Raw genomic sequence first — 115,343 nt, 5'->3', positions numbered from 1 at the left:
ATAAAAATCGGCCAAAGGAGATGAAAGATAATTATTCATTCTTTTCTCTGACTGGCAATGTTTCATGAATAAAGGTAATAGATATTTATCTGCTTCTGGTGGATAAATAACAACGTTATTACTTTTATGCGTAATATTAAGTTCATTGTTAAGGTTTTTTTGATGCAAAAGAGAGAGTTTATTACTTTCCTTATGCATCTTCTTTGCTAAAGATAAGCTATATATAATACATTCACCGGTACTATTTTGTTGATTACTCGATAAAATACGTAAAGAAACGGGCGTATTAATCAAAGAGAAATCGAGTTTTTGGCAAGCTGTGGCAATCTCCTTGCAGGGGCCTGGTTGAAGTGAGTTTGCTGGTTCAATACCTATGATTGAAACACCTTCATTCGGGATATGGCAACAGTCAAAAGCAATTGCATGATATTTTTCTTCAGAGAAGAAGGCAATAAACCTTGCTTGTGTTTGAGCATTATTAACAAATTTTTCTATATGGATAGGAAGTTCATTGATATTGTTGACAACACTTAAGTTTAGCCCCGGATTTTCTATATTGGCATTGATAACCCAGTGCTTATTAAGGTAAATTTTATCTTGGTGTGAGGCGCTGGAGTGATTTATTTGTCTGTTTTCTGCTAAGTATTTATCAATTTCGTTTAGATAATCAGCAGGTGTTTGGAAATATTTTTGACTATACATAAATGCTCCTTAAGGTTAATAGGATATTTTTATTATGATTGTGATAAAACATTAGCTGGAGAATTTATTATGTCTATACACTTCGTCTTTCAAGTTGCCTTTTTGTTGGCTGTGCTCGCTCACCCCAGCCACCATTTTTATAAATATACGGTTATCTATGCTCACGGGGATGAACTCCCTTGCAGCCGCGATGCATCTTGAAATCCATTGTGTATATATCCTCTTGTCCGAAATATATTGAGCTGTATATCATGATTTTAAATTCACATACAATAATAAATTAGATGTTTTTAAAAGGTTTTGATTTTATTGGTATATTTAGGGAAAGGTATTCCATATTATTGAAATTTATCATTTCAATAACACTTCCCTCTCTTATCAACGGGTTTTATTTTGTTAATAATCCTTTTTCTGAGCCATGTATTTAACCCACTAAATATTAAATTTTATTTTGTATTATATGTAGTTATGTTTGGTGAGTGTAGTTCTATTGAAGATTTGTTTATTATTAATGTTATATTATATTCCCTGATGATTTTTCTGTTTTTATTATTCAAGGGTTAAGTAACTGGTTAATTGAATTGGAGATATTATCATGTCAACTTATTACAATTTTACGTTTTTATGCTTCTTAGCAAGGTAATAATGAAAATGATAATTTATTAGTGATAATCTTATGAAGAAATCATCTTTTCCAATTAAAATTCCACTCTATTATGTCAGAGGCGGGACTTCTACAGGTGTAGTTGTGTTGCAAAAATATTTGCCAGAAAAAAGAGAATTAAGGGAAGAGATTCTCAGACACATCATGGGTGTACCTTTGCTCGGTACCGTTAAAGACAATACCCAATCACATGGATTAGGCAGAAGAGTGACTACCAGTAACAAAGCATTTATTATCGATATAGACGATAAATCTAAAAAAGTTATTAGTACGTTTGCCCAGCTTGAAAAAGATAGCAATAGAGTATCATGGGAAGTTAATTGTGGAAATATGACTTCATCAATACCCTTGGTGATAAGATGTTTACCAGAAGAGAAGTTGTTAATGCCTGATGGCAGGCTACATGTTTATAACACCAATACGAGTAAAAATATTTTATGTTCTATGGCTAATATTTCTCCTGAGTATCAATTGACATCGATCCCCAATGTTCTTGGGGATTTTCCGGAAGTTTATGTTTTATTTGAGTCTCCTGCCTGTTCAAAAACAATATCGATTTTTCCTACAGGAAATTTAATTGACACATTTAATAATATTCCACTTACTTGTATCGATGTTGTTGTGCCAATGATCATTATCCATGCACAAGATTTAGGGATCACTGGTTATGAAAGTGTCAAGGAAATTGATAGTAATAAATTATTACAAGAAAAAATTTTGGCAATAAGATTAGGAATGGGGATTGAAATGGGAATTATTAAGAACGATGGGGGATTAATGAATGAAGATGATTTAAAGCAATCTATTACTCAGCCCAAAATAGCGATTATTGCTCCACCTATAAATGGTGGTGATATTAGCATCAGGTACCTGACGCCTAAAAATGTTCATTCATCGATTGCTGTTTCCGGTGGTTGTTGTTTAGCTGCTGCTTGTTGTTTTTCTGGATCTAATGCCAGTCATATCCATTATGCTCGCAACGACAGTGATAATGCCACGGTACGTATTGAACATCTGTCGGGGGTGTCTGAATTTAGCATTATTTTTGATGGTGAAAATATAGCCTATGCAGGTACACAAAGAAATGCCCAAATTTTAATGGAAGGTGAGTTTTTTATTTACAATCCGAGTAATGAGTTAGAAAGAGCAATGAGAAATATGTCCCACGATTAATGAATTATCATCAACCGTGGGAGTATATGAATAATAAATTTTCAGAGTAATTATAACTGTTTCATATCTTCAAAAGTCGGCCCCTGAAAATAAATTGCACTGACATGGCAACTGCGGGGCTGGGTCAAAACAAACCGTATGGATTCCCATACCGAACGGCCATTCAACATTTGTTTGCCCATTGTTGTATGATCATCCAGAATTTCATCAAACCCATTAAGTTCAAAGTCAGGAGGGTATATCCCTGTCACGCGAATATTATCTTTACTTAACTGATGGGAAATCGTGTTGCAGAAACCACTCATTGCATGTTTGGCTGCAAAAAAAGCCGGGTGGGCGACAGAGCGGGTGAAGTTCGGGATACCACAGACAGATACCATCGCAATAATATCAGCTCCCTGAGACTGGCGCAGGCTTGGTAACAGCATTTTGGTCAATAAAATGGAACCTGTCGCTCCAGAATTTATTGTGCTGATAATATCTTCATCGCTATTATTCTCACTCAGTTCACCTTCCAGCCACTGCGCAGCACTTAATATCAGAATATCGATAGGCTTACTGTCCTGTAGTAACTGATCGGCAAAATTGCGTACTGATTGTGCATTACTGATATCGCACTGATAACTTCTTGCGATTCCTCCTTCATTCTGAATAATTTCACAGGTCGCTTCAGCATTTTTTAATTGGCGGGCACAGAGATCAACATGGGCACCTTCCCGTGCTAACCAGACCGAAATAGCCTGCCCAAAATCACGCCCCCCACCTGTCACCACAACTCGCTTGCCTTTTAACCCATTTGACCTGTTTAACGTGTTTAACATGATGTTAACTTCCTTATGTTAGTTATTAACCTGAATGAGAAATCGTTGCACTATCAGTTAAATAATATTAATTAATTACACGAAAAATGAGGTTAATGTTTTTTGTTTTTAACTTTTTAGCTATTGATGTTATTAATTTGTTAATGACATCTTTTGCATAACTCTCTATAAGTACAGTTGGCCTGATTTTTATGTTAAGGTGATCATGAACGTAAAAATTGAGCAAATTATGAACACTAAATATTTGCGTGATGGGTAACTCCTGATGGGGTTATTTTATTAAAATTTCGACAAAATTTTTTTGAATGATATAGGAGATAGTGTCGGACACTAATTTTTGAAGGATGAGTATGAGTCAAGATAATACTGGACAGGTAGAAACGAAAACTTACATTAACCCACCAGTCTTTTTCTTCTCGGCATTTTTGATCATTGCATTGGTCGCATTTGCTGGTTTGAAACCAGAGCTTGCCGATAGGTGGTTTAAATCTTTGCAGCAAGACTTGTTTGTTAATGCTAGTTGGTTTTATATCCTTGCCGTTGCGTTGATTTTACTTTCAGTTACCTATCTGGGGTTATCCAGATACGGCAATATCAAGCTTGGCCCCGACCATGCTGAACCCGATTTCAGTTATTTTTCCTGGTTTGCCATGTTGTTTTCTGCGGGTATGGGTATCGGGCTGATGTTCTTTGGTGTTGCTGAACCGGTGATGCATTACCTGTCACCGCCGGTAGGAACTCCTGAAAGTATTGCTGCAGCTAAACAGGCGATGCAATTAACTTTCTTCCACTGGGGGCTGCATGCTTGGGCTATCTATGCGATTGTGGCTTTGATTCTGGCATTTTTTAGTTATCGTCATGGATTGCCTTTAACCCTACGTTCAGCTTTGTACCCGATTATCGGCGATAAAATTTATGGGCCGATTGGTCATACGGTAGATATTTTTGCCGTTATCGGGACGGTATTTGGTGTTGCGACATCTCTTGGGTACGGCGTTCTTCAGGTGAATGCGGGCCTTAACCATCTATTTGGCCTGCCTATTAATGAAACGGTACAAGTTATACTGATCATTGCGATCACTGCTCTGGCGACTATTTCTGTTGTTTCTGGTCTGGATAAAGGCATCCGGATTTTATCCGAAATAAATTTAGGTCTGGCGGTGCTTTTGCTTGTGTTGGTTGTTGCTTTGGGGCCAACTGTGCTGTTGTTGAAATCCTTTGTGGAAAACACCGGCGGATATTTTTCTGAAATTGTCAGCAAAACATTTAACTTGTATGCCTATGAACCTAAATCCAGTAACTGGCTGGGAGGATGGACATTACTGTATTGGGGATGGTGGTTATCCTGGTCTCCGTTTGTTGGCATGTTTATCGCCAGAGTTTCCCGGGGACGGACAATCAGGGAGTTTGTGACTGGTGTTCTGTTTGTACCCAGTGGTTTTACCCTGATGTGGATGACGGCATTCGGTAATAGTGCTATCGACCTGATTGCCAATAAAGGAGCCAAAGAATTAGCTGATGTCGTACAGACAGATGTTTCTCTGGCCCTGTTTAATTTTCTGGAGTATTTCCCTCTGCCGACTGTTTTATCATTCATTGCAATGGTGATGGTGGTGATGTTTTTTGTCACTTCCGCAGATTCCGGTGCAATGGTCGTTGATACACTGGCATCCGGTGGCGCCCATCATACACCTGTCTGGCAACGAATTTTCTGGGCGGGATTAATGGGCGTTGTGGCTATTGCGTTACTGGTTGCGGGAGGATTATCCGCTCTGCAAACGGTCACCATTGCCAGCGCGCTTCCTTTCTCCATTGTGTTATTAATTTCGATATATGGTTTGCTTAAAGCATTACGGATTGATGCTTATAAGAAAGATAGCCAGCAGATGACGACGATAGCACCTACAGCCAGCCGTAATCCGATACCGTGGCAGCGTAGGTTAAGAAATATTGTCTATTATCCTAAGCGATCACAGGTAAAACGTTTTATGAGCGAAGTTATCCAGCAGTCAATGAGTATGGTTGCCGGAGAGCTGGAAAAACAGAATAAAGTCGTTGTGATTAATGATGAAACTGAAGATCGCATTCATCTGGAAGTAGACTTTGGCGAAAATATCAGCTTTGTTTATGAAGTACGTTTACGGGGTTATATTCAGCCTGCATTTGCTATTGCTGGTCTGGAAGATGACGAAAGAATTGAAGAGCAAAAATATTATCGTGCCGAGGTTTACCTCAAAGAAGGCGGTCAGGATTACGACCTGATGGGATGGACGCAGGAGCAGATCATCCACGATATTCTGGATCAATACGAAAAACACATTCACTTTTTGCATTTAGTCCGTTAGCCGATAATGCTTATGAGTTAACATAACCAGCCAATCCCTGAATCTTAGATTTGGGGATTTTTTTACGTACTTCCTCCTCGTTTCCCCATAATGTGATTTACTCCGTATTATTGTGATTTTTATTTCTTTCTGTCAGTAGGTTTGATTTGCACTGGCTATTCTTTTAATCATCGATGCTCCTTATGGAAATAACCGCCTGTTAACGAAATATACTGAATGGCATTTCAAAATGCCGCCACAAAGCGGCAATTTGAAAGACGAAGAGTATACGGGGAAATTCAATGCTGAGAACTTTACTAACCCGCGATGTTATCCAATGGCTTCCTGATGTCAGAGATTGGCGCGAGGCCATTGAAATCGCCTGTCAGCCACTGATTGATAATGGCGCGATCCAACCCAGTTATGTCGAAGCGATTTATGAGTCCCATGAAAAATTTGGCCCTTATTACGTGGTGGGTTCAGGTATAGCAATACCACACGCCAGACCAGAGCAGGGAGTCAATCGACTTGCCCTGAGCCTGACGTTAATAAAACAGGGCGTCAGATTTGGGTCAGCAGAAAATGATCCGGTTCACTTATTGTTTGTATTTGCTACAACAAGCAATTACAGCCATATAGAAGTGATTGCTGAACTGGCTGGGTTATTTGATGATCAGGCAAAAATTAATCAATTAATGCAGGCCAAAAGTCAGGATGACGCTTTTTCCATTATTCAGGGATATTAGCCACTCTTTTTAGTTAACAGGAAAATAAGATGAATATAACTGTTGTTTGCGGCCATGGTTTGGGCTCCAGCTTAATAATGGAAATAAGCATTAAAAGTATTTTGCAGGAATTAGGTGTTGAAGCCAGTGTCGGACATACCGATTTAGGTTCAGCAAAAGGAATAAAGAGCGATATTTTTGTTGCGACAAAAGATATTGCAGAACAACTGGCTGAGCAACAGGTAAATGGAAAGATGGTTGTATTAGAAAATATGCTCGATAAATCTGCAATGAAATTACGCTTATCTGCGGCATTGCAAGATCTTGGCAGATTGTAACCGGAGACGAATATGGATTTTTTCCGCTTTCTGATGAATGACGTATTGGCAGAGCCTGCTGTTTTGGTCGGATTAATTTCCCTGATTGGTTTGGTATTACAGAAAAAACCTGTGACTGAGTGCATTAAAGGCACCGTAAAAACTCTACTCGGATTTGTTATTCTGGGCGCGGGTGCGGGAGTTATCGTTTCTTCATTGAGTGGATTCTCCGTTATTTTTCAACATACTTTTGGTATTCAGGGTGTTGTGCCGAATAACGAAGCTATCGTATCAATCGCGCAGAAAAATTTCGGTAAAGAAATGGCGATGATTATGTTTTTCGCAATGGTGATTAATATTTTGATTGCCCGTTTTACTCCGTGGAAATTCATATTTCTGACAGGCCATCACACATTATTTATGTCGATGATGGTGGCAGTGATTCTTTCTGTCGCCGGAGTCAGTGGTGTGGTGCTTGTTGCGATTGGTGCAATTGTTGTTGGTATTTCAATGGTCTTTTTTCCGGCAATTGCTCACCCTTATATGAAAAAAGTAACCGGCTCTGATGAAGTAGCCATTGGGCATTTTTCGACGCTTTCTTACGTTCTGGCGGGATTTATTGGCAGTAAATTGGGTAATAAGGCTCACTCCACGGAAGAAATGAACGTGCCAAAGAGCCTGTTATTTCTGCGTGATACTTCTGTCTCCATATCCTTAACTATGGCGATCATTTTTCTCCTTACTTGTCTGTTTGCTGATCAGGAATTTTTACGGCAGGTTAGTGGTGGAAAAAACAGCATCATGTACTCTCTGATGCAATCGATCACATTTGCCGCAGGGGTTTATATCATTCTACAGGGGGTCAGGATGGTGATTGCTGAGATTGTGCCTGCATTTAAGGGTATCTCCGATAAATTAGTCCCGAATTCCAAACCCGCGCTGGATTGCCCGGTGGTTTTTCCCTATGCCCCAAATGCGGTGCTGATTGGTTTTCTAAGCAGCTTTATTGCCGGTGTCATTGGCATGTTTTTACTCTATTGGCTGAATATGACAGTGATTATTCCCGGTGTTGTTCCTCATTTCTTTGTTGGCGCAACTGCGGGTGTTTTCGGTAATGCAACGGGAGGAAGAAGGGGAGCAATCCTCGGTGCCTTTGCTCAAGGCCTGTTAATTACATTCCTGCCGGTATTCCTGCTGCCTGTACTTGGCGATATCGGCATTGCCAATACCACATTTAGCGATGCTGATTTTAGTGCTGTGGGAATTTTACTGGGGCTGATTGTGCGTTGATTATGCCTGATCATTTTGGAAGTGACTTCTCTTCAATAGTCAAAAGCCAGCCGGTAAAGGGAGTTAGCCTTTTTATCAAACCCGGCTGGTGATAATTGCTTCTGTTATAAAATTCAGCACGCTTCTTTTTTGCTTCAGAAGCTACATATTTCTGGATCTTTTAGCTTTTATCTCAGCTGTATTGGTAACTGACTCTGTAACTGTTGTAATTGGTGACATAGCCATGTCAGACGTAATAGTGATTCTGCCGCATTTTGTTTATTTAGTATTAGATAATCCTGCAGACAATGTGCCAGTAAGTCCATACCCAAATCTTCTGCAGTCTGTCGGCTCAGATCCAGTTGCTCTTTCTGTGAAATTGAAAGGGATTGCCTGCCCGTACAAGCTTGTGCTTCTAGTATCGACAGAATTGGACGGCACAGTTTTTGCGATAATGTAGGTTCTGAGTAATGTGCTGCGTTCTGTCGTTTTTTCTTTGCCATATATTCCTGAATATGACTAATAAATGCAGAGCGTTGTTTCTTACGTGGATGAAAATCAAAATCAAGATAAAACAACGTGATATCATCACCTTTTTTTAGCCACAATGTAGTAGGGATTAGGTCAATACGTTGTTCCCTTCGAACAGGTTGCACACTGACTCCAATGATTTCCAACTCTTTTTTCGTAATATAGCGAAGTTCTTCAATGTGATTGTGTATTGCGTCTTCCCAGTAAAGCCGCAAAAAGGCGGAGTTACCCTTAGAATCATTGACTTCCCATATTATACATTGCTCAATTTCATACCAGACTAATGGCTGATAAGTTTCTATATGCAGTAATAATGGCGAGAAAAAATCATCAGTTTGTAGTGAAAAATAATCTGGCAATTCATTCCAATCTTGTATACCAAAGTGAGTTCGTAATGATTGATATTGCTTCAGGTTGAAAGGCGTGTTCTGACTTGTGGCGTAACTGTCACCACTGGTCGCTAATTTTCCTTCATCCGATATTCTTGGGAAATGTAGGATGAAAGGTCGGCGCATAAGTTTATCAGCAGTTTGTTTCCAGACAGATAATGTTGACCAGACTCCGTGACAGTTAAAGTGAGGATCGTGGCGATTGGCTCTTGCCTGAGTACTCTGTAATAATTGTTTCTCTTCGTCGTTCCAGAAAGTAAAAGTTGCACCTAGTGCGCCACTGTTTGTTGTCCACCAGTCTGCACTGACAGGAATTAATGATAAGGTAGTATTTTTTTCATCATATTGTTTGCGAGGAATTCCGCGCAGCTTCATTAACTGGTCTGGTGCTGCGTGAGTCAGTTGATACAGATAAGCAGAAAGCTGGGCTAAAAAGTGTAAAACCTTTCCTTCGTCCATAGTGAAATGTTTATCTGCCAGCAGTTTTACTTGTCCGCTTAACCCTCTTAAATAAGAAGCTAACAATGGTAATCCTTCTGCTTTGGCAGATATATTCAGCAGATGAAGTTGAGTGGCACTACTACGACTGATATGGGATAAACCTTGTCGTAATAGCTCTTGTATGAACTGATTAACAATTGCGATAAGATTTTTTTCATCCTCGCTGAGCGGTTGTTTTTCACTTGGTATAACATTTAGCTCATCTGGCCATGTCCAGGGTTTCTGGGATTGTTTAAACAGTTTTACTACCGCAGCAAGATGAAGCGCCTTACGCTGGTTTTCAGGCAGAGAAGAAAGCATACCTTTATAACCGCTTTTTTTTAGGAAAATGATAGGTTCTTCAAACTCAGGCAGGTAGATCTTCAGTTGGGAATCGATATCTTCTGTACGTATTTGTTTCTGATCTTGTTCCCATTGCTGTAACAAGCGTATTGCCAAGCGGCAATTAGCTTTACCTGTTAGTTTGATCAATTCCTCAGGGGAAAAAGAAAGTAATTCAGATAGCAGCGATTCAGAAGATTGAGACATCGTTTCATGTATCAGTTCTTTTTCTGATGCTTGCCCGGTACTATTTGCTTGTAGCCACAGAACAGTTGCCAAAATATGTTTACAACAATCTGATGCGGGACAATCGCATTGTGCTTTTTGTATACCCTGAGCATCTAAAACAACCTGTTGTCCATCACTGTTAAAAATACCACCTTGCGGATCTATTAATGTAATTTTGCCATTATCAACATCTTTACGCGCCCGCCGTAATAACCCCATGTTAGCGAAGACTGCCAAAGCATCTTCATCATAATGTAGATAAATTGTCTGCCAACTCACTGCATTACCTCCGCGAGCCATTGTGCAAAGTGTTCCGGTGTTAACGCTGCAACGTGCATTCCCCTGTCTGCCAGTTTTTGAGCTATGGTTGAGTCATATGCAGGCATAGCTTCATCATCCAGAGCTGCCAGTCCTAGTAACTTAACTTGTTGGCTGTGCAGGCGCTGGGTACAATCCAGTAATCTGGATAAGGAGCCGCCCTCTTCGAAGTCGCTAATCAATGAAATAATAGTGCGTTTAGGGTTTTTGACTAATGTCTCACAATATTGCATCGCACCGGCAATGTTAGTGCCACCGCCCAATTGCACAGTCATCAGTATTTCAACGGGATCATGGGCAAGATGGCTCAGATCAACTACCTGAGTGTCGAATACGACTAGAGAAACGTTTATTGTAGGTAGTGAGGCGAGAATACTGGCACAAATCGCGGCATACATGATTGAGCTGGCCATTGAGCCGCTCTGGTCGACACAGAGAATGACATCCCATGGCATATGTTGTTGCATCCGAGAATTGAAGTAGGGTGTTTCAATCAATAAACGTTTATTACTGGTATCATAATTTTTTAGGTTAGCGGCAATAGTTGCTCTCCAGTCAAAATTACGGCTATTGGGGATAAGAGAACGACGAAAGCGATTTCTTCGTCCCGTCAGAGATTGGCGGAAGTTATTGCGTATCCGGCGCAGAATATCTTCCACGACTTGGCGGATAATTTGCCTCACCGCTTCCCGGGTTTCTTCATTCATTTTCCCGCGTAGACTCATCAGTGCTTTTGCTAGAGCTTTCGTTGGTTCCATTGCTTTCAAAGTTTGTGGATCATTCAGAAAGCTATTGATTTCATAACGTTCTATTGCCTGTGATTGCATTCGCTCGAATGTGCTGTTCGGGAAAAGTTTACGGGCCTGATTGAGCCAGTTTACGGCGGCTAATTGCGAAGCATCCAATGAACCATGGCGCCCTCGTTCCTGACGTAGTCCCCTACGTTCATATTCTCTGCGATAGAGAAAATCGAGAGTTCGTTCGATCTTAAAATCTTCTGCATTAAATGAAGCTTGTCCCAGAGCATTATCCGCATATTGCCCAAGTACAAGGCGCCAGCGTTTTGCCTGCTGCTTTTTATCATCAGGCATATCATTATGTTGGCTCATTGATATTTCCCTTTATCGGTATTAAACCATCCAAGCAATTGCTGTTCTGATAAACGGCTGTATAACTTCTGATTTAGCCCAGTAGCCTCCAGCATCTCTTTCTCACTGAATTCTGTTTGCCATAGAGACAGCTCCTGTCTTGACAGACCGATCTCTCCAGCGATATAGCGAGACAATTCTTCATTTTGTTTCGGCGTTAGCTGACTAAATGCGAAACGTAAATCGGGAAGTATTTGGAGAAAACGTTGATCATCCCACTGACTTAATAGCCGATTTAAGTGATCAACCAATATTGGTGTTTTGATCACTAATTCAGGAGCTGTTCGCATAATACCTACGAAATAGCCAATTGCTTTTTCAGGATCACTGCCTGTACTGAATGTTTTCTCCAGACTATCAGTCAGTAGATTCTCATCTACCTGATCACCCAGATAACGCAGTGCATCAATTGCCCCTTTAAGCAGAGGAACTTCATCCAGTTTTCCATCCAGTCGGTTAAGTTGTTGGTAAAAATCGTTTTGATATGAATGGGTACTGTTTTGCATTTGGCTGATCATCGGCATAAATTCGATCAATTCTCGCAATGATAAAAGAGCTTGCAGATGGGTTTCCTGCTGTTGTTCATCACCCTGAGAAATTTGATCCAGACAGAAAAACGCCTGAGGTATAACTTGATATAACCTGTTCTCTAGTATCGATTGATCTGTAATATCAAAGAATGTGCGTCCACGCCATAAGTGTATTAACTGATGACCACAGGCGGTGAGGGAGTCCAGACGAAAGTCTTGTTGAATATAGTTGTCAAGTAGTTGGAGAAGTATTGGAATACGTTGATGTAGTCCAATCAGCACCGCTTGAGTCAGTAATGAGGTAACACTCTGGCTGGAGCGGCTTTGGCCCTGTTCTTCCAATCGCTTTTCCAACATCAGTAGTTTGTTAAGTGCAATTGCTTCTAGTTGGCTGCCTTTTTCTGAAAGCGCAATAAGCTCGCCTTCAACTGCTGGCGTCCATGCGTATTGCCATTCTTCAAATAAGAGGTCAAGCTGATGTCCGGTAAGAAAATTTGGCCCGTTAATCCGGTGAGCGAAATGGATTTCCAAAAATGCCAGTAAATGTAGAAAGCGGCTTCGTAGACGATGCTGTGGATTACGGTAGATATCCAGTTTGGTGATTTTTATCAGTGTGTCATCAAGTTTAAAACGAAAAGCTTTTGCTTTTTCATAAGACTCTGCAACTAAAGGTGGTGTGGTGGTGCCTGTTGGGATAGAGCCAAGTAGATAACCGGAAAAGCAGTTTTTGATTTCACTCCATAATTCATTCTGGCTGTCATCAAGACTGCCTTTGATAAAACTACTTTGTAATCCATCGAGTAAATCATAGCGTCCCGGACCTGCGTGACCTCTGAGTGAAGCCAGCCTCAGACTTTGTTCCGCAGCATGTTTTACGGTGAGATAGCTGGGTGGATTATCAAACGTTTTTTTCCGTATAGCTTCAGCTACATCAGTTAAAAACGCCACGCCTGTTTTATTGCGGTAAATTTGTGTCGGTTGATCTGGATATTGATGACTGGCCTGTCTGTCCTGTCGTTGTTTCAGCAGGCTCTGCCAACTGCGCTGATAAAATGCAGGTGAAGGCATACCTGAAGCGTAGCCATTGAGTGCATCAAGGCGGTCAAAACTATAACGGATCAACCATGAGCTATCTTTCTCCCTGAACTTGAGCATCTTGTCGAAGTGTTTTTGTTGGGCATCTGAAGGAATAAATTGTGTGTTAGAGGCTTTCGCAAGTTCCTCTACAAGCGCCAGTGTATGAAATCCACCAGTAACAATCAGAATTTTTGCGTTAGGTTCATGCTGTTTAACTGTCAGGATATGCATCAGCATATGTGCTTCACGCTGCAATGATCCTTCTGCTTCCAGTACCTGTGGTTCATAATCCAGACGGGCGACAGCACACCAGATAAAAGTATCATAAAAGAGTTGTTGCCAGTCTGTGAGTGCCTCTATTGAGCGTAGTTCAAACAGATGTTCCCAAACATCATCATGATCACGACAATGGCATTTTTTAGCTAACCGAGCGATAAATTGACTATGTGAAAGGTAGCGCTCTTTCTGTAAGCTCCGGCTTTGAATATCTCGGTTATCTTCATCTTTCCATTGCGCCGCCCAAGGGAGATCTATGAATACTAGTTTAGCCTGATGGTTGTGTCCTGTATGTAAGGCCTGCCATTCTGGTGAATATTCACAAAATGGAAAATATGCGGAGCAGTAGCGTTTTTCCGTATTACCATTTTCATCAGCAGCTATTTGTTGTTCTGCCTGCGCCATAATAGCCACAGGAGGGCGAGTGTCCTTGTGTAACAACCCAGGAAGAAGAGAGTTAAAACTATCAGGTCCCTCAATGAGAATATAATCGGGCTTCACGGATTCAATCAATGATAGAACACCGTAGGCACAAGCGGGGCTGTGATGGCGTATAGGTGCGAAATAGAGATTTTTTTGTTGTAGCGATACCCATTTTTCTAAGGCGTTATCAATACGCTCAGGCAGGTCTGAAGGCAAAGGTATTGAAGAAATACTCACAATAATAATTCCTTTTGTTCACTAGAAGGCAGAGCATGCTCTGCCATTCTGTTACTGCCAAAATTCACGGGAAGCATTAAAAAATGCTTTCCAATCTTCATCCTGTTTGGCCCGTTCTCTTGCTATGTTATCCATGTAGTAACGCATCCGTTTGATATCATCAGGATTATCTTTTAAAACAACACCGATCAACTGCCGGGCAATTGCGCCACCATTTAGTACATTATTTCCCAGATAATGTGCTTCCAGTGCGCAGGCATAAGCGATATTTACTGCTTCCGCAGTAGACATAACGGCGTCTGGTGTTTTGATATTGCCACCATCCTGAGTATTCCCTGAGCGTAATTCCTGAAAAGTGGTGACCAGTAATTCAATGACACTGGTGGGAATAGTTACAGAAGCAGCAAGATCACCCAGCTCTTTTTCTAATTGTGAATGGATGAGGGAAATTTCAAATGCTGGATCCTGAATTGGCTTGACGGTTTCAAAATTGAAACGACGTTTAAGTGCCGAAGACATTTCATGAACACCCCGATCGCGTAAGTTGGCTGTGCCAATCAGATTAAAGCCTTGTTTGGCGTTGATACGGGCACCTTCTCCCATTTCAGGTATCATCAGTTGTTTTTCGGACATCAGCGAAACTAATACATCCTGAATTTCCGGTGGGCAGCGGGTGATTTCTTCAAAACGGACTATTTTTCCCTGTAACATACCCTGATAAAGTGGTGAGCCTATCAATGCTTTTTCTGTTGGTCCTTCAGCTAATAGTAATGCGTAATTCCACGAATATTTAATATGATCTTCTGTTGTTCCTGCGGTGCCCTGAATGGTTAATCCAGAGTCTCCACTAATTGCAGCAGCGAAGAGCTCTGATAACATGGATTTTGCTGTTCCCGGTTCGCCGACCAGCATTAAGCCTTGCTTTCCAAGCAGGGTTACAATGGCACGGTCTACCAACGCATCATCACCGAAAAACTTTGGTGTAATATTGAGTTCTTCATCACCAAGAATAAACTGACGCACTGCCCGAGGGGAGCGTAGCCAGCCTTGTGGTTTAGGATTATTTTCATCTGCTTTAGTTAGACGTTCCAATTCATCAGTAAAGTGAATCTCAGCACTTTCGCGGATAATATTTTGTTCAGGTAGCATTTTTTACCTATGTTTTTCCCTAAAATGATTCATCAATGGATGCCAATGAATGGCATCCAACTTATTATTACCAAGGTGTTTTCTTTTCCCATTCAGGGTCAAATCCTACACAGGCTTCAGCAAGCTTCAGGTAATCTGAATAACTTTCTGCCAGTAAGATAGGTGGAACATCTTTAAGCGTAATATTGTTTTTCTCCCAGTAATACAGGTGATTCTTGCTGAAACTTAAGCTAAACAATACCGCAGGGATATTTTCCTCAGGTACATAACTACCACTGAATTCAATATTGACGTAGTAATTCAGGCTGGAGAAATGCTTATAATAATGATCGAATGAGCCTGCATCCTGTATTGGACCACGTTGATAGCCCATTTTTGTTAAAATGCCACGTAGAGTGAAGGTATCAGTAACCCAGCCTTTACGATCTTCAATTTCGGTTTTTGTCAAATCCAGTTCAGGAATTTTGTTTTCCATTTGTGAGAAAAGGAACTTCACCTTGTAATCTTTGAAGTGAGCAAGCCATGCTTTGCGATCTTCTTCGCTGACTAATGCTGAATGTGCAAGCTGGATATTTGAATCATTTCGTAAAGAAATCTCATCATCGTCTAGATTCAGTAAGCAGCCGTCGTCAGAAGGGCGGAATTGGTTGATGACCTCTCCATCTCTCACTTCTTGCCATACAAGCTGTTCGATTAATTTATGCATAACTGGATGAGAGAGAATATACTCCTGCCAATCGCTGCTTCGCCATTGACGTTGAGCACACATGGCTTCATAGAGACGAGCCGTCTGTAATTCTATAACCTGTTTCAACTCTTTCTTGCTGGCAGTAAATAGTTTCTTTGTTTCTTTAATCTGTTCTTCATTCTCATTATGACGAGCTGCTGGCAGGGCTTTGATCTCTTTCCCTTCAGGATTAAACAAGGCTAACTTTTGTTTAGTATTCAGACGAGCCGTGAAAGTTCGTTCCCCGTATTCAAGTACCAGCGTACCTGTTTCGTTCAATCCTGCGCTTGGAATAGTTCTGTCAGCCAGTTCATCGGCACTCCAACCGTTACGCTCAGCGATTTGGGTAACTAATTCACGCGCTTTTTCCTGTATTGAACTGGTACGATAACGGCGAGAAAGTGACAGCAGAAGCTGAATAATCAGCGGGTCATTGCTGGTGGATATTGCAGTCAGAATGGCTTCAATCTGGGCACGACGCTGGTAATGATCACGCATGTAGTTACGTAAAACAGGGATTGCAACGTGTCCTTCAATATTGCAAATGAGAGCTAACATTCCTTTGTCACTGATTGCTGAGCCACAATAACGCCGCAAAACTTCGTTTTTAATTTCTTCTATTACTTGCTCTAAGGTGAAATTTTCATATTTGCTGTAGTGTTCCGGATAGCGCTTTGCCCAAGACTTATAATTATTTAAGCGTGATGGTGCTTCACGTTGCGCTTCATCCATAGCCTCCTCTAAGGATGGGCCTTTAACATCCTGAGCAACGAAGCTGTGTAAGATAAAATTTCCGATTTTTTGTTGGCTTTCGAGGGATAATAGACTGATATAACGCTGTAGTAGTGCGTTACCCGATGGCATTTTCAGTTTAACGGCAAGAACTATCCACCAATGGAAAATAGCAGGGTCGACGGGATGTTTATTCTTCCAGGTTAGTGCTGGCAATGTATTGAAATTAAACCAACTTAGACTTGCAGGTATTTTTCCTTTCAACCCTTTTTGCGCATCTTCTAATAATATCTCTGGTGACAGGTATCCAGAGATATCTTCACCAAACTCTTCTAATGCAGTGAGTAGTGCTGCACAGACAATTTCCCGTTTCTCTTTTTTTAGTAGCGCATAAAGATGGGGAATGGATGCTGGATTTTTTATGCGAGTCAACCACTCAATCGCTGTAACACGGATTTCTTGCTTTGCCGATTTTAACCCTTCTTGAACAGTTTCATGAATATTTGTTATTGTTTCCAACAATTGCTGGGCAGAAACTCGGTGAGTTTTATGTTGGCCCAAAGCTAATTCCATAATGCGAGGAATAAATTGTGTTGGTAATGCCGGATAGGTGGCGAGAACATCAATAGCACATGAAATTTCGAACATCCGATAACGATTTTGACTTTTATTAGGCATTAAGCCTAATGCTTCAGCGATATAACCCGGGTTTTGGTAATAGAATGGCCATATTTGCTCAGGACGAGGGAAAAGGCGATGCCCAATGGAGGATTCCAAACAAAATTCAGCGGTAGTTCTGGCGGAATTATTAAAATGGCATTGTGCTAAGACGTCTTCGACATGGCGTAGTTCAAGATTAGCAATTATTCTTTCTGGTATGTTTCCAGTAAAATGATAACCACTAAAACTTCGGTCATGCTCACAATTATGAGTAGCCAGACGAACAGCATGAAATAAAGTAAACTCAGGAAGGTTTGTGATTCTATTTTTATGTTTAATTACCTGAACTTCTTCTGAATTAAAATAACCCTTTTCACCATTGAGTTTATCGAGTAATGCACGGCACTTCTCATTGCTTAATTTACGCAAATCTTTATATTGGCGCTGAGCCCAGTTAGATGAATAATTAGAATTTTTATTGTCTTCTATTTCATATTCAGCTCTTTCTAATGCGCTAGCTAGCATTTCATGGAAATTAGCAACCAGAATTTCTCTGGCACTTTCTGGTAGTGGAGTGTCTTCCAATGGTGTAAAAGAGGGTAATTCTAACTTTTCCTGATTAATAGCCTCATCTATTACAGTAAAACGTAATAAAGCGCTTTCAATACCCTTGATAACAGATTTGCTTTTTTCGGTTTTTAGCGCTTCTTCCAGTACATTGCGATTATCACCCTGACGTGCGAACAGGTCTGCAGCTTGTATGCGCTGTTTTGGAGTACCATTAAATAATGTTTGGCTTAAATATTGCCTTACTATTTCAGATGGTAAGGTATTTAGGATCGGCTCTGCAATTTTACGAACAGATTTATGTGGGCTAGTAGATAACAATACGATTACATCAGCAAAATGATCTCGTAGATCGTTATTATGATTTAGATAATTAACGAACTCGACTTGTCCATTGGTTGATAATTTATCTACTAATGTCTGACGAACAAAATCTTGATGTTCGATAATAAAATCTTTTAAATCAGTTATTTTATAAAGTCTATTCAGATTTTTAGTATGATTGTCTGCGATATCCTTGCGATCAAATATCGCAAATAGAGCGTTAGGGCCTGTTTTCTCTGTTCCTTCATTGATCATTTTAGCAATCAAAGCCATTGTCCACCCATTGCGTAATGCGATGTTAAGATTGCTGACATTTTCATAGGTGGTGTGGAATGCATCGCCTAACAGATACAGTACCCATGATGGGAGTTCTGTTGTTGTCATTTTGATATTAATATCCTGACAAGCTGCAGCGATCACTTTAGCAAAACGGACGGTTTGTTCTGCAGTAAATTCCCCCCCGACTTTGGCATATAATTGATGACGGGCTTTTATTGATTGGGACATTATTTTGTCATATTGCCCAGTATTCACATTTCCGCTATACCACCAATCTAATGTTCCTGGTTTATTGAGCAAAGTAGCAGCTTTGATAGCATCTATCTTGTTTAATTCGTGAAATACGTTAGGATCTTGACCTGTCAGAATATAATCAAGTGCTTTTTTGGGAAGTATTTGCTCAAATGTAGCAAGAGGTAATAGAGCTTCTTGTAGATAGTTTTCTGTGGCAGAGACGTCTTTTTTCCCGAAAATGGAAAGAATGTCGAAGAGTTTTTTTATCATGCCAGTTCCTTAAGCCGTGTATAGATAAACGGACCTATGTACCATAAAATAGAAAAAACGACAATTTTATTGTGTTATTAACAAGAGCATTAGTTTTTATTAATGTTAGAGTTAAGTAGATTTAATTGCTGAAAATCATATTTAACAACCTAATTATATTATTTTATTTTTTGACTTTCACTGTTCTCAGTCATAAGTTTTGAAATTATATTTTAAGTTAATTAGTTGATAAAACAGTAAAATGATAAAATATGAATCAAAAAATTCCTTACCCATGCTGTGAAAATGAGATCTCAGCTCTTTCAGGTGAATATATCATCTGAGATATTTGTCACTGGAAAGATGATCTTGTGCAATACAAACACCATAATCTTGCTGGAGGTGCTAATTCTATGGGTTTAAATGAGGCCAAAAATGCCTTTAAACGAGGTGGAAGAATGGAATCATTTTATGTATTGTGATTTATAGTAAATTTGACGGAATAAAAAATAATAAAATGGAAAGCTATAATAAGTATACGATGGATAAAGCGGATCGCATGTTACAACCTATCATTGGTGGCGAGCTTATCTTATTAAGTTATATCAGTTTTTCACTGGAGGGTAGATTTAAATTTCTGGGCAAAATAGAGAATTGGGAAAAACAATCTGATACTAAAATATTAGAGAACGTGAATTTTAAAAGATACCTTTCAGATGACGTTTTTATCATTAATGATAACTCTTATATAAAAGACGAGGTTTATTTTATGGATATCAGATATGTCGAAATATTTGTCAGTGATTATTTAAATAAAAACTCAGAATGTTTCTTCAATGGAGATGCGTTTTTTATTTCTCCTACGAAAAAAACACTCATTGAGTTTCAACATGATGGTTATATTTTTTTACATCAATTACCAATCTTGATCAGTGAGAATGAAAAGAAAGTAATTTCAGGAAAAGTATGATGAATCTCTATTTGCTATGGGTTTCAAGTTCACTGTTTTAAGTAGTGCCACATGATTCAAGTTAACCATTTTTTAACAAATGCTTCCGGTGATATAGGGCGATCAAAGTAATAACCTTGTAGGTAATTGACAGAATAGTTTTTCAGCTGGTTTACCTGTTTTTGGTCTTCAACTCCTTCTGCAACAATTTCTAAATTAAGCCGTAAAGCGAGGTCAATAATATTTTCAACAATATGCTTTGAAAACATATCGCTATTCATTCTGCTAATGAAATTATGACCTATTTTTACCACATTAACGTTCAGTTTTTGTAAATAAGCATGATTAGAGTGACCTGTGCCAAAATCATCTAAAGCGATTAATACACCTAATTTATCTAATTTATTAAATAGTTCGATTATGTGTGCATCCGGCTCAAGTAATTCTCTCTCGGTAATTTCTAATATCAGATGAATTGCGTCTTCGGGGAATGCCTGTAGAAAGTTTCGGCAATCCTCAACTAATTCATTATTTTCATAATGTTTTGCACTGATATTGAAATTAAAGTGAAAATTTGGTGGTAGCTTTTCGGCGAAAGAGGTAAAAAAATCACGAACTTGAGTAATTAAGTTCTGTGTTAAGGGAATAATGAGATCTGATCTTTCAATTTGCGCGATAAAATTTTTAGGCTCTACTAAACCTTGTTTTGGGTGTTGCCAGCGAACAAGAATTTCACACCCGATAAGGGCGTTGTTTTTACTACAGATAATAGGCTGAACATAAGGAATAAATTGTTTGTTTTTAATGGCTTTTTTAAATTGATAATCTGGAAGAATAACAGTTTTGGTGTATTTATATAAAACGATGGCGTATAAAAGTATGAGTATTGCCAGTGTCAGCAAAACCCACTCTAATTCTGTATCAGGCTTGATATTATTCTGATAATCAGAAACTACTTTCCATAATAGATTACCAGCACTCAGAGTGATGGCGATGAATAGTACCACAAATGCCCGATACAACGTTCGGTATGATTTAAAATTCAGCCCCATCATTTCTCCTTTTTGATAAAGCCCATCATCCAACAGTAGTCTTACTGTCTAGATTTGTAAAATTTTGTGAGCTTGCTGCTGATAAAAAATGACTGTTTGCTTGAAAAATAACGTTGGCTATCTTACAGGAAGATATTGAAGACAGGAACTATAGATATATTTATATAGCAAGAATTGAGCAACAAATTACGTAATCGGTGGCAGTAATTAAAATAAACCGATTATTGTTTCCATCCTTGGTGAAATAATTAAATTATTTTATTGATTAATGTCAATCTTTTGCCAGATTATTCCTTCTTTTATTTATTCTTCTCATATTTTAAGTGATATCTTGAAATCTATTAGGCGTTTATTGTGCTGTAATCACAATCGCCACCCGACGGTTTTCTGCCCTTCCTTTTGAACTGCGATTATCCGCAACAGGCTGGTTTGGCCCCAATCCACGGGTTTCCAGATTGGATCTGCTCATTCCTCCTCGTGTCAGGGCATCTGCAACAGTGTTAGCCCGTCTTAGCGAGAGCTGGTTGTTATAGTTCAGTTCACCGTAGTTATCTGTATGACCATCAAGGCGAGCATGCTCAATGCCTGTTTTAGATAAAACAGCCGCCAGCTTTTTCAATTTTTCTTCCCCTTCAGGTTGCAAGTGAAATTGGTTATTACCGAAGAGAACTTTTTCTGACAGACCAAATAGCCATCCTTCATCTGTTTGTTGAAATCCTTGTTGCTTGAGGACTTTGATTTGTTCTGTTGTCAGTTTGCCTGTATGTTGGCAGGCGCTGAGAAGAAAAGGGCCAATCAATGAAATCATTAATATAAAAGCGTGTTTTTTTATCATGATGAATTTCTCGATAAGTAGTTTACGTTTGTTGTGTCAGCGGAGTACCAGCCACCGCCCCGTTGTTTGATGTGATACATGGCGGCATCTGCTTCAGACAGTAACTGTTCTGCTGTTAAAGCACCATTTGATAGAGCAATACCAATGCTGAGTGTGATACGTAGTTGCTGGCCGCTGGGAAGCTGAATTGGTGTATCCATCGCATGAATGATATTTTTGGCGATCCGTTCAGCATCTTCTAAACTGGCTGAAGGTAATAAAATAGCAAATTCATCACCACCGAGTCGGGCGACAGTGTCTGTTTTCCTGACTTTCGTTTTTAACGTATCGGCAATTGTGATCAGGACGTGATCGCCTGCGGCATGCCCATAAACATCGTTGACATATTTGAGTCGATTCCCGTCAATAAATAAGATTGCAGCACTCTCCCGCATGAATTTGTCAGTCATCACTGTGGACAGAACACGCTCAAAAGTAGCTCTGTTGGGTAATGTCGTGAGAGAATCGTGTTGTGCCTGCCACGTCAAAGCGGCTTTTTCCGTTTGTAAATGGTGCTGCCACTCCTCCAGCTCTTCCAGCAGATGATTAAAAACCTGGCTGAGTTCATGTAGTTCTGCAATCTGAGCGGAAGGCACCCGTTGTGAAAATGCCCGCCGCTGACGGACATCATGGGCAACACTGGCAATGTTTTGTAGTGTTCTGACAACGCCGTCATGCATGCGCAGGGAAAGGTAGAGTGAAAGTATGGCGCTGATCAGTAAGCAGGCAAACAGTACCAGTAAGGCCTGATAGATAAATTTAGTGATGTGTTCACTGTTGCCGGTTAACCAGACTGAACCAACTTGTTGTTGGTGGTGATAAATGGGAAATGTGACGGGTTCTGGGAATATCCAGTATTCAATCAGCTTTTGAAAATTACCGGTGCGTGTTATTTGGTTGGTATGCCAGCTGGCTAGCACCTGATTTTTTGCATCGAAAATCTTTGCTTCGGTAAAACTATCGTGGGCAGCAATCATTTCCAATATTTCGTTTGCAGCCGTTTTATCATTAAATACCACCGCTGCCTGTACGGTATGGGCTATTGTCGATGACATCTGTTTCAGATTATTTTCAGCATATTTCTGCATGGCAAACAGTGCCAGTAAAGAAAGAAACAGACCGACAACGGATAATGTCACAACAGTAATGATCAGATGGATACGGTGAACAGTCTGACGTAATGTCGGGCGTGATGGCATTAATGAATAACGCTTTTTCATACAGTTATTCCGCCTTGCGAGCCAATTGCAGGACATTTGGATCTACGCGTATACCACTGCGAGTCAAAATATCGAGGTTAAGGTTAAACGTTGTTTGTGTGCTATCTATATTGAGACAGAATGCACTGCCGATTTCACAGTGTTGGTTTTGTTCAGCAATAGTAAGAAGTGGTTTATTATTTTTCTGATTAAATACTTGATGTTGAAGTATAGGGTCAATCTGACCGTAGTAAATAATATCACACTTATCGACTAATTGTTCTGTATTGAAATTCAGAATTTCTATCCGTAATTCTATTTCATCAGGAAACAGATTAATATTTTTTAAAACACGAATGTATTTAGAGGGGGGTATCAGGCATAAATGTAATGTTGAGCGTGTGACTGGCCAATATGTATAACTGATAATGCCAGAGACGACACGCACAACATTTTCATTGATTTTTATTTTTTCTTTAGCATCAGGCATAGCTGTTACTATTGAATTACATATCACCATGGTTATACATACAATCGTCAGTACCCGTAAAAATAATTTGGAAGCGCAATGTTTGATAACAAAAAGAGTCCATTCAATTAAGCACATAACGGGATCCCATTTTTATCTTTCATATTATTAACAGTCATTAATATACACTTAGTCTTTCAAGTCGCTTCTTTGTTGGTTGTATTTATTCATTTCAGTTACTTTTTTTATTAATATATGGTTATCCGCAACGTAGGGATGTCATTCTCAATATATTGGGTATAGAACCTATCTCATCATGGTGATCTGTACAAAATTCATTAATCACCGGTTGTAAATAATAGAGTATGAGATAGGTTGAAAAATCGATTAAGTAATAGAGAAAGAGTGATAAAAACTATTTTCTTTATTGATTAATTTGGTTTTCCAGTGACTCCTATTATGTGCCCATGATGATCATAAGTAATATCAGATACTTTGCCTTGATTTAATTTGTCTATTATTCTCTCTTCCAAAGAAAAGCTTGTTGCAATCTCATCATGGTTTAATGTAGGCCGATGGCGACGGCGTTCAATACGAAAACGAATCTGATTATACTTTGCCCAGCCGATCAGCAGAAGTGCATTGAATATAGCGACAATGATATAGAGAGCAATTGAGCTTAACTCTGAACTGAATATAGACATAACAGGCTTAGGGCCATGATGGGGTGAATTAAATAACCCCGAAATGAATAAATAGACAAATCCACACCACGCGAAAATAGTCAGTGCGATATCAATAAGACGAGGTAATAATTTCTGCTCTGTAAATATTAATGGATCTTTCATTATTCTATTCTCTCTATTCCACGGTCAGGGCTTTCCCAACGGGCGCGTTTGCGGTGAACTTTAAGCATAACTTTGGGAAAAGAGACCAGTGTCGTAAACAGGTTAAGCATCCAATATACGACGGGATACCAGATCACCCAGAAAAGTGATGATGCAACGTGTTTTTCATAGCGTCGTTCAATTAACAGGCTGATAGTAAACTGAATTAGACAGGTTGCGGCTAATACCAACCCGGTATAGCCGGGCGGGAAAAGGGTATAGACCCGAATGGTTTCAGGTAATGTGATAAACATGCCGAGGAAGAACAATATAATCGAAAGGGCAAAGGTAAATGACCAGATTACCGAACAGCAGAATTCGGCAAATAAAACCCACATACGGCGATATTCCCAAGCCCAGAGTTTCCGTAGATTTTTGAGAAAGACTTCAGCCCCACCCTGCGCCCAGCGCAATCTCTGCTTCCACAATCCACGAAGTGTTTCCGGCATCAGGATCCAGCAGATAGCCCGAGGCTCAAAGAAGACGGACCAATGACGTAATTGCAATTTCCAACTGACATCAATATCTTCTGTAATCATGTCGTTGCTCCAATAACCCACATCGGCAAGAGCACGGCGGTTAAAAGCAGCGACCACACCGGAAACGGTAAATACCTGACCGTAAATTCGCTGAGTTCGTTTGATAAGGCCAATGATAGAAGAAAATTCCCCTACCTGAATGCGGCCAACCAGCGTAGAGCGGGTACGGATCCGAGGGTTACCGGTTACCGCACCAACACGGGGATGATCAACGATCGGTTTCACCAACCATACGGCGGCATCACGATCTAACAGAGCATCGCCGTCAATACAAACCAGATAATCACTGTTGGCAGCGGCAGCTCCGGCCTGAAGCGCGGTAGCTTTCCCCTGATTCTGTTTCAGATGTATCACTCTCAGAGCGCTATGCTGTTTCGCCATATCATCAAGTTCATGGGCGGTGCTGTCGGTTGAACCGTCATTGATTGCGATCACTTCAATATTGGGATAGCGCTGATTCAGTGCTGCCTGTAGTGTCTCACGCACATTCGGGCCTTCGTTATAGCAGGGGATCAAAATGGATATCAGCGGCTCGCCTTCTAAGTGAGGTGGCTCACCATTTTGTTTCCAGTGCCTTTCACGATAAAACCAGAAATAAACCCCACCTGAAATCCAGATGGCAGACATAAACAGCGGCCAGAAAAACACAAAGTTCAGCATAACCTCACCGGTAAAGGTGATGGCAATGCCGATGGGAATACTCAAAACAATACAAAGCACAATAAAAGCAAGAATACGGTCAATCATTGAGTGGATACCATTCTGAGGAAAGAACAGGACGGATCGAGTTCATTTCTGGTTGATTATTAATAAAGTCATCAGGGTAGTAACCAAAATTTTGAGCACCATTCAGCTGTAACTGGCGCATCCATTCAGCGAGTTGTTCGCCTGATATCATTCTTTTATCGGATGGTTTGCGCCAGTCAACGGCTTGCAGTTCAAATACGGTTTTACTGAGTGCATCAGGACGCTGGGCGACAGCTTTCACTAAACGGGAAAGCCACTGATGACTTTTTGACAGCGGGATATTTTCCATTAATGGCATCGCCATCGGTGCAACCCAGTCATAATGGGCAAGAAAATCATCCAGATTCTGGGCAAACCACTCTTCACTGTCCGGTTCCAGAATCGGTAGCGCAAAAATATTACGGGCAGTTTTTACCTGATAGCCCCGGACGGATTTTACGGCTTCGGTCAGTTCCTGAGTGAAATCGGTCAGGTAGCGGCTCTTGAAGCGACTCCAGCGGGCGAATTGTTCTGGATCCTGACGAATTTCGGCAACGGATGCAGGAAAGCCTTCCCGCTGATAAACCCTGATGGCATCCGGGCCGGCATCCTCAAAATCTGACATGATGGCATCATCGTGATACAGCACCCCCTGAAAAATGGAATGCGCCGCTAAATCCTGATAAATCTCTTTGATTCTGCGGCGGTTCTCCGGGTTATAAGGCGATAACCGGCGGTATTGAGCTTTGTTTACGGATAACTCACCGTTATTTTTGTCATAGCTCAATACACGGGGCAGAGAAGGCTCTAATTCAAATGCCAGAACCGGCATCCATGCATAGACATCGATATTTAACCGGCTGTGTATCTGCCATGAAACCCGATTAAATAAATCGGCCCGCATTGGCAACCAGCGATTCGGGAAGTACAGTTCACGTACAGTGCCATCGCCTGTAGGATCCGCAAAAGCCTGTAGGAAAACCGTGTTAATACCGAGGTCGGCAACACGCTGTACCAGTTTGTCGAGATTTCTTGCCTGCTGAACAGGGTCAGGGTCATAAACATAATCCAGATCAATATGGGCGATACGCAGCGGGAATTTATTCTGAACCTGAATAACCTGTTCAGCGAACTCTTTCAGTGTTGGGTTATTTGTCAGCAAGATCCGCGGAACATTATCCAGATTGTTGGCATTAGCCAGACCGGTATCGAGAGTCAACGCCAGTTTATAACCGTGCTGCTTTGCTATATCCAGCGTGACACCACTGTCAATACCGTAAGGCCAGACCCAGACACGCGGCTTTTTACCTGTAGCTGAAATGATCCGCTGTGTGATGGTCTTAACATCCTGCTCCATACGCTGGCGGAATGCCTTCTCAGTTTCATATTTGCCTGTTTTGGGGTCGTAGATTCGGGTAGCAGCGGCAGGTTCGGTATTCCCTTGTGGGTTACCAAGAGCACCGTAATGATGCTGATAAGTATGTGAGCCAATTTCCACCAGACTGGAACGGGACATTTCGGCGACCTGTGCCCAAGTGGTAAAACGTTCCCGCGGTACTTGCAGACCACCAAAATTTACCGGTTTTCCTGCGGGAGCATCAACCCAAATACCGACAGGAGCGAGAATAGCAGGCCAGTTGTAGGCTTTCAGTAAAGGAAATACGCGGTGATAGAAACTGCTGTAACCGTCATCAAAAGTGAGCAGTACGGCTTTAGGCGGCAGTGGTGTTCCCCCCTGATGAGCCGTGAGGATCTGATCAACGGTAATAGGTTGGTAGCCATTGGCGTGCAGCCAGGCAAATTGGTCATTCAGCGCACTGGTACGGACAGACATAAAGCGTTGGTCAGCACCATCGTCTTCAACATCATGATAAGCCAGAACAACAAAACTGTTATGGGGCCAGGGGCGTTCGTTCATCGATAAAGGGCGTTCCGCCGGTGGAACGAAATCAGGCTTTCCGGCATGGGCCGTGACACTGAGTTGAGAAATAAACAGGCTAACCAGCAAAGCTGAAATCATTAACCAATAGCGAATTACGTTAAAAGTCATAGAAAATCCTTTAGAACCGATACGTTAAATCAAAAGCAGCTTGCAGGTTTTTTTCGCGTCTACCGTCATAAGGGCGTTTATCCAGCGTGAGCCTCACGCCTGCATCCACAACATCATTCCACTTAATACGTTGCCCATAACTGACCGTAGTTATCAGCCCTCCGCCATAATCTTTCTGCCAGTATTCGCCGATGCCTGTTGTGAGTTGCTGGCTCCAGACGGTCTGATAATGCCGATAAATGATGTGATCCGCTTCCAACGCCGGGAGCAGGGTAAAATCATTTTTGGGATTAAAATAGGGGGTATTTTGCTTGCTGTTATGGGTTGTACCGACTTCCAAAGTCGCATCGAGTTTCAGATAAGGCGCGGTATAGATGCGTTGCATTCCGTTGATGGCATAAGCAAACCGGTTATTACCATCGGAAAAAAAGGAGGGCGCAAAACTGGCACTCCACTGGCTGCGTTCGCTGTATCTCCAGCGGCTATAGATTTGCCCGCCATTAGCGTAAATATTATTGGTTAATGCTCGCAGGGGAGTGTTTCGTGCCCGCCGTTCTGCTGATCCGCCCAAACGCCATTCATCATTAAAATCGTACCATCCTGCAAAACGCAGGCCGACCTTATTACCGTGACGATAATTGCGGCCAGAAACCTCACCTTCCAGCCAGATATCCCGTGCCCGCCATTCTAAACCGCCACGTAAATCAAGGTTTAATCCACGGCCTTCGCCGAACTGAGCGCGGTTATATGCACCACCGGCAAACAGACGCCAGTTATCGTTAATGGGAGGGCTATAAATTACAGCATCGATGTCTGAACTGCTTTTACCGCTGGTGGGGCTGTCTGAATCAATGCCCTGATTAACTCTGACACGCAGCTCTGACATATGATGAACATTGCGCAGGCGGTTAAAACGTTTGCCCAGCACATTCTCTGGTGCGCGGGAGATGACATCATCAGCCAGTAAATCAACCTGTTTCCACTCCTGCAGTGCTAAAGCGGTATAACCTTGCTGGATTTCCAGTGATAAATTACGGTGATCAAGCCCTTCAGCCTGTTTTAACTCACTTTCTGCCCGACGAGGCCAGCCTCGATCCAGCCAGATTGCGGCCAGATCGAGACGCAATTTTTGGTTGGAAGGGGCTGTACGGGCTAAATGCGTAAAGCGCTTTTCAGCTTCAGGTAAATCTTCATTAAGTTGTGCTGATTCCGCCAGAAATTGCTGCCCTTGCAACCAGCCATCATTAGGAACCCGGATTGGAGAACCGTAAACATTAACCATATAAACATTACGTTGTTTGATATTGGCAGCGAGTTTTTGAGCTTCATTTAAATGTTCGCTTTCCACATCGGAATAAAAAAGCACGCTGTCATCTTCCAGTGTGATATGGGAAGTCGAAATTTCTTTATCCGGGTATTTCCCGTTCGGATAACTCAGCGGACGCAGAATGTTTCTTGCTTTATCTGGCTGGCGAAGATTCAGATAGGCTGCCGCAGCCCACTTATGGGCATAATCCGGTATTTCTGTGTTTTCTTCCGTTGATGACGGTTGTTGCAGGCGTAAATATTCTTCAATAAGTTCCTGTGTCCGAAAGCGGGCAAGTAATGCCCCAAGGCGATCAATTCTGGCTCGTCGATAATCCTGCTGGGTATCAGGATGTTCACGCCACGCATTGAGCATATGCTCATAACGGGCAAGTGCTCTGTCAGCAATATCAAACCGTTCTGTTTCACTGCGATTAGGGATTATAGCAAGACGCACTAATTCAGCCGCGGCATCGGCTTCCAGCCTGCGTTGTTGACCCGGGGATAATTGTAATTTCGAGGTATATTCTTGTTCTAAAAGCCATGCAGGGCCATTAATACGGTTGTTTTTCAGACTGAACAGGTAATCGTGAGTGGTATTTTTATCATTGGGGAAACGCTCATGGGCGGTGGAGAGCATCTCCATGGCATCCCATGTGCGCCCGGCTGCTTCATCAACATAGGCCATTAAACGGTAATTAGCGGCATTAGGATGTTGTGCCAGTAACCTTTTTGCCAGCCGCCGGGCTTCATTGTCCCGTTTGGCATCTGCCAGCGTCATAATCAGGCCTGCCTTTAGATCGTGATCTCGTTCTTCAAGGACAGAGGCCAGATGCCATAATTGGACGGATTGTGTCCATTGGCGCTGATTGCGGTAAGCCCGCGCCGCGGCAGCAATGCCTCTGGCGGGTAATTCCATAGAATGATAGCGTTGCCAAAGCGCAATAACTTCATTATCCCGCCCCGCCCAGCCTGCAATTTGTAACCAGTCAGCAACCTGAGAAGGCGAAAGTTTCCGCCGCTTTTCTTCTTGACGAATATATTCAAGCATGGGGATGGTATTGCCATTTCTGGCTTGCAGGATTAACTCGTCATAATCCGCTTTGGCGGCTTCTGACGTTATTAGGCAACTTAGTGATACGAATAACGATAATAGTTTATACCGATATCTATGAAAGCCTATCGGCTTAAAATAAAGATATAGCACGACATCCCCTTTTATACTGCTTATTTATAAAACAGCAGAATCAGACGAAGTAAGATTGAATTTAGATTAAGAAAAATTTTTTGTTTCTTCATTTTTGAAGAGGCGAAATAATACGTATTGTGTGACTTTATATCAATGGCTAATTCATGAAAAGCTATAAATAAAATGTAATTAATTTTATTCCGCCATATTATTACACTTAGAATAAGTAATATCAGCTTGTTACATTTATTTGTAATAAATAAATTAATTTAAAAATCAATTTGTTATTATTTTAAGATTTTTCTTATGGTAATTTATAATTAAATAAGTTCATTTAATTTAGAATTAATAAAATATATTTATTAACAGTATTGATATTCTTCATTGATGATTCGTTTTACTGTTTTAAGTAAATCTTGATTGTATTTGTTCTACTTTTATCTTCATCAATTTTTCGAATATGGTCTATATTATTTTGCGACGGTTGTTTTATAAAAAATATCTGTTTTTATGATTAAATATGGTATTTAGGCTTTGTGTTGTTTATTTTGAAAATTAAATCTCTTTTATCTGAGAGGGATGATGCATGATCGGTGGTTTTACCCATTGGAATGAGTGATATTGTGCTCGATTTTTTTGATCAAAAAACACAGGGAATCGATAAAGAATAGCGAATTTAACATTGAATGCCTTCCCCGAAATTAACCACGTTAACAACCATATAAACAATAAGTACTTTAATAATTCCGGCTGGTTCGTATAATCCTGCCTTTTATTATGTAGTTAGTGAGGAAAATTGTGGATCAGATTGCCAGCATTATCGCTAATGTATGCGAAACTCTCCGTGCCAAAAGTGTTAGCGAAGTGGGTATTCAGTCGTTCAGTTTTCCGCTCTCTGTCACCGGTGAGACTGACTGGTTGGAATGGTTGGCTGCTCAGCCGCATTACCCACAATTTTACTGGCAACATCGCGATGGACATGAAGAAGTTGTTGCCTGTGGGCAAATTCGCCTCTTCAAGAATGCCGTTCAAGCAGAGAGTTTCTTAAACCAACATGCTCAATTTCCTCAAATGCGTATTTGGGGCTTGAACGCGTGGGAACAGGAAGAAAATACAGATAATGAAGAAAATTATCTGTTCTTGCCACAAATAGAAATACGTCGTTGTCATCAGGCCACTTATTTATATCTGAATATTGATGGGCTGGCTGATATCGATAACATTGATTCTTTTCTCAGAAAAATCGCACCCCGCCAGCCATTCCAATTATCTCGTGTAACGATTTTAAATACCACGCACAGGCCCGAATGTGAGCAGTGGAATACATTGCTGGAGCAGGCTCTGGATGCCATTACCCGCAAGAAAATGGAAAAAGTGGTCATGGCTCGAAAAACAGAACTCATGCTGGATATGCCTTTGCAAGCGGGACAATTTATGGCAGCCAGCCGTGAGGTGAATCATCATTGTTATCACTTCATGCTTGCTTTCAGTGATACACGGGCCTTCCTTGCTTCCACGCCCGAGCGGCTCTATTTCCGCCACCAGCGACAGTTATTTACTGAAGCTCTGGCGGGAACAACTATAAATTCTGACGACGATCAAAAAGCAGAAGAACTGGGACAATGGTTATTAAAAGATAAAAAGAACCAGCATGAAAATTTGATTGTGGTGGATGATATTTGCCAGCGTTTGCAGGGAGGTGTGACAGCAATCGATGTTGCTCCGCCTGATGTCATTCGTTTACGTAAAGTCCAACACTTGCGCAGACATATTAATGGTTTTTTAAATCAGGTCTCGGACAGTGATTGCCTGAGACGTTTACAACCAACGGCTGCTGTTGCCGGTCTGCCACGGGAAGCCGCCCGGCAGTTTTTGGCTGAGAATGAACCTTTTCGCCGGGATTGGTACGCCGGCTCTGCCGGGTATTTGGGGCTTGAGCAGAGTGAATTCGCCGTTTCGTTGCGGTGCGCGTATATCGATGGCGCTTTATTGTCATTGTATGCCGGGGCAGGCATTGTTTCCGGCTCAGACCCCGAACAAGAATGGATAGAAATTGAAAATAAGGCCGCGGGGTTACGCTCATTACTAAGTCATTTAGCGGTGGAATAGATGTATACCCGTCGTCTTTCACGTTGCCTCTTTCTAGTGCCGCCGTGATGTAACGCGAAATCCATAGGGTATATAAGCCTTGCCAATAAAATGATATTTCTTTGAACTATCACAAGGAAAGTGTTTTTAAGGGAATGAGAACGGCAAATATCTTATATAATTCATTTTTTTAAATAATGAGTTTTCTTTTTAAATAAGTTTCGAACATCCTATGTCAAACAGCGCACTGAACCGTCGTTGGGCGGAACTTTTACTGGAAGCACTGACCCGTCACGGTTTGCGTCATGTGTGTATTGCTCCCGGCTCCCGTTCTACTCCACTGACACTTTCCGTTGTAAAACTTTCCGTTGTAAAGAAAGCTGCTGCTCAGAACGGTAAGCTGATATGCCATACCCATTTTGATGAGCGAGGGTTAGGCCATCTGGCGCTGGGGCTGGCAAAAGCGAGCGGGGAGCCCGTTGCTGTCATCGTGACATCAGGAACCGCAGTTGCCAATCTCTATCCTTCCCTGATTGAAGCTGGTTTAACCGGAGAACGGCTGGTATTTCTCACCGCAGACAGACCGCCAGAATTGATTGACTGTGGCGCAAATCAGGCTATTCGCCAGCACGGTATTTTTGCTTCACATCCATCACAAACACTCTCTTTGCCGCGACCAACCACGGATATTTCCGCCAGCTGGCTCGTCTCTGTGATTGATAATGCGATGTCCGATCTCAGGCAGGGAGGGCTGCATATAAACTGCCCTTTTGCAGAGCCTTTGTATGGTGATGATGATAAATACCAGTCATGGTTACAGACTCTGGGAGACTGGTGGCAGGGCGATCAGCCGTGGCTTCGGCAATCGATGATGACCGTGATAACCAGCGTTACTGACTGGAATGACTGGCGACAAAAACGGGGTGTTGTTCTGGCAGGGAGAATGCGAGCGGAAGAGGGGCAACTTGTTGCACAGTGGGCAAAAAACATGGGATGGCCATTAATTGGTGATGTGTTGTCTCAGACAGGCCAGCCTTTACCCTGCGCTGATTTATGGTTGAATCATCCTAGTACACAAGAAATTCTGGCAAAAGGAGAACTGGTTATCCAGTTTGGCTCCAGCCTGACCGGAAAGCGAGTATTACAGTGGCAGGCGGCATGTCAGCCAGAGGAATACTGGGTTATCGATTCTATTGCGGGAAGGCTTGATCCTGCCAATCATCAGGGGCGCAAATTTACCTGTGATATCACGGCGTGGTTACAGGAGCACCCTGCACAAACGGATCACCCTAATGCTTTTTGGGCGAATGAACTGAAAATATGGTCAGAAAAGGCATCGGAATGCGTGGCAGAAAAACTGTCGGGTAAATTCAGTGAGGCTGCGGTTGCACATCAGTTGCACCAGTTATTACCGGAAGAGGGGCAACTCTTTGTCGGCAATAGTCTGGTTGTGCGCCTGATTGATGCGCTAGGGCAACTTCCTGTCGGTTATCCGGTTTACAGTAATCGCGGAGCCAGTGGTATTGACGGGCTGATTGCAACGTCAGCCGGAGTACAACGGGCAACTGGTCAACCTACTCTGGCGATTATCGGCGATATTTCGGCACTGTATGATCTGAACAGTCTGGCTTTATTACGTGACGTCTCATCACCGATGGTACTGATTATCGTCAATAATAATGGAGGTCAGATTTTTTCATCACTGCCTACACCACAGGAAGCTCGCCAACAGTTTTATTGTATGCCGCAAAATATCAGTTTTAACCCTGCTGCGGCTATGTTTGGCCTGAATTATAGCGCTCCACAAAGTTGGCCTGAGTTAAAACAGGCTGTTGAACAGTCATGGCTGCAAAATGCTGCAACGGTTGTGGAATTAAATGTGACAGATAATGAAGGTGCGATGTGCCTGCAAACGTTATTGAAACAAGTGGCAGAACTGTGAAGCTGGCCTGTCAGACATTCAATACGAATAAACAAGGCCCATGGTTAGTTTGGCTGCATGGCCTGCTGGGATGTGGCCACGAATGGCAGCCTATTATCAGTGCCTGCAACCGGTATCCTTCTTTGGTCATTGATTTGCCCGGTCATGGTCGTTCAGCCGATATGCCGCTTGCGGATGTTTTTGATAAAGATGGCCTTGCAGAGATGAATGAGCTATTGAGTAAAACCTTACTGGCGCATCAGATCCATGATTATTGGTTAATTGGTTACTCACTGGGTGGTCGGATTGCTATGTATCACGCGACGCAAGCTCAGGCAGCGCAGGGGTTAAAGGGAATTCTGGTGGAAGGTGGAAACCCGGGGCTGTTATCCCAAGAGGAACGTGAAGCCAGATTATTACATGACAAAAACTGGGCACAGCGCTTCCGTTCAGAACCGATAGCGACAGTTTTAGCGGATTGGTATCAACAGCCTGTCTTTGCGGATTTACCTCCGGCACAGCGTCTTAGGCTCATTCATCTTCGTAGCCAGAACAGGGGCAGCAGTATTGCAGATATGCTGGAAAATACCTCACTTGGGCATCAGCCGTATCTGATCCCGGAATTACAAAAAATGGCAGTGCCTTTTATTTATTTATGCGGTGAACATGATCAGAAATTTAAGGGAATAGCGCAGCAGTTTGCATTGCCAGTAAAAATAATTTCCCAGTCTGGACATAATGTTCACAGTAGTAATCCTGCGGGTTTTTCCGCCGCAGTGAACCACTTTTTATCACTTTTTGGCTAAGGACGTTTAATCATGCTCTACCCATGCGAAGAAAAACTATATGCGCCGATTGACTGGCAAGATTGTTCCAATGGATTTGAAGATATTCTTTATCATAAATCTACCGATGGTATTGCCAAAATCACGATCAATCGCCCACAAGTGCGTAATGCCTTTCGTCCTCTGACGGTTAAAGAGATGATTCAGGCGCTGGCAGATGCTCGCTATGACGATAGCATCGGCACAATTATTCTGACAGGAATGGGAGAAAAAGCCTTCTGTGCCGGAGGCGATCAGAAGATCCGTGGTGATTACGGCGGTTATCAGGATGATGTGGGAACACATCATCTGAATGTACTGGATTTCCAGCGCCAGATCCGTACTTGCCCAAAACCTGTTGTTGCTATGGTTGCTGGCTACTCCATTGGGGGCGGGCATGTTCTGCATCTGATGTGTGACCTGACCATTGCCGCAGATAACGCGGTTTTCGGACAAACCGGCCCTAAAGTCGGCTCTTTTGATGGTGGTTGGGGGGCGTCTTATATGGCCCGGATTGTCGGGCAGAAAAAAGCCCGTGAAATCTGGTTCCTGTGTCGACAATATAATGCTCAGGAAGCACTTGATATGGGGCTGGTTAATACAGTCGTTCCTTATGCTGATCTGGAGAAAGAAACTGTGCGCTGGTGCCGTGAAATGCTGGAAAACAGCCCGATGGCGCTGCGTTGCCTGAAAGCGGCACTGAATGCCGATTGCGATGGACAGGCGGGTTTGCAGGAGTTGGCCGGGAATGCCACCATGCTGTTTTATATGACTGAAGAAGGGCAGGAAGGGCGTAACGCATTCAATGAAAAACGTCACCCTGATTTCAGTAAATTCAAACGTAACCCATGATGCGTAAAGCCACTCTTTATCACTACAGCCTGCCGATGGAGGCAGGTGTTATCCTGCGCTATCAGCGTCTGAAGACCCGCGATGGTTTTCTGGTTCATATACAGGAAAATGAGAAACACGGCTGGGGAGAAATTGCCCCGTTGCCGGAATTCAGTCGTGAAACACTTGAGCAGGCAGAACAAGCCGCAGTAGCGTGGTTAACACACTGGTGTCAGGCAGAAAAAGGTGCAGATAAAGAACCAGAACAGAGTGAATTACCTTCTGTTGCATTTGGTATCAGTTGTGCGCTTGCTGAATTGCGGGGCGAATTACCGGAAGAAGCTGACTATCGCAAAGCACCATTATGTACCGGCGATCCTGATGATGTGATCCTGCATCTGGGAAAAATGACCGGACAGAAAATTGCGAAAGTGAAAGTAGGGCTATACGAGGCTGTACGGGATGGCATGGTCGCTAATGTTTTATTGGAAGCTGTGCCTGAGCTTCGACTAAGACTGGATGCTAACCGGAGTTGGACACGCACTAAAGCCGATGGATTTGCCAAGTATGTCAACCCGGATTATCGCCAGCGTATCGCTTTCATTGAAGAACCCTGCAAAACCCGTGAGGAGTCACTGGATTTTGCTCGCGAAACAGGCATTGCTATCGCATGGGATGAAAGTGTCCGGGAAGACGGTTTCACGGTCAAAGCAGAAGCCGGTGTTGCTGCAATTATCATTAAACCCACTTTGGTTGGCAGCATTGCCCGTTGCCGTCAATTCATTACCGAAGCTCATCAGGCAGGATTGGAAGCTGTTATAAGCTCAAGTATTGAAACCAGTTTTGGTCTGACGCAACTGGCCCGTTTAGCACACTGGTTAACGCCGGATACGCTTCCGGGGTTAGATACCCTGAATCTGATCCAGTCACAACTTATTCGTTGCTGGCCAGACAGTGACATACCTTGCCTTGAATCAGACAAACTGGAAATCGCATGGAGCCATGAATGTCGTTAGTGTCGTTTAACCAATGGCCGTGGCATCACTGGGCCGCTTGTGCTCCGGAAAAACAGGCTGCCTTGTTGTATGGAAAAACCCTGACATGGCAGCAGCTAGCGATAAAAATTAATACTCTTGCAGATTGCTTCCGGCAACAGGGGGTATCAGAAGGGAGTGGAGTGATCCTGAGAGGGAAAAATAGTACCGATTTGTTACTCTGCTACCTTGCGGCTCTACAATGCGGAGCAAGAGTATTGCCACTGAATCCTCAACTTCCCGAATCCTTGCTGGTGGAATTACTTCCCCGGCTGAATATGGCATTTGTGGCTGATTTTACCGATGCCCCTTCATCGGTTATTCAGGCAACGGTACTCAACTGGCAAACTAAGTTTACAGTCACGTCAGGAAAAAGTGTTACACGGGACTTAGTTTCATGGGACTTAATTTCATGGAGTAAGCATCGTCCGGCCAGTATGATCCTGACTTCAGGATCTTCCGGGCTACCTAAAGCCGTTGTGCATTCTATAGAGGCCCACTTTGCCAGTGCAAAGGGCGTTCTTTCCTGTATTGATTTCGGTTCACATGATCGTTGGTTATTGTCACTGCCCTTATACCATGTTTCAGGTCAGGGAATACTCTGGCGCTGGCTACTGAAAGGTGCAGAATTGGTATTAGAAGATATGCGCTCTCTGGATAAGGCGTTATCCGGTGCCACTCATGCCTCCTTAGTACCAACGCAGTTGTGGCGTTGGCTGTCTCAGCCACGTGAATATAAACAGACTTTAAAAGATGTGTTACTGGGTGGGGCGATGATTCCGCAGGAGCTTGTTCAGCAGGCCGGAAAACTGGGCATTCGCTGTTGGTGTGGCTATGGTCTGACTGAAATGGCCTCAACAGTCTGCGCAAAGCGTGCAGATGGTTTACCGGGGGTAGGGATGCCATTGCCGGGAAAAGCGATCCGTTTGCAGGATGAAGAGATACAGATCAGGGCGGATAGCATTGCGATGGGGTATTGGGCTGATGGGAAATTACAGCCCCTGCTTACCGAAAATGGCTGGTTTTCAACCCGTGATCGGGGTGTTTTTAAGCGGGATGAACTGTGTATTCTCGGGCGTCTCGATAATCAGTTTTTCAGCGGTGGAGAAGGTATTCAGCCGGAAGATATTGAGCGAGTTATTAACCTGCATCCCGAAATTCAGCAAAGTTTTGTTGTTCCTGTCCCTGATCCTGAATTCGGGCATCGGCCTGTCATGGTAATCGAAACAAACTCACCTAAACTTACAACGACACTTGCTAGTTGGCTTTCGGATAAACTTGCCTCATTTCAGCAGCCTGTAGCCTGTTACTTACTGCCTGAACAGCTAAAGAGTGATGGTATAAAAATTCCACGACAGCAGGTTAAACAGTGGGTAATACAAAAATACATGGCTTACATGTCTTGATTAATTTAGGTAGTTTATTAAATTTATAGTTTATAGCGTTTACTGAATTCCAGTAAAATGGCTTGCAACAAGTAGTGGCAATTACCAATTAGAGAAGAAGGAAACGATATGAAAGGTTTTATTGCTGTCAGTGCTGCTAGTCTGCTCTTTATGGCTGGTACGGCAAATGCAATTTCTGTAAATGTTGAGGCAGGGAAGCACTATACCAGCACATCTGCGGGAATTGGTGATAAAAATGCGGGGTTCTCCCTGAACGGAAACTGGGCCCGGAGTGATCATAATGGTCAGTTGGGGAGTCTGGGGCTGGCCTTTGCGCTGCCTGTTGGCCCGTTGACAGCCAGTGTCGGCGGTAAGGCGCTCTATCTGTCGCCAAAAGTCGGAAAAGATGGTGCTGCATTGGCTGCTGGTGTTGGCCTCAGTGCAGCGGTAACGCCATCACTGTCATTATATGGTGAAGCTTATGGTGCTCCATCAGGTTTTACCTCAGGTATTGACTCTTATACCGAAGCTACCGGTGGTGTCCGTTATCTCCTCTTCAGACCACTGAGTATTGAAGCGGGTTATCGCGTGATTGATTTAAAAGGAAAAGGTGGGGATCGCAGTAACAAAGTGTCAGATGGTTTTTACATCGGCGCGGGCGTGAATTTCTGATATCTCAACTGAAATTATCCGCATCTATAAAGATGCGGATATCCCTTTCTCAGTGGCGTAATGTGTTAGCCAACCTCGGGTAGTATGCCTGTAACAATGCCAATCTGAATCGCAATGACAGCAATACCGCAAAGGAAAACGAGGACGAGTGCCGGTTTACCACCTTTTACACGATATCCCCCCTGATTTTCTTTACGGCAGCGCCAAACCAGCAGGCTGGGGAGTAACAGGGCCAGAATTGACAGCGCAACGGCAGCGAAGGTCAGAGCCATCACAAAGTTAGGGTAGAACAGGGCGCAAAGCATAGGAGGCACAAAAGTTATCAGGCCGGTTTGCAAACGCTCTTTGGCACGATTGCGGCGTTTTAGCAGATCAGCAAGATAATCAAACAGGCCCAGAGAAACCCCCAGAAACGATGTCGCCAGTGCGAGATCAGCAAACAGATGAACAGCAAGTTCGACTTTTGGTGAAGCAACAACTTCTCTGACAGCCTGCAATAGTCCATTCAGCCCTGACTGTTGTGCCAGAATCCCGACAAAGGTATTAGAAGAAATAGCACCAAGAGTGACTAATTGCCACAGGATATAAGCACTCAGCGGAATAGCACTACCGATAAGGAATATCTTCCTGAGCTTATTTGTATCCCCTCCCATATAGGCAACGATACTCGGCACACTGCCATGAAACCCGAACGAAGTAAAAATTACCGGAATGGCTGACAGAACAAGCCCTTTTTCTATTGGCATGGATATCAGGTTGATCTTGTCAACATGAGGCATCATCACACCAAGAACGAGCACCAGAAAAATGACTTTAGCCGTAAATAGCAGGCGATTAATTAAATCAACAGATCGGGTACTAATGCAGACGACACTCCCGGCGACCAGCGTAAATATAATGATCCCGATAGACACAGAAATATCTTTCTCTAACCAGGCAGATAAACTGGCAGCCAGCAACTCACCGGCACCACTGATATAGGCTGTTGTCAGAGCGTACATCAGAAATAGCATGCTGAACCCTGTTAACACCTGCCCACTGACGCCCAAGTAGCGTTTTGCGATAGTTCCCAGACCGGTATTGGCTTGATTATATTGATAAACTTCCACTAGCAGGAGTGCGGTATAACTCATCAAAGCCCATAGGCCAACTAACATGGCCAGTGTTGTACTAAAACCCACACCTGCCGCAGCCAGAGGCATGGCCAGCATTCCTGCCCCAATCGTCGTTCCGGCGACGATAAAAATACTGCCAGTAGTGCGATTCTTCACGCGATCCTCGTCTCTGAATATATTGATAAAATAGTGATAAGACTGGCAGAGTAAAGGATTGATGTATAGCTGTCAAATTCACGATACATGCATTGTAAAGAAATAATTACACAGTGTGCTAAAACTGAGAAGTAGGTTAAAAAATGAGATTGAATGAATTCATCTGATTTTGAATTGTTGCACCTGTGGAAACTCGGCGGAAAGAAAATACATTCCAGCCATAGCCTTATATTACAGATCACGGCTGTTATTCGCTTGGCAGGTTGGCGCTTTGATTATCACACCTGAACTGAGAATAACGTGTTGTAGTATGCCTGAAAGTAGAAAAGAAAAAACCCGCGATCCTGAGATAACGGGTTTTTTCTTATACAATGCCAGCTATGTGAATTGAACGGATGACTTACTGATGACTATTCGTACCTAGCGAATCACTTTGCGGTTAATGACACGCAGACGTAACACAAAAAGTAGCCAGCTAATTAACAGTAATAATCCACCACCTACTACCGTTACCCTGATATTAGAGGTATCGAGGAAACCGCCTGCCAACATAACTATCAGTGTGGCCAGCGCCTGAATGGAACTGATAGAACCCATGATTTCGCCCTGCTCATTCTCCGGTGCAAGATTTGAGATACTACTTATCAAACCAGTCAACGCAAAACCCATTGAGGTGACGAAAAGAGTAATGAATATATGCAGGTAAATAACCTGACTGACCAGTGAAATGGCTATGACGGCAAGTGATGACACCACAAGTGAATATCGCACCATATTTTCAGGTTTAGCGACTTTGGCAACGTGTCTTACCACCAGATACTGGAATAATGCATAGGTCGCTCCCATTATGGCGAGAAAAGAACCAATCTGGAATGAACTGAAACTGTAAATATCCAGCAGATAAGCGGGCAGGAAAGATTCAAACAGCCACCACCCAGCAACAAAAACTGTCCAGATAGTAAATGCCATTCTCAGCTCAGTGTGGCTGTAGGCTTTTGCAATTTGAACCAGACCAGAAAAGGCATTTATTTTTTCTTGTGTATGTTTTTCCAGAGTATCGGGATATGTAACCAAAGTGTAGATAAATAGCAGAGCAAAGATAACAGCCATAATCACAAAGGGTGTCATATACCCGTTGAACTGCCCCAGAGATACGTTAGTTAGCCAGCCTCCGATTGGCGGCCCTATCACCCAGGCCAGACCCAGAGCAGTCTGAATCATAGAGAGATTTTTAGCTTTATTTCCCGGTTCGCTGATATCCGCCATGCTTGCCTGTGCAATTGCCACATTACCCGCCATCATCCCGGCGAGCAAACGACTAAGCAGTAGTAACCCTGCTGATGCTTCAACCACTGCATAGCCACTGGCGGCAAAGGCTATAGCAGTGCCCGCTACAGTAATTAGCATCATTTTCCTGCGACCATAAATATCTGACATTTTGCCCAGTATGGAAGCACCAAAAAACTGGCCCAAAGGATAGATTGCAAGGAAAATCCCCAACATAACGACCTTTTTTTGATGATCCCAACCTTCCGGGAATAGTGAAGCTGCATCAGAAATCATCATGTGCGGGAATATCGCTACCACCATTCCCAAGCCGATAAAATCAAGTAGTGCAACCAACACCAGATACCAAATAAGACCCGGTTTTTCTTGCATTTTCGGACTCCTCAAATTTACTTATTCAATACAGATGGACTGAAGGGTTCAGTTGCCATTTGTTTTTCAATCAAATTGAGATTTATCGGAGAAAAGAAACCCCCAGTAAATGCTGCCAGAGAGGAGCTTCATTGCCGCCGCGACGCATTTTGAAATCTATTGCTCTTGAAATCGCTCTTGAAATCCATTGTGTATATATCGGCCATTATTTTTCGATTTCACCATAAGTTAATTAGTAACCAAGGTTGTTCGTTAATAATATGTGGCGTTAATTTTTATGATTTTAATTTCGTTTCAATAACCGTCATTTCCGGAAGGGAAAAGAGAAACTAATAATTGGTAGTTTATTAGTCAAATTGTTTTATTTAGTCTTATTATAAAAATATACTTGGTGACGTGGTTTTTAGTGATTTTGTTAACCTGTAATTTTGTATCTCGTTGTTTTTTTAATGTTTTCTTAATTAGATTAATGAATGACAAGGTTTTTGTGTGATAAAGCTATTTTTATGGGTATTTTAAAAATCTATTTTAGATAAATTTATTGCCGGATAAATAAGAACCATTATTGTAATCCCCATGGCAATAATATTTAAATGAATAAAACATCAACAAAAAGATGATTAGGTCAACAGCATGAATGATCACATATTCTCTACGTGAGAAAATTCAGTTTTTAATATTTACTCCTAAAATTGAGTTTTTCATTTGGTCAAGTAATTTGATCGTTATACGGGAATCACACAGACAAAGCTTGAAAATATTTGTAATTACCAATCAGAAGTGCTCAGTGGACTCAGAGCAAAATAGAATATTCAAAACAATGTATTAAGTCGTTTTTTGCAGTCCTTTACGCTCAAGCAAGATATTGAAAAAATGAGTTTATGATTTTCATCCAGCACATAAATTAACCATGATGATATCTCTACAGTCGAAAATAAAAATGCCACCTGTTCGTATGCGTAGGGTACGCGGTGAGAACGAAGTGGCAGCATGCGTTATCTGTATTTCTTTAATCACTCAGGGAATGGGTAAAGAAATATTGGGTTTAGTTTCAAGCAGTAGCTAATTGTTAAGCATTATTCGCTTTTAATTACACTGAAATGGAGTTATCAGTTTTGTAATAGTTGCTGTAAAAGGTGTAGGAAATAATGATGAAAAAGTATCTTCTCCTTTGTCTGATGGCTGGCGCAACTCTTTTAGCTTCAACACAAATTTATGCTAGTACCTGCTCTTTTGTCTGCTCGATTCTATATCCGACGGGCAGCTCCAAATGGCAAACATGCATTAAAGTATGTGAAGCATCGGATAATACACCAATAGTATCTGCTTTTAGCTATGAACCAAATAGGACGATTTATTCCCACTGTCCTCTCACCCACACTGCGTCCTAACGAACTCCAGCAACCCCAGAATTATTTGCTCTGGGTTGATGACAATACAGCATGGAAAACAGGGTTGCATCGAGCGGGTATTGAAAATTTCCGATTCCACGACCTGCGTCACACATGGGCAAGCTGGCTTGTTCAGCTGGAGTACTTTTGAGTGCATTGCAGGAAATGGGGGCTGGGAATCAATTGAGATGGTGCGACGATATGCGCATCTTGCGCTTTCTCACTTAACAGAGCATGCACAACAAATTGATGCTCTTTTCCACGATGAAGTCCCAAATATGTCCCATACTGCGTTCAGCGTCATTAGTGGGACAAAATAAAAACCCGCTATCTTGTTGAAAGATAACGGGTCTTATTTGGTGCCGGCTACCGGAATCGAACTGGTGACCTACTGATTACAAGTCAGTTGCTCTACCAACTGAGCTAAGCCGGCGAAATTTGGCGGAAGGATAGAGATTCGAACTCTAGGATGGTTTCCCATCGGCGGTTTTCAAGACCGCTGCCTTCGACCGCTCGGCCATCCTTCCATGGCGCGAGATTATGCCTATATCTCTGGGAGGTGTCTAGTCCCCGAAAGGAAAAAATTGTTATTTTTTTACTGTTTGCTCAATCTTCGAACGCCGATGGCCTTTTTATTCGCTAACCTGCTAGTATTAACACAACTCAATGACTTATTTTATTGCAAATTGAATTAAATTTAACCATAGATATCTTCACATGAAAGGTAGCCACTCAAAGAATGTATAAACAAGCACCTATTAAGCAATCTGCTATCCCCCGTTTTTATGCACTGTTTATTATTCTGCTTTTTACGTCTCTATTTTTATTTGGGTATAACTATTTTGATAGTTGGTTGATGGAGAAAAAATATGCTGTCAGTAGTGTGACAGCTAAAATGAGATTGCAGATTAAAGATTATCGTTATCACGCAGGGCATATTTTCGAACAGGCTAATTCTCAGTCACTATCTTCTCTGGGGACTGTGCCTACACTGGAAATAGGCTCGAGTATTTATTGGCTGGAAAGCAATAGCAAAAATATCGATGCGATTATTTTTGGTCGTTACAATGATTCAAGTGTGCAACTGGCCCAGAAATTATCCCATTATCTTGAAATTCTCTGGGGCTCACGCAACGAATATGAGTCTATGTATTATCTCAATGGTAAGGATAACAATTTACTATTGGTAACGACGCACCCTATTTTAAAACCGGAAATCAGATTTAAAGAAAGTTATCTGACTCTGAGTTCTGATTTTAAGCGTTCTGAAATGCTGGCTCAGTCAATAGCGCTGGATGAAAGGGAAAGTATCTCATCTATTCATTCATTGCGCGGAGAGAATATTTATTTCTATACTTATAAAGCAGCATTCAACTCACCCGGGCAATTAACCACCGTTATCGCCTTTGATCTGCCAATTAATAACCTCTTACCGGTTGATATGTCACCGGCAAATTTTCGGCTGAACTCAAATAATGAATACGATATCGACAAAACAAGTAAAGTTGATGTTTCTTTAAACGGTTTTTGGCTGGAGTTTTCTCAGCCACTGAATATTGTGCCGTATAAATTAATATATCAGGTTCCACTGAAAGCCATTGTTGTAGATTTATTACTCAGAAATATTTGGCTGTTGCTTTCGATATTGCTTTTCTTACTACTTTCATTCAGTGGGTTATTTTATATCCGCCGGCGATATATCACGCCAAATGCATCAATGGATGAGGAGCTGAAAATCAAAAAATCGCTGGAAAATGATATTGTTTCCAATATACCCATTGGGCTACTGGTTTATGATTTTTCATCAAATCAATTGATCAGTAGTAATAAAATTGCTGAAAAACTGTTGCCTTATCTTGATTTGAATAAGGTTAAGATAATGGCAGAGCAGCATCATGGTGTCATTCAGACTTCGATTGAAGATGCGGTTTATGAAGTGAAAATGTATAGCAGCCACTTATTGCCTGAAACATACCTTTTCTTATTGCAGGGTCGGGATAAGGAGGTAATGATCAATAAACGATTACAACTTGCTCAACGAGAATATGAGAAAAGTGCGTACGCCAGACGTTCAATGCTGCTAAATATTAACAATGAAATAAAAAAACCTATTCAGGAGTTGAACGATCTTGTTATCCAGTTGAAAGAAAAGTCACAAGATGAAGACCTCCAATATTCACTGGATAGGTTGCTGTTAAAATCAGAATATATTACAGATTGGATGGAAAATATTTCATTACTCAATGAGTTAGAGTCAGGTGATTGGAAGCCTGTTAATGAGGTATTTTCTTTATCCTCACAACTGGAAAGTATATTAAAAATATTTTTTCCAACACTCAATGCTAAGAGCCTGAAGGCTTATTATCATTTTAACATTCCCCATGAATCCTTATTCAATGGTGATGGGCGAGCAATAAGTAAAATAGTTTCGTTATTATTAAATTATGCTATTACAACAACCAGTTATGGGAAAATATCACTTAACGTCAGGAGTTCTGGTAAATATAGCAGCCACATACAGATTGAATTAATTGATAGTGGCTCAGGGCTTAGTGAGAAGGATCTGAACAGTTTAAGCTATCCTTTCTTACATAAGCTAGCAGAAGATAAATATTATACAAATTCTGGGTTAGCTTTTTATTTGTGCAATCAGTTATGTAAAAAAATGGGAGGAAATCTTCAAATTAACAGTAAGCTGGGGCTGGGAACGCACTATGTTGTCAGCTTACCTCTGTCTCAACAAGATGAAGATATTGAGATCCCGCAACTGTTAGAAGGAGTTATCGTCCTGATAGATATTAGTAATCCTGAAATTAAAAAAATAATCCATAATCATCTTGATAATTATGGAGCAACATATTTTGAAAAAAACACAGAAAGTGTTACGGAAGAATACGATATTATTCTTACTGATAAACAGAACAAAACAAAAAAGCCAACTATATTATTAGTAGGTAATTTAGTAGGGTTTAAGCAAATGCAAGCTGGTTTGGTTCAGTGTAATTACAATTTTGTGGGTGATGTTATCAATGCGATATCGCTGCTGATTGAAGAGAATTTCAGTTTAATCGAATCTGATGAGATCTCCTCTGATCTGAAACCAGAATCAGATTTTGTTCAAAATGTAGATAGTAATATTTGTAATACCCTTAAAAGTTATCATATACAGTTGGTAGACAGTAATTATAGGAAATTATTTATAGAGACGGTACCGATGGATGTTACTAAGCTGTATACTGATATGGAACGCTATGACTTAATATCACTTTCGCAAACGGTACACCGCCTTAAAGGTGCGTTTGCTATGTTAGACTTTAAATTGCTAAAAACATCATGTGAGGCGTTGGAACAACACATAGCAGCCAATAATGAAGTAGAAATCAAAAGTAGCATCAGCCGTATTGATTCCTTTGTCACAAAGCTGTTGCAGCCAAGGTAACCAATAATATGAATAACCTTAATGTCATTATTGCCGATGACCATCCTATTGTTTTATTTGGCATCCGCAAGTCACTTGAACAAATTGAGTGGATTAATATTGTCGGTGAGTTTGAAAATTCAACTACACTGATTAATAGTTTGCCACATATAGAAGCAGATGTTCTCATAACGGATTTGTCAATGCCCGGTGACAAATATGGCGATGGCATCACCCTGATAAAATATATTAAACGCCATTATCCGACACTGGCTATCATCGTTCTGACGATGAACAACAATCCGGCTATTTTAAGTGCAGTACTTGAACTTGATATTGAGGGGATTGTTTTAAAGCAGGGAGCGCCAACCGATTTGCCTAAAGCACTTTCTGCGTTACAAAAAGGTAAGCAATTTACACCTGAAAGTGTTTCTAAGTTGTTGGAAAGAGTGAATGCTAATGGTTACGGAGATAAGCGTTTATCGCCAAAAGAAAGTGAAGTGCTGCGTTTATTTGCTGAGGGGCTACTCGTTACAGATATTGCAAAGAAGCTCAATCGTAGTATAAAAACCATTAGTAGTCAGAAAAAATCTGCGATGATAAAACTGGGAGTTGATAACGATATTGCGTTACTTAATTACTTATCTTCAGTCACTATTGACAATGATATGGTTAAATAACCAATTATTTATTTTCTTTCAGTATAAGATCGGTGATTTATGTTGCCGATCTTATATAGGACACTAATGTTTCTTTCAGTGTTGTCAGTGATACTGGTTTTAGTAAACAATAATCCATACCGACATCAGCACAACGTTGCCTTTCTTCTGCCATAGCATTCGCTGTTATCCCAATAATGGGCTTAGTATATCCTGTACTTCTTAAATATTTCGTGAATTCATAACCATCCATATTGGGCATGTTAACATCGGTCAGAATAATATCAGTCTCGTTATTTTTCAGATGTTCAATAGCATCAAGCCCATCATGAGCCATTGCTGTTTTGAGGCCTAATGAGCTTAATTGTTCAACCAGTAAATGCCTATTGATTGGATGATCATCAACAACTAAGATTTTAGTCGTATTTAATCTGTCATCTACTTTGACCGGCATTATTTTTGTTGAAGCAGAAGAAAGAGGCATATAATTATTGTTCGATAGCAGATTATCAATGAAAGAAGCAAAATCGCTAATCTGGTAAGTGTTATGCAACCAATAATTATTGTGGGTATTTTTGGGGGCACCGATATGCTGTTCTGATATTTCAATACGGTAATGAACAGAATTATTAGTCTCAATAGGTAAATCACTGACTAAAAATTCAGAGCCAGTGATTTTATTTTCGTCATATAAAGCAATTTTAAAATGTGCCTTTGTAAGCAAATTGTACAGATATTTTTCTAAATAGTCATTGTGAATAGCTAAGACTATTTTTTGTTGAGCATGTTTTGGTGAATAGATATTAGCTTGGTATTTTTCCTTATCATATCTTGCACCGTATAACGGAAGCCGGATAGAGAAAATACTGCCAACATATTGTTGGGATACAAACTCAATCTCACCATCCATCAGATTGATTAATTTTTCACAAATAGCTAAACCCAATCCGGTACCTTGTGATGCATTCTCTTTATTAGTACTGGTTTGAAAAAACGGTTCAAATAACTGAGGCTGTAATTTATTTTCTATGCCTAACCCAGTATCTTTGATACTGATATACATATAGCCGTGTCTTATCGCAATGGATATAACAATGCAACCAGTTTCTGTAAATTTAATTGCATTATTTAACAGGTTGGAAATAATTTGCTGAAGCCTCACCGGGTCGTTATTAATGTAGTCAGGTACATCGGGTTCAATATAACAATAGAGTCCCAGATTTTTTTTCGCAATAAGAGGAAGATAATTTGAAATCACATGAGATATGACTTCTTTACAGCTGAATTCTTTCGGATCAATTTTTAATTGATTAGATTCTATTTTGGAGAAATCAAGAATATCACTAATAATTTTTAACAGCAGTGATGATGAATTATTCATTGTCGATAATAACCGGGCAGCTTCCGGTGACAATGGATAGGATTGTAGTAATTCAAGGTTTCCGATAATGCCATATAATGGCGTCCTTAATTCATGGCTCACTGTTGCTAAAAACATTGATTTTGCCTGATTAGCCTGCTCTGCGGCTGAGGCCATTTCTTGTAATGATTTCTCCATTTTAGCCCGGGTGCTGATATCAATCAGAACACAGATTGCAACTTCTTCATTGCGATAGCGTGAATGAACAAAACTAATTTGCAGATGATTATTATTACTAGTGACAACATCAATGTAGCTGCTGCTTTTATCACAAATGATATCGATAATACGTTTTTGATCTTCAAACGTCAGCATTCTAGTATAGTTATGCGCAAGTTCATTACTTAATATATTAGCGCCATCGCTAATCCGTAAAATACTGATCCCAACAGGGGCTGAGGCGACTATTTTATGATTAAACTGTTCATTTTCTTCAAGGCGAAGCGCATTATTTTCAGCAGGAGAGAACATTTTTCTCTCAAATAACCAAACAAAAAAGATAATCAGAATAGCAGAGGTGATATTCAGGAGAATACTGTTAATGACTTTATGTTTGAATGCATTAAAAATATTCACTAAGGGTTCTGAATATACCACACTGAATGATGAAGGAGCTAGGCGCCGCTTTAACAATACATGAGAAAAGTTTTCACTGTAGCCAAAATAAGGTACCTGCGTATTATAGCCAATAGTATTGGGTTTATTACCATTCTTTGCAGGATAATATAATTCAGGCTTATTATAATGATTTAGCAGTGTAAGAGTAATATTCCTGTCATGATCGGGGATAAAACTATCCAGCCTGATAGATTGTTCGACGCCCATCATTGCAATCATGTGCCCATTGCTATAAATAGGAGCAAGAATATAAAAACTACCACTGTCGGAGCTGGTATTTGGCGCTGCCCAATAGACATTTTGATTTTTCCCTTGCTCTTGGTCAAATATCAGACGTCGGTAATTCTCATAAACCATTTTTTTTAGTATGTCAGGATCTGTTATTGTACCGCGAATTGGAAAGTTCATCATGCACATACTTGGAATATCGACGACAAAAACCTGATTGATACCTTGTGGCATAACAATATTATCTTTCCAGAAGAAGAGCAGCTCATTTAATGATTTTAAGTAATGGTCTGGTTCATTACTCAGAGCGTCACAATTAGAGTGTATACTCAGCGGTGTGTACAAAAAATGGGAGTTATTATGTGGCAGGTTAATAGTTGGTTTTTTTTCATTCTTCTGGGATAAATGTTTTTCCGTCATATATTGGAGATCATGCAAAGTACTAGTCGTACTCCGAATATAGGAGAACATTATATCGTAGACAGTATTATAGTCCTGACGAATATCTGATTTACCCTTATTAAAAATATTAGTCAGATAGAAAGAGGTTAATAAGGCGCCTAATGCCCATAACATAAAACCAAGTACCCGAAAAAGGTAGCGGGATATCTTTAGTGATGTATGAAATGAAGATAGATATCTCAAGAGGTCGCCTGATGAAAATGTGGTCAATAATAACTGTTAACAGCATATACTAGTGTAGCAGGGAATACAAAGTAGCATTTGATACTAAAAAAAATCATATAAAAAAGCAGGCATTTTATACCTGCTTTTTTTAATGTATCAGTGTTTCAGAAAAAAAGAATGTTATTCCTGATTTTCTGATCCATTACTTTCTTCATCAGAAGGCGTGACTATATTACCGTCTTCATTAACGTCTTCGTCTTCATCATCATCGGGTTCAGCTACACGCTGCAAGCCAACCACTTTTTCATCTTCTGCCGTGCGGATCAAGGTGACCCCTTGAGTATTACGGCCGACAGTGCTGACTTCAGACACTCTGGTGCGTACTAATGTTCCCGCATCAGTGATCATCATGATTTGATCGGTTGGTTCAACCTGAATTGCCCCAATCACATTACCGTTACGTTCACTGACTTTGATCGAGATAACGCCCTGAGTTGCACGGGATTTGGTCGGGTATTCTTTCTCGGCGGTTCGTTTTCCATAACCGTTTTCTGTCACCGTCAGGATCTGTCCTTCTCCGCGAGGAATAATCAGAGAAACGACTTTATCTCCTTCAGCCAGTTTAATACCCCGGACTCCGGTTGCTGTACGTCCCATTGCACGGACGCCTTTCACGCGGACGGTACCATCTTCCAGCGTTTCTTCCTCTTCTTCAAGGAAGCGGACAACTTTACCCTGTGCAGAGAACAGCATGACTTCATTGCTGCCATCTGTGAGGTCAACACCGATCAGTTCATCGCCTTCATTCAGATTAACGGCGATGATACCGGCGCTACGTGGACGGCTGAATTCGCTGAGTTTAGTCTTCTTAACAACCCCGCTTGCCGTTGCCATGAAGATATTCAGACCTTCTTCATACTCACGTACCGGCAGAATAGCCGTAATACGTTCGTCCTGACCTAATGGCAACAAGTTGACAATCGGCCGGCCACGGGCACCGCGACTTGCTTCGGGTAGCTGATAGACTTTCAGCCAGTACATTTTGCCTTTGTTGGAGAAGCAAAGAATTGTATCGTGAGTGTTGGCTACCAGCAGACGCTCAATGAAATCTTCTTCTTTGATACGTGCTGCGGATTTACCTTTGCCACCACGACGCTGAGCTTCATAATCAGACAGAGGCTGGTATTTCACATATCCCTGATGAGACAGTGTTACCACAACATCTTCCTGATTAATCAGGTCTTCAATGTTGATATCAGCTGAGTTTTCGGTCAGTTCAGTACGACGTTTATCGTTATACTGCCCTTTGATGGCAAGTAACTCTTCCCGGATGACTTCCAGCAGGCGCTCTGGGCTTTCCAGAATGAACATCAGTTCAGCGATAACTTTCAGCAACTCGCGGTATTCATCAAGCAGCTTTTCGTGTTCCAGACCGGTCAGTTTCTGCAAACGCAGATCCAAAATAGCCTGAGCCTGTTGTTCGGTCAGATAGTACTTGCCGTCACGGATACCATATTCTGGCTCGAGCCATTCAGGGCGAGCGGCATCATCACCGGCCTGAGCCAGCATTGCTGCAACATTACCCAATTCCCATGGCTGAGAAATGAGGTTTGCTTTCGCTTCGGCAGGTGTAGGAGCACGGCGGATCAATTCGATAACCGGATCGATATTGGCCAGTGCAATAGCCAGTGCTTCAAGGATATGAGCACGATCGCGGGCTTTGCGTAGTTCGAAAATTGTTCTGCGGGTGACAACTTCCCGGCGGTGGCTGACAAATGCAGAAAGAATTTCTTTCAGATTAAGCAGCTTAGGTTGACCCTGATGCAGAGCAACCATGTTGATACCGAATGAAACCTGCAATTGAGTGAGAGAGTACAGGTTATTCAGAACAACTTCACCGACCGCATCACGTTTTACTTCGATAACGATGCGCATGCCATCTTTATCGGATTCGTCACGTAATGCACTAATCCCTTCGATTCGCTTATCTTTCACCAGTTCAGCGATTTTCTCAATCAGGCGCGCTTTGTTTACCTGATAAGGGATTTCATTGACGATAATGGTTTCGCGGCCATTTTTTTCGTCAGTTTCAACTTCTGCGCGGGCACGGATATAAACTTTACCGCGACCGGTACGGTAGGCTTCCTGAATACCACGACGACCATTGATAATGGCTGCTGTCGGGAAATCAGGCCCCGGGATATATTCCATCAGGCCTTCAATACTGATATTTTCATCATCAATATAAGCCAGACAGCCATCGATCACCTCAGACAGGTTATGAGGCGGAATGTTAGTTGCCATGCCGACCGCAATCCCTGATGAACCATTCACCAGCAAATTGGGAATACGGGTTGGCATGACATCGGGAATCTGCTCCGTGCCATCATAGTTAGGCACAAAATCGACGGTCTCTTTTTCCAGATCTGCCAGCAATTCATGGGCTATTTTTGACATGCGTACTTCGGTATAACGCATCGCAGCCGCAGAGTCGCCGTCAACTGACCCAAAGTTCCCCTGACCGTCAACCAGCATATAACGCATGGAGAATGGCTGTGCCAGACGTACAATCGTGTCGTAAACAGCGGTGTCGCCGTGTGGATGGTATTTACCGATCACATCCCCAACAACGCGGGCAGATTTTTTATAGGGTTTATTCCAATCATTTCCCAGTACATTCATCGCAAAAAGTACACGGCGATGTACGGGCTTCAGTCCGTCTCGAACATCTGGCAGTGCGCGTCCAACAATAACGGACATCGCATAATCCAGATATGAGCTTTTCAGCTCTTCTTCGATATTGACCGGGGTGATTTCTCTGGCAATGTCGCTCATGGAGCCACTGTCCCTCATACTCCGAATTCAAAGGCTTAGAATTATACCACAAATTGACAGTTTTATAAAAATCAGATGCGGGTATTTCAAGATTAAGGTGTGTATAATAGTTTCTTATCACACATCCCCATAATACTGTTACATTTTCTGTGAATCAGTTTTCTGTGAACCAGTTTTCTGTGAAGCAGTTCCTAGGAGCGATATTGCTGATGAACGCTAAAACCCCCGATTCACACACTCAATCCCATGCCAACGTGGATCAACAGGAAATCGAAAAATTTGAAGCAGTTGCTTCCCGATGGTGGGACCTTGATGGTGAATTTAAGCCATTACACCGTATTAATCCATTACGACTGAACTATATTCTGCAACGAGCCGGAGGGCTTTTCGGTAAAAAAGTGCTGGATGTCGGATGTGGCGGCGGAATACTGTCAGAGAGTATGGCTCGTGAAGGGGCAGATGTGACTGGTCTGGACATGGGTTTTGAGCCATTGCAGGTTGCCCGGCTGCATGCATTGGAATCCGGTATGCCGGTGACTTATGTGCAGGAAACCGTGGAAAGCCATGCCGAACAACACCCGCACACCTATGATGTCGTTACTTGCATGGAAATGTTGGAGCACGTCCCCGATCCGGGATCTGCGATTCGCGCTTGTGCCAAATTGGTTAAACCCGGTGGCCATGTGTTTTTTTCCACCATCAACCGTAATCGGAAAGCGTGGCTAATCGCTGTTATCGGCGCTGAATATATTTTGAACATGGTGCCAAAAGGAACACATGATGCGAAAAAATTTATCCGCCCTTCAGAGCTGATTGGCTGGCTGGATGAAACTTCCCTGAAAGATCAACATATTATTGGTATTCATTACAATCCGTTAACAGATAAATTTCGTCTTGGACACAATGTGGATGTGAATTATATGCTCCATACCCAATCCGCTTAACAAGAACAATTAAAGGATTAATAAAACAGCAAATAGATACTTTTTTTAAGTTTTTATTTTTGAGTTTCTGCCGATAGGTTTGCGAAAGTAACACCAAGTAACTACGCAGGTTATCGGCTTTTTGGAAAAATTAATCCTCAAGTTATCCACAAAACTTCCCGATCTTGTACACTTGATAAAACGCGAAATTAACATTATCTTGTTATTACAGTTTTATTCACCCCCTATATATTGTGTTTCTGGACGTTTCACTACTACTAGTTCCCAACTGGCTTTCAGTCTTCTTGGGGGCATCGTGCTGTCAACGGACAGGAAAAACAATTAAGGGCGAGATACGAAAAAGAAGGTGTATTTCCTCATGAACCAGAGTCTGCTAGTAACCAAGCGTGATGGGCATAAAGAACAAATTGATCTTGATAAAATTCACCGGGTTGTTACCTGGGCTGCCGAAGGGCTGAAAAATGTCTCAGTATCACAAGTAGAGTTGCGTTCCCAGATTCAATTTTATGACGGTATTAAAACATCCGATATCCATGAAACCATGATTAAGGCTGCTGCTGACCTGATTTCAGGTGATGCACCTGATTACCAGTATCTGGCAGCGCGTTTAGCCATTTTTAACCTGCGCAAAAAGGCCTATGGTCAATTTGAGCCGCCAGCGTTATATGACCACGTTGCACGTATGGTCGATTTAGGTAAGTATGACAAACATTTGCTGGAAGACTACTCCAAAGAAGAATTCGAGCAAATGGACAGTTTTATTAGCCATCTGCGTGATATGGATTTTTCCTACGCAGCTGTTAAACAGCTCGAAGGCAAATATCTGGTACAGAACCGTGTTACTGGTGAAATTTATGAAAGTGCCCAGTTCTTGTATGTACTGGTCGCAGCATGCTTGTTTTCTACCTATCCGAAGGAAACTCGTCTGGATTATATCCGCCGTTTTTACGATGCGGTTTCTACCTTCAAAATTTCATTGCCAACGCCGATTATGGCGGGAGTCCGCACTCCAACCCGTCAGTTCAGCTCCTGTGTTCTGATTGAGTGTGGTGACAGCCTTGATTCTATCAATGCCACATCCAGTGCGATTGTGAAATATGTATCCCAGCGTGCAGGTATTGGGGTGAATGCAGGTCGTATCCGTGCATTGGGCAGCCCTATCCGAGGTGGTGAAGCTTTCCATACTGGCTGTATTCCATTTTATAAGCACTTCCAGACAGCAGTGAAATCCTGTTCTCAGGGTGGTGTTCGCGGTGGTGCGGCGACATTGTTCTACCCAATGTGGCATCTGGAAGTAGAAAGCCTGCTGGTGCTGAAAAACAACCGTGGTGTTGAAGGAAACCGTGTTCGCCATATGGACTATGGTGTACAGATCAACAAGCTTATGTATGAGCGCTTGATCAAAGGTCAAGACATTACGCTGTTCAGCCCGTCCGATGTACCGGGGTTATATGATGCTTTCTTTGCTGATCAGGATGAATTTGAGCGCCTGTATACGCAATATGAAAATGACAGCAATATCCGTAAAGAGCGTATCAAGGCAGTAGAATTGTTCTCTTTGATGATGCAGGAACGTGCTTCAACCGGCCGTATCTATATTCAGAACGTTGACCACTGTAATACACACAGTCCGTTTGACCCGGCTATTGCGCCTGTTCGTCAGTCTAATCTGTGTCTGGAAATTGCACTGCCGACTAAACCATTGGATAACATTAACGATGAAAATGGTGAGATCGCATTATGTACGCTGTCTGCGTTCAACCTCGGAGCTATTGAGAATCTGAGCGAGCTGGAAGAGCTGGCAGATTTGGCTGTTCGCGCACTGGATTCTTTGCTGGACTATCAGGATTATCCGATTATTGCGGCTAAACAGGGTTCAATGGGGCGTCGTACACTGGGTATTGGTGTTATTAACTTTGCTTACTATCTGGCGAAAAACGGTGTTCGTTATTCTGATGGTAGTGCGAATGGTTTGACTCATAAAACATTTGAAGCCATTCAGTACTATTTGCTGAAAGCCTCCAATAATCTGGCTAAAGAGCAGGGAGCATGCCCGTGGTTTGGTGAAACAACTTATTCACAGGGCATTCTACCGATTGATACCTATAAAAAATCGCTGGATACATTAACCAGTGAACCATTGCATATGGATTGGGAAGCTCTGCGTAGCGATATCCTGCAATATGGCCTGCGTAACTCAACCTTGTCAGCGTTGATGCCATCGGAAACGTCTTCACAGATTTCCAATGCAACGAACGGTATTGAACCACCAAGAGGTTACGTCAGTATTAAGGCATCAAAAGATGGCATTCTACGTCAGGTTGTACCAGAGTATGATCGTCTGAAAAGATCTTATGAGTTGCTGTGGCAAATGCCAAGTATTGACGGTTATCTGCAATTGGTAGGGATCATGCAGAAATTTATCGATCAGTCTATTTCTGCCAACACTAACTATGACCCAGCGCGTTTCCCTAACGGCAAAGTTCCGATGAACCAATTGCTGAAAGATTTACTGCTCGCTTACAAATATGGCGTGAAGACACTGTATTACCACAACACCAGAGATGGTGCGGAAGATGCTCAGGATGATTTGGAAGAAGTGGTCGAATCTGCTGATTCCGATTGTGAAGGCGGCGCGTGTAAGATTTAATCTGAGGAAACTATGTCCTATACTACTTTTTCGCAAGTAAAAAATGATCAGTTACAGGAGCCGATGTTTTTCGGCCAACCTGTGAATGTAGCGCGTTATGATCAACAGAAGTACCCTATTTTTGAAAAGCTGATTGAAAAACAGCTCTCGTTTTTCTGGCGTCCGGAGGAAGTTGATGTTTCCCGTGATCGCATCGATTACAATGCGTTGCCGGATCATGAAAAACATATTTTTATCAGTAATCTGAAATATCAGACGTTACTGGATTCTATTCAGGGCCGTAGCCCGAATGTAGCATTCCTGCCACTGATTTCAATCCCAGAATTAGAAACATGGGTTGAAACATGGTCGTTTTCAGAAACAATTCATTCGCGTTCTTACACTCATATTATCCGTAATATTGTGAATGATCCTGCTATGATATTTGACGATATTGTGACAAATGAGCAGATCCTGAAACGAGCGCAAGATATTTCGAAGTATTACGATGATCTGATTGAAATGACCAATTACTATCACCAGCTGGGTGAGGGTACATATAATGTTGCGGGTCAGGAAATCACAGTGAGTTTGCGCGCACTGAAAAAACAGCTTTATTTATGTTTGATGAGTGTCAATGCGCTGGAAGCGATTCGCTTCTATGTCAGCTTTGCTTGTTCATTTGCGTTTGCTGAACGTGAATTGATGGAAGGCAATGCAAAAATCATCAAATTGATCGCTCGTGATGAGGCTCTGCATTTAACAGGAACTCAGCACATGCTGAACCTGCTGCGCTCTGGTCAGGATGATCCTGAAATGGCAGAAATTGCACAGGAGTGTGAACAGCAGTGTTATGACCTGTTTGTACAGGCGGCTGAACAGGAAAAAGAATGGGCCGAGTATCTGTTTAAAGATGGCTCGATGATTGGCCTGAATAAAGATATTCTGAGTCAGTATGTTGAATATATTACGAATATTCGCATGCAGGCTGTAGGCTTGAAGTTACCATTTGAAATCCGCTCAAACCCAATTCCTTGGATCAATTCATGGTTGGTTTCTGACAATGTTCAGGTGGCTCCGCAGGAAGTCGAAGTCAGCTCTTATTTGGTTGGTCAGATTGATTCGGAAGTCAATACTGAGGATCTCAGCGGTTTCGAACTCTGATATGGCTGATTACAAAGTTACCCTGCCTTTGAGGCAGGGATTATCTGTCTATTACTCTTCCAGTCTTCACAGTAATCTGTTGGAAGCGTTAGAACAAGGCAAAGTACAGATTGAATATCAATGTCGCGAGGGATATTGCGGTTCTTGTCGTGTTCGATTGTTAAAAGGGAAGGTAGGGTATCCTTGTAAGCCATTGGCATTTGTAAATGAGGGTGAGATTTTACCTTGCAGTTGTTATCCCCTTTCTGATATTGAAATTGAGCCTTGATTGGATATTGATGGTAATTTTTATCCGGTAGATAAGGCAGAAAAATTGTAAATTTTTACTGCCGTTCAATATTAATGCCATTATTAATAGTAAGTATATTAGAGGTATGAATTGATATGCTTATTTTTTTCTCATAGTTTACCTTTCTTCTACATTGCTTCTTGTTATTAATTCACTTATCTTTATAAATACTATTCAATTATTACTGAATATCGACTGTGTCAGAAAAGTAATTTTAGTTATTTCAGTGATTATCGATATTTTATGTAATTTTAATCTATCAGGATTTAATTCTCTGCTATTTTTGGTGGAGTACTTCATTTAAAAACAATTTAACCGATAAGATAAGTAAAAGGTAAGGCGTATATCTATGTATAAAATTGATTATAATTCATACCGCTCACTCAAAAGTTTTAATCGACGTCCCCGTTTTTTAGTGATGCATTACACTGCATTAAATTTCGAAAAATCTATTGAGGCATTGACGGGGGAAGGAGTCAGTGTGCATTATTTAGTGCCTAACCCGGATGATCAAACCTATAAAGCAGCAGGATTTGACTGCGTTCGTATATTTAATCTGGTTGATGAGTATGAAAGAGCCTGGCATGCGGGAATGAGTAGTTGGTCAGGGCGAAATAACCTGAATGATACATCTATCGGTATAGAAATTGTTAATGAAGCCAGTGATAATTGTGGTGTTATAACTTTTCCACCGTATCATTCGGATCAGGTTAATGCGATCAAGGAGTTAGCCGTTAATATACTACAGCGATATCCGGATATTACCCCGACCCATGTGATCGGGCATTCTGATATTGCGGTGGGCAGAAAAAGTGATCCGGGTCCGGCATTTCCGTGGAAAGAGTTATATGAAGCAGGAGTAGGAGCATGGTATGACGAAGAGGTAAAACAAAAATATATTAAAGAGTTTAACCAATGTTTCCCTGAAAGAGCAGACATTTTGGAAAAATTCAGCCAATATGGCTATGATACTCCTGATTTGAATGATAATGACGGCTTTAAAAATTTAATTAAAGCATTTCAAATGCATTTTCGCCAATCAAATTATGATGGGATCTCTGATATAGAAACTATCGCAATTATTTATGCGTTAGTTGAAAAGTATTTTCACAAATCCTAAAAACTAATAGTGTAATTATTCGTGATATGATTTTGTGAAATTTTCATTAATATCTAATATTATTGTTTTTTTATATTAAATACAGACTCGTAAAACAATAAGAACGAATTACACTCTTTAATTTCTCTCTTTTTTGGCTACATTCACCCGGTCATCTTATTTGTAAAATATGGTGACCAGAGATGTATTAAAATATCATCGAAAATTAGCCATCGATTGAGCTTGTTTTCACCTTTTCTCCTTTTATCCCAAGATATAACTCTCAGTTTTTATTGAATATAATTCCATTTCATATCTTTATTAAATAAATTAACCCATTGATAATAATGGAAAATTATTATCAATGATGCTCTTTGGGAATTCTATACTAATTCAACTTCAAGATGTGTGTTATATCTCCCCGCGATGCGGGAAGATATAATAAATCGCCTCATATTATCCGTTGTAACTTGAAGTTTATCGAGTATATGCCATGATTAATATAAATTAGAGGTAATATCTATTTTGGATGAAGTTTAGTATTTTAATCGCATATATTGTTATGCTTTTTTGTTTCATCCTTGCTCTTTGGTAAATGCTAATCTAATCTTAATGTTTTCGTTATGGATTTTTTTAATCTATTGATTATATAAAAGTGTTTTATGCTGAGATACCTTAAACTGTATTGCAGTAGCAAAAGAATAAATTTTCTGAAGCATCGATAAATAACTATGTGTTTATGGCTGCATGTTTATAACCATGATCACCATAGGCAGAGTGCAGCCAGAAAATGAGGCAACTTAAAAGACGACGAGTATATACCATTACGAAGATTGTCAGGAGCCTATGATGGGAGTACGGTTGGTTGTGATTGTCATGATGGTCGGTGTAGTTACCGCTATATATAATACCGCTGAAGCAAAATCACCTTATGATGGTGAATATTTATGTAAAATAAATAAGGAATTGAATAATGCTACGCTCAGAAGTGGCGGGATGTATTTTTTTCCTGAAAATCAGGATACAGCTACAGTTTCCTATAAAAATGCGAGTTTTGTTATTCATGAAATAAAACCTGAAGAATTTGTCAGTCCTAGATTAACCCTTATCACTAAATTTGGCATCTTAAATAAAAAAGAGCTCTTAGAGATGGGTGAAAATACTTTAATATATGGCGGGAAAAGTTATGGATTGGGGTATTTTAGACCGGGTAAAAATGAGTTTTTTATTTCTAAAATAAATATTCCTAGCCTAAAAGGGGCTTATATTCTTTCTTTAGAGTACTGCGTTAAAAAACAATGAGTAATATTGAATAAAACTTACCTAAAAAAATCAAATTATTGGGCTGAATTAGCCTATGTGGTTAATGGACTCCTATCATAAGATGTTATGAATCACTGAGTCATTCTTCTGGTTATTGCTACTGTCCTCATAGCCATTCATCTGAATCCTGCCTTTCAATCTAATGTGATAGTTCACATTGTGATTAGTAAAATTTAAAGAGTCAGTCAGACTATTTTGAGAATTGAACGATAAAAAGCCAGTTTTTTATTTTAACTGGCTTATTTTCTCATCATTAGCATAGTTTTTTACATGAAACGTTTTGTTGACAGACGAATAACAACACAATGTACATTGGAGAAGAAAGATTTTACAGATTTCATGATGGGTTCCTTTCAGAGTTTATAAATTGTGATTTACTTCACGAAAATCTAAATTCTGAGTGGCATTTTATGCACAAACAGAAAAGAGTCAAGGTATTTATTAAATTATTTTTTTAAAATTTAAAATATTTTTGTAATTTCATATAACCAATTGAAATTAAAGTTTTAATTGATTGGTTCTGTAACCATAACCCATTGATTTCTCGCTATTTGCACTGTGGCATAAGCGTATAATTTTTTAATCTGTCTATACTTTATCCAACAGAATAAGTTTTAACCTGATAGTGAGTTAAACTATTGGAGGGAGCTTATGGAAATCAGTGAAAATGGTATCAATGCAATAAAAAGTTATGAGGGCCTGAGGCTAAAAGCCTATCCAGATCCTGCGACAGGTGCAGAGCCTTGGACTATAGGTTATGGACATACAAAAGGAGTTGTTCCCGGTCAGGTGATTACTAGCCAACAAGCGGAAGCATTTTTACTAGAAGATTTAACCCCTATTTATGCAGTCTTGCAACGATTCGTTAAGGTAGCTTTAACACAGGGGCAATTCGATGCGTTATGCTCGTTCATTTTTAACGTAGGCATTGGTAATTTTCTTCGTTCAACGTTACTGAAGAAATTGAATGAGGGTAATTATCAAGGGGCTGCTCAGGAATTTCTGAAATGGGATCAGGCCAACGGGCACGAATTAGCCGCGTTACTGGCCCGTCGAAAAGCTGAACAAAAAATGTTTTTATCATGTGCTGGCTCTTTCACCAGCACATAATTAATATCCCAGATAACTATTTTATATCAGCATCAATGACCTGATAGAAAGCATTGGGCGTATCAGCGATTGTCCAGACGCCAAGGATAACGTGATAGCCTGAGCGTTCAGGAACCTCACAGTTAATATTCACTTCCTGTGGTGGCCGTTTTCCATGATCTTCTTGTGTGCAGAAAGGGGTTAGGTCGAATTGCGCGCGAGCAAGAGGTTTATTCGGATCCCAGTCAGGTTTAGTTATAAAAAACTGCCATGATGTCGTACTGTGTCGGGCAGTTAAATGCCATTTAAATGTATTTTGTCCTTTATTGATCGGGACGTGATGCCAACGATTTTCACTTTGTTCATTGAGTTGTTTGAACTGCCCGACACCCGCACTGGCTATTTGACCATCAGGTGGCCCTGCTTGAGGAAATCCCTTTGGGCCTTCAACAGATTGGGGTTCATACATGACAGGCCCACAATTTTTATTGATACCTTTTTTACACAGAAGTGCTCTGCTTGGAGGATTTTCTATATAGCCATGGCGACTCTGAGAATCAGTATTAGCGAATAGAGGAGTAGAGAATAAAGCTGTCAATCCCACTAACAATAATGGATTTTTAATATTCATGATAAAATTCCTATTTTCCGTACTTAACTGTAAAAATAGTAAATTTATTAATGCGTTATATTAAATCACTATTATAAAATCAATGTGTTTTATTCAGTAATACATATGAGTGTTTATAACAAAATCATTAATTTATAAATACTTAATTTATAATAGAGGTATAATAGAAAGCGAGAATATTCAAAGGAAGGAGGATATATATAACAAAAAGCCCTCCCGGGAGGCAAGGAGGGTGAAGGAATAATAAGAAGCAAATGAGGGTGTGTGAAAACATACTTTGATATAATATATGTTACATAAAGCCTGCATACAATAAACAGATAATAAATAGCTCTCTTTTTTTATAAATTTGAATGCAATATGTGTAATGTTCAGCAATGATAATGTTAAACATTAGATAGTCAACATGTTGATTATTAAATTAAATTTACTGAATGATTTCCCTCTCAAGAAATGGTTATCGCATCTTTTAGTTCTATTTTCAGTGCTGAAATAATCTCAGCAACAGAAATTCCTTGCACTGGTGGTGAAATTTCTCTTTCACAAAATTCACGCCAGAATAAATTCAATACCCATTGTGATACAGGAATGAAATGAAAGTGAAATGGTGGTATTGGGTGTATGACCGTATCTTCCTATACACTTCGTCTTTCAAGCTGCTTCTTTGTTGGCTGCGCTCGCTTACCCCGGTCACATAGTTATCTATGCTCCCAGGGATTCACTCTCTTGCCGCCGCGATGCATCTTGAAATCCATTGTGTATATATAGATGTGCTTTGGAAAAATAAATTTTTTTAAGGCTTTTTCAATATATCCCATCAGAATTCCCATTTCCTGTATGGCTTTGTTTGATAAGTCAGAAAGAGCTATGTGGTTATGACTGGATTGTAGTATCACATAGCCAGGAAGGGATGAATCAATCCTATGATTAACAACCCAATTATTTGTTTTTAAAATTATTTTTTCGGCTGGGATTTTCATATCGTAAGTTTCTCATTGCATAAATTTTATTACCTCATAATAAACGAGTTTCTATCAATTTAGATATATTCAATAAACTTTGTTGCCTTAATTATTCTATTGTTAGTGAAAAATTTAAAATTTAATATTTTTTCATCCACTTTATTATTTCATTGTTGAAGCGGATTTTCTTAATAAGGAAAGCAACATGAAAAATAAACAAATAACGATTGAGCAGGCAAAAGAATTTTTCTGTGATGGAATGACGATTATGGTTGGCGGATTTATGGCGGTTGGCACTCCACCACATTTAATTACAGCGTTATTCGATACAGGGGTAAAAGATTTGACTCTCATTACCAATGATACTGCGCTCGTTAATATCGGCCTTGGGCCATTGATTGTCCATGGCCGGGTAAAAAAAGTCATTGCTTCTCATATCGGAACTAATCCTGAAACGGGCCGTCGCATGATTTCCGGTGAAATGGAAGTACAACTGATACCACAAGGGACACTGGCTGAACGGATCCGCTGCGCCGGTGCGGGATTGGGTGGTTTTTTCACTCCAACTGGTGTGGGAACAATGGTGGAAGAAGGAAAAGAAAAGAAAGAGATCAATGGCCGTGAATACCTTCTGGAGCTTCCATTATATGCTGATCTGGCTCTGATTAAGGCCCATAAAGCCGATACCTTCGGTAATCTGACTTATCATCTCAGCGCCCGTAATTTTAACCCGCTTATTGCATTGGCCGCAGATACCACATTTGCAGAACCGGATGAAATTGTTCCTGTCGGTTCTCTCGACCCGGATCATATTGTCACACCGGGTGCCATTATTGATTATCTCATTGTTAAATAAAGAGGGAATTAACTATGGACGTCAAAGAACTTATCGCTCGACGCGTAGCCCTTGAATTGAACGATGGAGATGTCGTTAACCTTGGTATTGGTCTCCCGACTCAGGTGGTGAACTATTTGCCAGAAGGAGTGCATATTACCTTACAGTCCGAAAATGGTTTTCTCGGTTTGGGGCCTGTGACACAAGCTGATAAAGATTTGGTGAATGCAGGAGGGCAACCTTGTGGTGTATTGCCGGGAGCTTCTATGTTTGATAGTGCTTTTTCTTTTGCACTGATCCGGGGTGGTCATATTGACGTCAGTGTACTGGGGGGCTTGCAGGTTGATCAGAATGCAAATCTGGCTAATTGGTTGATACCGGGAAAAAGGATAACGGGTATGGGGGGGGCAATGGATTTGGTCACTGGTGCTCGTAAGGTGATTATTGCAATGGAACATTGTGCAAAAGATGGTTCAGCTAAAATTATGCGTGAATGTACTATACCGCTGACAGCCGTTAATGTGGTGAATACACTAATCACGGAGCTTGCAGTATTCCGATTTGAAAACAAACAGATGATACTCTCTGAGTGTGCGCCGGGTATAGACATTGACACTATCAAGGCGAAAACTGAGGCCGAATTTATTATCTCTCCTGACGTGAAAACAATGCCTCTTGATGTGGTCGGAGAGGGGCTATGATAGGCCGCATTTCTCGTATAATGACACGGATTGTTAGTCGTTATCTGCCTGATCCTCTCATCTTTGCCATGCTACTCACCATACTGACCTTTATCATTGCGCTATCGTTGACGCCTAGCACACCTGTGGATCTGGTGAGAATGTGGGGGGATGGTTTCTGGAACTTACTTGCTTTCGGAATGCAGATGGAGCTGATTATAGTCACGGGGCATGCACTGGCAAGTTCCGCCCCGGTTAAGCGTCTCCTGAGGCTGACTGCTTCACTGGCAACAACTCCTGCTCAGGGAGTGATGTTGGTGACTTTTTTTGGCTCTGTTGCCTGTGTGATTAATTGGGGATTCGGTCTGGTTGTCGGCGCGATGTTTGCCCGTGAAGTAGCGCGTAGGATACCCGGCTCTGATTACCCGCTGCTGATTGCTTGTGCTTACATTGGTTTTCTGACATGGGGAGGCGGTTTTTCCGGTTCAATGCCGTTGTTGGCGGCAACTCCCGGTAATCCGGTTGAACATATTTCAGGCCTCATACCCATTAGCCAGACCTTATTTACCCGTTACAATATTTTTATCACTCTCAGCCTTATCGTTGTGATGCCGTTTGTCACCCGTAGGATGATGCCGAAGAAAGAGGATATTGTGATAATCGACCCAGTACTGCTGGAAGAAGAGCCTGATTATCAGAAAAAATTACCAGAAAATGCGTCCTTATCTGAGCGTATGGAGGAAAGCCGTATTATTGCAGGGCTTATCGGGATACTGGGATTTACCTACCTCGGCATATATTTCTTCAGCAATGGTTTTAATATTACCATCAACACTGTCAACATGATTTTCCTGCTGATGGGTTTATTACTACATAAAACTCCGATGGCGTATATGCGTGCGATAAGTGCAGCGGCGAAAAGTACAGCGGGTATTCTGGTGCAGTTTCCTTTTTATGCCGGTATTCAGCTGATGATGGAAGGTTCAGGATTGGGCAGGCTTATCACTGAGTTTTTTATCAATGTTGCCAACAAAGACACATTCCCGATGCTGACGTTTTTAAGTTCCGCACTGATTAACTTTGCTGTGCCGTCTGGTGGTGGTCACTGGGTGATTCAGGGGCCGTTTGTCATGTCTGCGGCTGAAGCTTTGGGGGCGGATTTAGGTAAATCGGTTATGGCGATTGCGTACGGTGAGCAATGGATGAACATGGCGCAACCATTCTGGGCACTACCGGCACTGGCTATTGCAGGATTGGGGGTGCGTGACATCATGGGTTACTGCATCACCGCGCTTCTTTTCTCCGGTCTGATATTTATTATAGGACTTACCTTGTTTTATTAAAGTATGCACTTCGCGGTGGCCGGCTTTTGGCTGGGCAAACTCGTTCCCGACGAATTTGTCATTCCTTTACCGCCGCGATGCATTTTGAAATCCATTGTGTATAAATAATTTTATGCTTTAGGGTAATTTCGCCATTCTTGCTTCCACGACCACCCCCAAAATATGAATATTATCACTGAGAGGTATCATACTGTACTGAGGATTCAGTGGCTTAAGATATGTATCATATCCTTCTGTAATTAATTGTTTAAACGTTAATTTTTCTTCACCCTCAAGTTTTGCAATCACTAATTTATTGGCGAGGGGTTTTACTTCCGGGTCGACTAAAATAATCATCCCCTGCGGGATGCTGATTCCATTCGGTGAAGCCATAGCATCATTTTTTACTTCCAGCCAAAAAGCATGGTGTGAACACTCAACAGTGCTGTCGTACTGCTGTTTAATACTGTAGTGCAATACGGGTTCTTCACACCAATTACCGGCTTCTGCCCAGTCAAGTAACGGGTATTGTTTGTGGGTATCAGGTTTCTCAACCAGAGCAATATTTTTGCCATAAACGGCCGTTAAGAGTTGTTTTGCTTGTTTATCCAATGTAGGGCTGAAATCGGTGATTGTGACCTCTAATTTATTGGCGAAATAAGCGGCTATTTCCAAATTAAGCGCATTTGTACCATTGAGATAATGCGAGATTGCTCCTTGGCTCTTGCCAAGTTCATCTGCGAATTTTTCCTGAGAGATACCGAGCTGTTTCTTCTTTGACACGTATATGTCTTTTAAGCGTTTGGCATCTGCAAGTTGTTCTGCTGTGAGTTTCTTTTTCATAAAACTCATTTTAATACCAATGCTATTAAAATAGTAAATACTAAAAGTATTGAAATATTTAATACTTTGGATATTATTCAGAAAAACAGGAGGCATATATGGAAAAGATTTCATTATCAGAATATGTAAAACAAAATGGTCAGTCGAAAACAGCGGATTTAATTGGAGTACATCAAACAGCTATTAGTAAGGCATTACGTGCCGGGCGAAAAATATTTCTTATTCGTCAGGAGGACGGGAGTTATAAAGCGGAAGAGTGTCGGCCATTTCCGAGCCAGAAACTATCTGGTTCAGCAAAAGAATAAGTTTAAGCAGTATTAATTATTGATTCTTGTTAATGAGTTAGTTGATTTTATTCTCATCTTTTTTGTGTATATTCTTTCGGAGAAAATATGGCTTATCACATTCGTTATTATCTCAGTGCAATGGGGAGTATTTTTGATATTATGCCCGCAAATGATTATCAGGAAATTTTGGATAATAAAAAGAATTTGGAAAATCAGGCATATTCGGGCTGCATTGGGCCTTTGCCTCCTCCCGATGTATTAAGGGATTACGAATCCATATTGCCTGGGAGCACTGAAAGAATATTATTATTCAGGGAGAAAGAACAAAAATTTCAGTATGACAATAATAGGTTAGCGCTGGATGGCATGATAAAAAAAGAGAAAAGAGGGCAGTGGATGGGGTTTTCCATTGCGATGTTTATCTTAATTATTGCGACATTTTTTGCGTTCAGAGGTGAAATGGTATTTGCAGGCACGTTAGTGACCATTGATCTGATTGGTCTGGCTGCTGTATTTGTTATCGGAAGAAAGTTAAGCAGTAAGTGATCCTGACAAAATTCGACGGAAATTCCAGTATTGTTGCAGTAAACGCAAAAGACTTCTGCATTTATTGCTCTTTTTCAGAGTAAACGATCTCATGATAATAAAATCCGAATTAAACATTAACGATATGAGATTTTATTATGTCCGTTCCTGCATTTGGATTAGGTACTTTTCGTCTGAAAGATGATGTTGTCATCGCATCGGTAAAAAACGCGCTTGAGCTGGGGTATCGCGCGATTGATACTGCGCAGATTTATGAAAATGAAGCCGCGGTAGGCCAAGCTATAGAAGAAAGTGGCATTGCCCGTGAAGACATTTATATTACGACAAAAATCTGGACAGAAAACCTGAGCCAAGAAAACGTGATACCAAGCCTCAAAGAGAGTCTTGTGAAACTGCGCACGAACTATGTTGATCTGACACTCATTCATTGGCCGTCACCAAAGAACATGGTTAGTGTTGCAGAAACAATGAATGCGTTGTTGGAAGCCAAGGAAATGGGATTAACACGTGAAATCGGCGTTTCAAATTTCACCATTGATCTGATGCAACAGGCTATTGATGCGGTAGGTGCTGAACATATTGCCACGAACCAGATTGAGCTTTCCCCTTACCTACAAAACCGTGATGTAACAGCTTGGGCGCAAAGGCATGGTATTCATATCACTTCTTACATGACCTTAGCTTATGGTAAAGCCATTCATGATGAAGTTATCGGTCGCATCGCTGAAAAACACCAGTCTACTTCTGCACAGGTTATTTTGTCTTGGGCAATGTCATTAGGGTATAGCGTGATCCCTTCTTCAACTAAGAAAGAGAATTTAGCGAGTAACTTAAAATCTACCGCATTGAAACTTGATGCAGATGATATGGCCGCTATTGCTGCTCTTGAGTGTAATGAACGTATCGTTAACCCGGAAGGCCTTGCTCCCCAGTGGGATAATTAATCACTCCGTCTGTTCATTTACTGGGTCATCCCTCAGCATTGCTGAGGGAAAACATGTTTAAATATTACACTATCGACGGTTCTGCGCTTTTCGGCTGGCAGAACGATTTGAAAAATATTTCGCTAAAATCGCTAATATTTTATTGAGTACAATGATCTGTAGTTGAGTTACAACATTTCTACGATAGTAATGCCACCGATAATAGAGATAAGGGCAGCAAGAGTACTGAGTAATACGGTTTCTGCGGAAGTATCTGTGTAGGCTTTATTAGTGATTGCCAGAGCAGGAACTGCCGTTGCGGTTGGCAAAAAGCCGATAATAAATGCCGATTTCAGCATATCGCTTTGAAGACCTAATGCGATACCTGTACCCAGGACTAAAGCTGCCTGCACAAAGTTTTTCACGAAGACATTAAAAACGATTTCAACATTGATCTTTAATTTAATGCCTGAGAGCAACAAGCCGAGAAAGAACAAGGCAACACCACCCGCCGTTTTACCTAATTCATCGACGGAGTTTTGCAAAATTTCCGGTAGCTTGACGCCAAAAATTGCCAACAGTGCCCCCAGAATTGGTAAGAACACTAATGGTTGAGCAATGGCTTTTCCAACCGATTTAAAAACACTGCTATTTTGCTGTCTGTCACTTATCATCAGCAAAGTGAAAGGAATAATAATAATGGTATAGATCAAATTCCCAAGTATCATGGCAATCAGGCCGGATGAACCGACGGTTGCCAGTAATACCGGTGGCCCACAGTAAGCCATATCCGGGAATGAAACGGATAATGCCTGCATGGCAGCATCTTTTTTATCATGGCGGAAGAGAATTTTACCCGCAAAGAAACCGATAATATAAGAAGCAATTAGCCCGACAGCTAACGTTAATAAGTAGTTAATATTCAGTAGTATTGATGGTGGTGCTTTTGCGGCTGCGAGAAATAAAGCAAAAGGTAAGGCAATCTTAACAACAAAGTCGGCAAATGCTTGTGAATATTCACGTTTTATCAATCCATATTTACCGGACAGCCAACCTACTGCTAAACCTAAAACAATAGGCCCGAGTGCAGCCATTATTATTTGTAATAGCATAAAGCCTCTCAAAAGATGAAATAACAATACACGTTAATCAGAATAGCAGGCTTATGAGGTATCCGAGATCCTTATACTACTTCAATCCCAGATTGGACAGAATGGCCTGTTGAATCTTTAGTGCTGAGTTTAATATGGCTGAGGAGGTTTAGCCCGCGATGTGAGGTGTCAGCAGAGCTTCATCAAAATCCCTCATTGGTGTAGAAAAGCTCTCTCCTTCATTTTCGAAAGTATCCAGAGCAACACCGGAGATCCAACTTGGATTTTGTTGCATGAATGATGCGAGAGCCTTTTCATCGATCAAACCACCACGCGCCATATTAAGCAAGTAGGCTCCTTTTCGAAAATAAGGAAGAGTGGCACTATTAATCAGATAATGCGTTTCAGCATTTAGCGGGAGATGTAAAGAAATTATATCGTTATCAATAAGTAAAGATTTAATATTGTTGGCTCGACGAACACCCAGAGCTTCTGCATTTTTATCAGTGAATCGATGGCTGCCTAGGATTGTCACTTGAGGAGCAAAAGGTTTTAACAGATATAATAGGGCTTGAGAAATTGCGCCACTGCCAACCAACCCTATTTTGACATCACTCAATGAGTTTGATGATGGTCGTATGGTTTTCGTCCAAATGCCTCCGCGCATTTGTCGTTGATGCCAGTCTGTTTGATGTAATAGAGCCAACATTTGTAATAAGGTGAATTCAGCAACAGCAGTTGCATTTGAAGCAGGAGTGTTAATCACTTCTATTTTAAGTGATTCTGCAGCTTGAATATCGATGTGATTTAGCCCAACTCCCGCTTGGCCAATCACCTGTAATGGGGTAATAAGTTCTTTTCCAACTAAGCTGCACAATAAATTCCTTCTGAGAGGAATATTTTTTCTCAATTTTATAGCATGAAATCCACCAAAACGTTTAGCTACCGAAAGTATTTGTTGTGCGTTTTGCGTATTAATATTAACTCGCTCAAAGCGATCGTTGTGATTCTGACTATTTCTCTGAATATCGTCAGGAATGTTAATGACTAATTCAATATCAGGAGAGAAATAGCCATTTATTTCCTTTTCGAATAGCGTTCCTGGAAGCGTATCTAACAAGAAAATTTTCTTTTTCATACATTACATCCTGTCAGGCCAATGGCAGTATTTCTCCACCGAATTTGTTTAACAGCTCGCAGGTTACTTTCATCAGAGATTCGTTTAGATGTCGGCTTGCCGAAAAATATGGGACAATCGTTAAGATCGATTCTAACTGCACTAATTTTAGGATTCCTGATTGTCGATTTTAACCAATAGTATTGAAGTGTTTATAAATCTGGTGTATCGGAATGTAAAATTTACTTTCAATGCATTTAAATTTTGTGTGGCCGATTATAAAATAAGTGTCATTTCAGTGGGTTGTGCTGAAGTGACATGACTAATATTTACTACAGAGAAATAATATGGATATTAAAACGCTATGTAAGCTTTACCAGTCAAAAGAGGATATTAAATATCTCTTTTTCTGGGGGCATAAAACCCATCATACTGAACACACCACTAAATCGTGTTTAAGCCAGTGGTATCCTGCGGAATTTGTTGTAGATGGAGTTAATTACACTAGTGCAGAACATTATATGATGGCTGGGAAGGCCCGGTTATTTAATGATTTTGCTACAATGGAAAAGATTATTAATGCAAAAAATCCGGGAGCCGCGAAATCTTATGGTCGGGAAGTGAGAGGGTTTAACCAATCAATTTGGAACGAGCATCGGTCAAAGATTGTTATTGATGGAAATGTAGCTAAATTTTCTCAACATCCGGCAATGAAGGCATTTTTATTGCAGACGGAAGATAAAGTATTAGTAGAAGCCAGTCCTGTTGATCGGATTTGGGGTATAGGAATGGCAGAGGATAATCCCGATATTTACAATCCATTAGCATGGAATGGTTTGAACTTACTCGGCTTCGCTTTAATGGCTGTGCGCGAAAAATTAAAAATTGAGGGTGAGTGAATACAGAATATAACGGACACTATTTTTCATTTGGATAAAATTAATGACACCATCAATAATAAAGGATCTGGTTATGTTTTCTGGTAAAAAAGTTGTCATTATTCACGGTTATACTGCTTCACCTTCATCAAATTGGTTTCCCTGGTTAAAAGAAGTGCTGACTGAACAAGGTGCAGAGGTCATTGTACCGGAAATGCCTGAGTCGTTATCGCCTACGCCGGAAGCGTGGGCCGGAAAATTAATGGAGATTGCACCCTATGTTGATGGTAATACCATTTTTATTGGTCATAGTCTTGGGTGTGTGACTTTACTTCGTCACTTAGAAGCAATCAAAGATACGACCGATAAAATTGGAGGGTATATTCTTGTTGCAGGGTGCGATTCTGCGCAGAGTTCCATGCCGGAGTTAGACAGTTTCGCTGTTCAGCCATTGAATTATGCATTTTTAAGGGAAGTAGCAGCCCACCGCGTTTCTATCATTTCTTCTAATGATGAAATTGTATCTCCCGAATCATCCCATGCTCTTGCTAATTCATTACAAACTGAAATTATTAGTATTGAGAATGCCGGGCATTTTCTCGACAAGGAAGGTTTCATCCGCCTGCTGCCTGTTTATGATGCCCTGAAAGCAATGGTATCTGGTTAAACAGTATCAGCCCGCTTTACTTCTGTTATTTTGCCTAAACTATCATCAGCCATCAGATAAAAAAGATGTTTTGTGGAACAGGCTTATCTATTTTTATGTTTCGCGTTACGTTGCCTGATGTGCTGGTCATGGGCAATATGATCGGTCAGAACAATATTATTGCCGTCAATTTTATTTTGGGCAGAGGTGAAGGTCATGATTATTTCCGCTTCAACTGATTACCGGGCTGCGGCACAGGATAAGCTACCCCCTTTCCTGTTTCATTATATTGATGGTGGAGCCTATGCAGAACACACTCTGAGACGTAACACCGAAGATTTATCCCATATTGAGCTACGTCAGCGCGTGTTGAAAGACATGTCTGAACTGAATCTGGAAACGTGTTTATTTGGTGAGAAGATATCAATGCCTGTGGCATTAGCTCCGGTAGGGTTAAGTGGCATGTATGCTCGCCGTGGAGAAGTACAGGCGGCACGTGCTGCGACTAAAAAAGGCATTCCATTCACTTTATCTACGGTATCTGTATGCCCGATTGAAGAAGTGGCTTCAGCAATCGGACAGCCGATATGGTTTCAGCTTTATGTGTTAAAAGATCGTGGTTTTATGCGCAATGTTCTGGAAAGGGCAAAGGCAGCCGGTGTTAAGAATCTGGTATTTACTGTTGATATGCCTGTTCCCGGTGCTCGCTATCGCGATGCTCATTCAGGAATGAGTGGCCCGAATGCAGCGATACGGCGCTTTTTACAGGCAATAACCCACCCGCGTTGGGCGTGGGATGTTGGAGTCATGGGAAAACCTCATGATCTCGGCAATATATCCCTATACCGTGGTACACCGACTCAGTTGGAAGATTATATCGGTTGGATAGGGAGCAATTTTGATCCTGCTATATCATGGAAAGATTTAGAGTGGATACGCGATTTTTGGCAAGGGCCTATGATTATTAAAGGTATCCTTGATCCTGAAGATGCTAAAGATGCCGTTCGTTTTGGTGCTGATGGTATTGTTGTTTCCAATCACGGCGGGCGGCAACTGGATGGTGTTCTCTCTAGTGCCAGAGCTTTACCGGCGATTGCAGATGCTGTTAAAAATGACATTACTATTTTGGCTGACTCAGGTATTCGCACAGGGTTAGATGTAGTCAGAATGCTTGCATTGGGTGCTGATAGTGTTTTGTTGGGAAGAGCCTTTGCTTATGCTCTGGCAGCAGCGGGGGAAGCGGGAGTTTCCAACTTATTAGAATTGATTGATAAAGAAATGCGGGTTGCTATGACACTGACGGGAGCGAAATCTGTCACGGAGATTAATTCAGATTTATTAGTGGATAATCTGCGTTAACGATTTTAACTTACTGCTGGTTTGACGTTAGCAGAGTCAGCAAAGTATGAAGTTGCTGACTCATTTTTATTAGATACCGATGGGGCGATAGCCCTGCCACTCAGGCTTATCTGGTCGCCCGTTAGGGTTTTCAGTCAGATGAATATAGTAGCCACTTATTTGCCCCAGAAGCAGGCAATCATCAACATCTTTCAAATTATCTTTATGTAATTGATCATAGCCGGTAAGCAAATATTTTTTTGCTTTTTCTTTTGCTTCTTCAGCTGTACGGCCAACAAAAAAACCGTATTCATGGGCTTCTGCCAGTGAATTTTTTTGATAACCTCCTACGTTTACAAAATACAGTCGTAAATCCTCGGAGAATTCACTTTTACTGAGAGAAATGTCATAACCATCCGCCCATTTGACAGGCATATAGCCATCCAGATGAAGTTTATCTTTATCACCAAACCACACATCGCGTAATGCGGGATAGGCGTCTTCAACCTTATTGACAGCAACAAACTGGACATCATGCACTTCGATATTGGATTTTCCGGCATTGCCACCAAGATAAAACATATACAACTGAGTCATATCTTTCCTTATTGCTTTTTTTAATTTTTACTTTTAGAAGTAAGGTGATAATTGATTTAAAGCACAATTTGACCGTAAGAAAATAGTTTAGCTTTTCCTGTCAAATAAACACGTTTTCCTTGTACCTCACACAAGATATCACCACCCCGTTCAGATAACTGATGCGCGCGAAGGATAGGTTTATTAAGCCTTGCACTCCAGAAAGGTGCTAAAACACAATGTGTTGAACCCGTGACAGGATCTTCATTCACGCCTTTGGCCGGAGAAAAATGGCGCGAAACAAAGTCAACGGATGAATCGCCGGGAGCAGTAATGGCAAGCCCCGGTAAAGGAAGGGAAGCGACTTTATCGAAATTAGGCTGAATATGGCGGACTTGCTCAGCAGAATCCAATACACAGATATAACGATCATGGGAAGCAAATACTGCTTTGACCTTTTGCCCCAGAGCATCCTGAATGACAGGGAGCAGAGAAGTTTCTTCCTGACAATCAGCAGCAGGGAAATCTAGTGTAAAAACGCCATCCTGATGAGTAACATGCAGATCACCGGAACGGGTCTTAAATGTCATTAATTTATTTTGATATGAACATTTTTCAACGAGAACAAAAGCTGTTGCCAGTGTGGCATGCCCACATAAATTCACTTCAATTTTGGGCGTAAACCAACGCAGGTGATTACCGACCAAAAAAGCTGTTTCTGAAAGATTAATTTCAGCAGCGATAGCGATAAGTACCTCATCTGACAGCCATTCATCCAGTAAGACAACGGCAGCAGGATTGCCGGAAAAGTTTTTTTCTGTGAAAGCATCGACATGATAAATAGGGTATGCAGACATCATAAACTCACTTTACATAAAAAATCGCAGCTAGCATGTTGAAATTGCTTTTGATTGTAAAGGAGTATTTGTTTTTGGCTTACTAACTACCTATAACTGGTAGTTGATCTCAGTAGAAAATGCCTATTAAATAATGATTTTTAGTTATAATCACACTAGGATATTTATGCAGTTCAAAAGGATTACCAGCCTGTTTTTTCTTATGGTAATTGGCTGTTCTCAGGCGTTCGCGCATGATTTTAGCTATAAAAGTCATATACCTGCTGATAACAAAACGCCGGAAGAATACCTGAAAAAAAGAGAAGGGTTGGGTACTAACAACTGGCAGGTTGATAAGTTGGCACGAGACAACGCGCAGGTTGAGAAACGGGAAGAAGAAGCGGATAAATATAAATACGCCCGAAAAGATGATTCAAAAGCACATCTCGGGTTTTCTTATGATTGGGATAATCAAAAAATGAAATTCCCTTATCATGACAAAGACCGGGCAAATATGAATGACTGGAATCGTTCCTCCCAACGTAAATGCTACCGGGAAACCAGACAAAAACTGGAACAAAAGTGGGGAAATGGCTATTCCAATATGGAGATCGTGGATGCCTGCGGAGGGGCTTATTAGATAGTTCATTGAGTCACATATTTAACTTAATGATTAATATTTTATAGAAATCAGGCTGTCACTTTTGGTGTGATAGCCTGATTTTTTGAAGTTATGATGATTTATATGCAATGGCTTGCAGCCAAGAAAGGCATAACTTGAAAGAGACTGGGTATCTAGCGAGTATTATCGTCATATAAAGATGGCATACCTTCGGGACGCGTTTTAAAACGGCGATGTAACCACATATATTGCTCTGGTGCCTGCATGATCTCCTGCTCGATGATCTTATTCATAAATGCTGCAGCCTCTGTTTCATCTTTTTCAGGGAAGTTTTCTACAGCAGGTTGAATAATCAGCTCATAACCTTTCCCATCGGGTAGTCTACGTGGAGTAAAAGGAAGTAGAACAGGATTCGATAGCCGAACCAGAATTGAAGCCCCGATTGTTGTTGCTGCATGTTCAACCGCGAATAATGGAGCAAATACACTTTTACGCGGGCCATAATCATGATCTGGTGCGTACCAGACAATTTCACCATTTTTCAGGCAGCGGATCATTCCCTTGAGATCTTTTCTGTCCAGCATCAGTTTGTTGGAGCGCAAGCGTCCCCAGGTTTGTAGCCAGTCCAGAACCGGATTATCATTTGGTCGATAAACACCGACACCCGGATTCAGAATACCAAAAATGCGGGCACCCAATTCCAGTGTCAGGAAATGGACCCCAATAACTATGATCCCTTGGCCTGTAGCCTGTGCTTTCTGGATATTTTCCCGTCCTGTCACCTTGAACCATCGCTTTATTCTCCAATCAGGCCAGAACCATGCCATACCGGTTTCGAGTAATCCCATGCCCACAGATTCAAAATTTTTGACCAGCCACTCATCTCGTTCTTCCTGCGACATATCGGGAAAACAGAGAACGAGATTACGTTCAGCGATTTTCGCCCGTTTTTTTAAAAAGCGCTGTGAGAGTCGACCAAGCCGGGTTCCGAACCAGTAAATTGCCGGATAGGGAAGTAAGACTAATAAATAAAGTATTCCGATACCCAGCCAAGTCAGCCAGTAGCGGGGATGTAAAAGTGAACAACGAAAAGAGGGTGTCTGTATCATGTGTTTTCAGTGTCTTAAAGATAATTCTTGAACTATAAAAAAACTGTCTTATAACGCCTCAGGAGTAATATGGGGCTATTGTGACACTTTTTAGTGGAATATCGAAATATCAGGGCACTAAATGGTTAATCAAGCAATAACGAATTAGCAGTTATCCTTACGGCTTTGGCCCTGCTGTATCAGATGGTGATTATGATCTCACCGGATATGATATTCAAATGGTTGTTTTACCTCGTTGAACGGAAGCAGAATAGGGAATACAGAAAGCCGCATGATTGCTGGGATGAATGCCTGTCATCTTTCAGATTACAGCTGGTTTTATTAACGATATTCACTCACACCGACATGGCGTCAAATTATAACTTTTTTACGGCTTTCTTTGCTTGATCTTCATTTCAGATAGGAGTATCACTAGGAAGCCTTCTGAATAAGAAACATTCATTGTTTTATTTCATAGTAAGAAAGTGAGGAAGTAAGACATGAAACGACAAAAAAGAGATCGTTTGGCACGTGCACTTTCCAGAGGCTATCACGCTGGTATTTTAGGGCGACCGCGGGAAAACTGCCCTTACTATTCGTTAGATGCCCGTTCACACTGGCTGGGAGGCTGGCGTCAGGCGATGGAAGACCGTGTTTGATTTCTGTGACTTTAGTCAATAACCCGTTAATTTAATAACAAATCACCTCTGCCATAGTGCAGAGGTGATTAGTATAAGAGAAGGGAAGTAGACATCAGGGCAATAAAATCAAAAATTACTGGTATCTTTGAATATCCCTACCTTCAGATCAGTTGCTGTATAGATAAGTTTACCGTCAACCAACACTTCGCCATCAGCCAGACCCATAATCAGTTTCCGGTTTATGACGCGTTTAAAATTAATGCGATATGTGACCATTTTTGCTGTTGGTAACACTTGCCCAGTGAACTTTACTTCACCAACACCAAGCGCCCGACCTTTACCTTCACCGCCAAGCCAGCCCATGAAGAAACCAACGAGCTGCCACATTGCATCAAGACCGAGGCAACCTGGCATAACGGGATCTTTGAAAAAGTGACAACCGAAAAACCACAAGTCGGGGTTAATATCAAGTTCAGCTTCGATATACCCTTTATTATAAGTGCCACCATCTTCTGTCATTTTAATGATGCGATCCATCATTAACATATTACCGGAAGGTAGTGGTGGCCCATTTTCACCAAATAACTTACCTTGTCCAGAGGCTTGAAGTTCTTCTTTAGTGTAGGACTCTTGTTTTTTAAACATATACTCAGATAGCCTTATTATTGGGTAAGGGTAGAGAATAGCGTACACTTGTACGCTGAACAACTCCGATCAGATATCCAGATACTAACCCAACCAGCGTAAGAACCAAGGCAATTTTGGACGTTCTTGACTATTAATTTGTGTAATACGCTCGTATATCATAGCTAACAGATGTTCTTTCTGTTCGTCATAATAAGGGATGTCTGTCAATAATGAAGCAGCTTCGGATACGTGCTCTACCGTCCAAATATGGAATTCTCCATTTTTCACCGCATTAATAACATCCTGATGCAAACATAGATGCTGCACATTGGCTGTCGGAATAATCACCCCCTGTGAACCGGTTAGCCCGCGGCAGTGACATACACGGAAAAAACCTTCAATTTTTTCATTAACGCCACCAATCGGTTGAACATTACCAAATTGATCGACGGCTCCTGTCACCGCGATTTGCTGGTTTATCGGCTGTTGAGACAGCGCACTGATTAATGCACATAATTCAGCTAATGAAGCACTATCACCATCAACTTCGCCATAGGATTGTTCAAATACAATAGAAGCAGAAAAGGGTTGAGGCTGATCCAGTTTTAGCTCAGAAATCAAGTAGGCCTGCATAATCATCATGCCCTTGGCGTGAATATTCCCACCCAGTTCAACTTTACGCTCTACATCAATAAACTCGCCATCACCCAAATGAGCAACACAACTGATTCGAGAGGGTTCACCAATCGGATCTGGATGGCCCGGATATTCAAGTACAGATAATCCGTTTATTTGACCAATCACAGTACCTTGGGTTCGGATCAGTATTTGGCCTTTCAGAATTTCATCCATACTGCGTTCAGCTAAATAGCTATGACGCCAGCGCCGGTTATCTTCTGCCTGTTGCAGAGAATGCTGGGTAATCTGATTTTCCTGCTGATAATTAGCGGCTGTTTCCAGCGTTTGTTTCAGCCACTGGATGTCTAAAGGCAAACTGAATTGATCTTCGGTGTAGCGGATAGCTTGCCTGAATAACTCGCTCCAGGCATCTTGACTCAAAGAAGGGAGTTTTTGCTGTTGAATGAATCCACTTACATAGCGGCACCACATCGCCAGATCATCTTCCTCATGAAATGGCATATCAGGTTCAAATTCACTGTATAAAGCACTGCTTGCCAATTCTGGCTCAATAGTATGCAACTCGTCGAGGCTGAAGCGATCACCAACAAGGATCAAACGCAAATCTAACGGTATTGAGGGCACTGGCAGAGGCAGAGAGTGGTTTTCATTGTGTGGTAGCCAGTCAAAACGCCGTTGAATGATCATCTGTTTGAGCCGAACCCACATTAATGGCTGGGATAGCAACGTGCGCAGGGATAAGATTAAAATACCACCATTAACTTGATGAATAAGCCCCGGCTGGAGTTGAAGCACATTCTGGTGTGTATAGATGTTGCCAAATAATTGTTCAGGTTCAATCCACTCGCGATAAGCAACCCTTTGATTTGGCGAGAAAGGGCCTTCACCGGAGGAATGCCATGTAATGGTTTGGTGTTCTATCTGATAATAACCACCAACATCAGGATAGCTTTCTGGTAATAGTGTAGAAACTGTATCGGATAAAAGAGCCAGGCAGGCATCACTTTCTTCTGCTTTTACTAGCATAAAAGATTGGCGTAAATTGGCCTGACAAAAAAGTGTTAGCCCATTGTGCAGCCTGGGTTGAATGACCTCCATTGTGACGGAAGGTGATTCAGAAACAGAATTGAAAAGTGATTGATAAGGTACACTATTTGGCTGTAATGATTGCCAGTCTAATTTTATATTCGTCAAAGTGATAGCTACATGTAGTGAAAAAGAAACATTTATTATACAAGATTAGGCTGTGAACCAACATGCCAGAATCTTTGAAAGGAACGATATTTGTACCATCTCATTGATTGTCTGAAAAATATACGATAATCCGGTGTTGTTATGAGAAATTAAGAGAAATAATTGCTATGCTTAATTTAAGTTACGCTGTCACTGAGAGATCAAATGAAATATCAACAATTGGAAAATCTGGAATGTGGCTGGAAATGGGCTTATTTAGTGAAAAAACATCGAGAAGGTGAAGAAATAACTAAATATCTTGAAAAAAGTGCAGCTCAGGATGCAATTAATGCATTGTTAAAGTTAGAGCGAGAACCTGTCAGGGTTTTGCAATGGATCTCACTGCATATGAATCAAGCTTTATCCAACCGCATGAAGCAAACTATCCGGGCACGGCGTAAGCGCCATTTTAACGCCGAGCATCAGCACTCGCGCAAAAAGTCTATTGACCTGGATTTTCATGTCTGGCAGCGTCTTTCAAATCTCTCCCGACGCCGTGGTAATACTTTATCTGAAACAATTGTACAATTATTGGAAGATGCAGAACATAAAGAGAAATATGCGCATCAAATACTGAATTTAAAGCAGGACTTAGCTGCGATTTTAGATAAATAGTCTTTGAAAAACGGTGAAATAAATAAAACCCCATGCTTACACATGAGGTTTATATTTTATGAATAATGTAGATAAATCAAAGGGTAGATTTTGCTGGGACTGTGACTTCTTGAGTACCCTGAATATTGATAACAACACGGCGGTCTGGTGACAGACACGAGATCAATTTAGAACGTGCTTTGATATTGTCACATGTTGAGCCGGTCACTGGATCTTCTTTACCGCGACCCTCAGCCTGAATACTGTTCGCAGGAATACCTTTTTCAATCAGGTAGTCAGCAACGGATTGAGCCCGTTTTTGGGACAGAGGTAAATTGTAGTGTTGGCTACCGATTCGGTCAGAGTAACCAAGAACGACAACATGCCCCTGACTTGGGTCAATTTTACTCAATTGGTTATAGAGGGTATCGAGTTCCTGTTTACCTTCAGCCTTCAATGTTGATTTGCTGAAGTCAAACAGGACATCAGAACGCAGAGTAAAGCTTTTGTTTTCAACAACAGGTACCGGAGCCGGGATCACAGGAGCAGGAGCAGGTGTAGCTTCATCCTGACCAAAACGATAAGAAACACCAAGGCTTAGCAATCCGTTATTTGGTTTAGGCCCTAAATAAGAGCTGCTATCTTGCATAGTTGCATCTGGGCTGCCTCTTCCGCTCTGACCAACTCTTGGAGCCCATTGGTATTCCAGACGCGTTGCAATATTTTTTGTCAATGCATATTCAGCACCGAGAGCGATTAGTGGGGAAATACCAGTACTATTATTTTTTACATGGTCTTTTCTTTTATTTTCGTGGCTGTACTTTGCTGAAGCATTTGAATGCCATACTATGCCCCCCAGACGAGTATAAGCATCTAAAGAGTCTGTCAGCGGGGCGCTCAATTTCATTGCAAGCTGAATACCCTGGCTTTTGAAACTGGCGTCATTAATCTTAGATTTATAGGTCATTTTCCCCAGCCAATCATAACCTAATTCGAAACCTATGTATGGTGTTGCCTGATAACCCACATAAGCTCCGGCACCCAGAGCATCTTTCTTGTCAGCATTGCCTGTTGCTACTTTAGCAATATTGATATCTTTAAATCCTGTTCTACTGTAGTCGGACCAACCTACCTTAGTACCTGCATACCAAGTATGCTCTTTTGGAGCAGCTTGAGCCACAGTTGCAAAAGTTGCTACTACCACGGCCACTGCGATAGTTGTCTTCTTCATTGTACGCCTCGTTATCATCCAAATAATAAGTAGTTGGCCTTAAAGTCTTATTGTTGGCCATTAGTTGAAATAATCTGTTAGGTATATGCGCTTAATATCAATAGATAATTCCTGAAATGTTAGTTAAATCAGCATCAACCTAACTTTGTAGAGTCTACAACGAACTTTAAAACTTACAAGTACATGGTGATTTGTGATACCTATTTTTTAAATTAATACCTATAAGAAATTAAATACTATTAATAATGGCCTATGAGAGATTGTTATTTAATCGTTTGATTTTTATAAAAAATAAAAATATTTCATTATTCATAGCATGTTTATTTTAAAAAATACTGAGAATAATCTTAAATTAATTCAATGATAGTAAATAGAATGGAACTTTATTCTGCCCTCTACGGGATTATACTGCCCGGATGAGGCTTGAGGACGCATAATCAGGCCTAGAGTTGTCCCTTTCTGTGCTGCTAATCTCAGTTTTTGTACTCCATATTCAGACAGTTCTGGCAGCCACCCTAATACGATACAGTAGCTACCACTTGCTAAGGCTTTCTCCATGGCATAGGGTGATGCAACTGGGGTAATTTGGTTTAATTGAATGCTTTTGTCTAAAGGCAAACCCGAATCGACTAACCACTGGCGGCTTAATCTTTTATTAGGGGTTATCCAGAGTAACCACCTGTTTTCATTCCTGGATTGATGTAGCAAAGGAAGTAGTATGTGATTAAGCACAGGCCATTGTTCACAATAGGTTAACTCACTGATTGTGCCATTTACTGCTTGTAAGGCGTTTTGCTCAGCTTGGCTAAGGCGTTTTAATTTTGTAGATCTGGTGCTTATTACATTAGTGGTTTCGTGTTTGTGAGTTGTGCCGCTCTCAGCTTCAATTTTACTCTCAATGAGATACTCCAGAGTGGGTTGAATACGCATAATGTTCCTCACCATGATGCCTGTATATATATACAGTAATCGGTTATTTGGCTAAAAGCAAGACCATTTTTTTCAAGACGCTTCGCAAAAATTCATATAAAACAGTTTTTTTCTAATTTAATGATTGGCAGCCAGAAACAGATTGCGTATGGTTTTAATTACTTGTTCTTGTTATTTATATTATTAATAACAAACAAGGGGACAGAGTATAAAATATTTAGTCAGGATATAATTCATGGAGTGATAAAAATGTTTTTATCAGGGGCTCGTTTTGATCAATTGAAACACGGCGTATCTTCATTGGGGAAACTTAAAAAGAAATCCCAGTTTGGTGGAATTGGATTATCAATTGATGGAGTCTTGTTCGCCCTGAGTTATGAAGGTGAGCTTTATTTACGAGGGAATAATTATGCAGAAACGTTATTTAAAGCTAACGGCATGGAAACGTTCATCTATTCAAAAAGGGGAATTCCTGTGGCTTTGCGTTATTACCGGGTCAGTGAATCACTTTGGCAGGATCAAAAACAATTATCCGAATATGTTAATTTAGCCTATCAAGAGACACTGACAGATATTATTAATAAACAAAAAAAACCTCTCAGATTAAAAGATCTTCCTAATCTTGGAGTGGTTTTGGAGCGCCAGTTATGGAAAGCAGGAATATCAAAAGTAGAAGAATTGCGTGTATTGGGAGCAAAAGTAACTTATCTTAAATTACAACAAAACGGAAAAAAGATAAGTGTAAATATTTTATTGGCATTAGCTGGAGCAATAGAAGGCTGCCATGTTGCTGTGTTGCCGGAAAAGCTACGTAATGAATTAGTTATATGGCATCAAGAATTAGAATATGGTAACTAAATAGTTTTTCAAAATGATAGGAGTATCCCTTACCCCGCGTGTCGCGCGGGGTAAGGGATACCGCATGCGGATACTTTCACTATTATGAAAAGGTATATAGTATTATTCTATATCCTATTAATATCAGACGACAGTTAATAATTCATTTGAAATGCAGAAAATATAATTTCATATAAGGTGTTAAAATAATAAATCCCGCCTTCATAGGAAGTGGGATTTATTTATTTAATTAATTTGATTTCTGAATGTTTATTTGTTTTTTTAAATTAACTATTTCAGGTAATAGTTCAATCAGTAGTCCTACTTGCTGTAATACAAGTTGAACTTTGCTATTATCAGAAGTTAATTGGTTACTTTTTTGTATCAAATGCTCTGAAATCTGATGCAGGAATTCATCATCAATTCTGTCTTGTTGCAATGCAGACTCAACATGGCGAATTGATTCAGTCAATAGCTCCAGAATGATAGGTTCATTAAGCTTGTCACGATGTGCGCCTAAGGCGGAAATATAACTCAACATAGTATGATTAAGGCAAAGTAAACGAAATGCTTCTTCCTGAGAAATACGATGATGTTTAGGCTCTGATGTCATGTTCGATACAACTGAAGCCAGTTCGGCATCGTAATTATGAGCGTTCCGGCGAGCAACCCGATATTCCAGACAATTACTTTTTCCTTGATGATATTGCAGTAAAATAGCATTCAGATAATGGCAATTGGCATTCATTGTTCGAGTAATGACTTGTGGTAATTGGCGGAAATTCCAATCAGGCCAAATAAAATTGACTGCCAATAAGGCAATACCACAACCGATCAGGGTATCGACTATTCTGGGCAGCGCTACTTCAAAGCCTTCACCCAATAAATTAAAGCTGAATAATACCAATAATGTAATAAATAGAGTGGCATGTGCATATTGGCTACTACGAAAGGCAAAAAATAACACACCTGAAATGACAATCAGCAATAATTGCCCTTCAATAGAAGGTACAAGATAGAGAATAGGCAAGCCAATTAAAATACCCGCCAATGTTCCGATAACCCGGAGAGCCAGACGGCGTCGGGTCGCGCTGTAGTTAGGCTGACAGACAAACAGGCTGGTCAGCAGGATCCAATAACCTCTTTGTATATCAAATAGCTGAATAATGGCATAACCAGTACAAAGCAAAGCAGACATACGGATCGCGTGGCGGAATAGTGCTGATTTGGGTGTCAGATTGCTGAGAAGCCGAAATGAAATATCACGCCATCCCGTTAAGGCCTCATCGGATAATTGTGTCTCTTCTTGTTTATCGTTGTATTGCTTATCATGTTGAGCTGCTTCCTGAAGGATCAGATATTGCTCAGAACTGAGACCGGCTAGCTGTGCATCAATTGCCCGCAAATTTTTCAGTAAATTACTGAATGCAACGATCTTAGTGTCAACTATTTGTTGGTTTTTTAATTTCTCTAAAGAGATTTCAAGATAGGTGAAAGCATTCTCAAATCGTGAGCTATGCTGATATTGTTTACGCAGGATAATGGATTGTGAAACCTGCTCACAGGCGTGCGCCTGCATGGACAACAATCGTTGGAAACGGAATAGAAGATCGCTGTGGCGCAATGTTTCCCGTAGCTTTTGATACTGAATGTGAGACGAACTGGCTCGTTCATGGATATCCTGAACAACAAAATAATAGTGCAGAGTCCTTCGAGTTCCCTGTTGCCCACGATCTCCTTTCAAACGACTTAATAAAGCTATTTTCGTTTGATTGAATGTTGACACTAATGTGCTGTTAGCCATAGCAATATCAAACATAGCCTGCTCGTACTCCTCAGCTTCAGCATCTGGGTCAAACAAGTTTGTTTTGGCATGCAGATACACAGAAAGCTGCTGATAACAACGCGCCAGATTTTCTTGTAACGGGCGGATAGGAAATAGTGCATGCCCTGCTAATGTCAGCAAGTTATACCAAATTGCACCGGTGAGTAATAATAAAGGTTGCTGATACCAGACAGGGAATATCGATGTACCCAGCATAGTATATATTGCAATCAATAAAGCGCCGAAAGCAATGGTGGCATAACGCTGCCCTAAAGCACCAAGCAGTATGAAACCACAGGTAGAAATTGCCAGCCCAAGAGTGAAGAACCACGGGTATGGAAAAAGCAAAGTAATAGAAACAGAAGCAACAAAAAAGGAGACTAAGGTGATGACTAGATTGCGTAAACGGCCCGCTAAACGATCATCCAAGTCTGTTAATGCTGCGGCGACCACACCTAACGTCAGAGGGATGGTAATCTTGGGTTCTTCTTTCAATAGCCAGGGAACCAGTGTAGTTCCTGTTAGCGCAATAAATATACGAATATAATAGAAAACGTGATTGTTATACAAAAAATGGCGGGAGCTGGAAAAAACAGTTAGCACAAAAAACTCCTAACAACATTTAAGTGAGCAGATAGCTCAACAATTTTCAGGTACGGTGCTATTACAATGGAACTAAAATCAACACAAATGGGGCAACGACTTGCCCGGCATCCTTATAATCGAGTGCGTTTACTGAATGCTGGCATTGAAGTCAGTGGTGATAAACATCAGTACCTAATTCCATTTAATCAATTAATCGATATTCAGTGTAAGCGAGGGCTTGTCTGGGGGGAACTGGAATTTGAGTTACCGGAGGGGAAAGTCGTTCGTTTACATGGCACTGAATGGCAGCAAACACAGCGTTTTTACCATTATTTATTAAAGGAATGGCAGGCATGGAGCTCTGATATGAGCGGCATTAGTTCTGATGTTCTATCTGCTCAGATAAGTAAAATTGATAAAATCCGGCAGCAAGACTATTGGATGAAGAAAGAAAATTTATTTTTATTACAGCAACAAATTCATGAAATATTTCAATCTATTCCCTTACCATTACAAAGACTCAAGCACTTTGAAAATTGTCGCGATAATTACCAGACGTGCCTGAACTGGCTCAATGAAGGGGAAAAATGGCGAAATCTCATCAATCGGCAGTGGGCTGAACGGATTCAGGAACGGTATGGAGAATTTTTCCAAATCACAGAAAACGTACCATTCAACCAGTTACAATATCAGGCCATTATTAATGGTGAAAAATCCATATTAGTTTCGGGAAGTGCGGGAAGCGGAAAGACGTCTGTTTTAATTGCACGGGCTGAATGGCTATTATTACGCCAGCAGGCGCTTCCTGAGCAGATTTTATTACTATCAGACGGGCAGAAATCAGTCGAGGAGATAAATAAACGTATTCAGTTACGCTCGGGAACAAAAACGATAAAAGTGAGAACATTCCATGAACTGTCACTTTGCATTATTCAGCAGGCAAGTAGTAAAACGATAAAAATTAGCGAATTAGAAACTAATACTCAAAAGCGCCATGACTTTCTTATTCGGGAATGGCAAAAACAGTGTAATGAAAAAAAATCGCAGGCAAAAGGCTGGCGCGAATGGTTGAATGAAGAGTTAGACTGGCAGTTACCCGATGGAGCATATTGGAATGACAGGCAAATACAATCCCGTTTATCCGGCCATCTGAATTATTGGCTGGAGTTAATGAGAATGCATGGCGGTAGCCAAAAAGAGATGCTTGAACAGGCTTTGCCTGAATATTCAGATAGTTTCCCAAAACGTATCCGCCTGATGGCACCTTTGTTGAAAGCCTGGAAATCGGCATTAAAAGAAGAAGGAGCGCTGGATTTTTATGGATTGATTCATCAGGCAGTACATACTCTGCAAAAAGGACGTTTCATTAGCCCGTGGAAGCATGTCCTGTTAGATAATCTACAGAACATATCTCCTTTAAGTATCAAGTTATTAACTGCGCTACAAGCGCAGAATAAACAGAGCCATATATTTGCGGTAGGAGATAACAGGCAGGGAGTTTGCCGGTTTAACAGCCTTGAATGGCCTTCAATAAAGACTTTTTCTGCTTATTTTGGTGAAAGTGACGAGTGTATTTTAGATAGCACGTATCGTTTTAATGAGCATATTAGTAAAATCACTAATGGAATTATCCATCTGTTTCACAGCCAAGTGAGTGCTTCACAGTATAGTTTCACCCATCATAGTTCAACAAAAGGAGATAAAAAATCAGTCATAATTTTGCCTGAAGAACAATTAGAAGCCTTGTTGAACAAGATGAGTGGCTATGTCACCAATCAGGAAACTATCTTCTTATTGGCACGTTACTGTTTTCATAAGCCAGATGTATTGAAGAAAGCAGCGACCCGTTGGCCGAATTTAAATATTAACTTTATGACTATTCAGGCGTCTTCGGGGTTGCAGGCTGATTACATTATCCTCTTAGGACTACAAAAAGGAAACGAGGGTTTTCCGGCATCAGAAAAAGTAACAGTGCTGGAGCAGGTTTTACTACCGAAACCTGAAACATTTTCTGATACACAAGAGCAACGCCTTTTATATGTTGCATTGACGAGAGCAAAAAAGCAGGTTTGGTTGATGCAGGAACCGAAAAATCCATCGGTATTTATTCACCTATTATCTAAACTAGGTGTTCCAGCGCACCGTAAACCTTAGATTTCCGGGAGAGAATCAGGCTTTCTTTGCTGGTGGCTGTATTTATTTTAGCCTTTCATGAAGATACCCCTGATAATCAGGTATGCAAATATCGACTTTTTCGGTAAAAAGCGGAGATTTAATAAGAAAATCAGCAGTTGTTCGATTTGTTGCTACTGGGATATTCCAGACTGTGGCCAGACGCAACAGTGCCTTGACATCAGGGTCGTGAGGAACGGCATTCAAAGGATCCCAAAAAAAGATGAGAACATCAATTTTTCCTTCAGAAATTAATGCACCAATCTGTTGATCACCTCCCATCGGCCCACTCAATAGGCTGGTAATCGGTAAGCCCGTTTGTTGTTGAAGCAAGTTTCCGGTTGTACCCGTGGCATAGAGCCGGTTTTGTTCTAGTAAATGTTGATGTTCATTGACCCAAGACAGAAGAGATTGTTTACAGTGATCATGCGCAATCAGAGCAATACTTTTGGATTCAGTCAGTGTACGGGTTGTTAATTCCATATTAATACCTTCGTGAAAATGTACTATTTACCAATTATTTTAATAACAAGATAATAGAAATAAAGGTGATTGTCATAAACACTGTAGTAAACGAAATGTATAAGTATTACAGCATAATCATGAGGTAGGGGGCTGTATGAGTGATCAATATCTGATAGATATCCTGAAAAAAGTCAGAACAATTGCTTTGGTGGGAGCGAGTGAAAAACCAGAACGACCTAGCTATGAGATAATGGAATACCTGCTTAATCAGGGATATAACGTTATTCCGGTTAGCCCTAAGCTAGCGGGCAAAACATTATTAGGACAGAAAGTTGTGAAGCAGCTGGCTGATATCGAACAGCCAGTTGATATGGTTGATGTCTTTCGTAATGCAACAGCTGCCTATGGTATTGCGGAAGAAGCGATTGCCATCAGAGCAAAAGTGCTTTGGCTGCAAAAAGGGGTAATTAATGATGAGGCGAAATTACTGGCAGAAAATAAGGGATTAGATGTGATTATGGATCGTTGCCCGAAAATTGAGATCCCGCGTTTAGGATTAGAAAAATAAAGAAGGCGATGGGTTATTTTTATTTCACCGCCTTTCCTTATCAGTATCGTTTAACTTTTCAAAGGAATGTTTTTAATTTCGTAACCTTGGAGCCAGCAATTGACTGCGGATAGATTCAGCTAACTCATCCAGAGAAGGATGTTCCGGATGATCATCTGATATCTCGTAAGTCAATTGGGCCTCAGCTAAATAGGTATGGACAGGTTGCCCATCATCACCTTCCATCACAACGTGATACCACGGAGCTGAACGTAAAGTCGCATTAGATGCAATATCATTTTCCTGTGGTTGTTCTAAAGAATATTCGGCATCAATATCTACAACAACACCCAGATAGCCCAACAGGCTATGCCTCACTTGTTGGCCGATACCGAATTTGCTGGCGATCATCATAGTCACCTCCAGAGAAACCTTGCAATCACTCTTATATAAGGGCCGTAAGGTAAATTTCAAGCGCACACCCGGTAACCGGAATCTTACATTTGAGATGGTATGTGATCACCATCTCATATTTCAGGTTAGCTGTTGTGTATATAAAATACAATACTAAAAGTGGTCTTAACATACCAAAGTTATTCTACTTGATAGTTTTCAATCTATTGCATAACAGAAAATAAATACTTTTCCATCATGATATCCATCCTGATATTGAAGAGTCTCTTTTCGATTTTGCTTGAGGGAGAGAGAAATGACAGTTCAAAGCGTCACTATTTATGTGTATGGCCGAGTTCAGGGAGTTGGTTTTCGTTATCAGACATACCACTGGGCAAAGAAAAATAAGTTATTGGGATATGTTCGCAATATGAATGACGGTAGTGTCAAAATCGTTGCCTGTGGTAATGAGGAACAAATAGCAGCGTTGATTGACTGGCTGGAGAAGGGAGGGCCTCCGGGGGCAAAAATTGAACATTTTCGGCCTCAGTTTTGCGATATATGCGATATAGAGGAAATGGTTGATTTCAGCATCCGCCATTGAAGGCGGATGACTGACTCAGATACATTTCACTGGTTTTGGTAACCCTGCAATTTTAGTTGCCTGCTTTGCCGGCCCTTTAGGAAACAAGCGATAAAGATAACGGCTATTACCTTTTTCTTCACCATGCTTTTGTGATATCGCCTTGACTAACATCCTGATAGCGGGGGAAGTGTTAAACTCCTCATAAAACTCACGGACAAATCGAACTACCTCCCAATGCTGTTCGGTTAAGATGATATCTTCCTGCTCAGCAAGCAGAGGTGCCATCGCCTCTTCCCAGTCGTTACTATTTTTAAGATAACCTTGTGTATCAGTCTCGATTTCTCGACCTTCAAATACCAACATAGCTTTTTAACCACTCGACAATAATGGCTGCAATTTAGCAAAAATCACCTTTATTCCAAAGAAAGATTGCCATAAATGCTGAATAAATGCGCCAACGAACAGTTATGTGAGTGAATTAGCATCAATTGAGCATATAAGTACTTTACATTGGGAACAGTGATGTTTATAGTGCACGACATCGCGGAGGGGTGGCCGAGCGGCTGAAGGCAGCGGTCTTGAAAACCGCCGATGGGAAACCATCCGAGAGTTCGAATCTCTCCTCCTCCGCCACTTCTACTTCTCGCAACGTCTCCTAAAGTATATTTTCCTCAGTAAAATCAACAAATAACAACAAACTCAAGTCTCCTGATATCTCCTAACATCTCCTGAAAGCGACATGAAATTGTGTATAGTTTTGTGTATAGTTTTTCCTATACACATCTTCCTATACACATGGGTGAAATGATGAAGCTAACAGACGTGGCAATTAAGAGATCTAAGCCAGAAGCAAAGGCTTATACTCTCTCCGATGGTAATGGGCTTTGGTTGTTAATAGAACCGAATGGATCCAGAGGTTGGCGATTCCGTTATCGTTTTGAAGGTAAGCAGAAAATGCTATCTTTGGGTACTTATCCTGAAGTACCTTTGGCGGAAGCAAGGAAAAGAACCGCAGAGTGCCGCTCTAAGATTGCTGATGGCGTCAATCCTTCTGAAGATAGAAAACAGAAGAAACGAGAAAGCGCTATTATGTCTGAAAATACTTTTGAAAAAATCACTCTTGAATGGTACGAGAAACGCAAAGATAGATGGTCGGCAGGGTATCGTGCTGACATGATGAGTGCTTTTGAAAATGATGTCTTCCCTTATATTGGTAATAAACCAATAGCAGATATAAAACCCTTGGAATTATTGGACGTTCTTACGAGAATGGAAAAAAGGGGTGCTACAGAGAAATTAAAAAAATCCGTCAGTGTTGCGGCCGAAGTTTGGAAAGATGCAATTATCACCGGTCGAGCTGAATATAACACTGCTCCCGACTTTGCTCCGCTGTAGGCAGACGAACTGATGTGATACCTGTGGAATATGAAATGGCCTTCGTAAAAATGTCCGGTTTTTCTTGAGCAGAACGCTATAGTGAACACGTAATTTCTATATATACAATCAATTCAGAACAGGGATTGATAGATCTGGGTCACAGAAAAAAGTAATATTGTCGAAAATAAAAACCCCAAGTATGCACGAGGGGTTTTTAGTTAAAGGTTTCGATCATGATCTAGCGTCGACACTATGTGGACATAGAACAGACATAAATGATTATATATCAATAAACTACAAGGGTACTTTGAACACCATGCCAGTGTTACATAACCGTATATCTAATAAAGAACTGAAAGAACGTATGTTGGCTGAAACTGAGCCGCGCACAACTATCTCTTTTTATAAATATTTTGCTATTTCTGAGCCACAGGATTTTCGCGATAGCCTGTATCAACAATTTACTGATTTGTCAGTTTTTGGGCGGGTTTACATCGCTAAAGAAGGTATTAATGCGCAGATCAGTATCCCTTCTAAAAATGTTGATGCCCTGAAAGCAGTATTAAACACAGCTGATCCTGCTTTGTATAATTTGAGACTCAATATTGCATTAGAAGATGATGGCAAATCATTTTGGGTATTACGCATGAAAGTGCGTGAGCGTATTGTTGCTGATGGTATTGAAGATGAAACTTTTAATCCATCAAAAACCGGTGAATACCTGAAAGCGGATCAAGTCAACCAGATGCTGGATAATCCTGAAACTGTATTTGTTGATATGCGCAATCATTATGAATATGAAGTCGGGCATTTCGAGAATGCGATTGAAATTCCGTCAGATACATTTCGTGAACAATTGCCTATGGCAGTTGAGATGTTGAAGGATGATAAAGATAAAAATATCGTCATGTATTGTACTGGCGGGATCCGTTGTGAAAAAGCGAGTGCTTATATGCTGCACAATGGTTTTAACAATGTCTACCATGTAGAAGGCGGTATTATCGAGTATGCTCGTAAAGCGAAAGCTCAGGGGCTGCCTGTTCGTTTTATTGGTAAAAACTTTGTTTTTGATGAGCGTATGGGGGAACGTATTTCTGAAGACGTTATCGCTCATTGTCATCAGTGTGGTTCAATTTGTGATAGTCACACTAACTGTAAAAATGATGGGTGCCATCTGCTATTCATCCAATGTCCGTCCTGCGCAGAACGGTTTGAGGGATGCTGTAGCGATGTTTGCCGGGAAGAAATGTTACTTCCTGAAGGCGAACAGCGTGCTCGTCGGGCAGGAAGAGAAAATGGGGCTAAAATTTTCAACAAGTCTCGCTACCGGTTGAATGAAGGTTTGAATATCACTTCGTTGCAATCTATCAAATAATAAATCTTGTTTAAGTGCTTGTTTAGTCTACTGAATGAACAAGTACTGCAAACTGGCGTAATAACTTAACTGTTATTACGCCAGTTGAATTGTTAACAGAGATACTTAAAGATATTATAAATAAAAAGTAACTCTATCTTGTTAGTGACCCCTAATTTTTCAATGATATTCCGTTTATGTGAATAAACGGTACTGCCGCCTATTTTTAATATCTTTGCAATCTTATATGTGCCTATTTCCAACATCCAATAATAGAAGATCCTATTTTCCTGCGGGCTAAAAATAGAGCTTTTTGCATTGAAATGAGAGAAATAGTCTTGAATATCATATGAGGCAATTTCTTTTAATCGTTGAAGTAGTAAGCTAAGGTTCCTTTTTGGTAAAATAAAATCCTTATTAGTCAGTTGGATATGTTTTTCTGTCCATGGATATGGCTTATCAAGGTAGATATAAAGGCGACTGTCGTGCATCAACGAGAAAAACAACTTCATGTATTCACAGTATGAACTGTAATAACCGTAATGTGTTAGGTTCATCAGAACAACATCGGGTGAAAATACTTGAAGGGTAGTAATCGCATCATGAATTGAATGCATCCCTGTTGTAAGGATGTTTGTATTTTCTTTGAGGGACTCAATGATCCCAAGGCGGGTATAATAGCAATCATCAATGATTAATAGCTTCATTAGCTGAACATCCTTGTTCTACAGTGGTTATCATTAAGTAAAACAGCCTGCCGGAGAGTTAAAATATCAGGCAGGGGCTGGCTGTTTATAATACAGTATTGTAAAAAATAATAAACTATATGAATGGTTTTGTGAGTTGGTATTTGTTTTTATAACAGTTGCGGACACTCAATGTTCTGAGTGTCCTAACAGGTGTGAAATTTGCTGTTAATGTTTTGTATAGTCAAGTTGGTCGTATTCTGATGATTCAATCTTCTCTATCCCAGCCTGCAAGATTAGAATTAACTGTTTTGCAACTCCTGTAGTTAACCACAATGTTTTGTCAATACTGACATTATCTGTCTTTGTGGTTTGATCTGGGGAGGATAAGTAATGAAGGCGAATCATCATGGCGTCATAGGTGTCAACAATACTGATGTCCCAGCCTACAACAGGGTGGGTTTGGATAATTTCATCTTTTTGTCCCATATAACCTCCTAATCAGACTACAGCATTGTTATTGGTATAATTGACTAAGAGCTGCGAATCTCATCAAAAAAGATGAGTAATGGCAGTATAAACCTTTTTATCAAACTAATACTACAACCAGTCTCAGAAACCCGATGCTGATCGTTTTATTTGAGGGTGAGTGTTTGGTAGAAAAGAGGAATGATGCTTTCATGCGGAAACTAAGTATTTCCGCATGAGGCATGGTGAGAGGTTATTTACATATTTTGACTTCCCATCCGGCATCTTCTCCTGCCAGGAACGGGATTAGTTTTTCACCATTATGTTCGACGTATTCGCAAACTGGGGTAGGTTTGCGTGTAAGTTCAATAAACCCATCATTAACAGGTAAATCATAAAATTTCGGGCCATTCAGAGAGCAGAATGCTTCAAAATGCTCCATTGCATTCATTTCTTCAAAAACAGTCGCATAAGCAGCTAAAGCAGTTGGTGCATTGAAAACACCCGCACATCCGCAGGAGGATTCTTTACGATGCAATAAATGAGGAGCTGAATCCGTTCCCAGGAAGAAGCGGTCACAGCCACTGGCAACGGCTGCGCGTAACGCCTCCTGATGAATATTGCGCTTTAATACTGGCAAACAATAGAGATGTGGGCGGATCCCGCCAACCAGCATGTGATTGCGGTTGAACATCAAATGTTGTGGTGTGAGTGTTGCTCCTAACTTATCGTTGCCTTCAAGCACATATTCTGCAGCTTCTTTGGTCGTGATATGTTCGAAAACAACTTTCAGCTCAGGGAACTGCTTACGTAACGGCTCCATTACCTGCTCTATAAACCGGGCTTCACGATCAAAAATATCAATATGAGCCGCAGTCACTTCACCATGGATCAGGAGAGGCATTCCTAATTTTTCCATCGTTGCCAGCAAAGGGTAGATCTTCTGTATATCTGAAACACCGTGGCTGGAATTCGTTGTTGCATTGGCAGGATAGAGTTTACAGGCAGTGAAAATACCTTCTTTGTAACCTATTTCAATTTGGGAGCTGTTTGTTGAATCCGTGAGATAGCAGGTCATCAGAGGTTGAAACTGGTGTTCTGATGGAATGGCTGCCATGATCCTGTCTTTATAAGCCTTAGCGCTGGCAACATCTGTCACAGGGGGGGCAAGGTTAGGCATAACGATAGCCCGGCCAAAGAAATGGCTGGTGTGAGGAACAATGGTTTTCAGCATATCATCATCGCGAAAATGGACATGCCAGTCGTCAGGGCGGCGGATTTTAATGGTATATGATTCAGTAGTCATGGAACCGGCTCCAGAATATAGGTGAGAAATGGTGGAAGCTGATTCAGCATTCCTTAAGCCGGAGGTAGATGATAAAGAGAAAATAGTTAAATAGCTATTATTAAATGATAAAGTTCCGCTATTTTTGCAGAATTAAGATTTTTATTTTATGGTAGCGAGGGTATTCAGAGGAAGTTAATTGTATCAAAAAGGAAAAAATAGAAGTAACAAAACGAGGGTGTATTGAAGTTGGCTCCTCCAACTGGACTCGAACCAGTGACATACGGATTAACAGTCCGCCGTTCTACCGACTGAACTATGGAGGAACTCCTTCAAGACGGAGCGAATATTAACGGCTATTTTCTCATTTGTCAAAGGAGAAAATCATAATAACTGGTTGTTTGCCGTTAATATGTACTTTTTGTCGATAATGTCTGCTTTGTGTTTTTCAACTTGTTATTGTCTCTTCAGCAAAGCAAAAAGCCCGACTCAGTAAAACTGAATCGGGCTTCTCTAAATTTGGCTCCTCCAACTGGACTCGAACCAGTGACATACGGATTAACAGTCCGCCGTTCTACCGACTGAACTATGGAGGAATTGGTGTGTTCCTGAGAACGAGGCGAATAATAGGGGAATGGAGAGAGCTTGTAAAGCAGAAAAATAAAAAATTAGTTCAAGTGGTTTAGATGCATTCAAAGTGGTGGAGTTTTATCATTTTTTATAGCAAAAAATGATCAGCGACGCAGTTTTTTAGGATTTGATTATGATAACAAATTAATATTCGGTTATATTTTCTGACGTCAGATAAATTTCCCCGCAAAAAAACAAAAAGCCCGATTCAGTAAAACTGAATCGGGCTTCTCTAAATTTGGCTCCTCCAACTGGACTCGAACCAGTGACATACGGATTAACAGTCCGCCGTTCTACCGACTGAACTATGGAGGAATTGCTGTGTTCCTGAGAACGAGGCGAATAATAGGGGAATGGATAAGGGTTGTAAAGCGGAAAAATAAAAAATAAATTCAATTGGTTAAGTGTTGTTCTGTGTGGTGATGTTTTGTCATCTTTTGTGATAGAAAGTAACCATTTTCACAATAATTAATAATCTGGTGATCCACCATATGTGGCGATCGGAAGTAATTAAGCATAGCAAAAGGCAAGCTAAGCTAAGCAACTGACGAGCATCAAAGATAAATAGCAAAAAGCCCGACTCAGTATAACTGAATCGGGCTTCTCTAAATTTGGCTCCTCCAACTGGACTCGAACCAGTGACATACGGATTAACAGTCCGCCGTTCTACCGACTGAACTATGGAGGAATTACTGTGTTCCTGAGAACGGGGCGAATATTAACGATGAACTCAGGAAGTGTCAATGCAAAAATTCGATTTTTCTAACCACCTGATTATCATGTGATCGCATTGCGCTAAAAGTATGCTACTTTACTGAAATTACATGCTTTTGTTCAACTTGATAAGGTTGAAAATAAGGCGATTGCTCTGAGCATGCGATCAGAAAAACATCATAAAAGCATATTCCGTTCTTTTTTATAATGATTTTCTTGATTTCGTTTTTCACTTCATTGGGGACATTCGGATGACCGAGTATTGTATTGACGGCATCCTGAGATACCTTTTCATCGACAAACCACTCACCGTTATAACAAACACGCAAGTCCAGCACATCAATATCGTCAAAATGGTAAACGGGTTTGATATCGAAAAGAAGAACCGCAGCCATAACAAAAAAAAGTGCAGTAAATAAAAGCAGTGACCAAGTGCCGAAATAGGGGGCATACCACATCAGTACAGCGAGGAAAACATAAGCAACGATCATAGCTAAAAACAGGTATGGATGTTGATGAATAAAGATACTATTAAAATGTACTTTACCATCCCTATGTTCTGCGAGATTGATCCGCTCTAGGTCCTGAATCAATATCTGTTTGATGATGTTCATAATACCAGCCCAATTATTGTAGAAATCAGTTATTGAATTAAAAGTACCAACCTTTTCAAGGTTATCATGCCGGGGAGTTCTATCTGTATAGCAATTACTTCTTTTAATTTGTAAAACTGTTATTGTTTCTGAGAATCACGAGTATTTTTGTTTTAAGATAAAAGTTGAATAAATCAAATAAAAGCATAAATACATCTATTTATTAGGTTATTCTGTTCTAATATTGAGCGTCTGAAATTTTTTTAGATCTATATTCCATAAAAAGGTTGCTATTCCGGTTCGGTCATGCGTTAATGCGTTTGGCCTGATTAACAGACCTACTTTATGTACGACATCTTGAGTTAATGCGTTATGTGTAAGTGCTATCTTGATTAGCCTTTGTAGACCGTTTCCTTCTTAGTGCCCCATAAGTAATAGCTGATAATGGCCAACACATGCCCAAGGTGGCGAGTTTTTTTTGATATATAGGAAAGACACATGTCTGACAAAATGAAAGGTCAAGTGAAGTGGTTCAACGAGTCCAAAGGTTTTGGTTTCATTACTCCAGCCGATGGTAGCAAAGACGTATTCGTTCACTTCTCTGCCATTCAAGGTAACGGTTTCAAAACTCTGGCTGAAGGCCAGAACGTAGAGTTCACCATTGAAAACGGTGCCAAAGGCCCAGCAGCAGCAAACGTAACTGCTATCTAATCTGCCTTTATACCTATTTGTTAAGCTCGCCATGCTAAAATGCCTTGGCGGGCTTTTTGTTTATTGGATGATTTTTAATAAAAAATTAATCACAATATATTAAACGATAGTAATTCTTTTATTAAACAAGCCTACAAAAATACCATTCTTTTAATATCATTTAATAAGTGAAGCCTTTACTTATCAATTTCATCTGATTATAATTTCGCCCAGATTTTATTGGAGAGTTAATAATTGGACAGTCACAGTTTAGAACTAAATAAAAGCTAATTGGTAAGCTGCTAATTTTCAATGAATTTACTGCTTGCCGAATAATGGTGGGCGGTGCTACTTCAGTTTCATGAGTTGTACTCACCCGAAAGATGATGCGGTACTGTAGATCGTCTATTCAGATTACGAAGACAGTATCAAAGAGATATATCGGGGTATCTATGGTACTGTTATATACTCATTCCTTATTCCCTCCGGGAACACATCAATAATCAGATTAAGTCTGATGTTCTTTCTATTGATAACGAAAAGAGAAAGAATTTATTTCTTCTGGCAACCTGCTGGACATTAGTTTAATTCAAAAAAATTACCCACAGTTAAATGCTTATGCTTGCAAAAATAAGTGTTTTAATTGCAGGTTTGAAAGTATGAATTGCTAAGCTAGCGAAGTAGTCATTTAGATGAATATTTATCCATTTTATATTATGGAGGATGTTATGCAATTAACATCTATTGCAATTCATTTGCTTTCGGCGATGTGTTTCGGTGCACTGATTGGGGCTGAACGTCAGTGGCGTCAGCGTATGGCGGGATTAAGAACCAATGCGTTAGTCGCAACAGGTGCTGCAGTTTTTATTCTCAGTTCAATGTCCGCTACCTCTGATGATAGCCCCGGGCGTGTTGCTGCACAAATTGTATCCGGTATTGGTTTTCTTGGTGCTGGTGTGATCATGAAAGAGGGAATGAACATTCGCGGATTAAATACTGCGGCAACATTGTGGTGTTCGGCGGGTATTGGTGTTTTGTGTGGGTTGGGTCAATACTGGTCTGCGACTATTGCCGTCACAATAATTCTATCTGCAAATATTTTGCTTAGGGAAGCGGCTCAGAGAATCAATGCTCAGCCACAACAGCAGGCCATAGATTTAGAGCAGAGTTATAAAATTCACATCATTTGTGATATTAGTGACGAGATCCTAATCAGGACTTTGATCCTACAGGCAATTAATGGATTAAATGTCCGGCTTCAATCACTAAGTAGTGCAGATGCAATTCAGCCTAACCGACTTGAAGTGTGTGCAGAGATACTGGCAACTCCGGATAAGCAAAAAGAGATCGAATCGATTGTTTGTCGGGTGAGCTTGGAGAAAAGTGTCAGTTCCGTTAACTGGAAAATAGCGTCCGAATTACCTGCTTAGAATAGTTTAAAGCTATAAACAGAGTGTTACCTGTTAAATAATACAAGTTATTAATAAATAAAAATGTAAATAATATTGATTATCACTATTATTTATTAATAATAGTGGACTGTATTCTATTCAGGTAACACTAACATCTTTTATGCCACTGTCTTTTAAGCTATCTCCTTATTAGTTGTGTTCATTTCTTCTACAGCTTATAGACATACAGTTATCTATCCTTCCCAGAATTAATGAGAAATTTCAGCTTATCACAGGAAAAACAGGCAAATTTGTTTTTAATAAATGTGTTGCTCTGTTGTCATTGTTATGCAATCTGAAATCCATTAGGCATAGCCGTCTTCACAGCTACAGAAAAATTGATGAGTTACCCTTTGATTGCTCTATCCGAAAATTATTAATTTTTGTGCAGGATCCTCGGTAAGATCATCGATTAATTTGCAAAAATGTAGTGGGGGAGCAGTCATTAGTTTGCTGTAATGTGCAGGTAAAGGAACAAGTTACTCCTTTCACTGAAGGAAATCACAACAATATCATGGAACAGGTTAATGGCTACAACGAACAAGGTTTCAGGGTGTTAATCTTAACAATCCCGGAGTTAAATTCTGATGAAGTGAAACATTCACTTTCTGTGGCTGATGAGAATGGTACAGCGTTTAGATTAAGTAGTCGAATATAATTCTGCTGCTATAGCTAAAACTCGCTATGAAGCGGATTTAGATACTGGAAATATTCTTAATTGCTTTAATATTGAGTGTGTGAGTGATGAAAACCGTTTAAAAAAAGTGGAATTAAATGTAGATCCTTATCAGTGCATCTTTCGAAAAATACGTATTAAAAAGTAACAATAAAATAATAATTATGCATTTGATCTATCTGATGATGCAATACGCCATGCACTGCATTTCGGGTTACTGGTGTTGGTATTTTTGTTGATAATGCTATAGATATCACAAAAGGATTTTTGGATCTCATTTTTCCTGAGAAGAATCCTAAAGTATTAGAAAAGGGGTAATAAAGGATACGAAAACGTTTGGGAATATCATTATCTAATAAATATGGCTGTTTGATCTGATCCTGTGAATGTATTTTTAGGGGGGGATAGCCAGTGCATTTATTCTATTTTTATCTATCAGGGCCATTGATTTGCTTGTACAAAACCTAATGTACGATATTTCACAACTGTTTTACGATTGGGAAAAATGAATAAAGCCTATTTTTGAGAATACCTCGCAAATGAGATAACAACATTTCTGCCATTTTATGATCCTGAGTGGATCGATTCCTGCAATATCTTGATATCGGGATATCTGTTGTGATGCGGTATATGCTTGCAGTTAATTGTGAGGAACGTCAGGTAGTGTTCCAATCTGGGTCCTACTGAGCAATTTGTAAAACGGGAGATATGGTAGCTTAAGCTGTACATATGCTATTCAGCTCAAATTCATTGCGATAAAGCACACCAGTACTACTACTTTGTCTGTATTATTGATAGCATTAATAATTATTGAGCTAACCATTTGCATGCAATGTTCATTATTCAGTGCGTTAATAGGCTAGAAATTGTTATCCTGAAAATATTTTTTAGTGAATTGAGAATTTCATAAATCGTGTATTGTTGTTAGCATTCTAAAATGATCTTACCTTCACCATTTGGTGAATGGTTATGAATAATCCTCATTAACTGGTATCTTGTTCTATATTGATTAAGAAAATAGCTTATGTAATTTCCATGCTATTAACTACCAATATTCATGGTTTTTAGTAGATATTTAGAATAGGTGTGGATGTTATTCCTGATTATGAAGTTGCTATCATAATAACGATAAATTTAACGGTGCAATAGAATTATATTTATACTCTATTTTTTTAATTTGAATCACCTCTTTATATGACTAGTTATTATTTAAATTTTAAATTAAGAAGAATAACTTTCTTTTGTTTTTTTATTTTTCCATTACGGAACTGGTATTTTATTTAAAGTGTTTATTGTTCTTTTAATTTGATTTAATGATATAGGAATTTATTGGTAAATTTGCATTTAGTTATTATTTTATTTCTCAATACTGCATGTTTAAGGGAATTAGTTTCAGTAACAGGGTGCTTTTTTCTGAAGTATGGCCATTAGTAGCTTTGGTGTGATGGGTATCATAATCATTGATTATTCTTAACATTTGTAAAATTAGCTGAGATATATATTATAAATTTTACTTATGTTTTGAGCTTATGGAATAGCCAATGTACGGAAATGGTGACTAATGCGGTTTTCGTTAAAATAATGTCAAAATTCGTCATGTTTAAGGTTTTTATTAATTAGATAAATTAATCAATTGTGGTGGGCTAGTGATGTGCTGATGAATTTGTTAAGTGGTAGGATTTGTTGGAGTATCGGACTTTTGTTGGTTACTGTTGTTCTGGGGTGAGTGTGCAGATGTTTTTTGATTTCAACATCATACTGTATTTTATCTTATTTTTGTGATCTGAGTGATATTTGCACTTAAAATGCTGTCAGTGCAGGCTTTTTTCTGTTTAAAAAAAAAGCAATCGTAAACTAAAAATGATCAGATTGGTATCTTTTTAATAACTAGTATTCACATATAATTAATAAATTTGGCATAACTATGATCTAAATCAACTAATAGTGGAAGATGAGTGCCTACCTACATTATCAGGAAACAAATTTTAATAAGATATTGATAATTTAGCTAAAGGAAGGATTTTTTCTTGTTATTTTAAATTTATAAGTTTAATAGATCGTATAAAACAAAAAACAGTCTCTAATATTTTTATTTAAATAATTTAACTTATTAATTGTGGACTATTTTGTGTTTTCAGTTGCTTGAATAGTTAATGAGCTAGAATCATAATAAAAAATGCAAGTTTTGTGATCTATGTCACATAGTATTTAAAATGGCATATATTCTCCGTTGTATAAGTTGATGATTCAGGAGTAAAGTTAATTAGTATTAAGAATATTCTTAATCAATTGTGGCAAGTTCATTATCCAGATGACGCAATAATACTTTTACAATCCATTACCGAAATATTTTAGAAATTGGGCGATCCCAAGAGTAATACAAAGGACAGTTACTGCTCTGGCTAAAGATGTATATTTCAGTTATGTCGGAGATTATTGAATCTCATGCTACTGGTAATTTTGTCGTGAGTGATTCTTTGATCACTTAATTGATTTTTTCATGTAATCGGACGGGATATATAGAAATGAGTACGGTTGAATTGCTCAAACATATTTATGACATAAATTTATCGTATTTGCTTTTAGCACAACGGCTAATTAACCATGAGAAAGCGTCTGCGATGTTCCGTTTAGGTATTAGTGAATCGATGGCTGATACGTTGGCCGAGCTGACATTGCCTCAGTTAGTAAAATTAGCTGAAACCAACCAACTGATTTGCCATTTTCGGTTTGAAGATCACGAAACCGTACAGCAGCTGACGAAGGAATCGCGGGTGGACGATCTACAACAAATTCATACAGGCATTTTGTTGTCCACCCATCTTTTTCAGCAGTTGTCCGCGCAGGATGACACTTCAATGAAGAAAAGAGCATAAAGATGGCTGAAAAAAGTATTGTCCAAGAAGCTAAAGATATTCAGCTGGCAATGGAGCTCATCACTTTAGGCGCACGCTTACAGATGCTTGAAAGTGAAACGCAGTTAAGCAGAGGAAGGTTGATCAGGCTGTATAAAGAGTTGCGGGGAAGCCCCCCGCCTAAAGGGATGCTTCCCTTTTCAACGGATTGGTTTATGACGTGGGAACAGAATATTCATTCTTCCATGTTCTATAATGCTTACCGTTTCCTGTTGAAAAGTGGGCACTGTGCAGGGGTTGAGGCTGTAGTGAAGTCTTATAGGCTCTATCTTGAGCAATGCCCTCCGTCTGACGGAGATGCTCCTGTTTTAGCTCTGACCAGGGCCTGGACACTCATTCGTTTTGTCGACAGTGGGATGTTGCAGCCAACTGAGTGTCGCTGTTGTGGTGGGACTTTTATCACGCATGCACACCAGCCGGTCAATAGCTTTGTTTGTAGTCTTTGCCAACCGCCTTCAAGGGCGGTAAAAAAACGTAAACTTTCCGCGCAACCTGCCGATACTAATTCACAACTGCTGGATGGATTTGCTCAGCAAGCTATGTGAATTTAAATGGGAAAGTGAAAACTTAGGTTACAGGTTTTGGTCATTCCGGCCTGTAATCTACAATCCTCCTCTTCATTTATTAATTCTCCCTGTTCAAATCCCATCTGCTCACCAACTTAGCTAAAGGATATCGCGTGTTAGTACTTTTAGGATATATCGTGGTTTTTGGTGCGGTGATTGGAGGCTATCTGCTCGTCGGTGGCCACATGGGCGCACTTTATCAGCCAGCGGAATTTTTGATTATTGCAGGTGCGGGTATTGGGGCTTTTATCGTGGGCAACAATGGTAAGGCGATAAAGGCGACATTGCGTGTTTTACCAAAAATATTGCGTAGATCAAAATACAATAAAGCGATGTACATGGATCTGATGGCTTTGCAGTTCCGTCTTTTATCCAAATCCCGCCAGCATGGGCTTTTGTCTCTTGAGCGTGATATTGAGAATCCGCAACAAAGTGACATCTTCACACAGTATCCCCGTTTATTACAAGATCCTTACCTGATGAACTTCCTCACGGATTATATGCGCTTGATCGTCAGCGGCAATATGAATTCACATGAGATCGAAGCGCTGATGGATGAAGAGATCGAGACTTATGAGCAGGAGAGTGAAGTTCCTGCGACCAGTCTGGCAATGGTGGGTGATTCACTGCCGGCATTCGGTATCGTTGCAGCTGTGATGGGAGTTGTTCATGCACTGGGCTCGGCAGATCGACCAGCAGGTGAACTTGGCGTATTGATTGCTCACGCAATGGTAGGAACATTCCTCGGGATCTTGCTGGCCTACGGTTTTGTGTCTCCACTGGCAACGTTGTTACGTCAGCGCAGCAGCGAGCAGATAAAAATGATGCAGTGTATCAAAGTGACTCTGCTTTCCAGCCTGAATGGTTATGCTCCACAAATCGCGGTTGAGTTTGGTCGCAAAACATTATTCCTCACAGATCGTCCTTCATTTACAGAACTTGAAGAGCATGTTCGCCGGGTAAAAGCCCCCGTACAACAAGAAGCTGAAGAATAATTATGAGAGCGAATAATGTTACTGTCGTCAGAGTAAAAAAGCGCAAAAAACATGGCCAGCACCATCATGGCGGGTCATGGAAAATTGCCTATGCCGATTTTATGACTGCAATGATGGCATTTTTTCTGGTCATGTGGCTGATATCGATTGCCAGCCCGCAGGAATTAACCAGCATTGCCGAATATTTTCGTACTCCCTTGCAGGTTGCAATAAATAAGGGTCAACAAAGTAGTGATGCAACAAATCCGATCCCGGGGGGAGGGGATGATGTTTTCCAGCAGGATGGGGAAGTCTTCCGCCAAACCAAACAGGTTGAAATCAGTGAAGATCGCCGTCGGTTGGATCGGTTACGTCAGCAACTTGATCAGTTGATTATCACCGATCCTCGTCTTAAAGCACTACGTCCGCATTTATTGATTGACATGATGGATGAAGGTTTACGTATTCAGATCATCGACAGGGAAAATCGTCCGATGTTCATGATTGGCAGTGCGAAAGTCGAAAATCATATGAGTGATATTTTGCAGGCAATCGCGCCGATCTTAAATAGCATTCCGAATAAGGTCAGCCTGTCGGGTCATACTGATAATCTGCAATATAGCAACGGACAGCGTGGTTACAGTAACTGGGAGCTGTCTTCAGACAGGGCGAATGCGTCAAGACGGGAATTGCTAATTGGTGGTCTGGATGAATCCAAAATTATGCGGGTTGTTGGAATGGCATCTACCGTCAGTATGCAGAAGGGCATTCCTCCCGATGCTCCTGTCAATCGCCGTATCAGTATTATTGTTCTGAATAAAGAAGCAGAAAAACGGATTGAGCAGGAAAACAGTGGCGGTAACGCCATGACCGCGAACAGTAGTATGGATGTGCAAGAAGTCATCAGAATGGATTCGAATGAGGGAACGCCTTCTCAGCAACCCACCGGACAATCCAATGAAGTCACTGTGCCGGAACAGGCAAATATTGAATCGGCAAGTGATCCTAATAAGGTGACAGAGTAAGTAACGATGGATATTACCGCGTTTTATCAGACTTTTTTTGATGAGGCAGATGAACTATTGGCGGATATGGAGCAGCATTTATTGCTGCTCGATGCCGATGAACCTGACCATGAACAGCTGAATGCCATTTTTCGCAGCGCCCACTCGATTAAAGGGGGCGCTGCAACTTTTGGTTTTTCCAAACTGCAACAAACCACGCATGTTTTAGAGAATCTGCTGGATAGTGCCAGACGTGACGAAATACGCCTGACAACTGACATTATCAACCTGTTTTTAGAAGCGAAAGATATTATGCAGCAACAACTGGATGCCTATAAAAGTTCTCAGGAGCCAGATGAAGATACATTCAATTATATCTGCGAAACATTGCGCCAACTTGCATTAGAGTTACAGGAAGAACAGCAGAATATCGTTGATTCTGCGGAATCATCTGAATTTGAACCTGTAACGGAAGAGGTTATTCAGCATGTGGCAGAAATTCAGGAAAAGCAGGAAGAGCACACAGTACCTGTAGAACAGCCTGAAGAAAAAAATCTTCCGACGACAACTCCGGCTTCGGCTACAGAACAGGGACGGATCCGTGTACACCTGTCTGGGCTAAAAGAGCGTGAAGTCGCTTTGATGAAAGATGAGTTGGGACATCTTGGTGAAATTTATGATGTCGAGCAGACAACAGACAGCCTTGAAGCCTCTTTAATCACCTCTGCAACAGAAGATGATATCACCGCAGTATTGTGTTTTGTGGTTGAGCCAGAACAAATAACTTTCCTGCCTGTAGCGGAATCTCAGCAGGCTGAAGTAAAAACAGAAGAAAGCACTTCGCAGCCTACCGTACAGGAAACTTCGGTAACGGCCAATACAGCAGATCCCACGCTTGATGTGGAAAAGGAATCGGCTCAGTTGCCAGCGTCACCGTCGGTTGATACTAAGAAAAAAACGGATGTTAATGAAGCGGGTCGTCCGGCACCACGCCCGATGGCGGGTTCTCCGCGTCAGCGTGTAGAGTCATCCAGTATTCGTGTCGCCGTTGAGAAAGTCGATCAGCTTATTAATCTGGTAGGTGAGTTAGTTATTACCCAATCTATGTTGGCACAGCACTGCGATGCTCTGGAACCGACAATACACAGCGAATTGCTGAGTTGTATGGCGCAATTGCAGCGAAACTCCCGTGATTTGCAGGAATCTGTTATGTCGATCCGGATGATGCCGATGGAATATGTATTCAGTCGTTATCCACGTCTGGTACGGGATCTGGCGGGTAAACTGAACAAAAAAGTGGAGCTGACATTAATTGGTAGTTCCACTGAGCTGGATAAGAGTCTGATCGAACGCATTATCGACCCACTGACGCATCTAGTCCGAAATAGCCTTGATCATGGTATCGAAACGCCGGAAAAACGCCTCGCCGCAGGTAAATCGGAAACAGGTAATCTGACACTGGCTGCTGAGCATCAGGGCGGCAATATCTGCATTGAAGTTATTGACGATGGTGCGGGACTGAACCGCGAGAAGATCTTAGCCAAAGCCCAGTCTCAGGGGCTGGCAGTCAGTGAAAACATGAGTAATGAAGAAGTTGCCATGCTGATCTTCGCACCCGGCTTTTCTACCGCAGAAATTGTCACGGATGTTTCTGGTCGGGGTGTGGGTATGGATGTGGTTAAACGTAACATTCAGGACATGGGCGGACAGATTCAGATCAATTTTCAGGAAGGGAAGGGGACGGTCATCCGTATTCTGCTGCCACTGACATTGGCAATATTAGATGGCATGTCTGTCAAAGTGAATGATGAGGTCTTCATTTTACCCTTGAGTGCTGTGGTCAGTTCCTTACAGCCGCAGGAGGAAGATATTTATCCGCTGGCGGGAGATGAAAAACTGTTGCAGGTGCGTGGTGAATATCTGCCATTACTGGAATTGTATCGGATATTTGACATTCCGGGCGCAGAAACAGCACCAACGAATGGTATTGCTGTGATCGTACAAAGTGCAGGGCGCCGTTATGCATTGCTGGTTGATAAACTGGTTGGGCAACATCAGGTTGTTGTTAAAAATATCGAGAGCAACTATCGAAAAGTACCGGGTATTTCCGCTGCCACGATTATGGGCGATGGCAGTGTTGCTCTGATTATTGATATTCCTGCTTTGCAGAAACTTAACCATGAGCAACTGGCCGTGCGTAAGGCGGAATTTGCAAACAAAAAATAACCATTTTTTTGTCATGTCCGATGGATATATATCCAATAGATTTAAGTCACACACAACAGAAAGGTAACACCATGCCAGCCATAGACGAATTCAGTAAGTTATCAGGAGAAACAGCCGGAAAGGAATATCTGGTTTTCACTCTGGGTGATGAAGAGTATGGAATTGAAATACTGAAAGTGCAGGAAATCCGTGGTTATGATCAGGTCACCCGCATTGCCAATACGCCTGCTTTTATCAAAGGGATCACGAACCTGCGTGGTGTGATTGTTCCTATTATTGACTTGCGGATTAAATTTTCTCAGGAAGATGTGACTTACAATGATAACACCGTGGTCATCATCCTGAATCTGCTTAACCGCGTTGTCGGGATTGTTGTTGATGGTGTATCTGATGTGCTTTCTCTGAAAGATGATCAAATTTGTCCTGCGCCGGAATTTGCCGTTACGCTGTCAACAGAGTATCTGACCGGACTTGGCTCCATTGAAGAACGTATGCTGATTCTGGTCGATATCGAAAAACTGCTTAACAGCGAAGAAATGGCGCTGGTGGATTCTGTCGCCAAAGAATGATATTTCAGGGCTGCCATTCTCTTCTTACATAGAGAGTCACGCAAAATAACAGCGTGAAAAGGCAGCCCGATTTTGTTGTAGATCAAAAAAATGCAGTAAAAACTCAATTTTTTGTATTACGCGTAAAGTTCCCTTTAAGGATGCCGATAACACTGGCATAGCAATTTATTACACAAGGGAAGTCATGTTTAACCGAATGAAAATAGTGACGGGGCTAATCTCAGTCATAATCTTATTTGGTGCTCTGCAATTTATGTCCAGCGGCCTGTTTTTTAATTCCATAAAAAATGATACCAAGGCCTTCGATACGCTGGATGAACTGCGGCAGCGGCAAAAATTACTTGATGAAAGCTGGATCAACCTGTTGCAGGCCCGTAATAACCTGAACCGTGTTGGCATCGTCTACATCATGCAAATAAACGGTGATCAGAGCGAATACAAAATTGATGATATTTTGGCGGAGGCTAAAGTCAACATCGCTCGTGCGGAGCGCCGTTTTCAACAATTTGAACAAATGCCGAACTTGTCTATACGCGATCCGGAGCGTATGCAGCGTTTGAAACAAACTCATTCCATCTACCTCAATGCACTGAAAGAGCTGGATGTTTTGCTGGCAAAAAAAGAGTTTAAAGCATTTTTTGCCCAGCCAACGACCATGTATCAGAACGCATTCGATACTGAATATCTCTTCTATCTGGGTCAGAATGAAAAACTGTATGAGCAGGTATCAGATGACGCTGATATAGCCTACCGTAACGTGATTATTAGTCTGATTTTTGTCTTTATACTATTAATCGGCGTAATGACTGTAAGTTGGATTGGTTTACGTAAAGCATTAATTGACCCACTGAATAACCTACTGGCTTCTATTAAAGCCTTCTCAAGAGGTGATCTGACCAAAACGATTGATGTCTCCGGTAATAATGAAATGGGGATGTTGTCCGTTGGTCTTAAGCACATGCAGGAAGAGCTGATCAATACCGTCAGAAGTGTTCATCACAGCACCGAAACCATTTATACCGGCACCAGCGAAATCGCTGCGGGTAACAATGATCTCTCTGCCCGTACCGAGCAGCAGGTTGCTTCACTAGAAGAAACTGCGGCCAGCATGGAAGAACTCACTGCAACAGTGAAACAGAATGCTGATAATGCCCGTCAGGCCAGTAATCTTGCTGATAATGCCTCCGAAATTGCCCGTAAAGGTGGCAAAGTGGTGGAGAATGTTGTGCAAACTATGCACGAGATTGCTGACAGTTCGCGCAAAATTTCAGATATCACCGGTGTGATTGATGCCATCGCCTTCCAGACCAATATTCTGGCCCTCAACGCAGCGGTAGAAGCTGCCCGTGCAGGTGAGCACGGACGGGGTTTTGCCGTCGTTGCCGGAGAAGTCCGCAATCTGGCACAGCGTAGTGCCGAAGCAGCGAAAGAGATTAAATCACTGATTGAAGACTCTGTCAGCCGTACTGATACAGGGTCTGAGCTGGTGGAAAGTGCGGGTGAGACAATGAACAACATTGTTAACTCGGTGACCCGTGTAACTGACATTATGGGCGAAATTGCCTCAGCATCTGATGAGCAGAGCAGGGGAATTACTCAGGTCGGTGTCGCTATCTCTGAAATGGACAGAGTGACACAGCAGAACGCATCATTGGTCGAACAGTCTGCGGCAGCCGCAGCAGCTCTGGAAGAGCAGGCCATGATCCTGACTAAAGCCGTGGCAATATTTCAGTTACCGGAGCAGGTGGACAGGAAGCTGCCTGAAAAAAGAAAACATGAAGTTTTATCGACGAGAAAATCGTCGACCCCTCCAGCTAATAAAACGAATCCTCCCGTGCTGAAGAAAGGCAGCGATGTGGAAGACCCATCTAATTGGGAAACATTCTAAAAAATAATAGCGATAACTACGGCTGCATTATGCAGCCGTTCAACGAGGTGATTACATGTTAGGCAGGCTTCGCATATCAACCAGTTTGTATTTATTACTGATGATGTTTTGTATTATGCAAATGATTTCCAGTGGTCTATCGCTGGGGATCATTTATACAGATCAGTCATATATCGAAAGAATTGATTTGGGAACTCAGCGCAGAGATAGTCTGGGCGTGAGTTGGACTGCATTATTGCAAACGCGTAACACCCTGAACAAAATCGCAATTGCTCAAAAAGTAGGGCAACCTAAAGAACAAATCGATGCAATGGAAGCATTGCTCAAACATTCATTAAATGAAGCTGAAAGAAGCTTTAACCAATTTACCTCTTTGCCTCAGGTAGGAAAGAATGAAAGAAGGGATGGTTTATTAACTGACCTTGATCGCGCTTATAAGGACTATTTCAGTGCTCTGAAAGAGATGAAAGAATTTCTTTATGGCGGCGATTTTCAGGCGTTTCTTGACCAGCCGACAGAAGAATACCAGCTCAAAATGGAACTTGCGTATAAACATTATATGCAGTACCTCAACAAGAATATTGAAGATACGGTAGATAATGCAGAGTTCTACTATAAAGTGGCCATTGCCATGTTCTTTGGTTCCATCCTGATGGTATTTATTGTTGCTGCCGCCGCTCACTGGTGGTTGAAGCGTAACCTGCTCAGGCCTTTTGACAATATGAGAGCCTGTTTTCAGGATGTGGCTGAAGGGCGACTGAATAAAGAAGTTGCTGTGACTACTGACGACGAAATCGGCGATATATTCAGAAAACTACGCGATATGCAGAGATCGCTGATTAAATCCATATCATCGGTGCGAGACAATACTAATCAGATGTATATCGGCATTCAGGAAATTACGCAGGGTAATACTGATTTATCCTCACGTACTGAAGAACAGGCCGCATCTCTGGAAGAAACCGCAGCCAGTATGGAACAGCTGACCGTCACCGTTAAACAGAACGCAGAACATGCCCGTCAGGCCAGTGCTCTTGCGGTTGCGGCTTCTCAGACTGCCACTAAAGGCGGAGAACAGACCAGCAGTGTTGTGGCGACAATGGATCAAATCGCCAATAGTTCGAAGAAAATCAGTGCAATTATCAGCGTAATTGACGGTATTGCGTTCCAGACTAATATTCTGGCCCTGAACGCCGCGGTTGAAGCAGCACGTGCCGGTGAGCAGGGCAGAGGGTTCTCTGTGGTTGCCGGAGAAGTCCGTGATCTGGCGCAACGCAGTGCTGAAGCGGCAAAAGAGATCAAAATTCTGATTGATGAATCTGTTCACCGTGTTAATCAAGGCTCAGAGTTGGTGAATCATGCCGGACAAACTATGGATGAGCTGGTCAGGTCGGTCAATCAGGTGACTGATCTGATGACTGAAATTGCGGCAGCTTCTGATGAACAAAGCCGAGGTATCCATCAGGTAGCTCAGGCTGTGAGCCAGATGGATCAGGTCACTCAGCAAAATGCCGCATTAGTGGAACAATCCGCTGCCGCGGCATCGGCACTTGAAGATAAAGCAGATACATTGGTCAGAACGGTTGCTCAATTTGAACTGCCAAAAACGTCAGAATATGAGCACGATTATCAGGGATATACTGCATCAAAAATGACCGATGAGTATGCTGTGAGTCAAGTACGCTGAGGTCAGATGAAATCCAACTTAACGGCTTCAAATACTGAAGCCACTGTACCGCTGAACTTTATGTTCCAGCGGCATACATTGTCGGATGCGCATTTTGAGCGCATCTGCCAGTTTATTTACCAGCGGGCCGGTATTGTATTGGCAAAAAATAAACGAGAAATGGTTTACAACCGTCTGGTCAGGCGCTTGCGTGTTCTGGGATTTGATGATTTTGGTCAGTATCTGTCGATTCTGGAACAGAACAGTTATAGCAAAGAATGGGAATTATTTGTCAATGCCCTGACAACGAATCTCACTGCATTTTTCAGGGAAGCCCACCATTTTCCGATTCTTGCGGCACATGCCGGCAAAAAAAACGGGGGGACTTACCGTGTCTGGAGTGCAGCTGCTTCCACTGGAGAAGAGCCGTATTCCATCGCCATGACGTTATGTGATGCGTTAGGGCATCGTTCAAACCGGATAAAAATCATTGCCAGTGATATTGATACTCAGGTGTTGGAAAAAGCGCGTCAGGGAATTTATCGATTAGATGAACTACAGCATCTGAGTGACAGTCAAAAGAAAAAATACTTTTTCAAAGGTGTTGGTTTTTATGAAGGGTATGCCAGAGTTCGCCCGGTGCTGACTGAAATGGTCAGCTTTCAGCATCTGAATTTACTGGATTCTGAGTGGGCACTTGAGGGTAAATTTGATGCGATTTTTTGTCGTAATGTCATGATTTATTTTGATAAAAAAACGCAGGAAAGAATTTTACGACATTTTGTCAATTTCTTAAAACCAGATGGTCTGCTCTTTGCCGGGCATTCCGAGAACGTTACTCAAATTAGCCGAGAGTTCTACTTGCAGGGACAGACCGTTTACGGTGTAGGTCAGGCAAGGAGGGGTCATGAATAAAATAACAGTTCTTTGTGTGGATGATTCGGCGCTGATGCGCCAAATCATGCGGGAAATTATCAATAGCCATCCTGACATGGAAGTTGTGGATTGTGCGCCTGATCCCTTTGTTGCCCGCGATTTAATCAAAAAACATAACCCGCAGGTACTGACATTGGATGTCGAAATGCCACGGATGGACGGAATTGATTTTCTCGAAAAACTGATGCGATTACGTCCTATGCCCGTTGTGATGGTTTCCTCCCTGACGGGAAAAGGTTCGGAAATCACATTAAAAGCACTGGAATTAGGTGCTGTGGATTTTGTGACCAAGCCACAGTTGGGGATCCGTGAAGGAATGCTGGCCTATAGCGAGCTGATTGCTGAAAAAATCAGAGCGGCGGCGCAGGCAAAAATCAGCACGATCAAACCAGCACAGAAAGTTGACGCTCCACTGAGTTTTAAGCCGCTGTTATCCAGTGAAAAATTGATCGCGGTCGGTGCCTCTACCGGCGGGACTGAAGCAATTAAAAACCTGTTACAACCTTTGCCTGTTACCAGCCCGGCACTACTTATCACACAGCATATGCCATCAGGTTTTACCCGCTCATTTGCCGAGCGGCTCAATAAACTGAGCCAAATTACCGTTAAAGAAGCGGAAGATGGTGAACGAGTTTTGCCGGGACATGCCTATATCGCGCCGGGAGATCGTCATATGGAACTGTGCCGTAGCGGTGCAAACTACCAGATAATGACCAGCAGTGCTCCACCGGTGAATCGTCATCGTCCTTCCGTTGATGTCCTGTTCCGATCCGTGGCCAAATATGCCGGGCGTAATGCGGTGGGGGTTATCCTGACTGGCATGGGAAGTGATGGCGCAGCAGGTTTACTGGAAATGAAGAAAGCCGGAGCTTACACACTGGCACAAAGTGAAACGAGCTGCGTGGTTTTTGGTATGCCGAGGGCGGCGATCCAGCTGGGCGCTGTCGATGATGTGATGGATCTGCAAAAACTCAGCAGAACGATGCTGGCTAAAATCAGCACCGTGCAATCAGTTCGCATTTAATCGGGGCTGATTGAATTGAGTCATATTTAGGCCCGATAGATTTCAGATTACAGGATAGTAGACTGAAAGATAAAGGGAATATTGAGTGTTAACTTTTACAGCACGATGCTGTCGGATGAACAAAATTTCAAGGAGTTTTTATGGCAAGTAAGGATTTAAGATTTCTGGTAGTTGATGACTTTTCAACCATGCGTCGTATTGTGCGTAATTTGCTGAAAGAATTGGGATTTAACAACGTTGATGAAGCACAGGACGGAGCAGAAGCCCTGACAAAACTTCGGACAGCTGAATTTGACTTTGTTATTTCTGACTGGAACATGCCTAACATTGATGGCCTGGAGTTACTGAAAACAATTCGCAGTGACAGTGAACTGGCTGCTTTACCGGTTCTGATGGTAACGGCGGAAGCAAAGAAAGAAAACATCATTGCAGCCGCACAGGCCGGAGCCAGTGGTTATGTTGTGAAACCATTTACAGCGGCAATTTTGGAAGAAAAGCTCAACAAAATATTTGAAAAGTTGGGGCTCTAAGGAGACAAAATGAGTGAAAATCCAGTCATGCCTAGAAGAGATGAGGCGATTACAACCAGTGAAATAATCAGTCGTATCGGGCAGTTAACAAGAATGCTGCGAGATAGTCTGCGTGAACTGGGATTGGATCAAACCATTGCTCAGGCGGCTGAGGCGATCCCTGATGCGAGGGAACGATTGAATTACGTTGTCCAAATGACGGCACAAGCAGCAGAAAGAGTGTTGAATTGTGTTGAAGTGGCTCAGCCCCGCCAGAATGAATTAGAAGCTTCTGCAAAATCCCTGACTCAGCGCTGGGATGAGTGGTTCGCAAACCCGACTGATTTAGAACTGGCCGGGGCACGTTCTTTGGTTACGGACACGAGAAATTATCTCAGTCTCGTACCGGAACATACCGCATTTACCAATGCCCAACTACTTGAGATCATGATGGCACAAGACTTTCAGGATCTCACCGGGCAGGTAATCAAACGGATGATGGAAGTCATTCAGGAACTGGAAAAACAACTGGTGATGGTATTAATGGAAAATATACCTTCTGATCAGATGGCCAAAACGAAAAAAGAGAATGACAGTCTTCTTAATGGCCCGCAGGTCAACCAGGACGGGGTTGGCGTTATCGCCAACCAAGAACAGGTTGATGATTTATTGGATAGTTTAGGTTTTTGATAACGAGTGATAATACTTTAAAGAACACCCTATTAATGATTTGGCAGGCGATTTACCTGCCAAAACTCAATTCCCTCAAGATTTCAGTGTTTTTCCCTGATTTAGTTTTCCAATTTACATTACCGTTCAAGTTCTGTGAGAGCTAATTTCGCGACCTGTAGGGTGATTGGAGCTTCGTTACCCTCTTCGAGAAACCAGACTGTTGACAACCCGCACCATGCCATGATCCATAAGAGCATGCGTTCCCGATCCAGCCTTGCCATCTCTGTCACGATTGCAAGCCTTTTCGCAAACCTTTCCGATATGATGGCTACAGGCGGATTGGGATCGGCGAGATCAGGATTCGTGAACATGTTGGCATAATCGAACCCACG

95 protein-coding genes, 7 tRNA genes and 2 pseudogenes (2 of these 104 cut by a window edge) are annotated in these 115,343 nt (G+C 41.2%); 58 read left to right on the top strand and 46 right to left on the bottom strand.

All coding sequences use genetic code 11. From position 1 onward, the window contains the following. Positions 1-702, bottom strand: the 5' portion of a protein-coding gene (locus tag AAC855_RS00765; RefSeq protein ID WP_340607755.1) for a YopJ family acetyltransferase. Its footprint begins 210 nt before the window's first position; the window shows 702 of its 912 coding nt (coding positions 1-702); the start codon lies at positions 700-702; the stop codon falls past the left edge of the window. A 69-nt stretch (positions 703-771) separates the two neighbouring features. Here AAC855_RS00765 and AAC855_RS00760 point away from each other — a divergent pair, with 69 nt between their 5' ends. Together AAC855_RS00760 and AAC855_RS00755 are read left to right on the top strand one after the other, a co-directional pair. Further along, positions 772-903, top strand: coding sequence for a hypothetical protein (locus tag AAC855_RS00760; RefSeq protein WP_340607754.1), 132 nt, complete (start codon positions 772-774; stop codon positions 901-903). Positions 904-1,378: 475 nt separating this feature from the next. After that, complete coding sequence (locus AAC855_RS00755; protein ID WP_340607753.1) at positions 1,379-2,539, top strand: PrpF domain-containing protein; 1,161 nt, start codon at positions 1,379-1,381, stop codon at positions 2,537-2,539. Between the two features lie 50 nt (positions 2,540-2,589). Here the strand turns inward: AAC855_RS00755 and AAC855_RS00750 are convergent, their stop codons facing one another. Then, positions 2,590-3,360, bottom strand: coding sequence for an SDR family oxidoreductase (locus tag AAC855_RS00750; RefSeq protein WP_340607752.1), 771 nt, complete (start codon positions 3,358-3,360; stop codon positions 2,590-2,592). Positions 3,361-3,710: 350 nt separating this feature from the next. On the opposite strand from AAC855_RS00750, the gene AAC855_RS00745 reads away from it, so the two are divergent. The 4 genes from AAC855_RS00745 (at position 3,711) to AAC855_RS00730 (ending at position 8,016) form a co-directional block, all read left to right on the top strand. Next, complete coding sequence (locus AAC855_RS00745; RefSeq protein ID WP_340607751.1) at positions 3,711-5,705, top strand: BCCT family transporter; 1,995 nt, start codon at positions 3,711-3,713, stop codon at positions 5,703-5,705. Between the two features lie 281 nt (positions 5,706-5,986). Further along, positions 5,987-6,430, top strand: a complete 444-nt coding sequence (locus AAC855_RS00740) for a PTS sugar transporter subunit IIA (RefSeq protein ID WP_340607750.1) — start codon at positions 5,987-5,989, stop codon at positions 6,428-6,430. Positions 6,431-6,459: 29 nt separating this feature from the next. Continuing rightward, on the top strand, positions 6,460-6,747 hold the full coding sequence (locus AAC855_RS00735; protein ID WP_340607749.1) for a PTS sugar transporter subunit IIB: 288 nt from the start codon (positions 6,460-6,462) through the stop codon (positions 6,745-6,747). A 12-nt stretch (positions 6,748-6,759) separates the two neighbouring features. After that, positions 6,760-8,016 carry a PTS ascorbate transporter subunit IIC gene (locus AAC855_RS00730; RefSeq protein WP_340607748.1) on the top strand — a complete coding sequence of 419 codons (1,257 nt, stop codon included), beginning with the start codon at positions 6,760-6,762 and terminating at the stop codon, positions 8,014-8,016. A gap of 167 nt (positions 8,017-8,183) precedes the next feature. On the opposite strand, the gene AAC855_RS00725 is transcribed toward AAC855_RS00730, so the two are convergent. The 5 genes from AAC855_RS00725 to AAC855_RS00705 all read right to left on the bottom strand — a co-directional run bounded on the left by AAC855_RS00725 (position 8,184) and on the right by AAC855_RS00705 (position 18,916). Continuing rightward, on the bottom strand, positions 8,184-10,244 hold the full coding sequence (locus AAC855_RS00725; protein WP_340607747.1) for an SWIM zinc finger family protein: 2,061 nt from the start codon (positions 10,242-10,244) through the stop codon (positions 8,184-8,186). Continuing rightward, complete coding sequence (locus AAC855_RS00720) at positions 10,241-11,392, bottom strand: VWA domain-containing protein (protein WP_340607746.1); 1,152 nt, start codon at positions 11,390-11,392, stop codon at positions 10,241-10,243. Before AAC855_RS00720 ends, AAC855_RS00725 begins: the two co-directional genes overlap by 4 nt. Beyond that, on the bottom strand, positions 11,389-13,959 hold the full coding sequence (locus tag AAC855_RS00715) for a DUF5682 family protein (RefSeq protein WP_340607910.1): 2,571 nt from the start codon (positions 13,957-13,959) through the stop codon (positions 11,389-11,391). The genes AAC855_RS00720 and AAC855_RS00715 overlap by 4 nt, the downstream gene beginning before the upstream one ends. 66 nt (positions 13,960-14,025) lie before the next feature. Further along, entirely contained in the window at positions 14,026-15,123 is a 1,098-nt protein-coding gene (locus AAC855_RS00710; RefSeq protein WP_340607745.1) for an ATP-binding protein, read from the bottom strand. Between the two features lie 67 nt (positions 15,124-15,190). Then, positions 15,191-18,916, bottom strand: coding sequence for a DUF4132 domain-containing protein (locus AAC855_RS00705; protein WP_340607744.1), 3,726 nt, complete (start codon positions 18,914-18,916; stop codon positions 15,191-15,193). Between the two features lie 326 nt (positions 18,917-19,242). On the opposite strand from AAC855_RS00705, the gene AAC855_RS00700 reads away from it, so the two are divergent. After that, positions 19,243-19,377, top strand: coding sequence for a CPCC family cysteine-rich protein (locus AAC855_RS00700; protein ID WP_340607909.1), 135 nt, complete (start codon positions 19,243-19,245; stop codon positions 19,375-19,377). Next, on the top strand, positions 19,374-19,865 hold the full coding sequence (locus tag AAC855_RS00695) for a hypothetical protein (RefSeq protein WP_340607743.1): 492 nt from the start codon (positions 19,374-19,376) through the stop codon (positions 19,863-19,865). The genes AAC855_RS00700 and AAC855_RS00695 overlap by 4 nt, the downstream gene beginning before the upstream one ends. 56 nt (positions 19,866-19,921) lie before the next feature. Here the strand turns inward: AAC855_RS00695 and AAC855_RS00690 are convergent, their stop codons facing one another. From AAC855_RS00690 to pgaA, 8 genes are all read right to left on the bottom strand, one after another. Beyond that, complete coding sequence (locus tag AAC855_RS00690) at positions 19,922-20,899, bottom strand: EAL domain-containing protein (RefSeq protein ID WP_340607742.1); 978 nt, start codon at positions 20,897-20,899, stop codon at positions 19,922-19,924. 346 nt (positions 20,900-21,245) lie between these two features. Continuing rightward, the gene (yfiB, locus tag AAC855_RS00685; RefSeq protein WP_340607741.1) at positions 21,246-21,731 is read right to left on the bottom strand and encodes an outer membrane lipoprotein YfiB; all 486 of its coding nucleotides are present in this window, start codon (positions 21,729-21,731) and stop codon (positions 21,246-21,248) included. After that, on the bottom strand, positions 21,728-22,990 hold the full coding sequence (gene dgcN / locus AAC855_RS00680; RefSeq protein WP_340607740.1) for a diguanylate cyclase DgcN/YfiN: 1,263 nt from the start codon (positions 22,988-22,990) through the stop codon (positions 21,728-21,730). The genes yfiB and dgcN overlap by 4 nt, the downstream gene beginning before the upstream one ends. A 4-nt stretch (positions 22,991-22,994) precedes the next feature. Continuing rightward, positions 22,995-23,459: a regulatory sequestration protein YfiR gene (gene yfiR / locus AAC855_RS00675; RefSeq protein WP_340607739.1), complete on the bottom strand. Its 465-nt coding sequence runs from the start codon at positions 23,457-23,459 to the stop codon at positions 22,995-22,997. Positions 23,460-23,869: 410 nt separating this feature from the next. Next, the gene (gene pgaD / locus AAC855_RS00670; protein ID WP_340607738.1) at positions 23,870-24,286 is read right to left on the bottom strand and encodes a poly-beta-1,6-N-acetyl-D-glucosamine biosynthesis protein PgaD; all 417 of its coding nucleotides are present in this window, start codon (positions 24,284-24,286) and stop codon (positions 23,870-23,872) included. Continuing rightward, entirely contained in the window at positions 24,286-25,611 is a 1,326-nt protein-coding gene (gene pgaC, locus AAC855_RS00665) for a poly-beta-1,6-N-acetyl-D-glucosamine synthase (RefSeq protein WP_340607737.1), read from the bottom strand. Before pgaC ends, pgaD begins: the two co-directional genes overlap by 1 nt. Beyond that, complete coding sequence (gene pgaB / locus AAC855_RS00660) at positions 25,604-27,640, bottom strand: poly-beta-1,6-N-acetyl-D-glucosamine N-deacetylase PgaB (protein ID WP_422824330.1); 2,037 nt, start codon at positions 27,638-27,640, stop codon at positions 25,604-25,606. Before pgaB ends, pgaC begins: the two co-directional genes overlap by 8 nt. A 10-nt stretch (positions 27,641-27,650) precedes the next feature. After that, positions 27,651-30,152, bottom strand: coding sequence for a poly-beta-1,6 N-acetyl-D-glucosamine export porin PgaA (gene pgaA / locus AAC855_RS00655; RefSeq protein WP_340607736.1), 2,502 nt, complete (start codon positions 30,150-30,152; stop codon positions 27,651-27,653). A 780-nt stretch (positions 30,153-30,932) separates the two neighbouring features. Here pgaA and menF point away from each other — a divergent pair. From menF to AAC855_RS00620, 7 genes are all read left to right on the top strand, one after another. Next, positions 30,933-32,243: an isochorismate synthase MenF gene (gene menF, locus AAC855_RS00650; protein ID WP_340607735.1), complete on the top strand. Its 1,311-nt coding sequence runs from the start codon at positions 30,933-30,935 to the stop codon at positions 32,241-32,243. A 211-nt stretch (positions 32,244-32,454) separates the two neighbouring features. After that, positions 32,455-34,164: a 2-succinyl-5-enolpyruvyl-6-hydroxy-3-cyclohexene-1-carboxylic-acid synthase gene (gene menD, locus AAC855_RS00645; protein WP_340607734.1), complete on the top strand. Its 1,710-nt coding sequence runs from the start codon at positions 32,455-32,457 to the stop codon at positions 34,162-34,164. Next, a complete protein-coding gene (gene menH / locus AAC855_RS00640; protein WP_340607907.1) occupies positions 34,161-34,949 on the top strand; it encodes a 2-succinyl-6-hydroxy-2,4-cyclohexadiene-1-carboxylate synthase in 789 nt (262 codons plus the stop codon). The genes menD and menH overlap by 4 nt, the downstream gene beginning before the upstream one ends. Positions 34,950-34,961: 12 nt before the next feature. Next, on the top strand, positions 34,962-35,819 hold the full coding sequence (gene menB, locus AAC855_RS00635; RefSeq protein WP_340607733.1) for a 1,4-dihydroxy-2-naphthoyl-CoA synthase: 858 nt from the start codon (positions 34,962-34,964) through the stop codon (positions 35,817-35,819). Next, positions 35,819-36,814 (top strand): o-succinylbenzoate synthase, encoded by a 996-nt coding sequence (menC, locus tag AAC855_RS00630; protein WP_340607906.1) that lies wholly within the window; start codon positions 35,819-35,821, stop codon positions 36,812-36,814. The genes menB and menC overlap by 1 nt, the downstream gene beginning before the upstream one ends. Then, positions 36,805-38,238: an o-succinylbenzoate--CoA ligase gene (gene menE / locus AAC855_RS00625; protein WP_340607732.1), complete on the top strand. Its 1,434-nt coding sequence runs from the start codon at positions 36,805-36,807 to the stop codon at positions 38,236-38,238. The genes menC and menE overlap by 10 nt, the downstream gene beginning before the upstream one ends. 108 nt (positions 38,239-38,346) lie before the next feature. Further along, positions 38,347-38,889 carry a YfaZ family outer membrane protein gene (locus AAC855_RS00620; protein WP_340607731.1) on the top strand — a complete coding sequence of 181 codons (543 nt, stop codon included), beginning with the start codon at positions 38,347-38,349 and terminating at the stop codon, positions 38,887-38,889. A 65-nt stretch (positions 38,890-38,954) separates the two neighbouring features. Here AAC855_RS00620 and tyrP read toward each other — a convergent pair whose 3' ends face one another. Next, positions 38,955-40,160 (bottom strand): tyrosine transporter TyrP, encoded by a 1,206-nt coding sequence (tyrP, locus tag AAC855_RS00615; protein ID WP_340607730.1) that lies wholly within the window; start codon positions 40,158-40,160, stop codon positions 38,955-38,957. 420 nt (positions 40,161-40,580) lie between these two features. Next, the gene (locus AAC855_RS00610; RefSeq protein WP_340607729.1) at positions 40,581-41,819 is read right to left on the bottom strand and encodes an MFS transporter; all 1,239 of its coding nucleotides are present in this window, start codon (positions 41,817-41,819) and stop codon (positions 40,581-40,583) included. Between the two features lie 1,422 nt (positions 41,820-43,241). Here AAC855_RS00610 and AAC855_RS00605 point away from each other — a divergent pair. Continuing rightward, positions 43,242-43,530 (top strand): annotated as a pseudogene (locus AAC855_RS00605) (tyrosine-type recombinase/integrase); the annotation flags it as partial. Positions 43,531-43,567: 37 nt separating this feature from the next. Here AAC855_RS00605 and AAC855_RS00600 read toward each other — a convergent pair. Both AAC855_RS00600 and AAC855_RS00595 read right to left on the bottom strand, forming a co-directional pair. Then, positions 43,568-43,643: transfer RNA gene (locus AAC855_RS00600), tRNA-Thr, on the bottom strand. 6 nt (positions 43,644-43,649) lie between these two features. Then, positions 43,650-43,737: transfer RNA gene (locus AAC855_RS00595), tRNA-Ser, on the bottom strand. Between the two features lie 212 nt (positions 43,738-43,949). Between AAC855_RS00595 and rcsD the strand changes: the two genes are divergently transcribed. After that, a complete protein-coding gene (gene rcsD / locus AAC855_RS00590) occupies positions 43,950-46,649 on the top strand; it encodes a phosphotransferase RcsD (RefSeq protein WP_340607728.1) in 2,700 nt (899 codons plus the stop codon). A gap of 8 nt (positions 46,650-46,657) precedes the next feature. Next, complete coding sequence (gene rcsB / locus AAC855_RS00585; protein WP_340607727.1) at positions 46,658-47,308, top strand: response regulator transcription factor RcsB; 651 nt, start codon at positions 46,658-46,660, stop codon at positions 47,306-47,308. A gap of 37 nt (positions 47,309-47,345) precedes the next feature. Here rcsB and rcsC read toward each other — a convergent pair whose 3' ends face one another. Together rcsC and gyrA are read right to left on the bottom strand one after the other, a co-directional pair. Further along, entirely contained in the window at positions 47,346-50,198 is a 2,853-nt protein-coding gene (gene rcsC / locus AAC855_RS00580; RefSeq protein ID WP_340607726.1) for a two-component system sensor histidine kinase RcsC, read from the bottom strand. A 162-nt stretch (positions 50,199-50,360) separates the two neighbouring features. Next, on the bottom strand, positions 50,361-53,015 hold the full coding sequence (gene gyrA, locus AAC855_RS00575; protein ID WP_340607725.1) for a DNA topoisomerase (ATP-hydrolyzing) subunit A: 2,655 nt from the start codon (positions 53,013-53,015) through the stop codon (positions 50,361-50,363). A gap of 209 nt (positions 53,016-53,224) precedes the next feature. Here gyrA and ubiG point away from each other — a divergent pair, with 209 nt between their 5' ends. From ubiG to AAC855_RS00540, 7 genes are all read left to right on the top strand, one after another. Then, on the top strand, positions 53,225-53,959 hold the full coding sequence (gene ubiG, locus AAC855_RS00570) for a bifunctional 2-polyprenyl-6-hydroxyphenol methylase/3-demethylubiquinol 3-O-methyltransferase UbiG (protein ID WP_340607724.1): 735 nt from the start codon (positions 53,225-53,227) through the stop codon (positions 53,957-53,959). A 358-nt stretch (positions 53,960-54,317) separates the two neighbouring features. Beyond that, the gene (nrdA, locus tag AAC855_RS00565; RefSeq protein WP_340607723.1) at positions 54,318-56,609 is read left to right on the top strand and encodes a class 1a ribonucleoside-diphosphate reductase subunit alpha; all 2,292 of its coding nucleotides are present in this window, start codon (positions 54,318-54,320) and stop codon (positions 56,607-56,609) included. 12 nt (positions 56,610-56,621) lie between these two features. Continuing rightward, positions 56,622-57,752 (top strand): class Ia ribonucleoside-diphosphate reductase subunit beta, encoded by a 1,131-nt coding sequence (nrdB, locus tag AAC855_RS00560; RefSeq protein ID WP_340607722.1) that lies wholly within the window; start codon positions 56,622-56,624, stop codon positions 57,750-57,752. A 1-nt stretch (position 57,753) separates the two neighbouring features. Beyond that, the gene (gene yfaE / locus AAC855_RS00555) at positions 57,754-58,020 is read left to right on the top strand and encodes a class I ribonucleotide reductase maintenance protein YfaE (protein WP_340607721.1); all 267 of its coding nucleotides are present in this window, start codon (positions 57,754-57,756) and stop codon (positions 58,018-58,020) included. A 370-nt stretch (positions 58,021-58,390) separates the two neighbouring features. Continuing rightward, complete coding sequence (locus tag AAC855_RS00550; protein ID WP_340607720.1) at positions 58,391-59,161, top strand: N-acetylmuramoyl-L-alanine amidase; 771 nt, start codon at positions 58,391-58,393, stop codon at positions 59,159-59,161. Between the two features lie 825 nt (positions 59,162-59,986). Continuing rightward, positions 59,987-60,442 (top strand): hypothetical protein, encoded by a 456-nt coding sequence (locus tag AAC855_RS00545; protein WP_340607719.1) that lies wholly within the window; start codon positions 59,987-59,989, stop codon positions 60,440-60,442. A gap of 672 nt (positions 60,443-61,114) precedes the next feature. Then, the gene (locus AAC855_RS00540) at positions 61,115-61,573 is read left to right on the top strand and encodes a lysozyme (protein WP_340607718.1); all 459 of its coding nucleotides are present in this window, start codon (positions 61,115-61,117) and stop codon (positions 61,571-61,573) included. 16 nt (positions 61,574-61,589) lie between these two features. On the opposite strand, the gene AAC855_RS00535 is transcribed toward AAC855_RS00540, so the two are convergent. Together AAC855_RS00535 and AAC855_RS00530 are read right to left on the bottom strand one after the other, a co-directional pair. After that, positions 61,590-62,183 (bottom strand): lytic polysaccharide monooxygenase, encoded by a 594-nt coding sequence (locus AAC855_RS00535; protein WP_340607717.1) that lies wholly within the window; start codon positions 62,181-62,183, stop codon positions 61,590-61,592. A 698-nt stretch (positions 62,184-62,881) separates the two neighbouring features. Beyond that, complete coding sequence (locus AAC855_RS00530; protein ID WP_340607716.1) at positions 62,882-63,163, bottom strand: hypothetical protein; 282 nt, start codon at positions 63,161-63,163, stop codon at positions 62,882-62,884. Positions 63,164-63,350: 187 nt separating this feature from the next. Between AAC855_RS00530 and atoD the strand changes: the two genes are divergently transcribed. The 3 genes from atoD to AAC855_RS00515 are packed head-to-tail and all read left to right on the top strand — an operon-like array spanning position 63,351 to position 66,003. Continuing rightward, on the top strand, positions 63,351-64,001 hold the full coding sequence (gene atoD, locus AAC855_RS00525) for an acetate CoA-transferase subunit alpha (RefSeq protein ID WP_340607715.1): 651 nt from the start codon (positions 63,351-63,353) through the stop codon (positions 63,999-64,001). Positions 64,002-64,015: 14 nt separating this feature from the next. Continuing rightward, positions 64,016-64,681 carry a 3-oxoacid CoA-transferase subunit B gene (locus AAC855_RS00520; protein WP_340607714.1) on the top strand — a complete coding sequence of 222 codons (666 nt, stop codon included), beginning with the start codon at positions 64,016-64,018 and terminating at the stop codon, positions 64,679-64,681. Then, positions 64,678-66,003 (top strand): TIGR00366 family protein, encoded by a 1,326-nt coding sequence (locus AAC855_RS00515; protein ID WP_340607713.1) that lies wholly within the window; start codon positions 64,678-64,680, stop codon positions 66,001-66,003. Before AAC855_RS00520 ends, AAC855_RS00515 begins: the two co-directional genes overlap by 4 nt. Before the next feature lie 117 nt (positions 66,004-66,120). Here the strand turns inward: AAC855_RS00515 and AAC855_RS00510 are convergent, their stop codons facing one another. After that, entirely contained in the window at positions 66,121-66,825 is a 705-nt protein-coding gene (locus AAC855_RS00510; protein ID WP_340607712.1) for a LexA family protein, read from the bottom strand. Between the two features lie 98 nt (positions 66,826-66,923). Between AAC855_RS00510 and AAC855_RS00505 the strand changes: the two genes are divergently transcribed. The 3 genes from AAC855_RS00505 (at position 66,924) to dkgB (ending at position 68,602) form a co-directional block, all read left to right on the top strand. After that, on the top strand, positions 66,924-67,130 hold the full coding sequence (locus AAC855_RS00505; RefSeq protein ID WP_340607711.1) for a Cro/CI family transcriptional regulator: 207 nt from the start codon (positions 66,924-66,926) through the stop codon (positions 67,128-67,130). 87 nt (positions 67,131-67,217) lie between these two features. Further along, positions 67,218-67,658 carry a DUF2335 domain-containing protein gene (locus AAC855_RS00500; protein ID WP_340607710.1) on the top strand — a complete coding sequence of 147 codons (441 nt, stop codon included), beginning with the start codon at positions 67,218-67,220 and terminating at the stop codon, positions 67,656-67,658. 137 nt (positions 67,659-67,795) lie between these two features. Next, a complete protein-coding gene (gene dkgB, locus AAC855_RS00495; protein ID WP_340607709.1) occupies positions 67,796-68,602 on the top strand; it encodes a 2,5-didehydrogluconate reductase DkgB in 807 nt (268 codons plus the stop codon). A 167-nt stretch (positions 68,603-68,769) separates the two neighbouring features. Here dkgB and AAC855_RS00490 read toward each other — a convergent pair whose 3' ends face one another. Continuing rightward, a complete protein-coding gene (locus AAC855_RS00490) occupies positions 68,770-69,693 on the bottom strand; it encodes an AEC family transporter (protein WP_340607708.1) in 924 nt (307 codons plus the stop codon). Between the two features lie 148 nt (positions 69,694-69,841). After that, positions 69,842-70,810 carry an NAD(P)-dependent oxidoreductase gene (locus AAC855_RS00485; protein ID WP_340607707.1) on the bottom strand — a complete coding sequence of 323 codons (969 nt, stop codon included), beginning with the start codon at positions 70,808-70,810 and terminating at the stop codon, positions 69,842-69,844. A gap of 326 nt (positions 70,811-71,136) precedes the next feature. Between AAC855_RS00485 and AAC855_RS00480 the strand changes: the two genes are divergently transcribed. The 3 genes from AAC855_RS00480 (at position 71,137) to lldD (ending at position 73,672) form a co-directional block, all read left to right on the top strand. After that, entirely contained in the window at positions 71,137-71,688 is a 552-nt protein-coding gene (locus AAC855_RS00480) for an NADAR family protein (protein ID WP_340607706.1), read from the top strand. A 73-nt stretch (positions 71,689-71,761) separates the two neighbouring features. Continuing rightward, the gene (locus AAC855_RS00475; RefSeq protein WP_340607705.1) at positions 71,762-72,334 is read left to right on the top strand and encodes an RBBP9/YdeN family alpha/beta hydrolase; all 573 of its coding nucleotides are present in this window, start codon (positions 71,762-71,764) and stop codon (positions 72,332-72,334) included. Between the two features lie 195 nt (positions 72,335-72,529). Continuing rightward, the gene (gene lldD, locus AAC855_RS00470) at positions 72,530-73,672 is read left to right on the top strand and encodes an FMN-dependent L-lactate dehydrogenase LldD (RefSeq protein WP_340607704.1); all 1,143 of its coding nucleotides are present in this window, start codon (positions 72,530-72,532) and stop codon (positions 73,670-73,672) included. Positions 73,673-73,741: 69 nt separating this feature from the next. Here lldD and AAC855_RS00465 read toward each other — a convergent pair whose 3' ends face one another. Then, complete coding sequence (locus AAC855_RS00465; protein ID WP_340607703.1) at positions 73,742-74,248, bottom strand: DUF1543 domain-containing protein; 507 nt, start codon at positions 74,246-74,248, stop codon at positions 73,742-73,744. Between the two features lie 56 nt (positions 74,249-74,304). Continuing rightward, entirely contained in the window at positions 74,305-75,084 is a 780-nt protein-coding gene (locus AAC855_RS00460; protein ID WP_340607905.1) for a PhzF family phenazine biosynthesis protein, read from the bottom strand. Positions 75,085-75,250: 166 nt separating this feature from the next. Between AAC855_RS00460 and AAC855_RS00455 the strand changes: the two genes are divergently transcribed. Next, positions 75,251-75,703: a hypothetical protein gene (locus AAC855_RS00455; RefSeq protein WP_340607702.1), complete on the top strand. Its 453-nt coding sequence runs from the start codon at positions 75,251-75,253 to the stop codon at positions 75,701-75,703. A 155-nt stretch (positions 75,704-75,858) separates the two neighbouring features. Here AAC855_RS00455 and AAC855_RS00450 read toward each other — a convergent pair whose 3' ends face one another. Further along, positions 75,859-76,794: a Kdo(2)-lipid IV(A) acyltransferase gene (locus tag AAC855_RS00450; RefSeq protein ID WP_340607701.1), complete on the bottom strand. Its 936-nt coding sequence runs from the start codon at positions 76,792-76,794 to the stop codon at positions 75,859-75,861. Positions 76,795-77,273: 479 nt separating this feature from the next. On the opposite strand from AAC855_RS00450, the gene rmf reads away from it, so the two are divergent. Then, positions 77,274-77,432, top strand: a complete 159-nt coding sequence (gene rmf / locus AAC855_RS00445; RefSeq protein ID WP_340607700.1) for a ribosome modulation factor — start codon at positions 77,274-77,276, stop codon at positions 77,430-77,432. A 108-nt stretch (positions 77,433-77,540) separates the two neighbouring features. Here the strand turns inward: rmf and fabA are convergent, their stop codons facing one another. After that, positions 77,541-78,059 carry a bifunctional 3-hydroxydecanoyl-ACP dehydratase/trans-2-decenoyl-ACP isomerase gene (gene fabA / locus AAC855_RS00440; RefSeq protein WP_086956222.1) on the bottom strand — a complete coding sequence of 173 codons (519 nt, stop codon included), beginning with the start codon at positions 78,057-78,059 and terminating at the stop codon, positions 77,541-77,543. 84 nt (positions 78,060-78,143) lie between these two features. After that, positions 78,144-79,874 carry an AAA family ATPase gene (locus AAC855_RS00435; RefSeq protein ID WP_340607699.1) on the bottom strand — a complete coding sequence of 577 codons (1,731 nt, stop codon included), beginning with the start codon at positions 79,872-79,874 and terminating at the stop codon, positions 78,144-78,146. A 204-nt stretch (positions 79,875-80,078) separates the two neighbouring features. Here AAC855_RS00435 and matP point away from each other — a divergent pair, with 204 nt between their 5' ends. Then, a complete protein-coding gene (gene matP, locus AAC855_RS00430) occupies positions 80,079-80,528 on the top strand; it encodes a macrodomain Ter protein MatP (RefSeq protein ID WP_340607698.1) in 450 nt (149 codons plus the stop codon). Between the two features lie 76 nt (positions 80,529-80,604). Here the strand turns inward: matP and ompA are convergent, their stop codons facing one another. Both ompA and sulA read right to left on the bottom strand, forming a co-directional pair. Then, entirely contained in the window at positions 80,605-81,738 is a 1,134-nt protein-coding gene (gene ompA / locus AAC855_RS00425; RefSeq protein ID WP_340607697.1) for a porin OmpA, read from the bottom strand. A gap of 357 nt (positions 81,739-82,095) precedes the next feature. After that, the gene (gene sulA, locus AAC855_RS00420) at positions 82,096-82,668 is read right to left on the bottom strand and encodes an SOS-induced cell division inhibitor SulA (RefSeq protein ID WP_340607696.1); all 573 of its coding nucleotides are present in this window, start codon (positions 82,666-82,668) and stop codon (positions 82,096-82,098) included. A 249-nt stretch (positions 82,669-82,917) separates the two neighbouring features. On the opposite strand from sulA, the gene AAC855_RS00415 reads away from it, so the two are divergent. Further along, positions 82,918-83,526 (top strand): TfoX/Sxy family DNA transformation protein, encoded by a 609-nt coding sequence (locus AAC855_RS00415; RefSeq protein ID WP_340607695.1) that lies wholly within the window; start codon positions 82,918-82,920, stop codon positions 83,524-83,526. A gap of 229 nt (positions 83,527-83,755) precedes the next feature. Here AAC855_RS00415 and yccS read toward each other — a convergent pair whose 3' ends face one another. Next, complete coding sequence (gene yccS / locus AAC855_RS00410; RefSeq protein ID WP_340607694.1) at positions 83,756-85,933, bottom strand: YccS family putative transporter; 2,178 nt, start codon at positions 85,931-85,933, stop codon at positions 83,756-83,758. Between the two features lie 66 nt (positions 85,934-85,999). Between yccS and helD the strand changes: the two genes are divergently transcribed. Beyond that, positions 86,000-88,069, top strand: coding sequence for a DNA helicase IV (gene helD / locus AAC855_RS00405; RefSeq protein ID WP_340607693.1), 2,070 nt, complete (start codon positions 86,000-86,002; stop codon positions 88,067-88,069). Positions 88,070-88,111: 42 nt separating this feature from the next. Here the strand turns inward: helD and AAC855_RS00400 are convergent, their stop codons facing one another. Further along, a complete protein-coding gene (locus tag AAC855_RS00400; protein ID WP_340607692.1) occupies positions 88,112-88,570 on the bottom strand; it encodes a methylglyoxal synthase in 459 nt (152 codons plus the stop codon). 136 nt (positions 88,571-88,706) lie between these two features. Here AAC855_RS00400 and AAC855_RS00395 point away from each other — a divergent pair, with 136 nt between their 5' ends. Beyond that, positions 88,707-89,120: a CoA-binding protein gene (locus AAC855_RS00395; RefSeq protein WP_340607691.1), complete on the top strand. Its 414-nt coding sequence runs from the start codon at positions 88,707-88,709 to the stop codon at positions 89,118-89,120. A 72-nt stretch (positions 89,121-89,192) separates the two neighbouring features. Here the strand turns inward: AAC855_RS00395 and hspQ are convergent, their stop codons facing one another. Continuing rightward, complete coding sequence (gene hspQ / locus AAC855_RS00390; protein ID WP_186435674.1) at positions 89,193-89,513, bottom strand: heat shock protein HspQ; 321 nt, start codon at positions 89,511-89,513, stop codon at positions 89,193-89,195. Between the two features lie 295 nt (positions 89,514-89,808). Here hspQ and yccX point away from each other — a divergent pair, with 295 nt between their 5' ends. After that, positions 89,809-90,096: an acylphosphatase gene (yccX, locus tag AAC855_RS00385; protein ID WP_340607690.1), complete on the top strand. Its 288-nt coding sequence runs from the start codon at positions 89,809-89,811 to the stop codon at positions 90,094-90,096. Positions 90,097-90,111: 15 nt separating this feature from the next. Here yccX and tusE read toward each other — a convergent pair whose 3' ends face one another. Continuing rightward, positions 90,112-90,441 (bottom strand): sulfurtransferase TusE, encoded by a 330-nt coding sequence (gene tusE / locus AAC855_RS00380; protein WP_340607689.1) that lies wholly within the window; start codon positions 90,439-90,441, stop codon positions 90,112-90,114. A gap of 182 nt (positions 90,442-90,623) precedes the next feature. Here tusE and AAC855_RS00375 point away from each other — a divergent pair. The 3 genes and pseudogenes from AAC855_RS00375 to trhO all read left to right on the top strand — a co-directional run bounded on the left by AAC855_RS00375 (position 90,624) and on the right by trhO (position 92,830). Further along, positions 90,624-90,711 (top strand) — tRNA-Ser (locus AAC855_RS00375). A gap of 174 nt (positions 90,712-90,885) precedes the next feature. Beyond that, a pseudogene (locus AAC855_RS00370) lies at positions 90,886-91,464 on the top strand (tyrosine-type recombinase/integrase); the annotation flags it as partial. Positions 91,465-91,771: 307 nt separating this feature from the next. After that, positions 91,772-92,830: an oxygen-dependent tRNA uridine(34) hydroxylase TrhO gene (trhO, locus tag AAC855_RS00365; RefSeq protein ID WP_340607688.1), complete on the top strand. Its 1,059-nt coding sequence runs from the start codon at positions 91,772-91,774 to the stop codon at positions 92,828-92,830. A gap of 92 nt (positions 92,831-92,922) precedes the next feature. Here the strand turns inward: trhO and AAC855_RS00360 are convergent, their stop codons facing one another. From AAC855_RS00360 to AAC855_RS00325, 8 genes are all read right to left on the bottom strand, one after another. Next, positions 92,923-93,516 (bottom strand): response regulator transcription factor, encoded by a 594-nt coding sequence (locus AAC855_RS00360; protein ID WP_340607687.1) that lies wholly within the window; start codon positions 93,514-93,516, stop codon positions 92,923-92,925. 207 nt (positions 93,517-93,723) lie between these two features. Continuing rightward, positions 93,724-93,984, bottom strand: coding sequence for a biofilm formation regulator BssS (gene bssS, locus AAC855_RS00355; RefSeq protein ID WP_099123488.1), 261 nt, complete (start codon positions 93,982-93,984; stop codon positions 93,724-93,726). A gap of 232 nt (positions 93,985-94,216) precedes the next feature. Further along, positions 94,217-95,269: a dihydroorotase gene (pyrC, locus tag AAC855_RS00350; protein WP_340607686.1), complete on the bottom strand. Its 1,053-nt coding sequence runs from the start codon at positions 95,267-95,269 to the stop codon at positions 94,217-94,219. A gap of 229 nt (positions 95,270-95,498) precedes the next feature. After that, positions 95,499-95,574: transfer RNA gene (locus tag AAC855_RS00345), tRNA-Asn, on the bottom strand. A gap of 194 nt (positions 95,575-95,768) precedes the next feature. Then, a tRNA-Asn gene (locus AAC855_RS00340) sits at positions 95,769-95,844 on the bottom strand. Positions 95,845-96,117: 273 nt separating this feature from the next. Beyond that, a tRNA-Asn gene (locus AAC855_RS00335) sits at positions 96,118-96,193 on the bottom strand. Between the two features lie 297 nt (positions 96,194-96,490). After that, positions 96,491-96,566, bottom strand: a tRNA-Asn gene (locus AAC855_RS00330). 118 nt (positions 96,567-96,684) lie between these two features. Continuing rightward, positions 96,685-97,206: a YlaC family protein gene (locus AAC855_RS00325; protein ID WP_340607685.1), complete on the bottom strand. Its 522-nt coding sequence runs from the start codon at positions 97,204-97,206 to the stop codon at positions 96,685-96,687. A gap of 477 nt (positions 97,207-97,683) precedes the next feature. Between AAC855_RS00325 and cspE the strand changes: the two genes are divergently transcribed. From cspE to cheZ, 14 genes are all read left to right on the top strand, one after another. Continuing rightward, positions 97,684-97,896: a transcription antiterminator/RNA stability regulator CspE gene (gene cspE, locus AAC855_RS00320; protein WP_010847246.1), complete on the top strand. Its 213-nt coding sequence runs from the start codon at positions 97,684-97,686 to the stop codon at positions 97,894-97,896. A 695-nt stretch (positions 97,897-98,591) separates the two neighbouring features. Then, on the top strand, positions 98,592-99,305 hold the full coding sequence (locus AAC855_RS00315; RefSeq protein WP_340607904.1) for an MgtC family protein: 714 nt from the start codon (positions 98,592-98,594) through the stop codon (positions 99,303-99,305). 3,222 nt (positions 99,306-102,527) lie between these two features. Continuing rightward, the gene (flhD, locus tag AAC855_RS00310) at positions 102,528-102,878 is read left to right on the top strand and encodes a flagellar transcriptional regulator FlhD (RefSeq protein ID WP_086956238.1); all 351 of its coding nucleotides are present in this window, start codon (positions 102,528-102,530) and stop codon (positions 102,876-102,878) included. A 2-nt stretch (positions 102,879-102,880) separates the two neighbouring features. Beyond that, positions 102,881-103,462 carry a flagellar transcriptional regulator FlhC gene (gene flhC / locus AAC855_RS00305; protein ID WP_099111805.1) on the top strand — a complete coding sequence of 194 codons (582 nt, stop codon included), beginning with the start codon at positions 102,881-102,883 and terminating at the stop codon, positions 103,460-103,462. A 134-nt stretch (positions 103,463-103,596) separates the two neighbouring features. After that, a complete protein-coding gene (motA, locus tag AAC855_RS00300) occupies positions 103,597-104,478 on the top strand; it encodes a flagellar motor stator protein MotA (RefSeq protein WP_340607684.1) in 882 nt (293 codons plus the stop codon). Between the two features lie 2 nt (positions 104,479-104,480). After that, positions 104,481-105,482, top strand: coding sequence for a flagellar motor protein MotB (motB, locus tag AAC855_RS00295; protein ID WP_340607683.1), 1,002 nt, complete (start codon positions 104,481-104,483; stop codon positions 105,480-105,482). A 6-nt stretch (positions 105,483-105,488) separates the two neighbouring features. Then, positions 105,489-107,687, top strand: a complete 2,199-nt coding sequence (cheA, locus tag AAC855_RS00290) for a chemotaxis protein CheA (protein WP_340607682.1) — start codon at positions 105,489-105,491, stop codon at positions 107,685-107,687. A 71-nt stretch (positions 107,688-107,758) separates the two neighbouring features. Beyond that, on the top strand, positions 107,759-108,256 hold the full coding sequence (gene cheW / locus AAC855_RS00285; RefSeq protein WP_340607681.1) for a chemotaxis protein CheW: 498 nt from the start codon (positions 107,759-107,761) through the stop codon (positions 108,254-108,256). 184 nt (positions 108,257-108,440) lie between these two features. Then, on the top strand, positions 108,441-110,144 hold the full coding sequence (locus AAC855_RS00280) for a methyl-accepting chemotaxis protein (protein ID WP_340607680.1): 1,704 nt from the start codon (positions 108,441-108,443) through the stop codon (positions 110,142-110,144). A 55-nt stretch (positions 110,145-110,199) separates the two neighbouring features. Further along, the gene (locus AAC855_RS00275) at positions 110,200-111,831 is read left to right on the top strand and encodes a methyl-accepting chemotaxis protein (protein WP_340607679.1); all 1,632 of its coding nucleotides are present in this window, start codon (positions 110,200-110,202) and stop codon (positions 111,829-111,831) included. Between the two features lie 6 nt (positions 111,832-111,837). Continuing rightward, positions 111,838-112,725 carry a protein-glutamate O-methyltransferase CheR gene (gene cheR / locus AAC855_RS00270; protein WP_340607678.1) on the top strand — a complete coding sequence of 296 codons (888 nt, stop codon included), beginning with the start codon at positions 111,838-111,840 and terminating at the stop codon, positions 112,723-112,725. Continuing rightward, on the top strand, positions 112,718-113,770 hold the full coding sequence (locus AAC855_RS00265; RefSeq protein ID WP_340607677.1) for a protein-glutamate methylesterase/protein-glutamine glutaminase: 1,053 nt from the start codon (positions 112,718-112,720) through the stop codon (positions 113,768-113,770). The genes cheR and AAC855_RS00265 overlap by 8 nt, the downstream gene beginning before the upstream one ends. A gap of 140 nt (positions 113,771-113,910) precedes the next feature. Continuing rightward, on the top strand, positions 113,911-114,300 hold the full coding sequence (gene cheY / locus AAC855_RS00260) for a chemotaxis response regulator CheY (RefSeq protein ID WP_099111796.1): 390 nt from the start codon (positions 113,911-113,913) through the stop codon (positions 114,298-114,300). A 9-nt stretch (positions 114,301-114,309) separates the two neighbouring features. Further along, complete coding sequence (gene cheZ / locus AAC855_RS00255) at positions 114,310-114,969, top strand: protein phosphatase CheZ (protein ID WP_099111795.1); 660 nt, start codon at positions 114,310-114,312, stop codon at positions 114,967-114,969. A 119-nt stretch (positions 114,970-115,088) separates the two neighbouring features. On the opposite strand, the gene AAC855_RS00250 is transcribed toward cheZ, so the two are convergent. Next, positions 115,089-115,343, bottom strand: the 3' end of a protein-coding gene (locus tag AAC855_RS00250) for an aminoglycoside phosphotransferase family protein (RefSeq protein ID WP_340607676.1). Its footprint extends 555 nt past the window's final position; only the last 255 of its 810 coding nucleotides appear in the window; its start codon lies beyond the right edge, outside the window; its stop codon occupies positions 115,089-115,091.

Source organism: Xenorhabdus bharatensis, assembly GCF_037996705.1.
In the GTDB taxonomy this organism is placed as follows: domain Bacteria; phylum Pseudomonadota; class Gammaproteobacteria; order Enterobacterales; family Enterobacteriaceae; genus Xenorhabdus; species Xenorhabdus bharatensis.
The sequence above is the reverse complement of the archived record's forward strand: the minus strand, read 5'-3'. Positions and strand labels throughout refer to the sequence as shown.

Bases quoted from the DNA above. Each gene is read 5' to 3' on its own strand.
- AAC855_RS00515 (WP_340607713.1), top strand. From the start codon at position 64,678: ATGATAGGCCGCATTTCTCGTATAATGACACGGATTGTTAGTCGTTAT.
- AAC855_RS00750 (WP_340607752.1), bottom strand. From the start codon at position 3,360: ATGTTAAACACGTTAAACAGGTCAAATGGGTTAAAAGGCAAGCGAGTT.
- AAC855_RS00500 (WP_340607710.1), top strand. From the start codon at position 67,218: ATGGCTTATCACATTCGTTATTATCTCAGTGCAATGGGGAGTATTTTT.
- sulA (WP_340607696.1), bottom strand. From the start codon at position 82,668: ATGCGTATTCAACCCACTCTGGAGTATCTCATTGAGAGTAAAATTGAA.
- pgaC (WP_340607737.1), bottom strand. From the start codon at position 25,611: ATGATTGACCGTATTCTTGCTTTTATTGTGCTTTGTATTGTTTTGAGT.
- AAC855_RS00760 (WP_340607754.1), top strand. From the start codon at position 772: ATGTCTATACACTTCGTCTTTCAAGTTGCCTTTTTGTTGGCTGTGCTC.
- AAC855_RS00510 (WP_340607712.1), bottom strand. From the start codon at position 66,825: ATGAAAAAGAAACTCACAGCAGAACAACTTGCAGATGCCAAACGCTTA.
- AAC855_RS00620 (WP_340607731.1), top strand. From the start codon at position 38,347: ATGAAAGGTTTTATTGCTGTCAGTGCTGCTAGTCTGCTCTTTATGGCT.
- hspQ (WP_186435674.1), bottom strand. From the start codon at position 89,513: ATGATGATCGCCAGCAAATTCGGTATCGGCCAACAAGTGAGGCATAGC.
- AAC855_RS00325 (WP_340607685.1), bottom strand. From the start codon at position 97,206: ATGAACATCATCAAACAGATATTGATTCAGGACCTAGAGCGGATCAAT.
- cspE (WP_010847246.1), top strand. From the start codon at position 97,684: ATGTCTGACAAAATGAAAGGTCAAGTGAAGTGGTTCAACGAGTCCAAA.
- AAC855_RS00735 (WP_340607749.1), top strand. From the start codon at position 6,460: ATGAATATAACTGTTGTTTGCGGCCATGGTTTGGGCTCCAGCTTAATA.
- AAC855_RS00755 (WP_340607753.1), top strand. From the start codon at position 1,379: ATGAAGAAATCATCTTTTCCAATTAAAATTCCACTCTATTATGTCAGA.
- cheY (WP_099111796.1), top strand. From the start codon at position 113,911: ATGGCAAGTAAGGATTTAAGATTTCTGGTAGTTGATGACTTTTCAACC.
- menD (WP_340607734.1), top strand. From the start codon at position 32,455: ATGTCAAACAGCGCACTGAACCGTCGTTGGGCGGAACTTTTACTGGAA.
- menB (WP_340607733.1), top strand. From the start codon at position 34,962: ATGCTCTACCCATGCGAAGAAAAACTATATGCGCCGATTGACTGGCAA.
- cheW (WP_340607681.1), top strand. From the start codon at position 107,759: ATGCCAGCCATAGACGAATTCAGTAAGTTATCAGGAGAAACAGCCGGA.
- AAC855_RS00545 (WP_340607719.1), top strand. From the start codon at position 59,987: ATGATGGGAGTACGGTTGGTTGTGATTGTCATGATGGTCGGTGTAGTT.
- AAC855_RS00610 (WP_340607729.1), bottom strand. From the start codon at position 41,819: ATGCAAGAAAAACCGGGTCTTATTTGGTATCTGGTGTTGGTTGCACTA.
- AAC855_RS00550 (WP_340607720.1), top strand. From the start codon at position 58,391: ATGTATAAAATTGATTATAATTCATACCGCTCACTCAAAAGTTTTAAT.
- rmf (WP_340607700.1), top strand. From the start codon at position 77,274: ATGAAACGACAAAAAAGAGATCGTTTGGCACGTGCACTTTCCAGAGGC.
- yfiB (WP_340607741.1), bottom strand. From the start codon at position 21,731: ATGATAAAAAAACACGCTTTTATATTAATGATTTCATTGATTGGCCCT.
- AAC855_RS00360 (WP_340607687.1), bottom strand. From the start codon at position 93,516: ATGAAGCTATTAATCATTGATGATTGCTATTATACCCGCCTTGGGATC.
- trhO (WP_340607688.1), top strand. From the start codon at position 91,772: ATGCCAGTGTTACATAACCGTATATCTAATAAAGAACTGAAAGAACGT.
- ubiG (WP_340607724.1), top strand. From the start codon at position 53,225: ATGAACGCTAAAACCCCCGATTCACACACTCAATCCCATGCCAACGTG.
- ompA (WP_340607697.1), bottom strand. From the start codon at position 81,738: ATGAAGAAGACAACTATCGCAGTGGCCGTGGTAGTAGCAACTTTTGCA.
- AAC855_RS00315 (WP_340607904.1), top strand. From the start codon at position 98,592: ATGGAGGATGTTATGCAATTAACATCTATTGCAATTCATTTGCTTTCG.
- AAC855_RS00265 (WP_340607677.1), top strand. From the start codon at position 112,718: ATGAATAAAATAACAGTTCTTTGTGTGGATGATTCGGCGCTGATGCGC.
- pgaB (WP_422824330.1), bottom strand. From the start codon at position 27,640: ATGACTTTTAACGTAATTCGCTATTGGTTAATGATTTCAGCTTTGCTG.
- tusE (WP_340607689.1), bottom strand. From the start codon at position 90,441: ATGTTGGTATTTGAAGGTCGAGAAATCGAGACTGATACACAAGGTTAT.
- AAC855_RS00720 (WP_340607746.1), bottom strand. From the start codon at position 11,392: ATGAGCCAACATAATGATATGCCTGATGATAAAAAGCAGCAGGCAAAA.
- AAC855_RS00450 (WP_340607701.1), bottom strand. From the start codon at position 76,794: ATGATACAGACACCCTCTTTTCGTTGTTCACTTTTACATCCCCGCTAC.
- AAC855_RS00465 (WP_340607703.1), bottom strand. From the start codon at position 74,248: ATGACTCAGTTGTATATGTTTTATCTTGGTGGCAATGCCGGAAAATCC.
- AAC855_RS00710 (WP_340607745.1), bottom strand. From the start codon at position 15,123: ATGCTACCTGAACAAAATATTATCCGCGAAAGTGCTGAGATTCACTTT.
- cheZ (WP_099111795.1), top strand. From the start codon at position 114,310: ATGAGTGAAAATCCAGTCATGCCTAGAAGAGATGAGGCGATTACAACC.
- bssS (WP_099123488.1), bottom strand. From the start codon at position 93,984: ATGGGACAAAAAGATGAAATTATCCAAACCCACCCTGTTGTAGGCTGG.
- rcsD (WP_340607728.1), top strand. From the start codon at position 43,950: ATGTATAAACAAGCACCTATTAAGCAATCTGCTATCCCCCGTTTTTAT.
- AAC855_RS00400 (WP_340607692.1), bottom strand. From the start codon at position 88,570: ATGGAATTAACAACCCGTACACTGACTGAATCCAAAAGTATTGCTCTG.
- matP (WP_340607698.1), top strand. From the start codon at position 80,079: ATGAAATATCAACAATTGGAAAATCTGGAATGTGGCTGGAAATGGGCT.
- flhC (WP_099111805.1), top strand. From the start codon at position 102,881: ATGGCTGAAAAAAGTATTGTCCAAGAAGCTAAAGATATTCAGCTGGCA.
- AAC855_RS00280 (WP_340607680.1), top strand. From the start codon at position 108,441: ATGTTTAACCGAATGAAAATAGTGACGGGGCTAATCTCAGTCATAATC.
- nrdB (WP_340607722.1), top strand. From the start codon at position 56,622: ATGTCCTATACTACTTTTTCGCAAGTAAAAAATGATCAGTTACAGGAG.
- AAC855_RS00490 (WP_340607708.1), bottom strand. From the start codon at position 69,693: ATGCTATTACAAATAATAATGGCTGCACTCGGGCCTATTGTTTTAGGT.
- atoD (WP_340607715.1), top strand. From the start codon at position 63,351: ATGAAAAATAAACAAATAACGATTGAGCAGGCAAAAGAATTTTTCTGT.
- AAC855_RS00275 (WP_340607679.1), top strand. From the start codon at position 110,200: ATGTTAGGCAGGCTTCGCATATCAACCAGTTTGTATTTATTACTGATG.
- lldD (WP_340607704.1), top strand. From the start codon at position 72,530: ATGATTATTTCCGCTTCAACTGATTACCGGGCTGCGGCACAGGATAAG.
- menC (WP_340607906.1), top strand. From the start codon at position 35,819: ATGCGTAAAGCCACTCTTTATCACTACAGCCTGCCGATGGAGGCAGGT.
- helD (WP_340607693.1), top strand. From the start codon at position 86,000: ATGGAACTAAAATCAACACAAATGGGGCAACGACTTGCCCGGCATCCT.
- AAC855_RS00730 (WP_340607748.1), top strand. From the start codon at position 6,760: ATGGATTTTTTCCGCTTTCTGATGAATGACGTATTGGCAGAGCCTGCT.
- AAC855_RS00460 (WP_340607905.1), bottom strand. From the start codon at position 75,084: ATGTCTGCATACCCTATTTATCATGTCGATGCTTTCACAGAAAAAAAC.
- AAC855_RS00415 (WP_340607695.1), top strand. From the start codon at position 82,918: ATGTTTTTATCAGGGGCTCGTTTTGATCAATTGAAACACGGCGTATCT.
- yfiR (WP_340607739.1), bottom strand. From the start codon at position 23,459: ATGCCTGATGCTAAAGAAAAAATAAAAATCAATGAAAATGTTGTGCGT.
- AAC855_RS00505 (WP_340607711.1), top strand. From the start codon at position 66,924: ATGGAAAAGATTTCATTATCAGAATATGTAAAACAAAATGGTCAGTCG.
- dkgB (WP_340607709.1), top strand. From the start codon at position 67,796: ATGTCCGTTCCTGCATTTGGATTAGGTACTTTTCGTCTGAAAGATGAT.
- AAC855_RS00740 (WP_340607750.1), top strand. From the start codon at position 5,987: ATGCTGAGAACTTTACTAACCCGCGATGTTATCCAATGGCTTCCTGAT.
- yccX (WP_340607690.1), top strand. From the start codon at position 89,809: ATGACAGTTCAAAGCGTCACTATTTATGTGTATGGCCGAGTTCAGGGA.
- AAC855_RS00535 (WP_340607717.1), bottom strand. From the start codon at position 62,183: ATGAATATTAAAAATCCATTATTGTTAGTGGGATTGACAGCTTTATTC.
- cheR (WP_340607678.1), top strand. From the start codon at position 111,838: ATGAAATCCAACTTAACGGCTTCAAATACTGAAGCCACTGTACCGCTG.
- AAC855_RS00690 (WP_340607742.1), bottom strand. From the start codon at position 20,899: ATGATGGGGCTGAATTTTAAATCATACCGAACGTTGTATCGGGCATTT.
- AAC855_RS00520 (WP_340607714.1), top strand. From the start codon at position 64,016: ATGGACGTCAAAGAACTTATCGCTCGACGCGTAGCCCTTGAATTGAAC.
- yfaE (WP_340607721.1), top strand. From the start codon at position 57,754: ATGGCTGATTACAAAGTTACCCTGCCTTTGAGGCAGGGATTATCTGTC.
- AAC855_RS00455 (WP_340607702.1), top strand. From the start codon at position 75,251: ATGCAGTTCAAAAGGATTACCAGCCTGTTTTTTCTTATGGTAATTGGC.
- nrdA (WP_340607723.1), top strand. From the start codon at position 54,318: ATGAACCAGAGTCTGCTAGTAACCAAGCGTGATGGGCATAAAGAACAA.
- rcsB (WP_340607727.1), top strand. From the start codon at position 46,658: ATGAATAACCTTAATGTCATTATTGCCGATGACCATCCTATTGTTTTA.
- menE (WP_340607732.1), top strand. From the start codon at position 36,805: ATGTCGTTAGTGTCGTTTAACCAATGGCCGTGGCATCACTGGGCCGCT.
- AAC855_RS00395 (WP_340607691.1), top strand. From the start codon at position 88,707: ATGAGTGATCAATATCTGATAGATATCCTGAAAAAAGTCAGAACAATT.
- gyrA (WP_340607725.1), bottom strand. From the start codon at position 53,015: ATGAGCGACATTGCCAGAGAAATCACCCCGGTCAATATCGAAGAAGAG.
- pyrC (WP_340607686.1), bottom strand. From the start codon at position 95,269: ATGACTACTGAATCATATACCATTAAAATCCGCCGCCCTGACGACTGG.
- AAC855_RS00705 (WP_340607744.1), bottom strand. From the start codon at position 18,916: ATGATAAAAAAACTCTTCGACATTCTTTCCATTTTCGGGAAAAAAGAC.
- AAC855_RS00745 (WP_340607751.1), top strand. From the start codon at position 3,711: ATGAGTCAAGATAATACTGGACAGGTAGAAACGAAAACTTACATTAAC.
- dgcN (WP_340607740.1), bottom strand. From the start codon at position 22,990: ATGAAAAAGCGTTATTCATTAATGCCATCACGCCCGACATTACGTCAG.
- AAC855_RS00530 (WP_340607716.1), bottom strand. From the start codon at position 63,163: ATGAAAATCCCAGCCGAAAAAATAATTTTAAAAACAAATAATTGGGTT.
- pgaD (WP_340607738.1), bottom strand. From the start codon at position 24,286: ATGAAAGATCCATTAATATTTACAGAGCAGAAATTATTACCTCGTCTT.
- motB (WP_340607683.1), top strand. From the start codon at position 104,481: ATGAGAGCGAATAATGTTACTGTCGTCAGAGTAAAAAAGCGCAAAAAA.
- AAC855_RS00540 (WP_340607718.1), top strand. From the start codon at position 61,115: ATGGAAATCAGTGAAAATGGTATCAATGCAATAAAAAGTTATGAGGGC.
- cheA (WP_340607682.1), top strand. From the start codon at position 105,489: ATGGATATTACCGCGTTTTATCAGACTTTTTTTGATGAGGCAGATGAA.
- AAC855_RS00475 (WP_340607705.1), top strand. From the start codon at position 71,762: ATGTTTTCTGGTAAAAAAGTTGTCATTATTCACGGTTATACTGCTTCA.
- flhD (WP_086956238.1), top strand. From the start codon at position 102,528: ATGAGTACGGTTGAATTGCTCAAACATATTTATGACATAAATTTATCG.
- AAC855_RS00480 (WP_340607706.1), top strand. From the start codon at position 71,137: ATGGATATTAAAACGCTATGTAAGCTTTACCAGTCAAAAGAGGATATT.
- AAC855_RS00485 (WP_340607707.1), bottom strand. From the start codon at position 70,810: ATGAAAAAGAAAATTTTCTTGTTAGATACGCTTCCAGGAACGCTATTC.
- fabA (WP_086956222.1), bottom strand. From the start codon at position 78,059: ATGTTTAAAAAACAAGAGTCCTACACTAAAGAAGAACTTCAAGCCTCT.